Here is a 109793-nt window from a genome sequence, read left to right as displayed (position 1 = left end):
GCCCAAGCCCGTCACGCTGCTGCCCGAGGCGGCCGCCGCCACGCTCGCGCCGGCCGCGCCGGCCGCCCCGGCCGCGGCGCGCAGCCTGCTGTCCGGGCTGAGCGGCGCCACCGGCTGGATCAACAGCGCCGCGCCGCCCAGCGCCGACAGCCTGCGCGGCAAGGTGGTGCTGGTCGACTTCTGGACCTATTCCTGCATCAACTGCCTGCGCGCCCTCCCCTATGTGCGCGCCTGGGCCGAGAAGTACGAGCGCGCGGGCCTGGTGGTGCTGGGCGTGCACACGCCCGAGTTCGCCTTCGAGAAGCAGCCGGCCCATGTGAAGCGCGCGGTGCAGGATCTGCGCATCGGCTTCCCGGTCGCGCTCGACAGCGACTACAAGATCTGGCGCGCCTTCGACAACCGCTACTGGCCCGCGCTGTATTTCATCGACGCGCAGGGACGCCTGCGCCACCAGCAGTTCGGCGAGGGCGGCTACGAGGAGGCGGAGCGCGTGATCCAGCATCTGCTGGCCGAGGCCGGCCGCAGCGACGGCATGCCCGCCGGGCTGGTGGCGCCGCAGGGCCGCGGCGTCGAGGCGCCGCCGGCGGCGCAGCCGGCGCGTTCGGGCGAGACCTATCTGGGCCATGCGCGCGCCAGCGGTTTCGCCTCGCCCTCGGGCCTGCGGGCCGACCGGCCGCAGGTCTACGCCCTGCCCGCCGCGCCGCTGCGCAACGACCAATGGGCGCTGGGCGGCAGCTGGACCGTGGACGCGGAGCGTGCCGTGCTGCAGCGCGCCGGCGGCCGCATCGCCTACCGCTTCCATGCGCGCGACCTGCACCTGGTGCTGGGCCCGGGGCCCGACGGCAAGCCGGTGCGCTTCCGCGTGCTGGTGGACGGCCAGCCGCCGCTGGCGGACCATGGCGCCGACACCGACGCGCAGGGCCAGGGCAGCATCGACGCGCAGCGGCTCTACCAGCTGGTGCGCCAGCAGGGCGGCCCGCGCGAGCGCCTGTTCGAGATCGAATTCCTCGACCCCGGCGCCCAGGCCTATGCCTTCACCTTCGGCTGAGGAGGCGGCGGGCACGGCCGCGCCTGCGCGGAAGGTTCAGCGCAGCGGGCGGAAGGCGGCTCGCAGTTCGTCGCTGAACAGCTGCGGCTCTTCCCAGGCGGCAAAGTGGCCGCCCTTGTCGACACGGTGGTAGTAGACGAGATTGCGATAGCTCCGCTCGACCCAGCTCCTCGGCGGCCTGTACACCTCGCCGGGAAAGATCGTCACCGCCACCGGGATGGCGATGCTCGCGGTGCTGGGGGCGCTGCTCTCCCAATAGATGCGCCCGCTCGAGGTGCCAGAGTTCGTCAGCCAGTAGAGCGTGATGTCGTCGAGGATCTCGTCACGCGTGAGAGCGCGCTCCGGTTCGCCGCGCGTGAACACCCAGTCGGCCAACTTGTCGTAGATCCACGCCGCCAGGGCGACCGGCGAGTCGGCGAGGCCGTAACCGATGGTCTGAGGGCGCGTCCCCATGATCGCGGCGTAGCCGAGGCCCTTGCCGAGGAACTCGCGCGCCTCGTCGAACACGGCCCGCTCTTCCGCGTTCAGTCCGGTCGGTGCGGGCTCGCCGCTGCGCAGCGCCTTCGCGACGTCGGGCGGAAGCGTCGCCGATCGCTCGACCCTGTTGACGTGCATGCCCAACAGGCCCGCAGGCGCCTGGCGTCCCATGGCGTCGCAGATGATGGCGCCCCAGTCGCCGCCTTGCGACACGTAGCGCGCGTAGCCGAGGCGCTTCATCAGAACGTCCCATGCGCGTGCGATGCGATCGGGGTTCCAGCCCGTTCCCCTTGGTTTCTCGGAGAAACCGAACCCGGGTATCGAGGGAAGCACCAGGTGGAAAGCGTCTTCGGCGCTGCCTCCATGCGCGGTGGGGTCGGTCAGCGGGCCGATGACCTTCAGCAGTTCGAAGACCGAGCCGGGCCAGCCGTGCGTCATCACGAGCGGCATCGCATCGGGATGACGGGAGCGCACATGGAGGAAGTGAATGTCCAGGCCGTCGATGTTCGTGAGGAACTGCGGCAGGGCATTGAGTCGGGCTTCGCCCTTGCGCCAGTCGTAGCCCGTGCGCCAATGGTGCACGAGCGCCTGAAGCGCCGCGAGCTGCACCCCCTGCGAGCGCCCGTCGAGCGTTTCCGCGTCGGGCCAACGCGTCGCCGCGAGACGCCGGCGCAGATCCACGAGCGCCGCTTGCGGAACATGGGCACGGAACGGCCGGACCGCATCGGAGGCCGCGGAGCCGACGGCTCGTGCCGCCGCCTGCACCGGCAGCAACATGGACAGCGAACCCATTGCCGTGGTTCCAATGAGCAGTTCGCGGCGCGACAAGGTCTTCATGGTTTTCGTGGTTTTCATGGTTCGATCAGCGTGCCTTCGGGAACATCGGCGACCTCCGCGCCCGGGGCGGAGCCGACACGCACCTGGATGAGCTGCGGCCCGCTTCCGGCGAGCGACGCCGTGGCCGCGATGATTCGATTTGTCTTCATGGGATGGTTCCTTTCAGAACGGATTGAGATGGCACCTAAGCGTCGGTCTGGCGGTTCGACTCTTTTGGTGAGAACGCATTTACGGCAACGGCAGCCATCGAGAGCAGCACGCCGGCGATCGCGAGGCCCAGCCATGCGGCGTGTTGCGCGCCGTAGCCTCCCAGGGCGGCACCGGCGGAGGCGCCGAGGAAGCAAGACCCGACGAAGACCGTGTTGAGCCGGCTGCGCGCCTCGGGGCGCAGTGCGAAGATTCGTGCCTGGTTGCCGACCAGGCCGGCACGGTTGCCGAGATCGAGCAGCACCATGCCGACGATCAGCCAGACCAGGCTGTGCGCCGCAACCGCGACGAACGCGAAGCCCGCCGCGATGGCGATTGCGCCCGCGAGAACCATGTTGCGGGCGCCGACACGATCGACCAGCGCTCCGATGCGCGGGGACAGCGCAATACCGATCGACGCGGCGAGCCCGAACGCACCGATGGCGGCGGGCCCGTACTGGTACGGCGGCCGCGCCAGCAATCCGGCAATGCTGGCCCACAACGCACTGAAGGCCCCGAACATCAGGAATCCGGTGGCCGCCGAGAAGCGCAACAGGACTTCTTCGCGCACCAGCACACCCAGCGAGCGAAGCAGCTGGCCGTAGCGAGTCGTCGTGAGGCCGGTCATCACGGGCAGGTGTCGGATGACGATGACCAGCAGGGCGAGGTCGGCCAGCGACGCGAGCGCGAAGACCGGGCGCCAGCCCCAGCGCGCGCCGATGAAGCCACTGACGGTGCGGGCCAGCAGCAGGCCAGTCGAGAGCCCGCTCAGCAGCGTGCCCGCGATGCGCCCCCGAGCCGAAGGATCGGCCTGCCCGGAGATGGCGGGAATGATGATCTGTCCGGTGACGGCCGTCACCCCGACCGCGAAACTGCACGCGATCAGCATCGCGAGCGTGGGCGCCGCCGCGCAGGCAAGCAGTGCGACGGCGTTCGCGCAGACGGCCAGCGCGGCGAGCACGCGCGGCTGGCAGCGGTCGGCGAGCGGCACGAGGAACAGCAGGCCGGCTGCGTAGCCCAACTGCGTGAGCATGGCGATGAGGCCGACCTGCGCCGGCGTCGCCCCGAACGATGCCCCCACCTGTGAGAGCAGCGGCTGGTGGTAGTAGATGGTCGAGACCGCCAGCGCGCAGCCCAGGGCCATCAGTCCGACCAGCCGCGACGAAACACCGGGGGGATTGGCCGCGGACACCGGGGCCGGCACGCTTGACATGATGGAGGGCTCCTTGCTGATCGATGCCCGAAATCTAGGTGCGGACTGCGCGCCGAAAAAGCGTCCCCCGCGAAACGCCGCGTTGCGTTCACGCCGGATCGGCCGATGCCACGATCGTGCCGGCCGTTGAGACACAGTGGCTGCTCCGGCCCCGTTCACCTGCGGGCATCTCAGACCTATCAAGGCGCTCGTCTTCGACAGCGCCGATCCCGACTTCCGCCCGGCCCACGGGGATGTCTGCGGCGCCGCGCGTCCGGCCGCCCCGGCGCAACCGGCGCCATCCTGGACCGGCATCAGCTTGCGCCTTGCACAAGCGCCGGTGGTCGGCATCGCCCTCGCCCGCAGCCGCGTGCGCGGGATGGGCAGCGAGATCGCGCCCGGCGCAGCCGATCGCGAATCGGCGTGTCCGCGGTGTGGAGCAGCCATGGCCACGGCGGTTCGAGCGAGGTCCAGGCCGGCCCGCCCGATTGCCAGGACGGCGACGGGGGCGCTCACGGCGATGCTCCACCTCGCGTTGACGGCGCAGCGCTCCTCGCCGCGTTGCAGCGCGCAGGTGGGCGGAAGCTGCTCTTCCCTGGACCGTGCGGTGCGAGATACAGGGCCATGCCTCCGGCTTCCGAACCGGTGCAGGCGACGGCGTTGACGAGCGGATGCTTGCTCAGCGCCGCTGCGATCTCCAAATCAACTCAGTCGCCGCGGCCTCACCGCAGCGCCTCCAGGAGCTCGCTGGTGTCGACGATGCTGTGCGCATAGGTCGGGCCGTTCAACTCGTGGGCGGCATGCATCATTTCTCGCTTGAATGCGGCCGTGGCGTCCCTGACGAGCGTCACGTGATAGCCGAGCTCCTGCGCATAGCGTGCGGTGGTCTCGATGCAGGTGTTGGCCAGCAGCCCCACGACGATCACGTGGGAGATGCCGTGCTGCTTGAGTTGGAAGTCCAGGTCCGTATTGGCGAAGCCGCTGGATCCCCAGTGCTCGCCCACGACGATGTCCTTGTCCTTGGGCGCGAAGTCCGGATGCCATTCCCCGCCCCACTCGCCCTTGGAGAAGGTCTTGCGTGTCATCAGCAGACGCTGTGTCGGGCTCGGGTGGCACCAGCATTCGTAGTCGCCGGGTTGCCAGCGTCGATGCGGGACGATGATCTTCTGGATGCCGGCCGCGCGAACCGCGCTCTGGATCGCGCGCAGATTGTCCAGCAGCTTGACTTCCTCGGCAATCGGCTTGATGAGGGGCCAGAGCTTGCCGCCCTCGGAGAGGAAGTCGTTGTAGGGGTCGACGAAGAGGAGCGCAGTCTTGCGTGCGTCGTAGTGAACTGCTGTCATGGTGGACTCCTTGTAGAAAAGCGTGCATCAAAACGATAGGATCAAAGGCCTCGCGAATAAATCCTGCTACGGCATTCGCAGCGTTTCAATCCTCAGGACAATCGAGGCCGACCGGCCCGGCGCCCGGACAGAGGACCGACCATGGACAAGTTGAGCGCGATGAAGGCCTTCGTGCGGGTCGTCGAAGCCGGCACCTTCACCAAGGCCGCCGACTCCCTCGACGTGCCGAAGACTCAAGTGACACGCCTGGTGCAGTCGCTGGAGGGCGAGCTCAAGACGCTGCTGCTCAACCGCACCACGCGGCGAGTCAGCGTCACGGTAGACGGCGGCGCCTACTACGACCGGGCCGTGCGCCTGCTCGACGAGATCGAAGAGCTCGAGTCGAGCATGTCCCACGCCAAGGTGAACCCGAGAGGAAGGTTGCGCATCGACGCCCCGTCGGCGATTGCGAACTACATCATCATTCCCGCGCTGGGGGACTTCTGCGCGCGCTATCCCGACATCCAGGTGGACATCGGAGGCAGCGACAGGCCCGTGGATCTCGTCGCCGAGAACGTCGACTGCGCGCTTCGTGCAGGCGATGTGACGGATGAGTCCCTCGTGGCCCGCCGCCTCGGCGAGATCCGCCGCATCGTGTGCGCTGCCCCTTCGTACTTGAAGCGCTTCGGCGTCCCACGGCACCCGTTGGAACTCGAGGATCGCCACCGCGCCATCACCTACTTCTCGCACGGCGGCGGGCACTTCACCTTCGTGCTGCAGCGTGGCGACGAGCGTCATGAGGTCAACGCCAGGCCGGCCATCGCCGTGAACGACACCGGCGCCATGCTGGCGGCCGGGCTGGCGGGCTTGGGGCTGGCTCGGACCGCCCCGTTCATGGCGGCGCCCCACCTGGCCGCCGGCACGCTGCAGGTCGTCCTGCCGGAATGGTCCGCAGGCGCCTGGCCTCTGTATGTCGTCTACCCACCCAACCGCCACCTCAGCGCCAAGGTGCGCGTGTTCATCGACTGGGCGGCCGAGCTTTTCGCCCGCACGCTCGAGGCATCACCGGCGCGACAGGTGGCCGCCGGGGAACGCAGCGTTCAAGACACCGGCCGTTGAACCCGGGGCGTGACTGCCGCTCGCTCGGTCGCTGCCACGACCGATCGATCCGATCGGCTCCTCGAAGACAAGAACGCCGAGACGGCCCATCTGCGGAGCCGTCGATGACTCGTGCGCCGATCTCGATTGTCCCGAGGAGTGAAACACAGCGGCCCTCGGCGCTTGATTTATCCGCGCGGTCTTTGCTCCTATCGTCCCGTTCGCACCCATCCCATCTCTTTGAACGGAGTTCCATTGTGAAGACCATTGCCACCAATGACATGAAGCTCGAAGTTGTCGTCATCCCCGTTTCGGACGTGGATCGCGCCAAGCGCTTCTACGCCGGCCTGGGCTGGAAGCTCGACGCCGACTTTCCCAAGGGCGACGCGTTCCGTGTCCTGCAGTTCACGCCTCCGGGCTCGTCTTGTTCGATCCACTTCGGCACGGGAGTCACGTCGGCCGTGCCGGGATCGGCGCGCGGACTCTATCTCGTCGTGTCCGACGTCGAGGCAGCGCGCGCCGAACTCGTCGCACACGGCGTCGACGTGAGCGAAGTGTTCCACCGTGGCGTCGGGGAACCCGCTCAGAGCGGCCCGCATCCGCAGCGGCAGACCTATTCCTCGTACGCCACGTTCAGCGACCCGGATGGCAACAGCTGGCTGTTGCAGGAAGTCACCGCACGATTGCCCGGACGCGTGGATGCGGACACGACATTCGCCTCATCGGCCGACCTCGCAGCCGCGCTGCGGCGCGCGGCGGCTGCGCATGGCGAGCACGAGAAGCGCAATGGCGGCGAGCACGATGAGAACTGGCCGGCCTGGTACGCCGAGTACATCGTGCGCGAGCAGTCCGGTGAGCCGCGGCCGGCATAAGCGGCCTCTGCGACGCCCCCTCATCAGTTGACATGGAGTTTTGTTATGAATGATTCCCCCGACTTCAACCGCCGGCGCTTTTCCGCCGCCGCAGCGGCAAGCGTTGCCGCAGGATCGCTCGGAGTGTTCGGTCTGGCGCAGAGTGGCCGCGCCATGGCCACCACGGCCCCGCCGGCAGGCGGCGCCCGCGCCGCCATTCGTCCGTTTCGCGTGCATTTCCCGGACGCGGACCTCGCCGAGATGCGCAGGCGCATCCGGGCGACGAGCTGGCCCGAGCGGGAGACGGTTCCCGATTCGTCGCAAGGCGTGCCGCTCGCCACGATGCAGGCCCTCGCGCGCCATTGGGCGACCGACTACGACTGGCGCAAGGTCGAGGCGAAGCTGAACGCGCTGCCGCAATTCGTGACCGAGATCGATGGCCTGGACATCCATTTCATCCACGTCCGCTCGAAGCACGAAGATGCGATGCCGCTCGTCATCAACCACGGATGGCCGGGCTCGATCATCGAGCAGCTGAAGATCATCGATCCGCTGATCAACCCGACGGCCCATGGCGCCAGCGCATCGGACGCCTTCCATGTGGTGATCCCGTCGATGCCCGGCTACGGCTTCTCCGGCAAGCCCACGGGCACCGGCTGGGGCCCCGAGCGCATGGGCCGGGCGTGGGCGGAGCTGATGCAGCGCCTCGGCTACACCCGCTACGTGGCCCAGGGCGGCGACTGGGGGGCGTTCGTCGTCGACCAGATGGGCCTGCAGGCGCCCGCGGGCCTGCTCGGCATCCACACCAACATGCCTGGGGTCGTCCCGGCGGACGTCGACAAGGCGCTCGGCCGCGGCGAACCGGCGCCGCCCGGACTCTCGGCCGAAGAACGGCGTGCCTACGACCAGCTGGTGAGGACCTTCAAGGAGGTCGACTACGCCAGGCTGATGGCAACGCGCCCGCAGACCCTGTACGGCATCGCGGACTCCCCGGTCGGCCTGGCCGCCTGGCTGCTCGACCACAACGATGCCGGCGGCCAGCCGGCCGCCGCGGTCGCCTCGGCCCTGAACCGGACCGCGAGCGCCACGGGGGAACTGACGCGTGACGAGATCCTCGACAACATCACCTTGTACTGGCTGACGAAGACGGGGGTCTCCTCGTCCCGCCTCTACTGGGAATACAAGGGCGGCTTCTTCAATGCGAAGGGCGTGTCCATTCCGGTGGCCGTGAGCGTGTTTCCCGGCGAGCAATATGAAGCGCCGCGGAGCTGGACGGAGCGGGCCTATCCGAATCTCATCCACTACAACAAGGTCGCCAAAGGGGGCCACTTCGCGGCCTGGGAGCAGCCAAAGCTCTTCTCGCAAGAGCTGCGCGCGGGGTTCAGATCGCTGCGTGCCTAGCAGGTCATACGGCGGAGGCGCCCTGAAATGCGCGCATCCGCCGTTTGACGATGCCCCCTCCCCGGCACGACGCCCGACCGGGCCCGGCGCCCGCCGCACGCCCTCCTTCCTAGATGCAGCGCCCGCCGTCCACCTCCAGCGCCACGCCGGTGATGAACTCGGCCTCGTCGCTCGCCAGGAAGGCGGTGGCGCGGGCGATGTCCAGCGCGGTGGAGAGCCGGCCCATCGGAATGGTCGCGACGATCTTGGCGCGGGTCTCCTCGCTGTCCTCGCCGGGCAGGAAGTCCTGGATCAGGCCGGTCGCGCCCATCACCGGGTTGACCGCGCAGACGCGGATGCCCTCGGGCGCCAGCTCGACGGCCATGCCCTTGGTCAGGTTGATCGCGGCGCCCTTGCTGCCGTTGTACCAGCTCAGCCCGGGCCGCGGCCGCACGCCGGCGGTGGAGGCGATGTTGACGATCACGCCGCCACGGCGCCCCTGCTCCTTCGCCTGCCTGCGGAACTGCGGCACCGCGTGGACGGCGCCCAGGTAGATGCTCTTGACGTTGGTCTGGTAGACGCGGTCGAAGGTGGCCTCGTCCACCTCCAGCATCGGCTGGTTCTTGTGCGTGGTGCCGGCGTTGTTCACGAGGATGTCGAGCCGGCCGTATTTGTCGACGGCGGCGGCCACCATCGCACCGACCGAGTCGTTCTTGGTCACGTCGGCATGCACGGCGATCGCCTCGCCGCCGGCGTCGCGGATCGCCGCGGCCACGCCCTGTGCGGCCTCCAGCCGCAGATCGGCCACCACGACCTTGGCGCCGCGCGCGGCGAAAAGCTTGGCGATGCCCTCGCCGAAGCCGCCGCCGGCGCCGGTAACGATGGCCACGCGGTCCTGCAGGTTCTTGCTGTTCTCACTCATGCGTTGAACTCCTCAGCCATGCGAGATGGCAATGGTCTTGATGGTCGTGAAGCCGCGCAGGCCCTCGAAGGCCTTCTCGCGCCCGTAGCCCGAATGCTTCATGCCGCCGAACGGCAGCTCGATGCCGCCGCCGGCGCCGTAGTTGTTGACGAAGACCTGGCCGGCCTCGATGCGCTGGGCGCAGCGCAGCTGGCGGCCGCCGTCGCGCGTCCACACGGCGGCGGTCAGGCCATAGGGCGTGCCGTTGGCCAGCGAGACGGCCTCATCCTCGTCGTCGAAGGCAAAGGCGGCCAGCACCGGGCCGAACACCTCCTGCTGCGCGATCGCATGCGCGGACGGCACATCGTCCAGCAGCAGCGGCGGGAAGTAGAAGCCGCCGGCCGGCGCATCGGCCACCAGCCGCGCGCGCGCCGCGACCTTGATGCCATCGGCCAGTCCGGCCTCGATCATGGCCGTGACGCGGTCGAGCTGGCGGCGGTTGATCAGCGGACCGCAGTCCAGGCCGCGCGCGCCCGGACCGGTCAGCAGGGCCTCGAAGCGCGCCTTCAGCTTGTCCATCACCTCGGCGTAGATCGCGCGCGCTATCAGCACGCGGCTGCCGGCCGCGCAGGTCTGGCCGGCATTCTGCACGATGGCATTGACGACCACCGGCAGGGCCTTGTCCAGATCGGCATCGGCGAACAGCAGCTGCGGCGATTTGCCGCCCAGCTCCAGGGTCACCGGCAGATGGTTGACCGCGGCGGCCTGGGCCACCGCGGTGCCGGTGGCCGCCGAACCGGTGAAGGAAATGTGATTCAGGTCCGGGTGCGCGGCCAGCGCGGCGCCGGCCTCCAGCCCCAAGCCGCAGACCATGTTCAGCGCGCCCGCCGGCAGGCCGGCCTCGAGCGCCAGCGCGCTGATGCGCAGCGGCGTCAGGCAGGCGTCCTCGGCCGGCTTGACCACGCAGGCATTGCCGGCCGCCAGCGCGCCGCCGATCGAGCGGCCGAAGATCTGCGCCGGGTAGTTCCAGGGAATGATGTGGCCGGTCACGCCATGCGGCACGCGCATGGCGATCACGGTGCTGCCGGCCGCGTAGGGGATGCTCTCGCCATGCAGCTTGTCGGCCGCACCGCCGTAGTACTCGAAGTAGCGCGCGCAGGCCGTGATGTCGGCCTGCGCCTGGGGCAGCGGCTTGCCGGTGTCGCGGCATTCCAGCGCGGCCAGCTCGGCATGGTGCTCGGCGATCAGGGCCGAGAGCCGGCTCAGCACGCGGCCGCGCTCGGTGGCGGTGGCGCGGCCCCAGGGGCCGTGGAAGGCGCGCCGCGCCGCGGCCACCGCCGCGTCCACGTCGCGCGCATCGCTGCGCGGCAGGGTCGTGAAGACCTGGCCGTCCGAGGGATCCAGCACCTCGAGGGTGCGGCCCGAGGCGGCGGCGCAGGCCTCAGCGTCGATGAAATTTGATTGTGCAGGCACAGCCATTTCGATACTCCATTCGCATTCGCACGGCATTCAACCGAGCAGAGCCCGCGGATCCGGCTCCGCCGGTCCATCGGGCTCGCCCCCTTGAGGGGGTGGCCGCAGGCCGTAGGGGGTGGGTCATTTGAAGCCCAACTGGTGCGGCAGCCAGGTGCTCAGCGCCGGGATGAAGGTGATGATCATCAGGATCGCGCCATGCGCCCACAGGAAGGGCTTGAGCTCGCGCACCAGCGCGCCCAGCGGCACGCGCGAGACGTTGGAGGTGACGAACAGCAGCCCGCCCACCGGCGGCGTGATCATGCCCAGGGTCAGGTTGAAGATCACCACCATCGCGAAATGCACCGGCTCGACGCCCACCTTGGCCGCCACCGGCGCCAGGATCGGCACCAGCACCATCACGCCCGGCAGCGGCTCGATGAAGATGCCGAACAGCAGCAGGAAGATGTTGACGGCCAGCAGGAAGGTGACCGGCGAGAAGTTCTGCGCCGCCATCCATTCGGCCAGGTGCTGCGGCAGGCCCTCGATGGTCAGCACCCAGGCAAAGGCGGCCGAGAGGCCGATGATGATCAGCACCGAGGCGGTCAACAGGGCCGAGCGCGCCAGGATGTCCGGCAGCGCCTGCCATTCCAGCGTGCGGTAGATCCATTTGCCGCAGACCAGCGCGTAGAACACCGCCACCACCGAGGCCTCGGTGGGCGTGAACCAGCCGGCGCGCATGCCGCCCAGGATCAGCACCGGCAGCAGCAGGGCCGGGAAGGCCTTGATGCTGGTGGCGAGGATCTCGCGCCAGCCGGGATGCTCGCCGTCGCCGCGGTAGTTGCGCGCGGTCGAGACCCGCCAGTTGACGAAGCTCATGCCCACCGCGATCAACAGGCCCGGCAGCAGGCCGGCGACGAACAGCGCGCCCACCGACACGCTCTCGTCCTGCAGCGCGTAGATGATCATGATGATCGAGGGCGGGATGATGGGTCCGACGATGGCGGTCGCCGCGGTCAGCGCCGCCGCATAGGCGCGGTCGTAGCCGGCCTTGTCCATCATCTTGATCATCATCGAGCCCGGCCCCGCCGCATCGGCCAGCGCCGAGCCGGAGATGCCCGAGAAGAAGGTCAGGCCGACCACGTTCGTATAGCCCAGGCCGCCGCGCTTGTGGCCGACGAACTGGCTGGCGAAGCGCAAGAGCACCTCGGTCAGCGAGCCGCCGCTCATCAGCTCGGCCGCCAGGATGAAGAAGGGCACGGCCATCAACGGGAAGCTGTCGATGCCGGTGAAGGTCTCCTTCAGCAGCACGAACAGCGGGAAGCTGGTGCCGAGGACCAGCGCCGTCAGGGTGGACAGGCCCAGCGCGAACGCGACCGGCACGCCGATGGCGAGGAAGGCGCAGGCGCTCAGCAGGAGAATCAGACTCGCACTCATAGAAGCCCCTCGGCCGATGGATACATAGGCCGGCCCCCGGGGGAGGCCGATGCCCGCGGCTCCCTGCTCGCCTGCGCGAGCAGGGACGGGCGGAGTGCCAGCTGCGTCTCGCAGCTGGCGCGGGCCGGCTTGGGAGCGGCCCGGTGCTCGGTCCCGGCCTGCAATGACAAAGTCTTCATAGGGAGGCACTCGCGTTCGCGTCGAAATGCGCATCGGCCGCGAACAGGCGTTCGCTCAGATAGCCGCGCACGATCAGCAGCCAGTGCACGACCAGCAGCAGCCCGCCGACCGGCATGGCCGCGTAGATCCAGGCAAAGGAGATCTGCGTGGCCGCGGTGGTCTGGTACTGGGTGCGCTCCAGGTAGAGCATGCCGTACCAGATCATGAAGCCGAAGAAGCCCAGCAGCAGCAGGGCGATGGCCCAGCGCAGCAGCACCGCCAGCGGCCGCGGCAGGCTGTCCTGCAGGTTGTCGACCGCGATATGGCCGCCGTAGCGCAGCACCGGCCCGGCGCCCAGGAAGGTCAGCCAGATCATCATGTGGCGGGCCACTTCCTCGGCCCATTCGATCGATTCATTGGTCAGGTAGCGCAGCGCGACATTGGCAAAGATGATCAGCGCCATCGCCGCCAGCAGCAGGATCAGCGCCCAGCGATTCGCCGCCAGGAAATACTTCTCGAAGGTCTTCATGCAGCAAGGCTCCTGCGCCGGCGCGCCCGCGTTCATCGGGACGCACCGGCGCGACAGGTCAGCTCGTCGTCATCACTTCACCGCCTGGACGGCGGCGATCTTGTCGGCCCCGAACTCCTTGGCGAAGTTCGCGTAGGCCGGCGTCACGGCCTTGCGGAAAGCCTCGCCATCGACCTTCTCGACCACCTGCATGCCGTCCTTGCGCAGCTGGGCGATGCCGCTGGCCTCGTCGTCGTTGACCTTCTTGCGCTGGGCGGCCGCGCCCTTGGCGGCGGCGTCAACGAAGACCTTCTTGTCGGCGTCGGAGAGCTTGTTCCAGACCACCGGCGAGAGCAGCAGCACGGCCGGCGAATAGACATGGCCGGTCAGCGACAGGTGCTTCTGCACCTGGGAGAACTTGGAGCTCAGGATCACCGGGATGGGGTTCTCCTGGCCGTCCACCGTGCCCTGCTGCAGCGCACCGAACAGCTCGGGGAAGGCCATCGGCGTGGGCAGCAGGCCGAAGGTCTTGTAGCCCTCCATATGGATCTTGTTCTCCATCGTGCGCAGCTTCAGGCCCTTGGCGTCCTCAGGCTTGACGATCGGATGCTTGTTGTTGGTCATGTGGCGGAAGCCGTTCTCGGTCCAGGCCAGGCCGACCAGGCCCTTGCCCTGCAGCTTCTTCAGCACGTCCTGGCCGATGGCCCCATCCATCGTGTGGCGCGCATGCGCGTAGTCGCGGAACAGGAAGGGGATGTCGAACAGCTTGACGTCGGGCAGGAAGTTGCCCAGCGGGCCGGTCGAGGTGTTGGTCAGGTCCTGGGTGCCCAGCTGCACCGCCTCGATCTGCTCGCGCTCGCCGCCCAGCGCCGAGCTGGGGAATTGCTGGCACTTGTAGCGGCCCTGCGTGCCCTTCTCCACCTCGTCGCAGAACGCGGTGGAGCCGACGCCGTAATGCGATTCCTTGCTGGTGGCATAGCCGATCTTCAGCACGGTCTGGGCCGAGGCCGCGCCGCCGGCCAGGGTCAGCAGGGCCAGCGCCGCGATCCGGTATGCGGATTTCTTCGGCTTCGTCGTCTTCATCATCATGGCTTGTCTCCGTTGTCGTGAAGGAAAGAGGAAAAGACTGAACAACATCTCAGGGCCGCAGCGGCACCTTGATCGCATCGGGGTTGTCGCGCAGGTACTGCAGCACGATGCTCTTGAAGTCGGCATCGGCAGCCAGATCCAGGCGCGCCACGCGCCGCGACTCGAAGCGCGCCGGCCAGCCGCCGACAATGCGCGCCACCGCCGCATCGGGCTCGAAGCGCACGCGCGCCACGGCCTCGGGCCCGGCCACCTCGGCCAGCGCATCCAGCATCTGCCGCACGCTCACCGTCAGCGCCGGCAGGTTCAGCGCGGTGCGGCCGCCGAAATCCTCGCGGCTGGCCTCGTAGACCCGGATCAGCCCCTCGATGGTGGCGGCCGGCGAGGCCAGCGCCACCGTCGTTTCCGGCGCCACCGGGCAGACGGCGTCCAGCCCGGCCAGCGGCTCGCGCACGATGCCCGACAGGAAGCCCGAGGCCGCGCCATTGGGCCGGCCCGGCCGCACCGCCACCGTCATCAGCCGCGCGCTGCGGCCGTCGATATAGCCCTTGCGCGTGTAGTCGGCCACCAGCTGCTCGCAGACGAACTTGTGGATGCCGTAAGAGGACTGCGGCGTCGGCAGGGTGTCGTCGCGCACCACGGCGGGCAGCGGCAGCGCCGGGTCGGCGCCGAACACCGCGACCGAGCTGGCGAACACCAGCCTGGCAGGCCGCTGCGTCTGCGCGCGCAGCGCATCGAGCAGCGCGCGCGTCGTGTCCAGGTTGGAGGCCAGGCCCAGCTCGAAGTCCCGTTCGCATTCGGCCGACACGGCCGAGGCCAGGTGGAACACACCGTCGAAACCCTGGCCGCCCAGGGCCGGGGCCTGCTCCAGCAGCGCGCCCGTCAGCGCCTGCACGCGGGCGTCGGCCAGCAGATCGGGCGGCGGCGGAAACAGATCGGCCAGTACCAGGTAGTCGAGACGCTCGCCGCCCAGCTCGCCGCGCGCCAGCAGCGTGCGCGCCAGACGCGCCCCCAGAAAGCCGGCACCGCCGGTGATCAAGAGCTTCAAACCCATTTGCTGTCAACGCCTCCGTGATTCGTCATGCTCGTACCTTGCTCCGCCCGCCGGCCGGCAGGAAGCCGCCCTCCACCAGGCGCTGCGCCGCCTCGGCCATATGGCCGGTGGCGATGCGGCGCGCCGTTTCGGCATCGTGGGCGGCGATGGCCTCGACCAGCGCGCGGTGCTCCTCGCGCACCGCGGCCGCGAAGGCCTGGTGGCGCGCCTCGTTGCTGCGCGTCACGCGCATCGCCTCGCGCAGGTACTGCTCCAGGAATCCCAGCAGACGGCCGAACTGCGGGTTGCCGGTGGCCTCGGCGATGGCGCGATGCAGGGCCATGTCCTGCTCAACCCCGTCGCCGCCGGCCGCCACCGCATCCTCGATGGCCTGCAGGGCCCGGCGCAGCGCGGCGATCTGGCTGCGCGTGGCGCGCTGCGCGGCCAGCGCCGCGATCTCGCCCTCCAGCGCGCGCCGCACCTCGACCACCTGGACCACGGCCTCGCGCGACTCCAGCACCGCGGGGTCGAAGGCCAGCGGCCGGTGTGCCGCGGGGGGCGCCACGTAGACGCCCGAGCCCTGGCGCGAGATCAGCAGCCCCTGGGACTTGAGGCGGTGCACGGCCTCGCGCACCACGGTGCGCGACACGCCATGGCGCTCGGAGAGCTGCTGCTCGGTGGGCAGGCGGTCGCCCGGCGCAAGCGCGCCCTCCTGCACCTGCGCGGCCAGCAGGGCGGCGAGGCGGTCGGACAGGCTGCTGTTCGGCTGCAGACGCGCGTCGAGGCGCGTTTCGGCCAGGCTCGGCGATGCCACGGGCTTGTCTCCGATGTCGTTGAATTTATCTGGTCATCGTAGAACTTTGCGCTCAAACCGCCGTCCGTGATTACCCTGGAGCGGGCCCGGCCCTCGTTGTTCGGCCCCGGCGACTTCCCATATCGCGTCGCGATTCCTAAAGTGTGTCCTGGCCACTCGGCGGCCGAACGCATCGCCGGGCGCGGGGTACCGGCTCCCCTCTCACGCGAAGGAGATCACCATGAACGAGTTCCTGGCCCAGGTCATCGACGCTCACGGAGGACTGGAGCGCTGGAAGCGGCACAGCACCCTGAGCACCACGATCGTGACGGGCGGCGGGCTCTGGGCCATGAAGGGCCTGATCCAGGATCCGGCGCCGCGCACGATGCGGGTGTCATTGCACGAACAGCGTGCTTCGGTGGCGCCCTTTGGCAAGCCGGAGTGGCGCACCGCCTTCACGGCCCAGCGCGTGGCGATCGAAACCGTCGATGGCGAGATCGTCCAGGAGCGCCTGCACCCGCGAGCGTCGTTCGAGGGGCATGGCATGAACACACCCTGGGATCCGCTGCACCGTGCGTACTTCAACGGCTACGCGCTGTGGACCTATCTGACCACGCCCTTCTTCATGGCCATGCCCGGCTTCGAGCTCGCCGAGATCGAGGCTTGGAACGAGGGGGGCGAGCCGTGGCGCGGCCTGCGGGTGCGCTTTCCGGAGCATGTCGCCAGCCACAGCACGGTGCAGGACTTCTACTTCGGCCCCGACTTTCTGTTGCGTCGCCATGACTATCAGGTCGATGTCGCCGGGGGCTTCGGCGCCGCGCAATATGTTCACGACATCGTGGACCGGGACGGGCTCAAGTTTCCGAGCCGGCGCCGGGCCTACCTGCGCGGGCCCCAGCTGCAACCGGTGCATGATCTGCTGCTGGTCTCGATCGACCTGAGCGATTTCCGGCTGGACTGAGCCGCTCGCCATCGAGACGCCTGCCGCGCTTGCGGCGCGGCAGCGGGCGGGGTCGGACGGCCGAACCGGGGATGCGGCGGGCGGGCGCCCGCCGCGGCGCGCCGCCTTAGCGGGCGCTGCGCTCCGCCAAGGCGTCGCCCGTCCCGCTCACCGAGCGGTAGCTTCCGGGATAGAGATCCTTGAGCTTGAGCGCGGATTCGCCGTCGGCGATCTTCTCGCCCGTGCGGACCGCCTCGGCGAGTTCGGCCTTGACCTGCTCGCGCGTCTTGCCGAATCCCGTGGCCACGCGCGGATACAGGTCGGGGCGGATCTCGTTGAGCTTGAGGGATGATTCACCGACGCTGATGTCGCCGGTCCGGATGGCTTCCGCGAGTTCCTGCGTCACCTGCCCGCGCGTCTTCTGGGGCGCCGCGGCGGTCTTGGGATAGAGATGCGGATAGCGCTCGTTGAGCTTGAGGCCGGACTCCCCGGCGTCGAGGATGTTGCCGGTGCGCACGGCCTCGGCGAGTTCGGCCCTGACCTGCTCGCGCGTCTTGCCGGTTTCGGCCATGGCCTGCGCACCGGTGAGGGCAACCAGGAGGATCGAGGCGGTGGTGAACAGCTTCATGATGATGGCGTCCTTTCGTGGGAGTAAGGGGGTCTGAATTGCCGGCGCGCACCTGGGACGCTTGCGTCTTTGGCGCCTGCGCCGCGGTGACCTTGATTCAAACGCCCGTTCGTATCCCGGGTGTTTCATCCAGGTCGTCGATTGGCCTGCCTGCGTATCCGCCCCGCCGCCGGACACCTTGCAATACAAAGCCGGGCGGCACCCTGGCGCGAAGCGAGATCTCGCGGCGCGGTCCTCGCAGAGGCGATCAAGGCCAGGCTGGGAGATCACGAATCAACGCGCAAAGAGCCTTTTTGTATGGCCGTGTTTGCGGTCCCGCCCCGGGGCTACAGAACGTTGCGAAAGCCGCCGCGCTCGACACACCGGAGATACGCGGGGGCGTTGCAATTCACGACACCGCACCGCAGGCATTCGCCGTCGAGGCTTCGCGCTGCGGCCAAGTCCCCCACCCTGCAACGCCTCTGCCGTGAAAGTCATCATCATCATGAAACTGCTTCGATTGCCCTCACTCCTGCTCCTGGCCCTCGTCGGTGCACAAGCCATGGCAGCGGAACCCGCCAAGACGCGCGCCCAGGTGAAGGCCGAACTCGCCGAGGCGATCCGCACCGGCGACATCAGCGTCGGTGAATCGTCCCTCAAGCTCAACGAGCGGCAGCCGCAGCGCTACCCGCAGGCGCCCGCGGCCGCGGGCAAGAGCCGCGATCAGGTCAGGGCGGCGCTGGCGGAGGCCATCCGTACGGGCGATATCAGCGAGGGCGAATCCTCGCTGAAGCGCAACGAAACTCGTCCCGACCTGTACCCCCCCGTGCTGGCGGGGCCCGGCAAGACCCGCGCCCAGGTCCAGGCCGAGCTCGCCGAGGCGACCCGCACCGGCAGCCTGACCCTCAACAACTCGTCGCTGACGCTCAGGGAGCGCTTCCCGCATCGCTATGCCAGCGCCGTCCAGCAGCCCTTGGAGGACAGCGTCGCCAGTTCGTCGGATGCCCCTGGTCCGCAGCGCTGACGTACGGCCCCCCCAGCGGCCACCGAGGTCTCGCCCCCGTCGGGGCGGGCCAAAACCGAGCGTCCGGGAGCGTCCGCCGCACGCTCCCGGCAATGACCCGGGCGACGCCCGTGGCGAGTCGGCGTCGGTCCGGCGAGCCCGTCGTCCGGGTCGGCATGGCCCCGACTGCAGCCATCGCCGACGCGCGACCTTCAGCTGAGTCCTTCCACAGTCCAGCTCCTATTTATTACTTCATGTATTTGTTGAATTGATTTCAGCATCAATTGAGTAATTCAATGGAACAACTAGATTAGAGGCATGCCGAGCGATGAACGCTCCGCTCCAACCCTCGAAAGGACGTCAGCATGAAGACTCAAGCCAAGACCATCGTCATCACCGGCGCTTCCAGCGGCATCGGCCTGGCGCTGGCCCGCGCCTACCTCCAGCGCGGCGACAACGTGGTCGGCAACGCCCGCAGCGCCGAACGCCTGCAGCAGGCCGCCGCCTCGCTGGGCTCGCCGGCCAACTTCCTGGGCGTCGCCGGCGACATCGCCGACCCGGCCGTCGGCGCCGCGCTGGTCCAGCGTGCCATCGAGCGCTTCGGCCAGGTCGACGTGCTGATCAACAACGCCGGCATCTTCAACGCCAAGCCCTTCGTCGACTACACGCCGGACGAGCTGGAAGCCCTGGTGAACACCAATCTGAAGGGCTTCGTCTATCCGTCGCAGGCCGCCGCCCGCCACATGGTCGAGCGCAAGTCGGGCCACATCATCAGCATCACCGCGAGCCTCGCATCGCAGCCGATCCAGGGCGTGCCGGCCGTGCTGCCGGTGCTGATCAAGGGCGGCATCAACCAGGCCACAAAGGCGCTGGCGCTGGAACTGGCGCCGCACAACGTGCAGGTGACGGCCGTGGCCCCGGGCATCGTCGACACGCCGCTGTACACCAAGGACATGCATGGCTTCCTCAACACGCTGCAGCCGGCGGGCCGCATCGGCAGCACGCAGGAAATCGTCGACGCGGTCCTGTACCTGGGCGACGCCGGCTTCACGACCGGCATCGTGCTGCCCGTGGACGGGGGCATGAGCGCCGGCAAGTGGTGACGCACGCGGCCACCCCGCGTCGCCAACCCTCGTCGCCTTCAGGCATCCGGCCCGCCCGATCGGCCAGCGTCGCCGGTCGGCTCGCCCTTCCCATGATTGGAGAATCCTCATGCACACCAAGTTCCGCATCCTTGCCGGCGCGCTGCTGATCTCGGCCGCTGGCAGCTTCACCCCCACCGCCTTCGCCGCCGACCCCGCACCGGCCGCCCGCACCGCGGCCCCGGCGACGGCCGCCGCGCCGCAGGCGGCGGCCAAGGTCCGCCTGACCCGCGTCAGCGAGGCCTACTGGAAGGTCACGCTCGCCAACCCGCCGCTGAACATCATCGGCCCCGACGAGGTGCGCGAGCTGGTGGGCATCCTCGAACAGATCGAGGCCGACAAGCGCGTGCAGGTCGTGGTCTTCGACAGCAGCGTGCCGGGCTATTTCTCGGCCCATTACGACCTGCTGACCCCGCTGGAGAAATCCACCTCGATGGCCGCGGGCCCGACCGGCATGCACCCGGTGCCGGACTTCATGGTCCGCCTGAGCAAGCTGCCCGTCGTGTCCATCGCCTCCATCCGCGGCCGGGCCACCGGCATCGGCAGCGAGCTGGTGCTGGCCGCCGACATGCGCTTCGCCAGCCGCGAGAAGGCGGTGCTCTCGCAGTGGGAGGTGAGCGTCGGCTTCGTGCCCGGCGGCGGCCCGATGGCGCGCCTGCCGCGCCTGGTGGGCCGTGGCCGCGCGATGGAGATCCTGCTCGGCTCGGACGACATCAACGGCGACATCGCCGAACGCTACGGCTATGTCAACCGGACGCTGCCCGATGCCGAACTCGATGCCTTCGTCGATACGCTGGCCCGGCGCATCGCCTCGTTCGACCGGCAGGCGATCGCCGACACGAAGCGGCTCATCGACCTGGCCAGCCTGCCGCCCGAGGCCGAGATGCAGCCGGGCTGGGACGCATTCATCAACTCCGTGCAGCGCCCCGCCGCCCAGAACCGCCTGAAGGCGCTGATCGGCCGCGGTCTGCAAAAGCCCGGTGAGATCGAAGAGAACCTGGGCCGGGCCACCGCGCCGGCACCGCGCTGAGCGAAGCGGCGCGGCGGGGCCCGACGGCGTGAGCGCCGTCGGGCCTCGCGCGCTAAGCTGCGCACCGATGAGCCGACCATCAGCGCAGGGCAAGCCGCCCCACCACCGCCCAGGCGGTTTCCAGAACAACTACACGGCCTTCGAGCCCAAGAGCCTGGCCGAGCTGCTGCGCTGGCGCTGGCGGGCCGCGCGCGAGGGACTGCCGCCGCGGCCCCGGGCGCCCACGCCCCAGGTGGCGCCCGAGCTGGATTTTCTGCATGCCAACGCGCGCGCCGGCGCGGCCATGCAACCCAGCATCACCTGGATCGGCCATGCCACCGCGCTGGCCCAGCTGGGCGGGCTGAACGTGCTGACCGACCCGATCTTCTCGGAGCGCGCCTCGCCGCTGGGCTTTGTCGGGCCGAAGCGCCAGCAGCCGCCGGGGCTGAGCGCCGCGCAGCTGCCGGCCATCGATCTGGTGCTGATCTCGCACAACCACTACGACCATCTGGACGAGGCCTCGGTGCTGGCCCTGGCCGCGCAGCCGGGCGGCACGGCCGCTTGCGCGGGGCCGCTGTTCGTCGTGCCGCTGGGCCTGGGCGACTGGTTCCGGCGGCGCGGCATCGCGCGGGTGCTCGAGCTGGACTGGTGGCAGTCGCATGCGCTGGGCGCGCTGGAGGTGCATCTGGTGCCGGCCCAGCATTGGTCGGCGCGCGGCCTGAACGACCGGATGAGCACGCTGTGGGGCGGCTTCGCGCTGTTCGCGCCCGACTGCCATCTCTTCTATGCCGGCGACACCGGCTATTCACGCGATTTCCTGGACATGCGCGAGCGCTTCGCGCCGCGCCAGACGGCGGCGCTGGGCGGCGGCTTCGACCTCGCGCTGCTGCCGCTGGGCGCCTACGAGCCGCGCTGGTTCATGCAGGTCCAGCATGTCAATGTCGAGGAGGCCCTGAAGATCCACCGGGATCTCGGCGCCAAGCGCTCGCTGGGCGTGCACTGGGGCACCTTCGAGCTGAGCGACGAGGCGCTCGACGAACCGCCGCGCGCGCTGGCCGCGCAGCGCCTGGCGCTGGGCCTGGCGGAGGAGGAGTTCTTCGTGCTGGCGGTGGGCGAGACGCGGCGGCTGCCGGCGCGTAGAAGCGCCTAGGGCCTGTTAACACTACGGCAATGGGCCCTAGCAGGATCGCTCGCCCCGCGCCGGCGCGGCCAGTTCCGGCGCACCGGTGCTCCCGCCCTTGCGGCCCGGCCGGGATTGGAGCAGGATCGCCCGGCGACCGGACAGGAGACCCCATCGTGCTGAACGAAAAGAATCCAACAAGCCTGCGCGGCGAGCGCCTGGACGAGGTCGGCAAGCTCGTGCGCAGCAAAGTGGTCGCCGATCAGCGCGAAACGCTGGTCGACTTCGTGCGCAGCTATTTCGGGCAGGTCGACCCCGAGGAACTGGCCGAGCGGCAGGTGGCCGATCTGTACGGTGCCGCGCTGTCGCACTGGAGCTTTGCCGGCAAGCGCGAGCCCGGCCATCCGCGGGTGCGGGTGTTCAACCCGACGATCGCCGAGCATGGCTGGCAGTCCACCCATACCGTGATCGAGATCGTCAACGACGACATGCCCTTCCTGGTCGATTCGGTGACGATGGAGGTCAACCGCAACGGCCTGACCCTGCACCTGATCATCCATCCGCTGGTCGCGGTGGAGCGCGCGGCCGACGGCACGCTGCGCGGCCTGGCCGGCCAGGCCAACGGCGGCGCCCGCGAATCCTTCATCCATGTGGAGGTCGACCGCGTGCCCGAGCCGCAGCGGCTCGACGCGCTGGCCGCCGACATCGCCCGGGTGCTCGGCGACGTGCGCCTGGCGGTGGGCGACTGGCAGGCCATGCGGCAGCGCGTGCTCGACCTCATCGAGGCCCAGCGCCGCAGCGCGCCGCCGCTGGCGGCCGAGGAGCTGGCCGAGGGCCAGGCCTTCCTGCACTGGCTGGCCGACAACCATTTCACCTTCCTCGGCTGCCGCCGCCACGAGCTCGCCTGCATCGACGGCCAGGACGCCCTGAACGTGGTGGCCGATTCGGCCCTGGGCATCCTGCGCGAGCGCACCGCGCTCGACGCGGTGGCCGCCTTCGCCGCGCTGCCGCCCGAGGTGCGTGCGCAGGTGCGCCGGCCCGAGCTGCTGGTGGTGACGAAATCGACCGCGCGCTCCACCGTGCACCGGCCCGGCTATCTGGACTATGTGGCGGTCAAGCGCTTCGCCGCCGACGGCCAGGTCTGCGGCGAAGACCGCTTCCTGGGCCTCTTCACCTCGACCGCCTACAGCGCCAACCCGGCCGACATCCCGCTGCTGCGGCGCAAGGTGGCCGACGTGGTGGCGCGTGCCGGCCTGGCGCCGGGCAGCCACGCCGGCAAGGCCCTGGTCAACATCCTCGAGACCTATCCGCGCGACGAGCTGTTCCAGATCGGCCCCGACGAGCTGCTGCAGACCGCCGTCGGCATCCTGCACCTGGGCGAGCGCCAGCGCTTCCGCCTGTTCGTGCGACGCGACCCCTTCGAGCGCTTCATGTCCTGCCTGATTTACGCGCCGCGCGAGCATTACACGACCGAGCTGCGCCAGAAATGGCAGGAGATCCTGGTGCAGGCCTTCAACGGCAACAACTCGGAATTCAATGTGCACCTGTCGGAATCGGTGCTGGCGCGCATCCAGATCATGGTGCGCACCCAGCCGGGGTCCATCCCGGGCTTCGATGTGCGCGAGCTGGAGGCGCGCCTGGTGCTGGCCGCGCGGCGCTGGGACGACGAGCTGCAGACCGCGCTGGTCGACGCGCTGGGCGAGGCGCGCGGCATCCAGCTGTTGCGCCGCTTCGGCGGCGCCTTCCCGGCCGGCTACCGCGAGCAGTTCGAGGCGCGCGCCGCGGTGCCCGATGTCGAGCTGATGGCCGGCCTGAGCGACGGCGCGCCGCTGGGCATGAGCCTGTACCGCCCACTCGAGGCGCCGCCCGGCAGCCTGCGCTTCAAGCTGCTGCGCCGCGGCGAGCCGCTGATCCTGTCGACCAGCCTGCCGATGCTCGAGCATATGGGCATGAAGGTGCTCGACGAGCATTCCTACCGCATCGCACCGCAGGACTCGGCACCGATCTGGATCCACGACTTCGGCCTGCTGGCCAGCGCCGGCACCGGCGAGCTCGAGGTCGATGCGCTGCACCAGGTGTTCGAGCAGGCCTTCGGCGCGGTGCTGCGCGGCGCGGTCGAGAACGACGACTTCAACCGCCTGGTCGTCGCGGCGCGCCTGACGGCCGAGCAGATCGTGGTGCTGCGCGCCTATGCGAAGTACATGCGCCAGATCGGCTTCGCGCTGTCGCAGAACTTCATCGAGGCCACCCTGGTCGCGCATGCCGGCATCGCGCGCCAGCTGGTGCGGCTGTTCGAGCTGCGCTTCGATCCCGCGGCCGACGCGGCGGCCGACGCGGCAGCGCAGGCGGCGGCGATCGAGACCGCGCTCGAGCAGGTGGCCAATCTGTCCGAAGACCGGGTGCTGCGGCAATACCTGGCCCTGATGCGCGCGACCCTGCGCACCAACTTCTGGCGCCGGCGCGAGTTCCTGTCCTTCAAGTTCGACGCGGCCAAGGTGCCGGGCCTGCCGGAGCCCAAGCCGATGTTCGAGATCTTCGTCTACTCGCCGCGCTTCGAGGGCGTGCACCTACGCGGCGGACGGGTGGCGCGCGGCGGGCTGCGCTGGTCGGACCGGCCGGAGGATTTCCGCACCGAGGTGCTGGGCCTGGTGAAGGCGCAGATGGTCAAGAACACCGTCATCGTGCCGGTCGGCTCCAAGGGCGGCTTCGTGCTGAAGCAGGCGCCGCCGGCCAGCGAGCGCGAGGCCTTCATGAAGGAGGGCGTGGCCTGCTACCAGGACTATCTGCGCGGCCTGCTCGACCTGAGCGACAACCGCGTCGGCGACGCGATCCAGCCGCCGCCGCAGGTGCGGCGCCACGACCCGGACGATCCCTACCTGGTCGTCGCCGCCGACAAGGGCACGGCGACCTTCTCCGACTATGCCAACGCGATCAGCAAGGAATACGGCTTCTGGCTCGGCGACGCCTTCGCCTCCGGCGGCTCGATCGGCTACGACCACAAGGCCATGGGCATCACCGCGCGCGGCGCCTGGGAATCGGTCAAGCGCCATTTCCGCGAGATGGGCCGCGACACGCAGAGCAGCGCCTTCACGGTGGCCGGCATCGGCGACATGTCGGGCGATGTGTTCGGCAACGGCATGCTGCTGTCGCGCCATATCCAGCTGCTGGCCGCCTTCGACCACCGCCACATCTTCCTCGACCCGCAGCCCGACGCCGAGCAGGCCTTCGCCGAGCGCGAGCGCCTGTTCCGGCTGCCGCGTTCGTCCTGGGCCGACTACGACGCCGCGCTGATCTCGGCCGGCGGCGGCGTGCATGCGCGCAGCGCCAAGTCGATCCCGATCACGCCCGAGGTGCAGCGCGCGCTGGGCATCGCGGCGGCGGCGCTGACGCCGACGGAGCTGGTCAACGCGATCCTGAAGGCGCCGGTCGACCTGATCTACAACGGCGGCATCGGCACCTATGTGAAGGCGGCCGGCGAGAGCCATGCGCAGGTCGGCGACCGCGCCAACGACGGCCTGCGGGTCAACGGCGGCGAACTGCGCTGCAAGGTGTTCGCCGAGGGCGGCAACCTCGGCTGCACCCAGCTCGGTCGCATCGAGTACGCGCTGGCCGGCGGCCGCATCAACACCGACGCGATCGACAACTCGGCCGGCGTCGACACCTCGGACCATGAGGTCAATATCAAGATCCTGCTGGGCCTGGCCGCCGGCGACGGCGAGCTGACCGACAAGCAGCGCAACGGCCTGCTACCCGAGATGACCGACGACGTGGCCGCCCTGGTGCTGCGCGACAACGTCTTCCAGACCCAGGTGCTGTCGGTCACCGGCCGCATCGCGCCGCAGCTGCTCGACGCCCAGGCGCGCTTCATGCAGTTCCTCGAGAAGAGCGGGCGCCTGAACCGCAGGATCGAGTTCCTGCCCGCCGACGAGGAGATCGCCGAGCGGCGCGGCAAGGGCCTCGGCCTGACCAGCCCGGAGCGCGCCGTGCTGCTGGCCTACAGCAAGATCTGGCTCTACGACGAGCTGCTCGACTCGCCGCTGCCCGACGACCCCTGGGTCTCGACCGCGCTGGCGCGCTACTTCCCGGCGCTGCTGCAGGAGCGTTTCAGCGCCTACATGCCGCGCCACCCGCTGCGCCGCGAGATCATCGCCACCCATGTGACCAACAGCATGATCAACCGGGTCGGCAGCACCTTCGTGCACCGCCTGCTCGAGACCACCGGCGCGCGCGCCTTCGAGATCGTGCGCGCCTATCTGCTGAGCCGCGAGATCTTCGGCATGGTGAGCCTGTGGCAGGCCATCGAGTCGCTCGACAACAAGGTGGCCGACGAGATGCAGTCGCTGATGCTGATCGACACCAGCCGCCAGCTCGAACGCGGCACCAAGTGGTTCCTGCGCTCGCGCCGGCTGGCCGACGACATGGGGGCCACGATCGAGCATTTCACCTCGAACGTCGAGAAGCTCGCCGCGCGGCTGCCGCAGCTGCTCGATGTCGACGAGCGCGCGCGCGTCGACGCCGCGGCGGCCCAGTATGTGGCGGGCGGCGTGCCGGCGGCGCTGGCCGAGCGCGTGGTGACCTTCGGCACGCTGTACGCGACCCTGGACATCGCCGAGATCGCCGGCGGCGCGCGCTGGCCGGTCGAGCTGGTGGCCGCGATCTATTTCGATCTGGCCAATCGCCTGGGCATGCCCTGGCTGCGCGACAAGATCGCCGCGCTGCCGGGCGACCAGCATTGGCAGATGCTCGCCAAGGGCGCGATGCTGGACGATCTGTGGGGCCTGCAGCGCTCGATCACCAGCGCGGTGCTGGCCGGCGGCAGCGACGAGGCCGACTCGCCGAGCGCCCTGGTCGAGGCCTGGCAGGCCAGCAACGGCCGCACGATCGAGCGCGCCGAGCAGCTGCTCGGCGAGCTGCGCGCGGTGCCGGCGCCGGACGCGGCGATGCTGTCGGTGGCCCTGCGGGAGCTGCGCGGACTCAGCTAGAACCTGTTCACACCCCGGCGGGCGGCTATTCGAAGGGGTAGCGCACGCCCAGCCGGCGCCGGATCTCGTCCATCCAGGCCAGCGTGGCCAGCGTTTCCGCATGCGGCATGCGCGGGCTCTCGATCAGGCCGGCGCGCACGCAGCGCATCGCCTCCTCGATCTCGCCCTCGAAGCCGTTGATGCGCAGCGGCAGGCCGACGCGCAGCTCGGGCTCGCCCCGCACCTGCAGCAGCGCCTCGGTGGCCTGCCAGAAATCGCGCGGCAGCGTGATCGTGCCGCGCGCGCCGAACAGGCGCAGCGCGTTGTCGGCGCAGGCATCCAGCGCACAGACGAACTGCGAAACCTGGCCGCCGGGGAAGCTCAGCGTGGCAGCCAGGCGCTGGTCCACGCCGCTGGGCGCCAGCCGACCCTCGACCTGCAGCGCGCGGTAGTCCGGACATTCGCCCAGCGCCTGCTGCAGCACCCAGCGGGTGACGCTGAGGTTGTAGATGCCGATGTCCAGCAGCGCGCCGCCGGCCAGGGCCGGGTCGAACAGGCGGCTGCCGGGGTCGTAGTCGGCCGGGAAGCAGAAGCTGGACTGGATCGCGCGCAGTTCGCCGATGCGCTGCCCGCGCAGCCACTCGCCCACCCGTTCGTAGGCCGGCAGGAAGCGCGTCCACAGCGCCTCCATCAGGAACACGCCACGCGCGCGCGCCAGCGCCACCAGGGCCTCACCCTCGGCCAGATTCGGCACCAGCGGCTTCTCGCACAGCACGGGCTTGCCGGCTTCCAGGCAGGCGCGCAGCGCCGCGCCATGCTGGGCATGGGGCGTGGCGATGTAGACGCCGTCGATGGCCGGGTCGGCCAGCAGCGCCGCCAGGTCGGTGCCGCTGCGCGGCGCCGCCCAGCGCTCGGCGAAGGCCGCGGCGCGCGCCGCGTCGCGGCCAATCACCGTCCGCAGCCGCGCGCCCTGGATGCCGGCCACGGCCTCGGCGAAACGGTGGGCGATGCGGCCGGGGCCGACGATGGCCCAGTTGAAGGAGGCGACGGTCGGATGCGTCATGGTCGTGATCAGCCCCGCTGCGGGGCCAGCATGATGATGGCCATGCCCAGCAGCGCGACGCCGGCGCCGGTCAAGTCCCAGGCCGTGGGGCGCAGGCCGTCCACCGCCCACAGCCAGCCCAGCGCCACGACGATGTAGACGCCGCCATAGGCCGCGTAGACCCGGCTCGCGGCCTGCGGGTGCAGGCTCAGCAGCCAGGCGAACAGCGCCAGGCTCAGCGCGGCCGGCAGCAGCAGCCAGGCCGGCGCACCCTTCTTCAGCCACAGCCAGGGCAGGTAGCAGCCGACGATCTCGGCCAGCGCGGTGGCGATGAAGAGAAAAAGGGTCTTGCAGAGTTCGAGCATGCGATCCGCATCATGCCCGAGGCGCGATCCGCAGTTCCGCGTAGCCGCTTGCCGCGTCCGGTTCGCGCGCGAAGGCCCAGTCCGGCAGCAGGGCCAACAGCAGCTCGGCCGTGGTGCGCACGATGCAGCCCGGCGCCACATGGCCGCCCAGCACGCGACCGGCCGCGTCGGCCACGCTGGCATGCAGATGGGCGCCGGCGGGCGACAGGCTGCCGCTGAGCGTCAGGAGCTCGACATTGCCCAGCAGGAGCAGCGGCTCGGCCGCGCCGGCCAGGCGCAGCCGGGTCTGGCTCAGGCTGCCGATGCCGGCCAGCACGAAGGCGGCCGCGACACCCTGCGCCGGCAGGACCTGCTGCAGCGCCAGCCGCAGGTCCGCGCCGGGAGTCAGGCGCAGCGGCAGCAGGGTTTTCATGCGGCCGAGCCTAACCGATGCCGCGGCGTCGCCGGGCAAGCAAGGGTTGCCAGCATCGGATGGCCGGTGCATAAAGCATGCGTTGGCCAGCCCAGGGAGAATGAAAAATGAGCCAGCTGCTGCTGCAATGGACCGCGAGCCAGGGATTCCTCCCGCATGGCTATTGTTTTCAGTGGAGTCCGACCCTGCTGGCGCTGATGGTCGGCTCGGACGCGCTGATCGCCCTGTCCTACTACTCGATCCCGCTGGCCCTGGTGGTGTTCGTCAGGCGCCGGACCGATCTGCAGTTCAACTGGATCTTCCTGCTGTTCTCGGCCTTCATCTTCCTGTGCGGCAGCACCCATATCGTCGACATCCTGACGGTCTGGTGGCCGCAGTACTGGCTGCAGGGCTACACCAAGGCGGCCACCGCGGCCGTGTCGGTGGTGACGGCCATTGGCCTGTGGTGGCTGATGCCCCGGGCCCTGCGCCTGCCCAGCACCGCCACGCTGGAACAGATGGTGGCCCGGCTGGAGGGCGAGGTGGCCGAACGGCGCGCCGCCGAGGCGCGGCTGGAGCAGTTGCGCGCCGAGCTGGAGACGCGCGTGCGGGAGCGCACCCGGGCGCTGGAGCAGGAAACCGCCGAGCGCCTGCGCCTGCAGGACGCCGACCGCGCCCGCGCCGTGGCCGAGCAGGCCAACCGCGCCAAGAGCGAATTCCTTTCGCGCATGAGCCATGAGCTGCGCACGCCGCTGAATGCGGTGCTGGGCTTCTCGCAGCTGCTGCGCAACGAGCTGGCCGACCTGAACGCGCGCCAGCGCGAATGGCTCGACCATGTCGAGACGGCCGGCTGGCATCTGCTGAAGCTGGTGGACGACGTGCTGGACATCGCCAGCATCGAGGCCGGCGTGCTGCGGGTGCAGCAGGAGCCGGTGGACCTGCAGGCGGCGCTGGACGACTGCCGCGACATGGTGACCCAGGCCGCGCAGGAACGCCAGGTCAGCCTGGATCTGACGGCCGAGAGCAGCGAGCCCGTGGTGGTCTCCGACGGCCGGCGGCTGCGCCAGGTGCTGGCCAATCTGCTGACCAATGCGATCAAGTACAACCGCCCCGGCGGCAGCGTCACCGCCCGGCTGTCGCTGCACGAGGACCGGCTGCGCATCGAGGTGGCCGACACCGGCGTGGGCCTCAGCGACGAGCAGCAGGCCCAGCTGTTCCAGCCCTTCAACCGCCTGGGCCGCGAGCGCGACTCGCGCGTGCAGGGCACGGGCCTGGGCCTGGTGGTGGTGAAGCAGATGATCGAGGCGCTGCGCGGCCGCATCCAGGTGAACAGCCGGCCCAATGTGGGCACGACCTTCGTCGTCGAATGGCCGGTGGCGCCGGCCTGAGCGAGCGAATGAGCGAGGCCGCTGCGCGCGCCACAATGACGGCTGATCCACGAGAGCAGCGCCGAGCGATGAAACTGGCGATCGACATCTACCACCACGGCGAGGGCGCCACCGCCACCGCCGCCGCCGTGACCTTCGAGGCCTGGGATGCGCCCGAACCGCTGCGCAGCTTCAGCTCCCGCATCGCGGCCGTCGAGCCCGCCCCGCGCGGCGCACCGCGCGACCTGCGCGATCTGCCCTGCCTGCTGCAGCTGCTGCGCGAGCACGCCGGGCTGCAGGCGCCCGAGCTGATCGTGATCAACGGCGCCGTCCATCTCGACGCGCAGGAAACCCCGGGCCTGGGTCTGCATCTGTTCCGGGCGCTGGGCGGCCAGGTCGCCGTCGTCGGCATCTCGAAGACCGCCCTGCCCGGCCTGCCGGCGCAGTTCGAGCTGCACCGCGAGGACGAGACCCGCCCGCTGATCATCACCTGCGCCGGCATCGACCTCGGCGCCGCCAAGGCGCGGGTGCGCGGCATGCACGGCAAGCGCCGCGTGCCGACCTTGGTCAAGCTGGTCGCGCGCCTGGCCAAGGAGGCGGCCGGGGGCTGAGCGCAGGCCCAGCCGCCGTCCCGCAGGTCTCGTTTTGTAGCGTTATGTATCGCGCCCGCACGGTGGCGCTACACACTCATTCAAAACGATGCGGCCGTGACACATCGCCGATACCGCGCGCCTGTCTACTGAGGGCCAGCGGAGGTCCCGGCTCGCCGGCCTCCTTTTTCCTTCCTTCCACGAAGAGGGGCATGCATGACCACGGCAACCCATTCCCTGCAGCACCCCGGCCGCCGCGACTTCGTCGCGCCGGCTGCGCGCCCGGCCCCGGCGGCGGCGAGCGCCCCGTCGTTCGCGCGGATGCTGATCCTGGCGCAGCGCCGCTTCGCTCGGCAGCAGCAGCTGCCACGCCCCGGCGCGGGCGGGCTCAGCGCTGCAGGCCCCAGCGCTGGACCGTCAGCCGCTCCAGCGTGTTAAACACCAGGCTCTCCACCGCCAGCCCGATCAGGATCACCAGCACCAGGCCGGCGAACACGCGGTCGGTGTAGAGCTCGTTGCGGTTCTGGAAGATGAACCAGCCCAGGCCGCCCTTGCCCGAGGAGGCGCCGAACACCAGCTCGGCCGCGATCAGGGTGCGCCAGGCGAAGGCCCAGCCTATGCGCAGGCCCGACAGGATGGCCGGCAGCGCCGCCGGCACCAGGATCTGCAGCACATAGCGCAGGCCCGTCAGGCCGTAGTTGCGCCCGGCCATGCGCAAGGTGTCGGGCACGGCCTGGAAGCCGGCAAAGGTGTTCAGCGCCAGCGGCCACAGCACCGAATGGATCAGCACGAAGATCAGGCTGCCCTGCCCGAGGCCGAACCACAGCAGGGCCAGCGGCAGCAGCGCGATCGCCGGCAGCGGGTTGAACATCGCGGTCAAGGTGGCCAGCAGGTCGCGGCCCAGCTGGGTGGACACCGCCAAGGTGGTCAGCACGAAGGCCGCCAGCACGCCGCCGGCATAGCCCTGCAGCAGCACGGCGAGCGAGATGCGTGCCTTGACGATCAGCTCGCCGCTGGCCAGGCCATCGGCCAGGGCCTTGGCGGTCTGCACGAAGGTGGGCAGCAATAGGTCGTTGTTCTGCCAGCGCGCGACGATTTCCCACAGCAGGGCCAGCACGGCCAGGATCAGGCCGCGGCGCAGCCAGCTCTGCTGCTGCCACAGCCGCGCGGCCAGCGGCAGCGCGGCCTCGGCCTGCAGCGTGGGCGGCAGCGGCGGCAATTCGCGCTCGTATTCCGGACGGACCAGGGGGGTCAGGGTGACGGTATTCATGCGATCCTCGCCGCGGCGATGGTCTCGGCGGCAACGTCAGGGGCCGGCTCGTCGAACAGCAGCCGGTGGATGCGCTGCGCGCTGGCCTGGAAGGCCGCGCCGCCCAGGCTCTGCAGGTCGTACTGATGGCTGTTGATCTCGGCGCGCAGCCGGCCCGGGTGCGGCGACAGCAGCGCGATGCGGCTGCCGACGACCAGCGCCTCCTCGATCGAATGGGTGACGAACAGCAGGGTGAAGCGCACCTCGTCCCACAGCGCCAGCAGCTCCTCCTGCATCTTGCGCCGGGTCAGCGCATCCAGTGCCGCGAAGGGCTCGTCCATCAGCAGCACACGCGGCTGCATCGCCAGCGCACGGGCGATCGCGACGCGCTGCTTCATGCCGCCGGACAGCTGGTGCGGATAGGCGCCGGCGAACTTGGCCAGACCCACCTTGGCCAGGTAATGCAGCGCGCGCTCGGCCGCTTCCTTGCGGCCCAGAGTCTTGGAGGCCAGCAGCGGGAACTCGACGTTCTGCTGCACCGTCTTCCAGGGCGGCAGCTGGTCGAACTCCTGGAACACGACGATGCGGTCCGGACCGGGGCCGCGCACGGCCCGACCCTCCAGCCGGATCTCGCCGCCGGCCGGCACGACGAAACCGGCGATGGCCTTCAGCAGGCTGGACTTGCCGCAGCCCGAGGGGCCGAGCAGCACATAGCGTTCGGCCTCATGCACCTCGAAGCTGACCTCGTGCGTGGCCTGCACCAGGCGCTTCAGCGTGCGGTACTGCAGACTGACCCGGTCCACCACCAGCAGCGGCGCGGGTTTGATGGGCGTAACGGCCGGCCCCATCAGCTGCCCCCTTGCGGGTAAGCCTCTTCGAAGAAGTAGTCCTTCCACGAGGCCGCCTTGTTCTTCAGAACGCCGATCTCGTGCAGTTTCTCGGCGTAGACATGGGAGCGATGCGGCGACACCGTGAAGTCGTTCTCCGGGTCCTCGACGATGCGCCGGACCAGGCCCGGCGCCAGCTTGGAGTTCTGCACGCGAATGAAGATCTCGGCCGCTTTCGTCTTGTCGGCCCTGATCAGCTGCGCCGCCTCGACCAGGGCCGCGTAGAAGGCCTTGTAGGTCTTGGGGTTCTCGTCGTGGAACTGCTGCGTCGTGTAGAGCACGTTGAAGGTGGCCGGGCCGCCAAGGATGTCGTAGCTGCTGATCAGCTTGCGCACGTTCTTGTTTTCGAGGGCCTGGTAGTAGAACGGGGCGCTGGAGAAATGCGCACTCACCTCGGTGGCGCCGGAGATCAGCGCGGCGGTGGCGTCGGGGTGCGGCAGGCTCACCGAGATGCTGTCGAAGCGCTTGTAGTCCTCGCGGCCGAACAGCCTGGCGGTCTCGATCTGCAGGGTGCGCGACTGGAAGCCGGTGCCGGCCGCGGGCACCGCGATGCGATCCTTGTCGCCCAGGTCCCTCAGGCTCCTGACGTTGGGCTTGTTGGTCAGCAGGTAGTTGGGCAGAGAGCCCAGCGCGGCGACCGCCTTGACGTTCTGCTTTCCGCGAGTGCGGTCCCACAGGGTCAGCAGCGGCGGCACGCCGGCCGACACCACGTCCAGCGCGCCGGCCAGCAGGGCCTCGTTCATCGCGGTGGCGCCGGAGATCTGGTTCCAATCGACCTCGATGCGCTCCAGTCCTTGCGCCTTCGCATGCTTCTCGATCAGCTTCTGGTCCTTCACCACGTCCAGGATCAGATAGCCGATCCCGAACTGCTGGGCGATGCTGATGCGGCCCTCGGCCTGGGCGGTGAGCGCGGCGCAGGCGAGCGCGGCGCCGACGAGGAAATGCTTGGTGACGGCCATCTCAGGTCCCGGACGCGTTGTGCGCATCGTCGAAGAAATAGTCCTTCGCCGAGGCCGGCTTGTTCTTGATCGCGCCGACGCGGTGCATGAAGTCGGCGAGCTGCAGGGTGTTCTGCGGCGCCAGCTTGAACTGCACCTCCGGGTTCTTGATGATCTTGATCAGGAACTCGCGGTCCAGCTTGGAGTTGTTGGTGCGCAGGAAGATGTCGGCCGCCTGCTCGGGATTGGCGGTCGCGAAGCGCGCGGCCTCGGCCAGCGCGTCGACGAAGGCCTTGTAGGTCTTCGGGTTCTCCTTGCGGAACTTCTCGGTGCCGTAGAGCACGGTGGCCGAGGCCGGGCCGCCCAGCACCTCGTAGCTCCGCAGCACGATGCGCGCGTTCGGGTTGCCGGCCAGGCCCTGCTCCTGGAAGGGCGGGTTGCCGAAATGCGCGGTGATCTCGGTGCCGCCCTTGATGATGGCGGCCGTGGCCTCGGGATGCGGCACCGCCACCTGGATCTTGTCGAGCTTGTTGTAGTTGGCATCGCCCCACAGCTTGGCCGAGGCCAGCTGCAGCACGCGCGACTGCACCGACACGCCCACCGCGGGCAGCGCGATGCGGTCCTTGTCGGTGAAGTCGGCAATCGTCTTGACCGCCGGATTGTTGCTGGTCAGGTAATAGGGGAAGTTGCCCAGCGAGGCGATGCCGCGCACGTTCTGGCGGCCATAGGTGCGATCCCACAGGGTCAAGAGCGGGCCCACGCCAGCGCCGGCCACGTCGATGCTGCCGGACAGCAGCGCGTCGTTGACCGCGGCGCCGCCAGAGAGCTTGACGTTCTCGACCTTGATGTCGAGACCTTGGGGCTTGCCCTGCTTCTCGATCAGCTTCTGGTCCTGCGCGATGTTCAGCAGCAGGTAGACGATGCCGAACTGCTCGGCGATACGGATCTGGCCTTCGGCCCGGGCGGCACCACTGAGGGCGAGCGCGGCCAGACCCAGCGCCACAAGGCGCGTGGTGAATGTCTTCTTCATGGAAATTCCTGGGGTCAGAAGGGCTTGTCGCCCTCGATGGTGGTTCGATGGAGCAGGCGGCGCAGCTCGTCCGGACAGCCGGCGGCCAGATGCTGCAGCGAGCGGTTGTCCCAGAACACCATGTCGTGCGGCCGCCATTGGTGGCGGTAGACGAACTCGGGCTTGCTGCTGTGCGCGAACAGCTCGGCCAGCAGTTCCCGGCTTTCCTCTTCGCCGACATCGACGATGCGGGTCGTGAAATGCTCGCTGACGAACAGCGCCTTGCGGCCGGTCTCCGGGTGGATGCGCACCACCGGCTGCACGACCGGCCTGACCTCGTCGATCTGCGGCTGCGTCAGCTTGGGGCGCCAGGGGTTGCGCGCGCGCAGCTCCTCGTACCTGGCCAGATAGCTGTGCTCGGCGCGCAGGCCCTCGATGCGCGCCTTCAGCGCCTTTGGCAGGGTCTCCCAGGCCAGGTGCTGATTGGCGAACAAGGTGTCGCCGCCCTCGGCCGGCAGCTCCTGCGCATGCAGGATCGAGCCGAGGCTGGGGCGCTCCTTGTACGAGAGGTCGGAGTGCCAGTAATGGCCGGCGTCGCCGAGGCCGATCGGCTGGCCCTCGGCATCGCGGACATTGGAGATGCGCAGGATCTCGGGGTGCCCCTCCAGCTGGAACTGGCGCAGCACATGGATCTGCAGCGGGCCCCAGCGGCGGCTGAAGGCCACCTGCTGGGCCGGCGTGATGCGTTGATCGCGGAACACCAGCACATGGTGGTCCAGGTGGGCGCGGTGCAAGCGCTGGAAATCGGCGGCGTCGAGCGGGCGATTCAGGTCCAGGCCCAGGACCTCGGCGCCCAAGGGGGCTCCGTCAATGGCCTGGACCCGGAAGTCCTGCGCCGCGGCGGACGCAGTGACCCGAGGGGATTCGAGGAGGGCAAGGTGCATGGTGCTGCCACTCTAGGCCCCGGCCCTTGCGCGACCAACGAAGCACTGCGCATACCCAAGCGCAGGTTTTGCATATGAGCCAACACGCGAATGGGCGGGCGGACGATCGATCGCCGGTTCAACCGGCTTCGGCCTCCCGCCGCACCCCATTCGGGAACGCATCGATCTCGACGACGGACCTCAGATGGTGAACGCGCTGGTACTCGCGAACAGCGGACACGAGCCCCCGGTACTTGGGCGTCAGATGGCGGTGGCAGAGCCAGATCACGCGATAGCTGCTGAGCGTGCTGGAAATGCCTGGGCAAGGGCAGGTCGATGTAGACCAGCGTGTGCGCCGCGGCAAAGCGTTCCCATGACGACGCAACGCAGCCACAGCCATCGATGATCCACGCATCGCGCCGCAGCAGTTCCGCATGCGGCTTCAGGTACTCATCGTGCGGCACCTTGTCGCCACCGGCCCGGTACTGGACCAGGTCCAGCGGATAGGGCGGAAGCCGGGTCAGCGCCGCCAGCCTGCGGGCCAGGGTCGATTTGCCCCCACCCGTGCTCCCGAACACGGCCACCTTCTTCATAGGCCCCGTTCCGGAGCGCCGGGGCTCATGCCGAGCAGCCCGCGGCGGCCCGGCGCGCTGCCGCTGCGGCCATGTCTATGACTAGGGCAGCTTGACGATGCTGCATTGGACCGCCCCGGCCCCCGGGCCGCTGCCGGTTTGGCAGGCCAGGGCCTGCCGGGACGAGGGCTCATGGAACCAGACCGTGCTGCTGCTGCCGCCCTGAGAGACGCCGATCGGCACCCAGCTGGGCGACGCGCTGATCTGCGAGCGCGCGGATGGCGCCCACATGACGGCGCCGACCAGAACGGCCCCCAGGCCGAGGGCGATAAGCGAGGCACCGAGCGTCTTCATCGTGCTTCTCCTGTGATCGTGGCAACGCCGCAGGCACCCATCACCGCCTGCAGGTCGGATTGTGCGCGCGGATCGCGGCGGCCAGGCCTGCCATGCCGGCGATGCGTTCCGGAAGAACGCTCATCGAGCCTGCGCTGGGCTCCCTGGTTTCGACCGGAGGCGGGCGGGCTCCGCCGGCCCGCGGCACCGGCATTGCGACGCGCATCCGCCCCCTCAACTTTCGTTGTGCGCCACTTCGATGCGCCGGCGCGTACGGGCCCCGATGTCGTATATGTTGAAGTTGCTCATCGTGCGCCCATAGAGATGCAGGCTGACGGCGCGGGGCCGTTCCGGCGGAACGCCGGTCACGTGGATGTGATCGGGGTTGGGCACGAAGCTGGTGACGGCGCCATACCGGAGCAAGACCGTGCCGCCGCGCGCCAGGTCGATCGCATCGTCCGCTCCGCGATCCGGCGACAGCCGGACATAGCTGCGCTCCTCCAGCACGCCCTCGACCACCCCGACGACACCCCAGCTGCCGTGGTCGTGCACGGGCGTCCACTGACCCGGGAGCCAGACGATCGCGTACAGCGAGAGGCTCGCATCCGGCGCGTCATATATGAGGTTGCGGGTGTAGCCCGCCGTGCTGCTTCGATAGTGCTGCGGCTCCAGGAAGGTGCCGGCATGATCGATCAGATCGAGCATCAGCGGCGCCAGAGCAAGCACGCAGTCGGCCGGATCGGGCTGGCGGCAGCTTCGTGCGGTGGCTTGGGCGATGAAGGCTTCAAGTGCGCGGGAGGTCATGGGCGGAGGGGGTGGTGCGGGAGATTGTTCTCGGGGTCTCGACGCCTAGCGTCCGAGGTCAAGGGTCGCCGAAGGCGCTTCGCTGGAACGATGGCTCATCAGCTCGGCGGAGCAAGCTGCTCTCTTCGCGGGAGCAGCATAGACCACCAGCGGCGAAGCCGCCCAATTTCTTGCCCGCTGGATTTCGCACTCCAGCCGCCGCCGTTCAAGTTCCATCGCCGCGTAAGCGCGATAGGCGGCGGCTCGTTCTTCCGGATAGCTGGCCGCGCCCTGGAGCCGCTGGTTCAGCAATTGCTGTTCGCTGACGATGGCTTGCTGTCTGTCCAGCAAGGGCTGAAGGCCCGCCTCCAGCGGCTGGATGGCCCGAGCACCGCTGGAACATGCAAACAGGATCAGCATGACGGCACGACGCATGGATATGTTCCTAGACCTGACGAGGTTCGGCGTAAGGGACGTCTTGCACATGCGCACAAGCCCTCGCAAATCGCGTTCACGGACTTACAGCACTTGCACGCCACGGCGCCTCCTGCATGGAGGGCTTGGGCGTCACTTTGCTTCCGCGGTCGACAGCGATGCCGCCGTGACCGGCGAGATCATGGCCCAGCCTAGCGCCTTGTACAAGGCCGCACCTGCCTCCGTTGCAACCAGCACGCCTTGCCTTGCTCCGAGATCGAGTGAGATGTTGGACAGGGCGGCCATGATGTGCCGGCCAAGTCCCTTCCTTCGGTGGGTCTCCGCCGTGATGATTTGATCAAAAGTGGCGAACGCGCCATCAATGGCGACTTGGCCGCTGGCGGCGATTTCTCCCGTATCGGCGATGAGTTTCGCAAACGTGAGCGCTCCCGCGGAATCGGTATGCATGCGGTAGCCATCAGTGACCGGGGGATGGCCGCCTACGAGATCGGCGTTCATCAAAAACTCGGGCTCGTGAACATTCCAGTGGCTTGAGAGCAGTTGGGACACGCTTTCAATCGGGGCGCAGATCTTCAGCCAACTCCCGGGGCCAGTCTCGGTGGAGACGAGTTCGTGAAGCAGTCCTCGATCAAGGTGTGGCAGCACGTAGCGCGTGGTCTGTCCGGGCGTTCCGACGAAAATTTGAAAGTAGCCGGAACGCTCAATCGGAGTTTGGGTGCGCCGGGAAATCGCCCAGCCGTAGGCCCAGGCCCGAGCAGCGACCGCCCGATCAAGCGTGCCGGCGTTGAGGCTGCGCTCCGAGTTTGAAGGCGATAAGGTCATATGCGACTTGGTTCGAGATTGAGGCGCCTTGTGACGCCTAACGAGTTCGAGTTAACCGGACCGTGGAGGCAGGTGCGGCGTAGCTTGGCCCTTGCTACCGCGACCGCGACCGCGATGAAGGGCGGTGATCGAAGCTTAGAACCCTGGCAAGGCGCCAGATCCCGTTCTCATGCTTCCAGAGGTGTACGAACTTGGCGACCTCTGACCCCGGCTCTCCCTTGCGCGCAAAGTGACGACGCCTAACTTTGATATATGGCGCGGCCGCTGCGCCCTCACTTCTTTCGCCCGAGGTTCCCGACGATCCATGCCCCGCATGGCATCCGCCCTGCCCCCTCAAGCATCCCGGCCAGAAAATAACAGACAAGCGCCGCCCCTACCTCGGCCACCACACCTCGATCACCCCCGGCGCCCCCTGCAGGCCCGTCGACGGCCGGCGCAGCTGCCAGCCCGGCTGCAGCAGGGCCTCGGCGCAGGCCCACGCCGCGTCGTCGTGCACCAGCACGGTGGGCCGCGCATAGGGCCTGGGCGGCGGCTCGCCGCTGCGGGCGCTGCCGGCCAGCACGTCCTCCACCGGCGGCACGCGCAAGCCCTGACCCCGCCATCGCTGGCGCTGGGCCTCGGCCTCGGCGCGTCGCGCCGGCCCGTACACCTGCAGGTACAGGGCCTGTCCGACGCAGGCCTGAGCCAGGGTCCGGGCCGGCAGGCTCGGCTCAAAAGCCCCCAGCGCCTTCAGGGCCGCCGGCGGACAGCTGGGCGCCGGCGGGTTCAGGTCCAACCCCCAGTACAGCAGGCGCGGTTGCTGGATGCGGCGCTGCCAGCCCATGTCCAGGCAGCGCTTGGCCGGGCTGTCCAGCAGCAGCGCACAGGCGGGCAGCTCGCCGCGCCGCGGCAGGCACAGGGCCTCGGTCTGCTGCAGCACGCATTGCGCCAGCGCCGACTGCTGGAACCAGCCGGCCTGGCCGTGCAGGCATTGGGTGTCCGCCACGCGCAGCAGCTGGCTGGCCAGCGCGGCCAGGTCCTTGCCGCTGCCCTTGTCGTCCAGGCCCTGCAGGCTCTGCAACCGGCCGAACTGCTCGCTCAGATCCTTGAAGGACTGACGCTCGTCGCGCCCGGTCTCGGCGCTCTGCGTTCGCAGGGCATCGATCGCCTGCCACAGCGAGATGCCCAGCGTGGTGGCCGCGCTGAGCCCCACGGTGGCGGCCACCGCCTGGCTGGCGATGCGCGCCGGCACGCGGGCGCTGGGCTTGCCGCTGCCGGCCGCGGCATCGGGCGCAGGCGCGTCGCCGTCGCGGCGCCCGATGCTGACGCCGTCGTCCGGCACGAACTGCCGGTCGGCCAGCTCGGGCAGGCGGTGCAGCAGGCCGTCGCCGAGGTTGGCGCCCAGTTCCTCGCCCAGGGTGAAGTAGCTTTCCCATTGCGCCTCGTCGAAGAACTGGTCGGTGGTGGACTGCTGCGGGAACAGGGGGTTCTCGCGCTTGAAATTGATCAGGTCCACCGGTAGCCCCGGGCAGATATTGGGCTTGACGACGACCAGCAGGCCGCGCGCGCCGCTGCGCCGGTAGTGGATGCGCGCCAGCGCCACGCTGCTGATGCTTTGCGCCGAGGCCAGGTCGTTCAGCGAGCCGAAGGCCGGCGGCGCCCCCTCGCCGCTTCCCTGGCGGCGCGCCGGGCGCAGGAACTCGATATCGGTCTGCAGGTCGATGCGGGCCTTGCGCACCAGGTTCTCCAGGTCGCCGAAGCCGTAGCGCGGATCGGCGCCGCAATCGGCCAGCACGATCAGCCCGCATTCCTCGGCCAGCAAGGCATAGGCGCCGGTGTTCTCGTAATGGCCGCCGTCGCTGAGATACCAGTGGCGCTTGCGCTCGGCGTCGAAACGGCCGCGCAGTTCGTCGAACACCATCGCCGACTTGGGCAGCCAGGGCATGCGGCGCTTGTCGCGCTCGCCGCGCTCGTCCTTCAGGCCGCGGCTGTCCCACCAATGGCCCAGGCGCAGGCCGGCCGTCATCGCCAGCACCGCGACGCCGGTGCGCGTCATGCCGCCGAGGCCCGGCGCGAAGGCCGCGCCCGAGGTGGCCATCCACGAGCCCAGCGACATCGCGCGCACCCCGCCGAGACGCCGCCAGGGCCGCAGGCCCACGCGCGCCAGCCCGCGCGGCCCGATCGTGAAGGGCAGGCCGCGACGGTCCTGGTTGAACAGGCCGCCGCGCGGGTCGTGGGTCTGGTTGATGCAGCAGTTGATCAGGTGCACCGGGCCGCCGTTGGCATGTGGCGCGTAGTGGCGCATCGGCAGGTCGTCGCCGCGGTGCATCGCGTCCACCGAGGCCACGCGCCAGCCGCCGTCGGGCTCGCGCGGCGGCACCTCTAGCGGGCGCAGGCGCGCGTCGCTGCCCTGCCCGGTGAAGCGCAGGCCGTTGGCCGCGCCCAGATAGCTGCGCACCAGGCGCGCGCGGTAGAACTGATGCAGCGACGACAGGTTCAGGAAGTCGATGTTCCAGGCCGTCAGCAGCGCGAAGCCCAGGCAGGCCAGCGCCAGCACCGCGGCGCGCAGCGCCGAGCCCGGCGCGATCAGCGCCGCCGCATCGGGCTGCAGCACCAGGGTATAGGCCAGCGACACCCACCAGGTGCTCAGCAGGAACAGCAGCAGCAGCCCGGCCAGGTGGCCCAGGGTGGCCAGCGACAGGCCCCAGACCGGCGCCAGCGTCGCGCTGCTGGGCACCAGGCGCGGCAGCACGAGGCGCAGCAGGCCGGCCAGCGCCACCAGGGTGGTGCCGTACCAGCCGGGCTTGCCCAGCTCGAAGGCCAGGTACCAGGCGAGCCGGTCCACCAGGCCCAGCAGCATCAGGGCCAGCGCCGCCTGGCCCTGCCAGGCCAGCTGGCCGGTCAGGCGCTGGCGGCAGGCCTCGGCCAGTTCGCGCGGGCCCGGCGGCGTCTCGCCGCGCCGGCGCGCGCCGCGCAGCAGCCAGCGCGCCAGCCCCTGCGCATAGGGCTGGGCCAGCACCCAGGCAAGCGCGCCACCGAAGCACAGGGCCCAGGCCCACCACAGCGCGGGCGGCCAGAAGCCCTCGTCGGCGCCGGCCGCGACACGCGGCCGCAGCCACCACAGGCCCAGCGCCACCGCGCCCCACAGCAGCGGCGTGGCGGCCAGCACCAGGCGCGGCCACAGGCCGCGCCGGCGCTCGCGCACCATCCAGTAGCCGCAGGCCAGCAGCAGCGCGAGCGCCGCCTGCGGCACGAGCAGCAGCCAGGCGCCGGGCAGCCAGGCCAGCAGGCGCAGCGCCATGCTGCGCTCCGGCTCGGTCGCCGGCAGCCAGGCCTGCACCCAGGGCCACAGCCCGATGTTGAACAGCGCCAGCAGCGCCCCCAGCAGCAGGCCCAGCACGCCGATCTCGATATGGATGGCCAGCAGATTGCGCAGGTATAGCGAGGCCGCGAACAGCGCATCGGCCACGCCGCGCGGGATCAGGTAGCGGCCGTTGGCACGCAGCCACCAGGCCAGCCAGCGCTTGTCGGCGCTGGCCAGCGCATCGGCGGTCAGCACCGTCTCGGCCGGGCTGCGTGCCTGGTGGAACAGCTTGCCCACCGCGGCACCGATATAGCCGCCGCCCGAGACGGTGGACATCAGGTCGAAACGCAGCAACGCGCCCTCGCGCGCCAGCGCCTTGATCAGGCCGAAGCAGAAGGTGGCGCTGCGGATGCCGCCGCCGGACAGGGCCAGGCCCCACAGCCCGTCGCCCTCGGGCGGCGCATGATTGCCATAGAGCGCGGCGCGGCGCGCGCGCACCAGTTCCTCGATGGCCTCGCTCATCCCATGCCTTTCGTGACCCGCCGGCATGGGGTCAAGTGTTGCACCGCGGGCGGGCCTGCCTACCCCCCAGGACGCAAAAGCAACAGCCCGGGGCCGGTCGGCACGGCGGCAATGGGCTCCTAGCAGGCTGTTGAAAAACGTCGCGAGGACGGCCAGCTGCTAGGCGCCCGGAGCGCAGGAACCGGAACGTACTTCCTGTACGTGAGGATTCCGAGCACCGCGCAACGCCGCAGATGGTCGCCGCAGTAGGTTTTCAACAGCCTGCTAGGCGTTGGCGACCGGCTGCCCGGCGGCCTCCCAGCCGTCCAGCCCGCCCACCAGCGCGCGGGCGCGCGTCAGCCCGGCCTCGCCCAGCAGGGTCACGCCCATCGCGGCGCTGACCTCGTTGGGGCAGTTGCAATAGAGCACCAGCTCGCGGTCGCGCGGCAGGCTGGCGGCGCGGGCCTTCACCTGGTCCAGCTCCAGCAGCAGGGCGCCGGGAATGCGGCGCGGATCGATCGCCAGGCCGCCGGCCGCGCGCACGTCGATGAACAGCGGCGGCAGCGCGCCGTCCTTCAGCAGCGCCGCGGCCTCGGCCACCGTGATGCGGTGCCCGCGCGTGCGGCGCGCGAAGCGGATGCGCCGCCACAGGCGCCGCAGGATCAGGCCCGCGATGATCAGCAGCAGCGCGGCCAGGGCCACGAGGCCGGCGCCGGCCAGCATGTCCAGCACCTGCTGGATCTGCTCGGCCAGCATCAGACCCAGCAGCAGGAAGGCGCCGCTCCACAGCAGGCCGGCGGCGAAGTCGTAGGCGACGAAGCGCTTCCAGCTCATGCCCAGGGCGCCGGCCATCGGCGCGGCGACCACCGACACGCCCGGCAGGAACTTGGCGGCCAGCAGCGCCTGGCCGCCCCAGCGCAGGATCAGGCCCTCGCTCTGGCGCACGCAGGCATCGGGCGACAGCGAGATCCGGCACAAGAGCTTCATCACACGGTGGCCGTGGCGCCGTCCGGCCGCGAACCAGATCGCGTCGCCGGCGATATTGGCCAGCACGGCCACGGCCAGCGAGGCCAGGCCCGAGATCTGCCCCTCGGCCGCCAGCCCGCCGGCCACCACCAGCAGCGGCGCGGCCGGCAGCGGCACCCCGGCGCGCGCCGCCAGGGTCACGAGAAAGACCAGCAGCACGCCGTGAGCAATCAGGAGGTCGAGCAGTTCGCGCATGGGCGGTGAAGCAAAAGGGCCGGGCGCATTCTCGCCCGGCCCGTGCCCCTGCGCCGCCGCAGGGCCATTGCTGCGAGCGGCGAATCTCCGGCATGCGCCCCGCTCGGCCCGCGCCCTCGGGACTCCCCGCGCGGCCGATCCGCACGCCGCCTCAGCGGCCGCCGGCCTTCGCCGTCGTGTAGCTGCCGATCAGGTTGCGGTAGTCGGGAATATGGTTGGAGAACAGCGTGCCCAGGCCCTCGATGTCGTTGCGCCAGTCGCGGTGCAGCTCGCAAGCCACGCCGAACCAGCTCATCAGCTGGGCGCCGGCCGCGGCCATGCGGTTCCAGGCGGCCTGCTGGGTGATCTCGTTGAAGGTGCCGGAGGCATCGGTGACGACGAACACCTCGTAGCCCTCGGCCAGGGCCGACAGCGCCGGGAAGGCCACGCAGACCTCGGTAACGACGCCGGCGATGATCAGCTGCTTCCTGCCGGTGGCCTTGATCGCCTTGACGAAGTCCTCGTTGTCCCAGGCATTGATCTGGCCGGGGCGCGGGATGAAGGGCGCGGCGGGGAAGATCTGCTTCAGTTCGGGCACCAGCGGGCCGTTGGGGCCGTCCTCGAAGCTGGTGGTCAGAATGGTGGGCAGCTTGAAGTACCGGGCCAGGTCGGCCAGGGCCAAGACATTGTTCTTGAACTTGTCCGGGTCGATGTCGCGCACCAGGGACAGCAGACCGGCCTGGTGGTCCACCAGCAGCACGGCGGCATTGTTCTTGTCCAGACGGACATAGGGCTTGCTCATGAATCGCTCCTTCGGAGTTGGATGGGGATGCGCGCGACTCAGGCGCGCTGCGAGTCCAGCTGCTCGCCGCTGGTGGCCACGGCCTGGGCCTTGCCATAGCTTTCGATCAGCAGCTGGTATTCGGGAAAGATCCGGGTGTAGATCTCGGCCCATTGCGCGGCGTCGGCGCGATGCCAGCTGCGCTGGATCTCCGAGGCCACGGCGGCGGTGTCCATCGGGATCACGCCGGCCTGCACGACGCGGGCCAGCGTGATCTCCTGGGCCATCTTGGAATAGGTGCCAGAAGCGTCGACCACCGCGAACACCTTGTAGCCGGCATGCACCGCGCTGATCGCCGGGAAGGCCATGCAGACGCTGGTGATCGTGCCGGCGATGATCAGGGTCTTGCGCCCTGTGGCCTCGACCGCGGCGACGAAGTCCGGGTTGTCCCAGGCATTGATCTCGCCCTTGCGCGCCACGTACTGCGCATGCGGTGCGTTCTCGTGGATCTCCGGGATCAGCGGACCGTTCGGGCCCTGCGGCACCGAGGCCGTCGTGATCACCGGCATCTTGGCCAGCGTGGCCAGCGTGGCCATCCTGGCCAGCGCGGCGGCATGGGCGCGCAGCTTCGGCATCGGCATGTCGTTGACGGTCTGGAACAGGCCGCTCTGGTGGTCGATCAGCAGCATCACCGCGTCGTCGGGATCGATCACGGGGCGCTGGCCGTTGAAGTTGGCAATGCTCATGGCAGTCTCCTTTCTGGGAGGGTTGGGGGGATAGGTGGGGCGGAGCTCAGGCGGGGATGCGCCCGAACCGTCCGCCGCGGAAGTCGTCGATGGCCTGCTCGATCTCGGCCTGGCTGTTCATCACGAAGGGGCCCTGGCCGACGATGGGCTCGGCGATCGGCTCGCCCCCTAGCAGCAGCAGGGTCGCGTCGTCCTCGGCCTCGATCTCGAGCGCGCTGCCCGCGCGCTCCAGATGCAGCCACTGGGCCTCGCCCAGCGGCTGCCGGCCGTTCACCCGCACCCGGCCGCGCAGCGCCACCAGGGCCGCGGTATGGCCGACCGGCAGATCCAGGCGTGCCCCGCCGCCCTGGACCAGGCGCAGGTCCCATACATTGATCGGCGTGTGGGTGCGGGCCGGGCCGGTGATCTCCTGGAACTCGCCGGCGATCACGCGCAGCCGGCCGGCGCCCTCGGGCAGCTCGATGCCGGGGATCTGGGCGTCCAGCAGGGTCTGGTAGCCGGGCGCGCCCATCTTGTCGCGCGCCGGCAGGTTGACCCACAGCTGCACCATCTCCAGCGTGCCGCCGCGGCGCGTGAAAGCCTCGGAATGGAACTCCTCGTGCAGGATGCCGGACGCGGCCGTCATCCACTGCACATCGCCCGGGCCGATCAGGCCGCCGGCGCCGGTGGAGTCGCGGTGCTCGACCTCACCCTGGTAGACGATGGTGACGGTCTCGAAGCCGCGGTGCGGATGCGCGCCGACGCCGCGCGACCCACCGTCGGCCGAGGGCTCGAAGCGCGCCGGACCGGCATAGTCCAGCAGCAGGAAGGGGCTCAGCGCCTCGCCATGGCCGCCGTAGCCGAACAGCGAACGCACCGGGAAGCCGTTGCCCACCCAATGGGGCCTTGGGGCGCTGTAGACGCCGAGGATCTTCTTCAGCATTGATCCGTCTCCGTTGAACCGAATCCCGGCGGCGCCGAGACATGGCTCAAAGAATAGGAATGGAACGCCGACCGCAGTAGTCGCTAATATTCCGCCGCAGCGTCCCACGGATAGAACGATGAAGCCCAGCACCCTCGACCTCAACGACCTCTACTACTTCGCCCAGGTGGTCGAGCATGGGGGCTTCGCGCCGGCCGGCCGGGTCCTGGGCATTCCCAAGTCCAAGCTGAGCCGGCGCATCGCGCTGCTGGAGGGGCGCCTGGGCACCAGGCTGCTGCTGCGTTCGACGCGCAGCTTCGCGGTGACCGAGCTGGGCCGGGCCTATTACGCGCATTGCCGCGCGATGCTGGTCGAGGCCGAGGCGGCCGAGGAGGCGATCGCGCTGGCCCATGCCGAGCCGCGCGGCGTCGTGCGCATGAGCTGTCCGGTGGCCCTGCTGTCGGCGCGCATCGGCACAATGCTGGCCGAGTTCCTGGCCCTGCATCCGCGCGTCGAGCTGCATCTGGAGGAGACCAACCGGCGGGTCGACGTGATCGCCGAGGGCATCGATGTGGCGATCCGGGTGCGGCCGCCACCGCTGCAGGACAGCGAGCTCTTGATGCGTGTGCTGTCGGACCGCGGCCAATGCCTGGTCGCCAGCCCGGTCCTGCTGGCGCAGGCCGGCCTGGGCTTCCCGCTGGCGGGACCGGCCGATCTGGCGCGCTTGCCCAGTATGGACCTGGGTCAGCCGCAGGACGAGCATCTGTGGGTGCTGCAGGGCCCGGACGGCGCGCGCGCCGAGGTGCCGCACCGGCCGCGCTATGTGACGCGCGCGATGCTGGCACTGCGCGACGCGGCCGTGGCCGGCGTCGGCGTGGTACAGCTGCCGCGCATGATGCTGACCGAACAGTTCGCGCGCGGCGAGCTGCTGTCGGTGCTGCCCGATTGGGAGCCGCGGCGCGAGATCATCCACGCCGTGTTCGCGTCGCGGCGCGGCCAGCTGCCGGCGGTGCGGGCCTTGATCGACTTCCTGGTCCAGCGCTTCGCGGCGCTGGACGAGGACTAGCCGAATCTGAATCGCCACACACCCCGCATGACGCCCGCCAAATCCAGCGGAGCCCGAGGATCCGGCTACGCCGGTCCTGCGGGCTCGCCCCCTTGAGGGGGCGCGCGCAGCGCGTAGGGGGTGGTCCCGATCAGCTCCAGCCGCCGCCCAAGGCCTTGATCAGGGCCACGGTGGACTGGTACTGCGCCGCCCTCACCTGCAGCGCCTGGCGGCGGTTCGCCAGCTCGCTGCGGCGCGCGTCCAGCAGCTCCAGCTGGCTGACCAGGCCGTTGCGGTAGCGCGAATCCGACAGGGCCAGCGCGCGCTGCGCCGAGCTGACGGCCTGGGCCTGCACCCGGCTCTGCGCGGCCAGCAGGGCGAGGCCCGAGAGCTGGTCCTCCACGTCCTTGAAGGCCAGGAGCACCTGCTCGCGGTAGCGCGCCGCGGCCTCGTCGGCCTGGGCCGCGGCGTTCTGCACGCCGGCCTCGCGCCGGCCGCCGTCGAAGATCGGCAGGTTCAGCAGGGCATTGAGGCCCCACAGCCCGGCCGAACTCTTGAACAGGTCGGACAGCTCGGGCGAGGCGCCGCCGGCCGTGGCCGTCAGGCTCAAGGAAGGGAACCAGGCGGTCTGCGCCACGCCCAGGCGCGCCTGCGCGGCCTGGTAGCTGCTCTGCGCGGCGGCGATGTCGGGGCGGCGCGCCAGCATGCTGCTGGGCAGGCCGGCCGGCACGCCGGGCAGGGCCTCGGTCCATTGGCCCTCCGCCAGGCTCAGGCCGCTGGGCAGCTCGCCCACCAGCACGGCCAGGGCCGTCTCCAGCTCGGCGCGGCGGCGGTCCAGCGCCAGGGCCTGGGCCTCGGTGGCCGCCACCTCGGTGCGCACCCGCGCCACGTCGAGCTCGGCGATGTCGCCGGCGGCGTAGCGCCGCTCGGTCAACTTCAGCGTGTCCTGGTAGGCAGCCACGGTCTCGCGCACCAGCGCACGCTCGGCGTCCAACGCGCGCAGCGCGAAATAGGTCTGGGCCACGTCGGCCTGCACCAGCAGCTGCGCGCTGCGCAGCAGGCTTTCGGCGGCCTGCGCGTCCAGGCGCGCGGCCTGGCTGGCCTTGGACAGCCGGCCCATCACGTCCACCTCGTAGGAGGCGCTCAGGCCGGCGCTGTAGACCGTGCCGGCCGTGCCGGCGGCACGGGCCGCATCGCCGCCCTGGCGCGCGGCGCCGGCCTGGGCGCCGATCTGCAGCGCGCGGTTCGCATCGGTGCTGCGCAGCAGGGCCCTGGCCTGGGCCAGGCGCGCGTCGGCAGCCTGCAGGCTGGTGTTGTGGGCCAGGGCCTGCCGGGTCAGCGCGTCGAGCTGCGGGTCGGCGAAGGTCTTCCACCATTCGGCTTGGATCGGCGCCTGTGCCAGCGTGGCGCTGGCCGGCAGGGCCTGGTGCTTGAACGAGGCCGGCGTGGCCGGCAGCGCATGGGGCTCGCCCACCGGCACATTGGCGCAGCCGGCCAGCACCAGGGCCGTCAACAGCGGGGTAAGCAGCGGCGTCATCGCCAGGAGTTTCTTGCTCAGGAACATCTTCTTCTCCTTACTCATGGTCATGGCGCGGGGCCGCGGGCAGGGCCCGGGCGTCGCCAGCGCCGCCATGCAGCTTGGCATGCATGTCCTCGGTGCCGGCGAAGGCCTCGAGATGCGCCTCGGCGCCATGCAGCTTCAGTGGCTTGTTGCCGGTCAGGCGGCGCAGCAGCACATAGAACACCGGGGTCAGGAACAGGCCGAAGGCCGTCACGCCGATCATCCCGGCGAACACCGCGACGCCCATCGCCGAGCGCATCTCGGCGCCGGCGCCGCTGGCCAGCACCAGGGGCAGCACGCCCATCACAAAGGCCATCGAGGTCATCAGGATCGGGCGCAGGCGCAGACGGGCCGCCTCGATCGCCGCCTCCAGCGGGCTGCGTCCGGCGAATTCCAGCTCGCGGGCGAACTCGACGATCAGGATCGCGTTCTTCGCGGAGAGCCCCACCAGCACCATCAGGCCGATCTGGGTGAAGACATTGTTGTCCCCGCCCGAGAGCCAGACGCCGGTCATCGCGGACAGCAGGCCCATCGGCACGATCAAGAGGATGGCCAGCGGCAGGGTCAGGCTTTCGTACTGCGCGGCCAGCACCAGGAACACCAAGAGGATGGCCAGCGGGAAGATCCAGGTGGCGGAATTGCCGGCCAGGATCTCCTGGTAGGTCAGCTCGGTCCATTCATAGCTGATGCCGGGCGGCAGGGTCTCGGCGGCGATGCGCTTGATCGCGTCCTGCGCCTGGCCCGAGCTGTAGCCCGGGGCCGGGCCGCCGTTGATGTCGGCCGACAGGAAGCCGTTGTAGCGCATCGCACGCTCCGGGCCCACCGCATGCTCGATCTTCATCAGGGCCGACAGCGGCACCATCTCGCCGGTGCTGGAGCGCACCTTCAGCTGGCCCACGTCCTCGGCACGGGCGCGGTACTGCGCATCCGCCTGCACCCGCACCGAGTAGGTGCGGCCGAACTTGTTGAAGTCGTTCACATACAGGCTGCCCAGGTAGATCTGCATGGTGTCGAACACGTCGGTCACCGCGACGCCCAGCTGGCGCGCCTTGGTGCGGTCGATGTCGGCATAGAGCTGGGGCACGTTGACCTGGTAGCTGGTGAACATGCCGGCCAGTTCGGGCGTCTGGTAGGCCTTGGCCATGAAGGCCTTGACCGCCTGGTCCAGCGCCGCGTAACCCAGGCCGCCGCGGTCCTCCAGCTGCAGCTTGAAGCCGCCGGTGGTGCCCAGGCCCTGCACCGGCGGGGGCGGGAACATCACGACGAAGGCGTCCTGGATCTGGCCGAACTGGGCGTTCAGATTGCCCGCGATCTCGCCGGCCGACAGGCCCTTGCCGGTGCGCTCGTCGAAGGGCTTCAGCGGCGTGAACACGATGCCCGAGTTGGAGCTGTTGGTGAAGCCGTTGATCGACAGGCCGGGGAAGGCCACCGCATGCTCGACGCCGGGCGTCTTCAGCGCGATCTCGCTCATGCGGCGGATCACGTCCTCGGTGCGGTCCAGGGTGGCGCCGTCGGGCAGCTGGGCGAAGCCGATCAGGTACTGCTTGTCCTGCGCCGGCACGAAGCCGCCGGGCACGGCCTTGAACAGGCCCAGGGTCAGCGCGACCAGGCCGCCGTACAGCGCCAGCATCACGATCTTGCGGCCGATGGCGCGCTGCACGCCGCCGCCATAGGCCTCGGAGCCGCGCTTGAAGACGCGATTGAAGGCGCGGAAGAAGCGGCCGAAGATCTTGTCCATGCCGCGGGTCAGCGCGTCCTTGGGCGCGTCATGGCTCTTCAGCAGCATCGCGGCCAGCGCGGGCGACAGGGTCAGCGAGTTGATCGCCGAGATCACGGTCGAGATCGCGATGGTCAGCGCGAACTGGCGGTAGAACTGGCCGGTCAGGCCGGTGATGAAGGCCAGCGGCACGAACACCGCCACCAGCACCAGCGCGATCGCGATGATGGGGCCCGACACTTCGCGCATCGCGCGGTAGGTGGCCTCTCTAGGCGTCAGCCCCGCCTCGATATTGCGCTCGACGTTCTCCACCACCACGATGGCGTCGTCGACGACGATGCCGATCGCCAGCACCAGGCCGAACAGGCTCAGCGCATTGATCGAGAAGCCGAACACATGCATGACGGCAAACGTGCCCACCACCGACACCGGCACGGCCAGCAGCGGGATGATCGATGCGCGCCAGGTCTGCAGGAACAGGATCACGACCAGCACCACCAGGGCCACGGCCTCCAGCAGGGTGTGCACCACCGACTCGATCGAGGCGCGCACGAACTGGGTCGGGTCGTAGACGATGCTGTAGTCCACGCCCTCGGGCATGTACTGCTTGATCTCGGCCATGGTGGCGCGCACCTGGTTGGAGATCTCGATCGCATTGGAACCCGGGGCCGCGAAGATCGGCACCGCGACCGCGTCCTTGTTGTCCAAGAGCGAGCGCAGCGCATAGCCGGCGGCGCCCAGCTCCAGGCGGCCGAGGTCGCGCAGACGGGTCACGGCGCCGCTGGCATCGGTCTTGACGATGATGTCGCCGAATTCCTCTTCGCTCTGCAGCCGCCCCTGGGCATTGATCGAGAGCTGCAGGTCCACCCCCTGCAGGCCCGGCGAGGCGCCGACGACGCCGGCCGCGGCCTGGATGTTCTGGCTGCGGATCGCGGCCACCACGTCGTTGGCCGACAGGCCATGCTGGGCCACCTTCTGCGGGTCGAGCCAGACGCGCATCGCGTAGTCGCCCGAGCCGAACAGCTGCACGTCGCCGACGCCCTGCAGGCGCGCCAGCCGATCCTTGACATTGAGTACCGCGTAGTTGCGCAGATAGGTCATGTCGTAGCGGCCGCTCGGCGACAGCAAGTGCACGACCATGGTCAGGTCGGGCGAGCTCTTGATCGTCGTCACGCCCAGGCGCTTGACCTCCTCGGGCAGGCGCGGCTCGGCCTGGCTGACGCGGTTCTGCACCAGTTGCTGGGCCTTGTCCGGGTCGGTGCCGAGCTTGAAGGTGACGGTCAGGGTCATCAGGCCGTCGGTCGTCGCCTGGCTGCCCATGTAGAGCATGCCCTCGACGCCGTTGATCGCTTCCTCCAGCGGCGTGGCCACGGTCTCGGCGATCACCTTGGGATTCGCGCCGGGATAGTTGGCGCGTATCACCACCTGGGGCGGCACCACCTCGGGATACTCCGAGATCGGCAGGCCGCGCACCGCGATCAGGCCGGCCAGCACCATCAGGATGGAGATGACGCCGGCGAAGATCGGGCGGTCAATAAAGAATTTTGAGAGATTCATAGCGGTACTCCGGAGCGGCTTCCGTCGTGATTAGCTTTTCTTCTGCGCCGCGGCGGCCTTGGCGGCCTGCACTTCGGGCTTGGCGTCCATCGCGACCAGCTTGGGCTCCAGCAGGGCGCCGGGGCGCACCCGCTGCAGGCCGTTGACGACGATGCGCTCGTTGGGCTTCAGGCCCGCGGTGACGATGCGCAGGCCGCCGACCGGCGCGCCCAGCTGCACCTCGCGGTACTCGGCCTTGTTGCCCTCGCCCACCACCATCACGAAGCGCTTGCTCTGGTCGGTGCCGACCGCGCGCTCGTTGACCAGCAGGGCCTGGGTCTTGCTCGGCGCGCCCATGCGCACGCGGGCGAACTGGCCGGGCATCAGTTGCCCATCCTTGTTGTCGAACTGGGCACGCACGCGCACCGTGCCGCTCTTGGCATTGATCTGGTTGTCGATCAGCTGCAGGCGGCCCTCCAGCGGCGTGCCGTCCTGGGCCATCGTGCCCATCTGCACCGGGATGCGCTCCAGCTTGCTGCGCTCGGCCAGGGCACGGGCGATGACCTGCTCGTCGGCATCGAAGCTGGCGTAGATCGGGCTGACCGACACCAGGGTGGTCAGCAGCGGCGCGCCGGGGCCGGCGGCCACCTGGTTGCCCACCGTGATCTCCAGCTTGCCGACGCGGCCCGAGACCGGGGCGCGCACCTGGGTGTAGGAGAGGTTCAGCCTGGCGGCCTGCAGGCCGGCCTGGGCGGCGCGCAGATTGGCCTCGGCCTCGCGCTGGCCATTGCTGCGCTCGTCGAACTCGCGTTGCGCGATCGCCTGCTCGGCCAGCAGGCGTTGGGCGCGCGCCAGCTCGGTCTTGGCATTGACCGCGCGGGCCTGGGCCGCGGCCACCTGGGCCTCGGCGCGCTCGGCCTCGGCCGCATAGGGGGCCGGGTCGATCGTGATCAGCAGATCGCCCTGCCTGACCAGCGCGCCCTCGCGGAAATGCGCGGCATGCACGGTGCCGGGCACGCGCGGGCGCAGTTCGACGCGCTCCACCGCCTCCAGGCGGCCGGAGAACTCGTCCCAGGTCGAGACCTCCAAGGCCTGCACCACCGCGGCCGACACCGGCGTCGCCTGGGGCGCGGCCGGCGGGGCATCGGCCTCGGCGCTTTGCAGGCCGAAGATCGCGGCGGAGATCGCCGTCAGGGCCGTCAGGGCCGTGCCCGCCACCCAGAGGCGGCGCGGGGCGGCTGAGGAAACAGAGTTGGATGTTTGCTGCATGGTGATGAACTCCGGAAGGACTGAGACCTGAAAAAAAAGACAAGCAAAGCGCTGCCACACGGGGGCGCAAATCCCCAGTGAAGAGAACTGGAATGACGATGTCAGCGCGGCGCCGAGAGCCTCAGCCCACGCGTTCCGATGGGGTCAACAGCGGCCGCCCCGGGCCGGGCGCGGCGAAGCCCCCGAGCGCAGGAGTGGGTTAATGCGTCGACGCCGAACAAGAGGGTCAAGGCATGTCATGATTGAGGCCTCGGTCGTAATTTCGTAATGATCGATACGATAAGTGAAGGCAATGTAGCCGGCTTGCAAGTCGGCGTCAAGACATTTAATATCGATCATTATGAAAATAGCAGCACCCAAGGCTGGCAAGCCGCGCGGTCGCCCGCTGTCGTTTGACCGAGACAAGGCGCTTGAGAGTGCCATGCATGTGTTCTGGCAGCGCGGCTATGAGGCCGCCTCGATCGCCGAGCTGACCGCCGCGATGGGCGTCACCGCCCCCAGCCTCTACACCGCCTTCGGCGACAAGGAGCGTCTGTTCCTGGAGGCCATCGAGCGCTATGCGCTCGGTCCGGCGGCCGGCTATCCCCGCGCGCTGCAGGAAGAACCCACGGCGCATCGCGCCCTCCAGCGCTTTCTGGAAGAAGCCGCCGAGGAACTGACCCGCCCCTGCCATCCGCGCGGCTGCATGGTCGTGATGGCCGCCACCAACTGCTCCGAGGCCTCGGCCCATATCCAGGCCGCCCTGGCCAAGCGCCGCGCGGCCGGCGACGAGGCGCTGCGGGAGCGTATCGCGCAGGGCATCCGCGACGGCGAACTGCCGCCCGACACCGACACCGCCGCGCTGGCCGGCTTCTACATCACCGTCTACCAGGGCATGTCGATGCAGGCCAAGGACGGTGCCAGCCGCGAGGCCCTGCTGGCCACCGCCACCGCCGCGATGCGCGCCTGGCCGGTGGCAACAAAAGAAACCGCCTGAGCATGCCGGCGAAACGGCGCTGAAGCGTCGTCCGCCGACAGTCCCGCCAGCGCGCCGCCACGGCGCCCGGAAGGACCTCGCATGCACGCCGCACCCCGCCACCGCTGGCTCGCCACCCTGCTGGCCATGGCCGCCCTGGCCGCACTCTCGACCTGGGCCGGCGCGCCGCCGCGCGACGAGCCCCGGCTCATCACCCAGGCCCTGGCCGAGTCGAGCGGTTTCCCGCTGCGCCTGAGCCGGCCCGGCCGCTACCGCTTGGCCGAAGACCTGCGCGTACCGGCCGGACGGGCGGGCCTGGTGGTCGAGGCCGCCGGCGTGCAGCTGGACCTGAACGGCTTCAGCCTGCGCGGGCCGGTGCTGTGCAGCGTCGGGCCCGCGGGCACGGACTGCGACGCGGCACCGAACGCCGCGGCCATCGGCCTGCGCATCGCCGCCGCCGATGTCCGCGTTCACAACGGCCATGTGCGCGGCTTTGCAGGGCCCGGCCTGCAACTGCAGCGGCGCGCCACCGTCGATGATCTGCTGCTCAGCGACAACGCCGGGCCGGGCCTGCATGCCAACACCTCGCCGGCCCAGCCGGTGCTGCTGCGCCGCGTCCAGGCCCTGCGCAATGGCGGCGACGGCTTCTGGGTGCAGACCGGCCGCATCGAAGGCGGCGATGCGCGCCACAACCGCGGCCGCGACTATGCGCTGGGCGCACTGGCGGAGCGCCCGCTGTGAGCGGCACCCCGGCGCTGAAACCGGTCGCCGCGCTGGCCTGCGGCTTTCTGCTGCTGGCCGGCGCCGCCCTGCCCGGCTGGCGTTGGCTGCAGGGTCTGCGGACCGCCGCGCCGGAGCTGATCGTCTGCGGCCTGCTGCCCGCACTGGGCCTGCTGGCCGCGCTGTGGCCCGGCGACGCGCGCCGCGTCATGCTGCGCCTCTTCGGCTGCGTCCTGATGCTGCCGATCCTGCTGCTGATGTGGGGCAGTTCGCTGCAGCACGGCGCAGGCGCCGCGCCGCCGCCGCGCCTGTCCGAGCAGCGCCTGTTCGCCGGCGCGCTGGCCGGCCAGGAGCCGCCCGCGGCGGCGCTGCAGGGCAGCGGCATCCTGCTGATGCGCAGCGCCGCCTTTGCCGACGGCAGCGAGCTGCGCCTGCTGCGTTTCGAGCACGCCGAAGCCGCCGGCCGCTATCGCGAGCAGCTGGCCCTGGTCCTGCGCGAGCTGCCCGCTGCCACCCTGCAGCTCGTGCTGCATGGCGCCGATCTGCTGGAGCTGCGCGCCGCCACGCCGGCGCTGCTGCAGGCGCGCCTGCACGCGCTGGACCTGCCCGCGCCGCCCGCGCCAACCGGCGCCCGCGGGCCGGCGCCGTTCTGGCCCTTCGGCCTGGCCTACACGCTCGTCCATATCGCCTTCACCCTGGGCTTCCTGCTGTGGGCCGGCACGGTGACCACCTGTCTGGCGCCGGCGCCGGGCGCCGCGGCCGTCACGCCGGCCCTGCTGACCCAGCGGCTGCGCTCGCTGGCCGAGGCCGGCCTGCCCGTCGCGGTGAGCCCGCAGGGCGAGGGCGGCTGGCGCATCGAGCACCAGGGACTGGCCGCGGGCCGCGCCCATGCGGCGCTGCTGATGCTGGACGGCCGGCGGCGCCGCGTCCAGGTGCGCGAGCTGGTGACGGCCGACGCCGCCGCGCCCGAGGATGAGGACGAGGCCAGCCTGCGCGGCGGCCTCGCGGACGCGGCGCTCGACGCCAGCCGCCCGCGCGCCGGCCAGGTCTGGCAGAGGGTGGTGCAGACCACCATGATCGAGCCGACCCGCCTGGCCGCGCAGCGCCTCCTGCTGCGGGGCGGGCGCGTGGCGCTGGCGCCCGGCGCGCGCGACCGCTTCGACGGCGAGGGCATGGTGACCCTGCTGGCCGCGCTGGTCACCGAGAGCGGCTGGGCCTGGCAGCCGGTGTTCTGGTTCTCCAGGCCCCCGCGGTCCTAGCCGGGCCGCTGCCCGGCCTCGCGCAGATGCCGGTAGACCGTGGTGCGCGAGATGCCCAGCTGGCGCGAGGTGCGGCTGACGCTGCGGCCGCAGCGCTCGAACTCGCGCAGCACCAGCGCCGTGCTGCCGCGCTGCAGCGCCGAGCCGCCGGCGCCCGCGGCGGCGCTGGCGCCGGGCAGATGCAGCGCCACATCGGCCTCGGTCAAGACCTGGCCCCGCCGGCTCAGCAGCGCGCGCGTCAGCACCGCGCGCAGCTCGCGGAAATTGCCCGGCCAGCCATGGCGCGCCAGCCGCGCCATCGCCTCCTCCTCGATGCCGACCTGCGCATCCAGGCCCGCCAGCACGCCGCGCACCGCGCGCGCGAAGTCGCTGCGCGCGCGCAGCGGTGGCAGCGCGATCTTCACGGTATTGAGCCGGTACAGCAGGTCCTCGCGGAAGCGCCGTGCCGCCACCTCGGCCTCCAGGTCCACATGGCTGGCCGCCAGCAGCTGCACATCGACCTGGCGCGCCGCGGTGCCGCCGACCGGGCGCAGCAGCTGGTCGTCCAGGAAGCGCAGCAGCGCGGCCTGCAGATGCAGCGGCAGCTCGCCCACCTCGTCCAGCAGCAACGTGCCGCCGTCGGCGCCGGCGATCAGGCCCGGGCTGCCCTCGCGGCGCGCGCCGGTGAAGGCGCCGCCCACATAGCCGAACAGCTCGGCCTCGAACAGCTCGGCCGGCAGCGCGCCGCAATTGACCGCGACGAATTCGCCCGAACGCCCGCTGCGCTCATGGGCATGGCGCGCCAGCAGCTCCTTGCCGCAGCCGGTCTCGCCCTGGATCAGGACGGGCACTCTCAGCCCCACGGCGGCGCGCACCAGCCGGCAGGCCTCGGCCACCGCGGCGTCCTCGGCCAGCATGCCCGGCGCCGGCGCCGCCAGCCGGGACATGCCGGCGCGCGGCTGCGCCGGCGCGGGCCGCGTCAGCACGCGCGCCAGCAGCGAGCTGCCCAGCGCGTCGCGCAGCGGCACATCCTGCTGCCGATGCAGCCGCGCCAGCACATGCTCGAAGGGCTCGCCGAACAGCTCCTCGAAGCGCGTGACGCCGCGCCGCGCCTCCAGGCCCGCCAGCAGCACCGCGCCGCGCTGGTTCAGCGCCAGCAGCCGCCCCTGCCCATCGAAGGCCAGCAGCCCCGCGCCGAGCGTGGCCAGGAACTCGGCGCGCGGATGGATCGACAGGACCAGGTGCGCACGCATCTGCTGCATCAGCAGGCCGTTCTCGATCTGTGTGGCCGCCATCTTCACCAGGGCCAGCGTGTGCTGCTGGCGCGCGGCATAGTAGGACGAGGCATCGAGAACGCCGACCACCTCGCCCCGCGCGTCGTGCACCGGCGCGGCAGTGCAGGAGATCTCGCCCAGCTTCAGGAAGTAATGCTCCAGCCCGCTGACCGCCACCGGCGCGCCGGTGGCCAGGGCCGTGCCCAGGCCGTTGGTGCCGCACAGGGCCTCGCTCCAGCAGCTGCCGGCCAGGATGCCGGCATCGCCCTCGCTCATCGCAAAGCGGTTGTCCGCATAGAGGTCGAGGATCACGCCCTCGGGGTCGGCAAAGGCCAGCAGGAAATTGGAGCCGGCGATCTGCTGCGCCAGCGTCTCCAGCTCGCCCTGGGCCAGGCGCCGCACCAGGGCCGCGCGCTCGCGCCGGCGCGCCAGCTCGGCACCGTCCACCACCTGGCGCGCCGGCATGCCGTCCACCGCCAGGCCGGCGCGCGCGCAGCGGGCCCAGCTGTCGAGGATCCAGTCCGGCGGCATGCCCTCGGGCGGCAGGGCCGATCCGCGGGCCCGCAGGGCCCGGGCATGCGCCAGCCGACGCTCCTGGCTGTCGGCCATGGTTGTCACCATCATCCCCATCCGATGTCTCCTGCTCGGCCGGTCGCTGCTGGATGCACATCTGCCGGCTCTGGGGCCCACGCTAGCAGCGCCGGCGCGGCGCGGCAATTGCACAGAATCTGGACGCCTGCGCCGGTCTTGTGCCAATCCTGCACAGGCGCGGCGGTCGATCGAGGGGATGGACGGCCTGGTATGCCGCTTGCAACATGCTCCGCGCCGCGGGCCTGACACCGCGGCACGATCCCTGATCGATCACACAGGAGACGACACACCATGCCCATCAAGCTCACGGCGGCCGCCGCACTGGCCCTGCTCGCCACCACGGCCCTGGCCCAGCCCAATATCGACAAGCTCAAGCAGTTCAAGGTCGCCACCACCGACCTCAACATCCCGCAGGTGCCGCAGACCGGCCGCAATGCCGATGCGATCCGGGAGAACCTGAAGCGCATCAAGCTGCCGCCGGGCTTCAGGATCGAGCTCTACGCGGTGGTGCCGGACGCGCGTCACATGGCCGTCGCGCCCAGCACCAATATGCTGTTCGTCGGCACGCGCAAGACCACGGTCTGGGCCGTCACCGACCGCAACAGCGACGGCGTCGCGGACGAGGTGAAGAGCTTCGCGCCCTCCTTGAAGTTCAGCAATCCGAACGGCGTGTGCTGGACCAAGGACGGCTTCCTGATCGTGGCCGAGCACAACCGCGTCTTGAACTTCCCGGCCGCCGAGTTCTTCTACGAGGGCCCGGACGTGGCGGTGATCGAGGTCGTCGGCCAGGGCAAGCTGATCCCGCCCGAGGAGGAGAGCTTCAACCATGGCGCGCGGGTCTGCCGCATCGGGCCGGACGGCCTGCTCTACGTGTCGCTGGGCCAGCCCTTCAACGTGCCGCCGCGCGACAAGCTCAAGCTCTTCAACGAATGGGGCATCGGCGGCATGGTGCGCATGAACGCCTTCGACGGCAGCAAGCGCGAGGTCTATGCCACCGGCATCCGCAACTCGGTCGGCCATGACTTCAACCCCAAGGACGGCACGCTCTGGTTCACCGACAACCAGACCGACGGCATGGGCGACGACATCCCGAACGGCGAGATCAACCGCATCACCAAGGCCGGCCAGTTCTTCGGCTACCCCTGGCGCCAGGGCAAGACCCGCATCACCGAGCATGGCTACGACAGGGACCCGCTGCCCGCCAACATCACCGACCCGCAGGTCTACACGGTGGCCCATGCGGCCGATCTGGGCATGAGCTTCTACACCGGCAAGCAGTTCCCGGCCCGGTACCAGGGCGGCTTCTTCTCGGCCCAGCATGGCTCCTGGAACCGCACGAAGCCGGTCGGCGCCCAGGTGCTGTTCACCTCGCTGAAGGCCGACGGCACGGCCGACAAGACCGAGGTCTTCGCCGAGGGCTGGCTGGACGAGAACGGCATCTACCGCGGCCGCCCGGTCGATGTGGCGGTGATGAAGGACGGTTCGCTGCTGATCAGCGACGACTTCGCCGGTGCGCTCTACCGCGTCAGTTATTCTGCGCCCTGAGCGCGAACCGGGCCCGCCGAACGGCGGGCCCTTTTCTCGTCAACATCAGACCATGCGCCCCATCCTGTTTTCCTTGCTTCTCCTCGCCGCCCTGCCGAGCCTCGCGCAGGACCTCGCCGCCGGCCGCGCCAGGGCGCAGCAGGCCTGCGCCGTCTGCCACGGCCCCGTCGGGCTGGCCAGCGCGCCCGACGCGCCGCATCTGGCCGGCCAGAACGCGCTCTACCTGAGCACGCAGCTGAAGGCCTATCGCAGCGGCGCGCGCCGCCACGAGGTGATGGCCGTGATGGCCAGGCCGCTGTCCGACGCCGACATCGCCAATCTGGCCGCCTGGTATGCCTCGATCCGCATCGATGCGCACGCGCCCGACTGAGCTGGCGGTCTTGCTGCTGCTGGCCGGTGCCGGCGCGCAGGCCCAGACCACCACGCTGGAGCGCGTGGTGCTGGACCGCAGCGGCGCCGAGCAGCGCCTGTTCGACACGCCCTACGCGGCCAGCGTGGTGGATGCCGAACAGCTGCGCAACGCCGGCCCGATGGTCAACCTGAGCGAAAGCCTGCAGCGCCTGCCCGGCATCGTGGCGAACCAGCGCTACAACTACGCGCAGGACCTGCAGCTCAGCTCGCGCGGCTTCGGTGCGCGCGCCACCTTCGGCGTGCGCGGCCTGCGCCTGTACAGCGACGGCATCCCCGCCAGCGGCCCCGACGGCCAGGGTCAGGTCTCGCATTTCGACCTGGCCGGCGCGCAGCGCGTCGAGGTGCTGCGCGGCCCCTTCTCGGCGCTCTATGGCAACAGCTCGGGCGGCGCCATCCTGCTGCACAGCGCCGCGCCCACCGAGCGCCGCCTGCTGCTGGACAGCGACTTCGCCAGCAATGGCCAGCGCCAGTGGCGCCTGGGGCTGGAGCTGCCGGCCGGCGAAGCCCTGCCCTTCAGCCTGCGCGCCCAGCTCTCCAGCTTCGAGACCGACGGCTTCCGGCGCCAGAGCGCCAGCCGGCGCGACCTGGCCAACCTGCGCCTGGCCTGGGACGGCGCGCGGGACCGCGTCGTCCTGATCCTCAATGCGGTGGACCAGCCGGCCCAGGACCCGCTGGGCCTGACGCGCGCCCAGCTGACGGCCGACCCGCAGCAGACCACCGGCGTCGCGCTGCCGCAGGAGGAACCCGGCGAGCCGGATCGCTTCAACACCCGCAAGAGCACGCGCCAGCGCCAGCTCGGCGCCAGCTGGCGGCACCGCTTCGACGGCAGCGCCGGCCCGCTGCAGCAGCTGCTGCTCAGCACCCATGTCGGCCGGCGCGAGGTGCGGCAGTGGCAATCGATCCCGGTGGCCACCCAGGCCAATGTGCGCCAGCCCGGCGGCGTGATCGCCTTCGAGCGCGACTACTACGGCGTCGACGGCCGCCTGGTCTGGCTTTGGCCCCTGAGCGACGAGCGCCGCGCCCGCCTGGTGCTGGGCTTCGCGCTGGACGACAGCGACGAGGACCGGCGCGGCTACGAGAACTTCAGCGGCAGCGGCGCCGAGCAGCTCTTGGGCGTCACCGGCCGGCTGCGCCGCAACGAGCGCAACCGCCTGGGCGGGCGCGACGCCTATGCCCAGGCCGATGTGGATCTGGCAGCGAGCTGGCAGATGAGCCTGGGCCTGCGCAGCGGCGAGACCGAGTTCAAGGTGCGCGACCGCTACGTGGTGGGCGCCAACCCGGACGACTCCGGCAGCAAGCGCTACAGCTACACCAATCCCTTCGCCGCGCTGCAATGGCGCACCCTGCCCACGCTCAACACCTACCTGAGCCTGGGCCGCGGCTTCGAGTCGCCGACCCAGGGCGAGCTGGCCTACCGCAACGACGGCCAGGCCGGCTTCAACCAGGGCCTGCGCGCCCAGACCAGCCGCCAGGCCGAGCTGGGCGCCAAGTGGCGGCCGGGCCCGGACTTCGCGCTGGATGCCGCGCTGTTCCAGGCCGACAGCCGCAACGAGATCGCGGTGGCCAGCAACAGCGGCGGACGCGCCAGCTACCGCAATGTCGGCCGCACGCGGCGCGAGGGCGCCGAGCTGGAGGGCCGCTGGCAGCTGGCGCGCGACTGGCGCGGCCAGTTCGCGCTGAGCTGGCTGGACGCGCGCTACCGCGACGGCTTCAGCGTCTGCGCCGCCGCGCCCTGCAGCACGCCGACCCTGCTCGTCGCGCCGGGCCGGCGCATCGCCGGCACCATCTCGCGCGGCGCCTATGCCGAGCTGGCCTGGGCCGTGGCCGCCGGCACCGAGCTGGCGCTGGAGGGCCGCGGCCAGGGTCGCCAGCCGGTCAATGACATGAACAGCGATGCCGCGGCCGGCTACGGCCTCGTCAGCCTGCGCGCGCGCTGGCAGGCCCGGCTAGGCCCCGGCCGGCTGGAGCTGCTGGGCCGCATCGACAACCTCGCCGACCGCGACTACGTCAGCAGCGTGATCGTCAACGAGGGCAACGGCCGCTTCTTCGAGCCCGCGCCGGGGCGCAGCTGGCTGCTGTCGCTGCGGTGGAATCAGAACTGGTGATTGCGGCGCCGCATTGGCGCTCGCAGCGTCCGGGGTGATCGATCCTTGAGCGGCCCTTGAGCGGTGCTCGAGCGGCGCTTGAGCCGTCAGCGGTTCCTCGACACGGCGGCGGGGCGGCGGGAACGGCCCGCCGGCATCGCCTCAGACCTTCGGTGCCCTTGCGGATCGATGGTTCAGCGCCGCGCCTGGGCCGCGCTCCCGACGGTCCGGGCTCAGCATCCCGTCAAGGGCGAGCGCCACCGCGGCTCCCGCCAGTTGCGCGGCCACGAAAGCCATGACGCTGGCCGGGGCGATGCCGGCAAAGCTGTCGCTGAACATGCGGCCGAAGGCGGCCGCGGGATTGGCAAACGAGGTCGAGGCGGTGAACCAGTAGGCCGCGCCGATATAGGCGGCCACCATGGGGGCGGCCCGGCCGGCCGGCGCGCGCAGTATCACCAGCAGCAGGCCCGCGGTCGCCACGGCCTCCGCCAGCCATTGGCCCGTGCCGCCGCGGACCTTGGATGAGAGCTGGAACACGGACATCTCGAACATCGCGTGGGCCAGCCAGGCGCCCAGCATGGCTCCGATCAGCTGCACGGGCACATAGGCCAGCAGCATGCGGCCGGGCAATTCGCCGCGCCAAGCCATCACGGCACTGACCGCCGGATTGAAATGGGCGCCGCTGATCGGCCCGAACATCTCGATCAGGACATACAGGCCGCCGACCGTCGCCAGGGTGTTGGCCAGCAGCGCCAGGGCGATATTGCCCTGGGACAGGCGTTCGGCCATGATGCCCGAGCCGATCACGACGGTCAGCAGCAGGGCCGTGCCCAGGAGTTCGGCGAAGCAGCGCCGCGCTGCACCATGGACCATGCTCAACTCCGCCCGATGCGGTCGATGACCGCCTGGATCGAGGGTCTGGTGTCGGAGCGGGCCGCCATCGCCTGGAAGTTTTCCACTTCCACGAGTTCGAGAAGTTGCAGCATGCGATAGCCGAGCGCCTGCCGGGTCAGCTCGAAGGCACGCCGCCTGCCCTCGTCGCCGCCCTCGGCATTCGACGGGTCCGGATAGCCCCAATGGGTTTTCAGGGGCTGGGCGCCGCCGCCAAAGAACACCGGACAGGCTTCGGCCGCCGCGCTGTCGCAGACCGTGATGACCAGGTGGATGGGCGGGGCGCCGTCGTGGCTGAACTCGTCCCAGCTCTTGCTGCGCAAACCCGCTGTGTCGATGCCGGCGTTCTGCAGGGCCTCCAGCGCGAACGGGTTGATCCGGCCGCTGGGCTGGCTGCCGGCGCTGTAGGCTCGCACGCTGCGCCCGTGGCGGGCGGCCAGGTGGTTGAGCATGCCTTCGGCCAGCACGCTGCGCGCGGAGTTGTGGGTGCACAGAATCAGCACATGGGTCGCGTGCTGTCGAGCGTCTTGCCGGCCGATCCGCGCCACCTGCTGCTGCAGGGAAAGATGCGCCAGGGATTCGATGGGCAGGGCCAGCAGCAGTTCGACGCGCCGCTTGAGCGTCACAAACGCATCCCGGAATGCCTGGGCCTGCTGTTCGCCCTTGCCTTCGACGACCGCCGGATCGGGGATGCCCCAGTGGGCGCTTACCGGCTGTCCCGGCCAGACCGGGCAGACCTCACCCGCGGCGTCGTCGCAGACGGTGAACACGAAGTCGAACTTCGGCGCGTCCGGCCCGGCAAACAGGTTCCAGCTCTTGCTGGCAAGCCCCTGCGCCGGCACCCTCAGCTCGGCAAGCGTCTGCAGCGCCAGCGGGTTCACGGCCTCCTTGGGCTGGCTCCCGGCCGACCAGGCCCTGAAGCGCCCGCTGCCCAGATGGTTCATCAGCGCCTCGGCCATGATGGAGCGGGCCGAATTGCCGGTGCAGATGAACAGGACGTTGTAGGTCTTCTCGGTCATGGCGGGCTCTCAGCAGCAGGAGGAGGAGGACTTGATCGCGATCGCGACCGGCTTGCCTTGGGGGGCCCGCGGCGCACAGCAGGCCGCGGCCTGCGCGGGCGCCGCTGCCGCCACTGCCGCCGTTGCCTCCACATGGCGCTCGCCGAAGACGGGGATGCTGTCCAGCGTGCGGTAATGCTCCCAGGCGATGCCCTGGGGGTCGGTCACCCAATGTTTCTCGCTGCGCGCATAGCAGCAGCTGGTTTCGCCCTCGTCGAGCAGGGCCGTGTCGGCCGCCTCGGCGCGCGCCTTCAGCTCGGCCAGCTCCTGCTCGGTCTCGGCCTGGAAGCCCAGGTGATCGACGCCCGGCGCGCCGCCGCGGCTCGAGATCGCGAAGTTCAGCCGCGGGTCCTCGAGCATCCATTTGGCGTAGTCGCTCTCGACCCGGGTCGGCGGCGCGCCGAACATCTTCGAGTAGAAGGCAATGCTGGCCTGCAGATCCTCGACATGGGCATGGACGTGGAATCGCTTCATGGCTCGCTCCTTGGGAGGGTCGGTGGAGGGTCGGTGGAACTGGGCTTAACAAGCGCAAGCGGCAGCGCTGCGGGGCACCGCACAGTCCGCGCCCTGGCAGCAGTTCTCGGTGAGGAAGCCGACGACGGCGTTCATCTGGGCGTAGGCGGCGCGGTAGACCAGGTTCCGGCTGGCGCGCTCCGTGGTCACCAAGCCCGCATTCGCCAGCTCCTTGAGATGAAAGGACAGGGTGGTGCCGGGAATGCCCAGCCCCTCCTGCATGACACCAGGCGTCAGCCCATCGGGACCCGAAACCACAAGCGCTCGAAACACCTGCAGGCGGACGGGATGCGCGAGCGCGCCCAATGCGGCAATGACCTGATCCTGGTTCATTGATTCACTCTACCAGAAAAATGGAAACATAGAAGATTCCCGACACCGCAGGGTCTCGGATGGCCGCGGGCCGCCCCGGCGGGAGCGCGCAGGCGTCACGGACCGCCGACGCCGCATGCGGCGGCCCGAAACAGGGCCTGAACCGGCGCCCGCAACCGCCCCGAAGAGATCGCCCGCCCACCGCCACCCGGCATGGAGCGCGCTGGGCTGAGTCCGACCCTGCCCATATGGGCGAGGCGCGCCCCGCTCCTTCGGCGGCTTATCGCCGCCGCCGTCCCGGCCTACGCTGCCGGCACGAGTCTCCCGTGCAATCAGAAAGGAAGTTCCATGTCCCCTCACGACGAAGTCAGCCCGGCCCGCCGCGGCCTGCTGGTCGGCGGCGCCGCTGCCGGCCTGGGCCTGATGGCAGCCAATCCGGCCGCCGAGGCCGCCACTCCCACCACCCAAGGAAGGAAGAACATGAGCAGCTACATCACCACCAAGGACGGCACGCAGATCTACTACAAGGACTGGGGCTCCGGCCAGCCCGTGGTCTTCAGCCATGGCTGGCCGCTCTCCAGCGACAGCTGGGAATCGCAGATGCTGTTCCTGGCCGAGCGCGGCTATCGCGTGATCGCGCATGACCGCCGCGGCCACGGCCGTTCCAGCCAGCCCTGGGGCGGGCATGAGATGAACACCTATGCCGACGACCTGGCGACGCTGATGGACCAGCTGGACATCAAGGGCGCCGCGATGTTCGGCTTCTCCACCGGCGGCGGCGAGGTGGCCCGCTACATCGGCCGCCACGGCAGCAAGCGCGTCGCCAAGGCCGGCCTGATCTCGGCCGTGCCGCCGCTGATGCTGAAGACCGCGGCCAACCCCGGCGGCCTGCCGCTCGAGGTGTTCGACGGCATCCGCGCCGGTGAGCGCGCCAACCGTGCCCAGCTCTACAAGGACATCGCCTCCGGTCCCTTCTTCGGCTACAACCGCCCCGGCGCCAAGCCCTCGCAGGGCATCATCGACTCGTTCTGGATGCAGGGCATGATGGGCGGCCACAAGGCCACCTACGACTGCATCAAGGCCTTCTCGGAAACCGACTTCACCGAGGACCTGAAGAAGTTCGACATCCCCACGCTGATCCTGCATGGCGACGACGACCAGATCGTGCCGATCGGCGCCGCCGCGCTGGCCTCGGCCAAGCTGGTGAAGAACGCCAAGCTGGTGATCTATCCCGGCGCGCCGCACGGCCTTGCCGACACCCACAAGGACAAGCTCAACGAGGACCTGCTGGCCTTCCTGAAGTCCTGAGCGCAAGGCACCCCGGGCGGCACGCGGCGCCGCCCTTTTTCCTGCTCCGGCTCAGCGCTCCGGCCGGGCCGTCAGCAGCGTCAGCAGCCAGCCCAGCACCGCAAAGGGCCAGAGCCAGCCCACCCACTGGGCCAGGCCGTAAAAGCTGATGAACCGCCCCAGCTCCCAGGTCTGCAGGCGCTGCGCCATATAGGGATCGGACGGCGCCTCGCTGACCAGCGCGATCAGCGCGCACAGCACCAGCAGGCCCCAGGCCGCGCAGGTGCGGCGAGAAAAGGCGCACATGATGCAGGCCAGGCCCAGGCCCAGCGCCAGCCCCGGCCAGCTGCTCAGCGTCAGCCAGGCCCAGGCATGCTGGGGCCCGAAGTTCAGCGCGGTCGACAGGGTGGTGCCGAGAATCCCCAGCGCCGCGGCGCCGAACACCAGGGCCAGGCGCTGCCAGCCCGGCCGCGCCACCGACAGGACCAGCAGACAGGGCGCCATCAGGCCCAGCGCGATCGCGATGCCCTCCAGCCCAGGCGGCAGCGGGGCCGCCAGCATCTGCGGCCCCGGCTCCCATTGCAGGTCCCAGGGCGTGTCCTCCAGCAGGCTGGCGGCCAGCTCGCGCAGGCGCGGCAGCACCTGGCCCAGCCCCAGCGGCACCGGGGCCGGTGCCAGCAGGCCCACCGGCCACAGCGCCAGCAGCGCCAGCGCGCCGGCGCTGTGCGGCACGAACCAATGCTCGCGCCGCGCCTGCCAGCGCGTCAAGCCGCCGACCAGGTGCAGCACCAGGCCCAGCAGCACGCCCAGGGCCGCGCCGCCCGCGTTGATCCACCAGTCGACCAGCGAGGGCACGCGCCGCGGCAGAAAGTACTGCAGGCTCTCCATCACGAAGGACAGCAGCGGCGGCAGCGTCATACCCAGCAGCAGGGCCGCGATCAGGCCGCGGCCGCTGCGCACCGCAGCCGCAAACACCAGCAGCCCGAGCGGCAGATAGCCGAGCAGATTGGCCTGCACGTCGAGGCCGCCCCAGTACTTGGGCCAGGGCAGGCCCAGCAGGTCGCGCCCCGCCATGCCCGGCGGCCAGGCCCAGGGGCCGAAGGGATAGAGACTGGCGTAGACCACCAGGCCCGCATAGGCCAGGGCCAGCAGGGTGGCCGAGCTGCGCCGGCGCGGCAGGGTGGGAGGCAGCCACCCCATGCTCAGAAGGGCTTGACCACCACCAGGATCACGATGGCCGCGAAGATCAGCACCGACATCTCGTTGAACACACGGAACCAGCGATGGCTGCGCTTGTTGGCCATCTGCTCGAAGCGGCGCAGGTGCGCACGGCACATGTGGTGGTAGCCGATGGCCAGCACCACCAGGGCCAGCTTGGCATGCAGCCAGCCGCGGTTGAAGCCCTGGAAGTTCGCCATCCACAGCCACAGGCCCAGCAGCAGCGCGGGGATCATCAGGATGCTCATGAAGCGGTAGAGCTTGTGCCCCATCAGCAGCAGGCGCTCGCGCTCGGCATGGCTGTCGGCGGGCACCATCGCCAGGTTGACGAAGATGCGCGGCATGTAGAACAGGCCGGCGAACCAGGCGGCCACGAAGACGATGTGAAAGGCTTTGATCCAGAGCATCGGGGCATTATGCGGCCCCGCCCCGCGGCGGCCGGTTGCACCATGTGTCGACCTCGGCCCGATGCCGATCGAGCTCATGCCGCTGCCCGCCAGCAGGGCATAAAAAAACCCCGGCATGGAGCCGGGGTTGGAAAGCCTTTTCGCTGTCATCACGTCAAGGCTCCTGCTCAGGGAGGAAAAGCAGGGGACGACCACCTTGCGGCTATCATCCGGGGACAAGTTTACCAGAGGGCTCGCGGCCGCGTCTCTACGGGATGATGCGTAGACTGGGCAGATTGCACGATCGCCCGCCCGCACCCCCTCATTCACGGAGTCCCGCCTTGTCGTCCCGCGCCTCTCGCCCAGCCGCCCTGCCGGCCCCCTTCCCCGCCAGCCGCCCGCGCCGCCTGCGCCGCGACGCCTTCACCCGTGCATTGGTGCGCGAGCATGCGCTCACGGCCCACGACCTGATCCTGCCGGTGTTCGTGCACGAGGGCGTGGACAAGGTCGAGGCCGTGCCCTCGATGCCGGGCGTGTCGCGCCTGAGCCTGGATCGACTGATCCCGGTCGCGGAGGAATGCGTCGCATTAGGCATTCCGGTGCTGGCGCTGTTCCCCGTGATAGCCCCGGCGCTGAAGACGCCCGACGGCCAGGAAGCCACCAACCCCGACGGCCTGGTGCCGCGCGTGGTGCGCGCGCTGAAGGAGCGGGTGCCGCAGTTGGGCATCCTGACCGACGTGGCGCTGGACCCCTTCACCAGCCATGGCCAGGACGGCGTGCTGGACGACCAGGGCTACATCATCAACGATCGCACGGTCGAGATCCTGGCCCGCCAGGCCCTGGTGCAGGCGCAGGCCGGCGTCGACATCGTCGCGCCCAGCGACATGATGGACGGCCGCATCGGCGCGATCCGCAACGCGCTGGAGGAGGCCGGCCACATTCACACCCGCATCATGGCCTACAGCGCCAAGTACGCCAGCGCCTTCTACGGCCCCTTCCGCGACGCGGTGGGCTCGCGGGCCAATCTGGGCAAGGCCGACAAGAAGACCTATCAGATGGACCCGGGCAACAGCGACGAGGCGCTGCGCGAGGTCGGGCTGGACCTGGCCGAGGGCGCCGACATGGTGATGGTCAAGCCCGGCATGCCGTATCTGGACATCGTGCGCCGCGTCAAGGACGAGTTCCGCGTGCCCACCTTCGCCTACCAGGTGAGCGGCGAGTACGCGATGCTGAAGGCAGCGGCCGCCAACGGCTGGCTGGACCATGACGCGGTGATGATGGAAGCGCTGCTGGCCTTCAAGCGCGCCGGCGCCGACGGCGTGCTGAGCTACTTCGCGCTGGAAGCCGCGCGCCTGCTCAAGAAGGGCTGATGCGCATCTTCCACATCCAGGGCGAGCGCTTCAGCGAGCTGCAGGCCCTGCCGGAACGGCTGCCCGAGCAGGGTTTCATCTGGGTCGGCTATGGCCGCCGCGAGTTCGAAACCCAGGCGGCCGCCGTGCAGACGGCACTGCAGGCCTGGACCGGCGGCCAGCTGGTGGACCTGCATGTGTCCGACCTGCTGAACAACCAGCTGCCCTCGCATTACGACTACACCTCCTGGTACGACGTGCTGGTGTTCCGCCGCCTGGCGGCCCTGCCCGGCAGCGAGCAGCTGTTCCTGGATGAGAGTCACGGCACCCTGGCGTCGGCACAGCATGCGCTGAAGGCCATCGACACCAGCCCGGTGGGCTTCGCGGTGTTCGACCGCGTGCTGCTGAGCGTGCATCCGACCGACTGCCTGGTGCGCGACTACTTCGCCGACCGGCTCGGCAAGCTGGCCCAGGGCGCGGCCGACTTCCGCGGCAGCGCGCGCCTGCCCACCAGCCCGGCCGAGCTGATGCTGCGCATGGTGAATCACATGGTGGACAGCTATCTGGAGCTGCGCCGCCTGCTGAGCCGGCATCTGGCCACCCTGCAGCAGGCGCTGCTGGAACCGCACAGCCGCTTCACCGAATGGTCGGTGCTGATGGACTCGCGCAACGCGCTGCACTGGCTGGAGGACACCTGCGAGGACCAGCGCAGCGCGATCCAGGAATGGATCGACGCGCTGGACGATCTGCCGGCCACCGACAACGCGCCGCAGCAGCGCGAGCGCGAACTGCTGCGGGTGCGCTCGCGCGACGTGCTGGAGCATGTGGAGCGTGTGCTGACCCATGTGCGGCGACTCGAGTCCTCGGCCGAGTCGGCGGTGCAGATGCATTTCTCGGCGCTGGGCCACCGCACCAACAGCATCATGCGCACGCTGACCGTGCTGACCGCGATCTTCCTGCCGCTGAACCTGATCACCGGCATCTTCGGCATGAACTTCGATGCGCTGCCGCTGATCCACAGCGCCCGCGGCTTCTGGATCGCCTCGGCCCTGATGGCCCTGGTCGGCGTCGGGCTGGGCGCCTTCTTCTGGCGCAAGCGCTATCTGGGCACACAGCGCTGAGGGATGGCCCCCCCCTACGCGCTGACGCGCGCCCTCAAGGGGGCCGAGGCCGGACACAAACAGTCCTGAGGACTGTTTGTGCCTGCCGAGGGCCATGGCCTTTGGCCTTGGCGAGTCCGCAGGACCGGCCAAGCCGGATCCTCGGACTCCGCTGGATCAACGGCCTTGCCCTTATTGATCAGTCGCGGCCGGCGTAGGGATCCGAGAAGCCAAGCCCCTGCATGATCTCGCTCTCGCGCGCTTCCATGCATTCGGCCTCGTCGTCTGCTTCGTGGTCGTAGCCCTGCGCGTGCAGGGTGCCGTGCACCAGCATGTGGGCGTAATGGTCGACGATGCCGATGCCCATCTCCTTCGCCTCGCGCTCCACCACCGCGGCGCAGATCACTAGGTCGGCGCCGACCACCGGCTCATGGCTGTAGTCGAAGGTCAGCACATTGGTGGCGTAGTCCTTGGCGCGGAATTCCTTGTTCAGCCGCCGGCCCTCGTCGGCGTCGACGATGCGTACCGCGATCTCGCCGGGCAGCTCCAGCGCGGCGCGGATCCAGCGCGCCACCTTGTGGCGCGGCAGCAGGGCCTTGTGGCGCGGGTCGGCGAACTGCAACGACAGGCTCAGCTCCGGTCGGCTCATCGCGTCGCCTCCTTCTTCTTGCTCTGCTTTTCATAGGCATCGACGATGCGCGCCACCAGCGGGTGCCTCACCACGTCCGCGGACGTGAAACGCGTCATCGCGATGCCCTTGACCCGGGCCAGCACATGCTCGGCATCCACCAGGCCGCTCGGCATGCCCTTGGGCAGGTCGATCTGGCTGGTGTCGCCCGTCACCACGCATTTGCTGCCGAAGCCGATGCGGGTCAGGAACATCTTCATCTGCTCGGGCGTGGTGTTCTGCGCCTCGTCCAGGATCACGAAGGCATGGTTGAGCGTGCGGCCGCGCATGAAGGCCAGCGGCGCGATCTCCAGCAGGCCCTTCTCGAAGGCCTTGGTGACGCGGTCGAAGCCCATCAGGTCGTAGAGCGCGTCGTAGAGCGGGCGCAGATAGGGGTCGACCTTCTGCGTCAGGTCGCCGGGCAGGAAGCCCAGGCGTTCGCCGGCCTCGACGGCCGGGCGGGTCAGGATGATGCGCTGCACCGTCGAGCGCTCCAGCGCGTCGACCGCGCAGGCCACGGCCAGGAAGGTCTTGCCGGTGCCGGCCGGGCCGAGGCCGAAGGTGATGTCATGGCCCAGGATATGGCGCAGATACTCATGCTGCTTGGGCGTGCGGCCGGCCAGATCGGCGCGGCGGGTGCGCAGCACCACGGCATGGCCGGCGGCCGGCACGGCGCCGCCATCCTTGCCGGCGGGCTTTGCGGCCGCCCCCAGGTCGGCCAGCGCCTCGGCGATTGCGAGCTGCATGGTCTCCGGCGCGATGGCTCGCCGGGCGCGCTCGTACAGCGTGCTCAGCAAAACCTGACCCCGTTCGGCCGCCGCCTTCGGCCCCTCGATGCGGAACTGCTCCTGCCGGCGCGAGATGCGCAGCCCCAGAGCGGCCTCGATCTGGCGCAGGTGCTCATCCAGCATGCCGCACAGATGGGCCAGGCGGGTGTTGTCGACCGGGGTGAATTGATGGCGAAGAATCAAGGCGTGCTCGTGGATATCGTGGATAGGGCGGTGCGGGGGCCATTGTCGCCCGCCTTGGCCCGCCCGAACGGGGGTAGCCCGCGATGCGCCGGACGCGAGGCTTCCTGCACAATCGCGCCCCATGCAAAGCACCACAAACCTGCTGGCCCTGCTGCTGTGCGCCATGTTGCTGACGATGGCCCTGACCCTGAGTCTGTTGGCGCAGCGCCATGCGCGCGAGCGCCATCTGGGCTGGCTGGCCGCGGCCATGGGGCTGTGGGTGCTGCGCGGCGTGCTGCGTTGGCCGGAGTTGCCGGCGCTGAGCCCACGGCTGCACGAGCCGCTGGCGCTGGCCCTGCTGCCCTGGATCGCGCTGGCGCTGATCCAGTACCTGCTGCGCAGCACCGGCTGGCGGCGCGCCTGGCTGAACTGGGCCCTGCCGCTGCAGGCGCTGGCCATGCCGCTGAGCCTCTGGCTGTTGCCCGAGCAGGCCCGGCCGCTGAGTCAGGCCTGGAGCATGCTGCTGGGCGTCGAGCTGCTGCTGGCGCTGGCCTGGTGCCTGCGCAACCCGGGCCTGATACTGGGCGATGCCCCGCCGCCGTCGCCGCTGCTGTGGCTGGGCATGGCCGTGCTGCTGGCGGAGCTGGGGCCCTGGCCGGTGGCCGCGCTGGCCGCGCCGCTGCTGCTGCTGGCCCTGGGCCTGCACCTGCTGCTGGGCATCGCCCGCGCGCGCGACGAGGCCGAGCGCCAGCAGCTGGAGCATGAGCAGCATGTCCAGGCCAAGGTGGCCGACATGGAGCGCAATTACAGCGAGATGGCCGAACAGAAGCTGGAGCAGGTGACCGAACGCGAGCGCAAGCGCATCGCCGCCGACCTGCACGACGACCTGGGCGCCAAGCTGCTGACCATCGTCCACACCAGCGAGTCCGACCGCATCTCGACCCTGGCGCGCGAGGCCCTGGAGGAGATGCGCCTGTCGGTGCGCGGCCTGACCGGCAAGCCGGTGCATCTGCTGGACGCCCTGGGGGATTGGCGCGCCGAGGTGGTCTCGCGGCTGGGCCAGGCCAATATCCTGGCCGAATGGAAGGCCCCGGCCGAGGATGTGGTCCACACGCTGCCCGCGCGCGCCTATGTGCAGACCACGCGGATCTTCCGCGAGGCGGTCAGCAACATCATCAAGCACAGCGGCGCCACCCATTGCACCGTCAGCTGCATCGTGATGGATGGCGATTTCATGGTCGTGATCCAGGACAATGGCCAGGGCATCACGGCCGAACTGGACGGTCGCCTCGACAAGGGCCATGGCATGGCCAGCATGAAATCCCGGGCCAAGCAGATGCATGGCCAATGCCTGGTGGAGTCCGGGCCGGGGTGGGGAACCGTGATACGCCTCACGATTCCGCTTTGAATGTCGGCCCGGCGCGCTGCAGAGATTGGCAAGCGCGCCGATACCAGATAACTTGACGCAGCGATGGCTGGCGAAGGAAGACCATGAACCACATCCTCTTGCTCGAAGACATTCCAGAAATCCGTGCCTGGCTCAAGGCGCTGGTGAAGCAGATCTTCGCCAATGCGCAGGTCACCGAATGCTCGCGCGTGCAGGATGCGCTGCAGCAGGTGCAGACCCAGCGCTTCACGCTGGCGCTGCTGGACCTCGGCCTGCCCGATGGCTCCGGCGTTGATGTGGTGACGGCCCTGCGCGAGCAACAGCCCGAGGTGCAGTCGGTGATCGTCACCATCCACGATGACGACGAGCACCTGTTCCCCGCCCTGCAGGCCGGCGCCTTCGGCTATCTGCTGAAGGAGCAGTCGCGCGAGCTGCTGGTCGAGCAACTGCAGCGCATCAGCCAGGGCGAGCCGCCGCTGTCGCCCTCGATCGCGCGCAAGGTGATCGCCTATTTCACGGCCCAGCGCCGCCCGCCGAGCGCGGCCCTGCTGCACGAGGTCTCGCTGACCGAGCGCGAGACCGAGGTCCTGCTGCGCGTGGCCAAGGGCTTCACGCTGCCGGAGATCGGCGTGCAGCTGGGCCTCTCGCGCCACACGATCGCCGACTATGTGAAGCAGATCTACCGCAAGCTGAACGTGTCCTCGCGCGCCGAGGCCGCGCTGGAAGCGCAGCGCCTGGGCCTGTTCGGACGCAACTGAGCCACCGTACTGCGGCCGAGCGCCGGGCCGCCCCAAGCCGGGCGCAGAGCAAGTCATTGACGGCTCGATGCCGGCCATGACTTGTCCCCCTGGAGGGCGGTTCGCGTACCCGCGGGCCGGGGGCACACGATAATCGCCGCATGATCGGCAGACTCACAGGCGTCATCGCGGAGAAATCGCCCCCGCAAGTCCTCATCGATGTGCAGGGCGTCGGCTACGAGGTCGACGTGCCGATGAGCACCTTCTTCAATCTGCCGGCGCTGGGCGAACGCGCCAGCCTGCTGACCCATCTGAGCATCCGCGAGGATGCCCATGTGCTGTTCGGCTTTCTCAGCGCCGAGGAACGCAGCACCTTCCGCCAGCTGATCAAGATCAGCGGCGTCGGCCCCAAGATGGCCCTGTCCCTGCTGTCCGGCCTGTCGGTCGGCGAACTGGCCCAGGCCGTCTCCAAGCAGGAGACCGGCCGGCTCGTGAAGGTGCCGGGCATCGGCAAGAAGACGGCCGAGCGCCTGCTGCTGGAGCTGAAGGGCAAGCTGGGGCCGGATCTTGCGCTGCCGGCCAGCGTGGCCAGCGACGCCCATGCCGACATCCTGCAGGCCCTGGTGGCGCTGGGCTATTCGGACAAGGAAGCGGCCGCCGCGCTCAAGTCTCTGCCCGCCGACATCGGCGTCAGCGAGGGCATCAAGCTCGCCATGAAGAAATTGTCATGAGCATCCAAACCGACAAGTTCGGCGACGATTTCACCCCGGCCCCGCAGCAGCGCCTGATCAGCGCCGCGCCCACCTCGCCCAACGAGGAGGCGATCGAGCGCGCGCTGCGGCCCAAGCTGCTGGACGAATATGTGGGCCAGGCCAAGGCCCGCGAGCAGCTGGAGATCTTCATCGGCGCGGCCCGCAAGCGCGCCGAGGCGCTGGACCATGTGCTGCTGTTCGGCCCGCCGGGCCTGGGCAAGACCACGCTCTCCCACATCATCGCGGCCGAGCTGGGCGTGAACCTGCGCCAGACCTCGGGGCCGGTGCTGGAAAAGCCCAAGGACCTGGCCGCGATCCTGACCAATCTCGAGAAGAACGATGTGCTCTTCATCGACGAGATCCACCGCCTCAGCCCGGTGGTCGAGGAAATCCTCTACCCGGCCCTGGAGGACTACCAGATCGACATCATGATCGGCGAAGGCCCGGCCGCGCGCTCGATCAAGCTGGACCTGCAGCCCTTCACCCTGGTCGGCGCCACCACGCGCGCCGGCATGCTGACCAACCCGCTGCGCGACCGTTTCGGCATCGTCGCCCGGCTGGAGTTCTACAGCGCCGCCGAGCTGCAGCGTATCGTCACCCGCTCGGCCGGGCTGCTGAATGCGCCGATCGATCCGGACGGCGCGCTGGAGGTGGCGCGACGCTCGCGCGGCACGCCCCGCATCGCCAACCGGCTGCTGCGCCGCGTGCGCGACTATGCCGACGTCAAGGGCGACGGCCGCATCAGCAAGGACATCGCCGACCTGGCCCTGGCGATGCTGGACGTCGACCCCCGGGGTTTCGACCTGATGGACCGCAAGCTGCTGGAAGCGGTGGTGCACCGCTTCGATGGCGGACCGGTGGGCCTGGACAATGTGGCCGCCGCGATCGGCGAGGAGAGCGGCACGATCGAGGACGTGATCGAGCCCTACCTGATCCAGCAGGGCTTTCTGCAGCGCACGCCGCGCGGTCGCATCGCCACCTTGGCCGCCTTCCGCCATCTGGGCGTGGCGCCGCCGAAGACCGCCGGCCAGCTGTTCGACGAATAGACGCGCCGCCGAGCGCCCATGAAAAAAGCGACCCGAGGGTCGCTTTTCCGTTTGGCGCAAGGGCCTTCGGCCCTTTTCCGGTCCCGCAGGATCAGAAGTTGTGGCGCAGGCCAGCGGCGATCGAGCTGAAGTCGGCGCTGTTCAGCTTGGCGTTGATGTCGGTGTAGTAAGCGTAGACCTTGGTGCGCTTGCTCAGGTTGTAGTTGTAGCCCAGCGTGAACTGGTGGGTCTTGCCGGCAGCGGCGAAGTCGCCACGGCCTTGGGTGGCACCGTAGTTCACGTGGAACTCCGAAGCGCCCAGGACGTACATGGCCGAAGCGCGGTACACGTTGCGGCTGTCGTTACCGTCGTCGGCACGCTGGTAGTAGGCGCCGAGGGTGAAGGCACCCAGCTCATACAGGCCGCGGATGGCGAACTGGTTGACGTCGCCATGCTTGCTGTAGCCGGCACCCAGGTGCAGCGGGCCGCCGACATAGTTGGCAGCCACGTCATACAGCTTCTCTTGGCCAGGATTGCCTTCGCCGGCCGACACCGAGGCGCTACCGCTGAAGCCGTTGTAGTTCGGGGTGAAGTAGCCGACCTTGTTGGTCGAACGGTAGGTCTTGAATGCGTACAGCGCGTCGCTCGAAGAGCCGGTGTCGTGGTTGTGCATGCTGATGTAGTCAGCAGTCGCGAAGTACGACTCGGGGGTGAAGTTACCCATGCGGACCGCGCCGAAAGCGCCGGCCAGTTGCACCCAGGCCTCGCGACCCCAGAAGGCGCTGCTGGTCTGGCGGCCGTCGTCGGAGTTCAGGCCGTGCTCGAGGTTGAACGAGGCCTTCAGACCGCCGCCCATATCTTCCGTGCCCTTGAAACCGATACGCGAGCTGTTGTTCGCCACAACCACCTTGCGATCGCCGTCGCCAACCTTCTGGCTCTCGACGGTCGTGTTCATACGGCCATACAGCGTCACCGAGCTTTGGGCGAATGCAGAGGCCGAAACGGCGGCCAGGGCAGCAACCAGGGCAATCTTTTTCATCGTTTACCTTTGAGAAGTTGAATGGAGGCCAGGCTCTGAGGCCTGCCCGGTCTTGTTCACTGATGTGGGCGCAGTATAGAAGTCCAAGGGTTTGACCGAAGGATGTTCGACGCTAATTCGCAACACTCCCATGCTATGAATTTCGGGGTGCCCAATGGCACTTCCCAGCCCGCTCAGGCCGCGCGCTCGTCGAGGCCGAGCCCTTCCAGATGCAGATCGTCGTTCCAGCCCGTCACCCGCAGGCCCGCCGGGGTGTAGAGCAGGCGGTTGATGGCGGCATTGCCCAGCACCCAGCTGCGCGGTGCCTGCAGGTCCAGGCGCTGACCGGCGCGGTAGAGACAATCCATCACTCCGCCATGGGCCACGATCACCAGGGTTTGTCCCGGGTGCGCGCGCGCCAGGCGCTCCACGGTACCCACGGCGCGCTGGTAGAAATCCTGCAGCCGCTCGCCGCCCTCGGCCCCGAAATCGGGCTCGCGCCGCCGCCAGCGCAGGGCCTGCTCCGGCCAGTTGGCCTCGATCTCACCCCAAGTCAGCCCCTCGAAGCGGCCGAAGCCGCGCTCGCGCAGCCCCGGCTCGGGCCGCACCGGCTGGTCCAGCACCGCGGCCACCGCCTGGGCGGTCTGCCAGGCACGCGATAGGTCGCTGGCATAGATGGCATCGATGCGCTCGCCGGCCAGGGCCCGGCCCAAGCGCTGGGCCTGGGCCAGGCCCAGCGCGTTCAAGGGAATGTCCAACTGCCCCTGGATCCGCGTCTCGCGGTTCCAGGCGGTTTCGCCGTGGCGGATCGCCAGCAGGGTGGTGACGCTGTCCAGCTCCATCAGACGCCCCAGACCATGTCCTGGCCGGCGGCCAGGCTGTGGCGCATCAGCTCCAACAGGGGCCAGGCGCGCTGGCGCAGGCTGATGCCCTCGCGCCGCGGTACCGGCTCGCCCTGGGCCTGCGCCTCGGCCTGCCGGCGGGCGAACTCGGCCTCATCCTCGGCCACCGCCTGCTCCAGCGCGGAGATCGCGCTGCCCAGTTGCGCGCTCGTCACGATGCCCTGGGCGGCGGGCTCGCGGCCCAGCAGGCGCAGGATCTGGTCGCCCGAGGCGTTCAGCATGATCACGTCGGCCGCAGCCTTGGATTTGAACTTGTACATCGCGCATCACCTCCGATCGTCACGCCCGCTATTGTCAGCGGACCGACGGAGCCGCGCGCTTCAGGCCGCGCCGCGCACCAGGCGCACCGGCGGGATCGCCGGCCGGGGCGGCGGCAACTGCGGCTGCCAGACCTTGTCCTCGAAGGCGCGCGGATCCAGCGCCGGCGCGAACAGGAAGCCCTGGAACTCGTGGCAGCCGGCGCGCGCCAGGAAATCGCGCTGGGCCTCGGTCTCGACGCCCTCGGCGATCACCAGCAGGCGCAGCGCGCGCCCCATCTGGATCACCGCATTGACGATGCCGGCATCGCTGGCATCGCTCGGCAGCCCCTGCACGAAGCTGCGATCGATCTTCAGGCGCTGGATCGGAAAGCGCTTCAGGTAGCCGAGGCTGGAATAGCCGGTGCCGAAGTCGTCGATCGACATGCACACGCCCAACTCGGCCAGGGCCTCCAGGCGGTGCAGCGCCTCCTCGGCGTCGCGCAGCAGGATCGATTCGGTCAGCTCCAGCTCCAGCAGCGCCGGCGGCAGACCGGCTGCCTTCAGCGCCATCGCCACGGTGTCGACGAACTGCGGCTGCTGGAACTGCAGCGCCGAGACGTTGACGGCCACCTGCATGCGCCGGCCCTGGCGCAGCCAGTCGGCAGCCTGCTGCACGGCCTGGCGCAGCACCCAATCGCCGATCGCGACGACGAAGCCGCTTTCCTCGGCCACCGGGATGAACTCGGCCGGCGAGACCTCGCCGCGCAGCGGATCGCGCCAGCGCAGCAGCGCCTCGGCCCCCACCACCCGGCCGCTGCCCAGGTCGATCTGGGGCTGGTAATGCAGGCGGAACTGGCTTTCCAGCAGGGCCTGGCGCATCGCATGGTCCAGGCGCATGCGCGACAGCAGGTCCACATCCTTGCGTGGCTGGTGGAAGCGGAAGGTGCCGCGGCCGCTTTCCTTGACCCAGTGCATCGCGCGCTCGGCGCTGGCCATCAACTCCTCGGCGCTGGCGCCGTCCCCGGGGAACAGCGCGACGCCGGTGCTGCAGGTGACGGTGAAGCTCAGGGTATCGAAGCTGAAGGGCCGCGCCATCGCCTCCTGCACCCGGCGCGCCGCATGCTCGGCGCCGCGCGCATCGGCCTGGTGGATCAGCAGCTCGAACTCGTCGCCGCTCAGGCGCGCCACGGTATCCACCTCGCGCAGGCATTCCTTCAGGCGCTGCGCCACTTCCTTCAGCACCCGGTCGCCATAGGAATGGCCCAGCGTGTCGTTGATCTGCTTGAAACGGTCCAGGTCCACGTTCAGCAGCGCAAAGCCGCTGCCCTCGCGACGCGCCATGGCCTGGGCATAGTCGACCCGCTCGGCCAGCGCGCGGCGGTTCGGCAGACCGGTCAGCATGTCGGTGTGCGAGAGCTCCTCGATGCGCTGGCTGGCGGCCAGCTTCTCGCTCAGGTCGCGGAAGGAGTAGACCCGACCGATCGGCCGGCCGCGGCTCCATTGCGGCAGCGACACGCGCTCCAGCACGCGGCCGTCGAGCAGCTTGATGATGTCGCTGGTCTGCAGCAGCGGCGCTTCCTGGATCGCGGCCAAGCGGGTGGCATAGGCCGCACCGTCGATCACGCTGCGCCGCATCCAGGCCTGCACGGCCTCGTCGTTGCGCTCGGCGAGCAGATCCTCGGGCAGACCCCACAGCGAAGCGAAGCGCTGGTTGAAGCTGCGCATGCGGCCGGCCAGGTCGGAGACCAGGATGCCGTCCGCGGTGGATTCCAGGGTGGCCTTCAGCTCGGCCAGCAGGGTCTCGCGCTCCTCGTCGTGCTGGCGCTGGCGGCTCTGGTCGCGCATCGACACCAGCCAGACCCCGTCGCCGTCGGCCTGCGCCACATGGACGATGCGGCGCGCCACCCAGAGCATCTGGCCGTCGGCCCGGCGCATCATGGTGTCGCTGTGCAGGCCGGCGCGCCCGCCGGCGGCGGCCTCGGCCCAGAACAGCGCGTCCTCCGCGGTACAGGCCAAGGATTCCATGCTGGCGCCGACGAGCCGTCGCGGCGCCAGATCCAGCAACTGGGTGGCCGCCTCGTTGACGGCCAGCACGGCGAGCGTGCGCGCGTCGACGAGCCAAACCGCCTCCTGCAGCCCATCCAGCAACGCCTGATGGCGGTGCGCAGCGGGCGGGAGGGGTGTACTGCTCGCCCGCGCCGGCCTCACGCCGCCTTCTCCTCATCCAGCCGCGCGTACGCGCTCTCGAAGAAGTACGCCACCCGGGTGCGCGGCGTCAGGTAGTCCAGCGAGGCGCGCGGCAAGAGATTGGGCTTGAGGCTGCGCCGGATGCCCAGGTCCGGATGCTCTTCCAGATTCAGGACCAGCGCCTCTTCGCGCGGCACCTTGGGCTCGTGCACCATCACCTTGGGCTTGAGCGGGCGCGAGGAATTCACGGCCACCACCAGCGCATAGCGGTCATCGGTCAGCTGCACCACCGAGCCGGGCGGATAGACGCCCATCATGCGGATGAAGGCGTTCAGCATGGTCGCGTCGAAGCGGCTGCGCCCCTGGGCGAACATCAGCGACAGCGCCTCGTGCGGTGTCATCGACTTGGAAGCCAGCAGCGGGTTGCACAGGCCGTCGAAGCGGTTGACCAGGGCGACGATGCGCGAAGCGGCGCTCATGCGGTCGACATTGATGCGCTGCGGGAAACCCGTGCCGTCGGCATTCTCGTGGTGCTGGGCGATCACCAGCAAGGCGCCGGGCGAGACGCCCATGCCCTGGGCCAGGGCCACGCCCTTCTGCACATGCTGCTGGTAGAGCTGGGTCTCGGCAATCGTGAAACCGTCGTCGCGGTGGCGCACGCGGGCCGGCAGTTCCAGCTTGCCGATGTCGTGCAGCAGCGCGCCGACGCCCAGCTCCATCATCTCGTCACGCCCCAGGCCGAAGGCGCGGCCCAGCAGCAGCGCGATGACGGATACGTTCAGCGCATGGGCGGTGGCGCGGTCACCGGCGCCCTCGTTGAGCAGGCGGATGTTCAGGTCGCCCTCGATCAGCATCTTGTCCAGCAGGGCGCCGACCAGGGCCTCCGACTGGTCACGCGCGTTCTGCGGCGCACGCGGCATCAGCTCCATCACTTCGCGGAACGCGGCGGCGGCCTCGCCATATTGCCGCTCGCACAAGGACAAGGCCTCGCGCTGCGCCGCCAGGGCGCGACGATGCGCCTCGCGCGCCAGTTGCTCGGGGCTGGGCTCGGGTTCGGCCACCACGATCTGCAGCTCCGCCGGGCGGGTCGCCGCATCCAGCTGCAGCTCGCTGCGGCCAGGGCTCCAGCGCACCTGCTTCAGACCCAGGCGCCGCAGCACCAAGACCTGATCCTCCGAACTCAGCTTGAAGCTGCTGAGCGGAAAGGGGTGCGACATCCAGCCCAGATCCAGGTGGATGAACATACCCACCTTCAACTGGCTCACGTCGATCAGAGGATCTGAAGTTCTGTCCTTCATTGGATTTGTAGGCCTCGTTCTTGAGGCACCCTCAACAGCAGCATCGACTCAAGAGGCTGAGAACTTAAGTGAAACAGACTGCTTCTCGGGCGGCCGGGGATCGACACAAATACTTTCATGTGCGAATTGTCACGCCAGACTTGACCGCTCGAGATCGCAACACGTAGCATGTTCATTTTCAGAACCTGAGTTCTTAATTAGAACTTTACCAATAGGTTGCCCATGATCGACAAGCTTCATGAATCGGCTGCCCAGGCCCTGCGGGACGTCGGCGACGGCGCCACGGTGATGATCGGCGGCTTCGGCACGGCCGGCCTGCCCAATGAACTGATCCAGGCCCTGCTGGATCAGGGCGCGCGCGAACTGACCGTGGTGAACAACAATGCCGGCAATGGCGACACCGGCCTGGCCGCCCTGCTGGCCGCCGGGCGGGTGCGCAAGATCATCTGCTCCTTCCCGCGCCAGGCCGACTCGCATCACTTCGATGCGCTCTACCGCAGCGGCAAGATCGAGCTGGAGCTGGTGCCGCAAGGCAATCTGGCCGAACGCATCCGCGCCGCCGGCGCCGGCATCGGCGCCTTCTTCACCCCCACCGGCTACGGCACGGCGCTGGCCGAGGGCAAGGAGACCCGCATCATCGAGGACCGGGGCCAGGTGCTGGAATACCCGATCCACGCCGACTTCGCGCTGATCAAGGCCGAGCGCGGCGACCGCTGGGGCAATCTGAGCTACCGCATGACGGCGCGCAACTTCGGCCCCATCATGGCCATGGCCGCCCGGACCACGGTGGCCAGCATCCACGAGTTCGCGGAACTGGGCGGCATGGATCCGGAAAGCATCGTCACGCCCGGGATCTTCGTGCAGCGCGTGGTGCGGGTGCCGCGCCAGGCCACCAGCGGCGGCGGCTTCAAGGCAGGAGCATAAGAAGATGAGCGAGCAGCAGAGCTACAAGAAATGGACCCGCGAGCAGATGGCCGCGCGGGTGGCGCGCGACATCCCCGAGGGTGCGGTGGTCAATCTGGGCATCGGCCTGCCCACCCTGGTGGCCGCGCAGATCCCGGCCGAGCGCGAGGTGATCCTGCACAGCGAGAACGGCGTGCTGGGCATGGGCCCGCCGCCGCCGGCCGGCGCCGAGGACTATGACCTGATCAATGCCGGCAAGCAGCCGGTGACCCTGCTGCCCGGCGGGGCCTTCTTCCACCACGCCGACAGCTTCGCGATGATGCGTGGCGGCCACCTGGACATCTGCGTGCTGGGCGCCTTCCAGGTCTCGACGCGCGGCGATCTGGCCAACTGGCACACCGGCGCGCCGGACGCGATCCCCGCGGTCGGCGGGGCGATGGACCTGGCCATCGGCGCCAAGCAGACCTTCGTGATGATGGAACACCTGAGCAAGGGCGGCGAGAGCAAGATCGTCGCCGAATGTTCCTACCCGCTGACCGCGGCCCGTTGTGTCAGCCGCATCTATACCGACCTGGCCGTGCTGACCGTCACCCCGGAAGGTCTGAGGGTGCTGGATCTGGCCGACGGCCTGGATCACGCCACCCTGCAGCGCCTGACCGGCCTACCCCTGCTGCAGTCCTGAACACTCTCAAAACCGACGGAGACAATTCCATGACCCAAGCCTTCATCTGCGACGCCCAGCGCACGCCCTTCGGCCGCTATGGCGGCGCCCTGTCCTCGGTGCGCGCCGACGACCTGGGCGCGATCCCGCTGCGCGCCCTGATGGCGCGCAACACCAAGGTCGACTGGGAAGCCGTCGATGATGTGCTGTACGGCTGCGCCAACCAGGCCGGCGAGGACAACCGCAACGTCGCCCGCATGGCCGCGCTGCTGGCCGGGCTGCCGATCGCCGTGCCCGGCGCGACGATCAACCGCCTGTGCGGCTCCGGCATGGACGCCGTCGGCAGCGCCGCCCGCGCCATCCGCGCCGGCGAGGCCCAGCTGATGATCGCCGGCGGCGTCGAGAGCATGAGCCGCGCGCCCTTTGTGATGCCCAAGGCCGAGAGCGCCTTCGCGCGCGCCAACGCGGTCTACGACACGACAATCGGCTGGCGCTTCATCAACAAGCTGATGAAGGAGCAGTACGGCGTCGATGCCATGCCCGAGACGGCCGAGAACGTCGCCGCCGATTTCAGGATCGAGCGGGCGGCCCAGGACCGCATGGCGCTTGCCAGCCAGCTCAAGGCCGTGGCCGCGCAGCAGGCCGGCTTCTTCGACGCCGAGATCACGCCGGTGACGATCGCCCAGAAGAAGGGCGACGCCATCGTGGTCGCCAAGGACGAACATCCGCGCGAGACCAGCCTGGAGGCGCTGTCCAAGCTCAAGGGCGTGGTCCGGCCCGACGGCAGCGTGACCGCCGGCAATGCCTCCGGCGTCAATGACGGCGCTTGCGCGCTGCTGCTGGCCAGCGAGGCCGCCGCCTCCCGCCACGGCCTGACGCCGCGCGCCCGCGTGGTCGGCATGGCCACCGCCGGCGTCGCGCCGCGCATCATGGGTATAGGCCCGGCACCGGCCACGCACAAGGTGCTGGCCCAGACCGGCCTCACCTTGGCGCAGATGGACGTGATCGAGCTCAACGAAGCCTTCGCCGCCCAGGGCTTGGCGGTGCTGCGCGAGCTCGGTCTGGCGGACGACGATGCCCGCGTCAACCCGAATGGCGGCGCCATTGCGCTGGGCCACCCGCTGGGCGCCAGCGGTGCCCGCCTGGTGACCACGGCCGTCAACCAGTTGCAGCGCAGCGGCGGCCGCTACGCGCTGTGCACCATGTGCATCGGCGTCGGCCAGGGCATCGCGCTGATCGTCGAACGGGTCTGAGTCCGGCCCGCGGCAGGCGTCGGGATGGCGCCTGCCGCGCCATGACAAAACGGCAAGTTGCCCAGCACTTTTGTCATGGTAAAGACCGTGTAAAGCGGTATCCGGCTGTGCGATCCATGGGATACTGGATCCAGAATTAATACGCATATCGCACATATACGGCACAAATGCGGTCCATCGTGCAGCGGAAGCCTCCTTGATGTGCTTTCCACGCATGCATGGCCCACCCCGCGATCTGGTCCTCGCCCATTTCAGCCCCGCACACCCGCCTGCTCAGGCCGTGGGGAGTCGAGCACCCAGAATGCACCAACATTGTGCATGAATGTGCGCGTAGCGCGCAATCAGGGCGGTTTTGCTTGGACAGCGCCAAAAGCGCTCCCTATAGTCAGTGTTTTCCCGGCCCGCGCCCAGCATATTTGGGCGCAAAACGCACAAATACGCCATGTCTGCTGCCCGCGCACTCGACGACCTGGCCGCTCTTGCGGCTCCGGTCCACACACTCACCACCCCCGCTGCCAACGAAGGCGGCCCGCTGAAGCGCGATCTGGTCGCCGGCCTTGAGAAAGGCCTGGCCGTGATCGAGGCCTTCGATCAGGAACGTCCGCGCCTGACCATTTCCGAGGTCGCCGCCCGTACCGGCCTGACCCGTGCCGCCGCCCGCCGCTACCTGCTGACCCTGACCCACCTGGGCTTCGTCTCGCAGGACCGCAAGATGTTCGCGCTGACGCCCAAGGTGCTGCGCCTGGGCCAGAGCTATATGCACTCGGCCCGCCTGCCGCGCATCGTCGAGCCCGAGCTGCACAAGCTGGCCTACGCGCTGAAGGAAGCCAGCTCCGCCGGCGTGCTGGACGGCAATGACGTGATCTGCATCGCCGCCACCAGCGCCGGTCGCGTGGTCTCGCCGACCTTGCAGCCCGGCACCCGCGTGCCGGCCAACTGCTCGGGCAACGGCCGCGTGCTGCTGGCCGCCCTGCCCCAGGCCGATGTGGATGCCTGGATCGCCCGCCAGGAACTGAGCGCGCTGACGCCCCACACCATCACCCATCCCGAGCGCCTGCGCATCGAGATCGCCCGCGCCCGCGCGCTGGGCTATGCCTGCATCGACCAGGAGCTGGAGCTGGGCCTGCGCACCGTGGCCGTGCCGCTGAAGAACTACCGCGGCGATGTCGTCGCGGCCATGAACATCAGCGTCCACGCCACGCGCATGAGCATGGATCAGCTGGTCGAGCATTGCCTGCCGCCGCTGCTGCAAGCACAGGCGCATCTGCGCATGCTGCTGTAAGACCTTGCGGTCGCCACCGCGCCCGCGCGGTGGCAAGCTCCGCCCCTGGATCGAACCGATCCAGCTCAGGGAGCGGGCATGCAACAACGAACTCAGGTCGCCATCATCGGCGCCGGGCCGGCCGGGCTGCTGCTCGGCGCCCTGCTGCAGAGGGCGGGCATCGCCAGCACGATTCTGGAGCGCGACAGCGACGAGCAGGTGCTAGCGCGGGTGCGTGCCGGCATCCTCGAACCCGGCACGGCCGCGCTGATCGACGCCGCCGGCATCGGCGCCCGCATGCGCCGCGAGGCCCTGGTGCATCGCGGCATCGGCATCAGCTTCGGCGGCGAACGCCGCCGCATCGACCTGCAGGGCCTGAGCGGCCGCTCGGTGCTGGTCTACGGCCAGACCGAGCTGACCCGCGACCTGATGCAGGCCCGCGCCGCGGCCGGCCAAGCGAGTCTCTACCAGGTCGAACAGGTCAGCCTGCACGACTACGACGGCACACAGCCGCGCGTGCGCTTTCATCACCAGGGCCGCGACTGCGAGCTGGCCTGCGACTTCATCGCCGGTTGCGACGGCTTCCACGGCGCCTCGCGCGCCAGCCTGCCGGCCCGGGCCTACCGCTGCTACGAGCGCGGCTATCCCTTCGGCTGGCTCGGCGTGCTGGCCGACAGCGAGCCGCCCTCCGAGGAGCTGATCTATGCGCAGAGCGAGCGCGGCTTCGCCCTGTGCAGCATGCGCAGCCGCAGCCGGGTGCGCTGCTACATCCAGTGCAGCCTCAGCGACAAGATCGAGCAATGGAGCGACGCGCGCTTCTGGGACGAGTTGCGCCTGCGCCTGGATCCGGCCAGCGCCGCGGCGCTGCGGCCGGCACCGGCGCTGGAGAAGAGCATCGCACCGCTGCGCAGCTATGTGGCCGAGCCGCTGCGCTTCGGCCGCCTGTTCCTCGCCGGCGATGCCGGCCATCTGGTGCCGCCCACCGGCGCCAAGGGGCTGAACCTGGCCGCGGCGGACGCGCACCAGCTGGCCCGCGCGCTGATCGAGCATTACCGCGACCGCAGCGACCGGGGGCTGGACCGCTATTCGGAGCTGGCGCTGCGGCGCATCTGGCGCGCCGAACGCTTTTCATGGGGCATGACGCGGCTGCTGCACCATTTCCCCGACCACAACGGCTTCGACCAGCGCATCCAGCAGGCCGAGCTGGACTATCTGTTCGACTCGCGAGCCGCCCAGACCGCGCTGGCCGAGAACTACGTCGGCCTGCCGCTGGACTGAGCCCGCCATTACCCGGCGGAACCCGAGGCCCGGCTCCGCCGGTCCTGCGGGTTCGCCAAGGCCAGAGGCCTTGGCCCCCTGGAGCGGGGCGCAGCGTGGGTCAGGGGTGCGCGGCCATCACCTGGGCCACCGCCGCGGTCAGGCGCTTGCCGTAGGGCACGTGCAGAAACTCGTTGGGGCCATGGGCATTGCTCTTCGGGCCCAGCACGCCGCAGACCATCATCTGCGCCTTGGGGAAACCCTTCTGCAGCATGCTCATCAGCGGGATCGTGCCGCCCTGGCCGATATAGCCCAGCGGCGCGCCGAAATGGGCCTGGCTGGCCTCGTCCAGCACCTGCGCCAGCCAGGGCGACAGCTCCGGTGTGTTCCAGCCGGTCGCGCCATAGGCGCCGGCGCGCCCGTCGGGCACGAAGCTGACCTTGGCGTTGTAGGGCGCGTTGTCCTCCAGCAGGGCCTTCAGCTTCAGCGCGGCCTCGTTGCCGTCCACCAGCGGCGGCAGGCGCAGCGAGAGCTTGAAGGCCGTGAAGGGCCGCAGCACATTGCCGGCGCTCTTCAACTCGGGAAAGCCGTCGACGCCGGTGACCGACAAGGTGGGACGCCAGGTGCGGTTCAGCAGCGCCTCGACCGGGTCCTGCGTCACCGGCAGCACATTGCCGCCGTCGGCGCCGCAGGCCCAGGGGTAGCGCTTCCAGACCTCGTCCTTCAGGATCTCGGCCGTGGCGCGCGCCTGCTCGACCCGGTTGCCGGGGATCTCGCAATGGAAGCTGTCGGGCAGCAGGCGACCGGTCTTGGAATCCTCCAGCCGGTCCAGCACCTGGCGCAGGATGCGGAAGCTCGAGGGCACCAGGCCCGAGGCATCGCCCGAGTGGATGCCCTCGGTCAGCACCTCCACCTTGAGCACGCCGCTGACCATGCCGCGCAGCGAAGTGGTCAGCCACAGCTGCTCGTAGTTGCCGGCGCCCGAGTCCAGGCAGACCACCAGCGAAACATTGCCCAGGCGCTCCTTCAGCGCGTCGATATAGGCCGGCAGGTCGTAGGAGCCGCTTTCCTCGCAGGTCTCGATGATGCCGACGCAGCGCGGGCGCGGGATGCCCTGCTTGTCCAGCGCCATGATGGCGGTCAGCGAGGCATAGACCGCATAGCCGTCGTCGGCGCCGCCGCGGCCGTAGAGTAGGCCGTTCTCGTACTTGGGCGTCCAGGGGCCGAGGTCGCTGCGCCAGCCGTTGAACTCGGGCTGCTTGTCCAGGTGGCCGTAGACCACGATGGTGTCGGAGCTGGCGGCCTTGGTGGCCGGCACCTCGAAGAAGATCACCGGCGTGCGGCCCGGCAGGCGTATCACCTCCAGCTTCAGGCCCGCCACCTTCTTGCTCTCGACCCAGCTCGCGGCGTCGCGGATCACCTTCTCGATATGCCCGTTCCTGGCCCAGTCGGCGTCGAACATCGGGCTCTTCGCGGGAATGGCGATGTAGTCGCTCAGCGCGGGAACGATTTCCTCGTCCCAGACGCGCTCGGCAAACTTGCCCAGGGCGGTGGCTTCATCGGGCTGCAGCGGCAGCGCGGGATCGCGTGCATTCATGGTGGTGCTTCCGGCTTGTGGCGGGGAGCACCGATTCTAGAACCGCCGTCAGAACCGGTCATCCAGCCAGGCCTGCAAGCGTGCGAAGACCTGTTCGCGCTCCGGCTCGTTGAACAGCTCGTGATACAGGCGCTCGAAGCAATGCGCCTGCACCAGCGGCTTGGGCGCCTCGGCGGCGAAGTCGGCGCTGCCCTCGGGCTCCACGCAATGGTCGCTGCCGGCCCAGAGCAGCAGGGTCGGCACCAGCCATTGCGGCGCGCGGGCCAGCACCTCGGCACCGGCCTCGGCGATCATGCTGGCCAGGGTGGGCGTGATGCGGTCATGCACCAGCGGGTCGTTCTTGTAGGCCGCCACCACCGCGGCGTCGCGCGAAATCCAGGCCGGCTTGAGCCCGTTGCCCACCGCCAGATGCGGCGCCACGGGCAGGGCCAGCGTCAGCAGCAGTTTCTGGAAGCCAGACATGCCCGGATCGAGCGCCGGCGAGCTGAGCAGCAAGGCATCCACCGGCCGGAACCAGGCCGGCAGCACGCCGCCGCTGCTGACCGACAGGCCGCCCGCGACGAAGCTGGCCGCCACCAGGCCGCCCATGCTGTGGCCCAGCAGCACCAGCGGCCCGGCGCCCAGCAGCGCATCGGCGCGCAACTCGTCGATCACCAGGGCCAGATCCTGCAGCAGCCGCTCGCCGCAGCTGATGTCGCCGCGTGCGCCGCCGGAAGCGCCATGGCCGCGCTGGTCATGCCCCACGACATGCCAGCCCCAGCCGTTCAGCCGGGCCGCCACATGCTCGTAGCGCCCGATATGCTCGCCCAGGCCATGCACGATCAGCACCGTGCCGCGCGCCGGGCCGGGACCGGGGCGGCTCCATTGCCGCCAATGCAGGGGCAGGCCGTCATCGGTTCTCAGGGTTCGCATGGCGCCCAGTGTAGGCAGCGCCCCCGGGGCTCCGGCCCGGGACTTCCCCGGTCGGTGAAAGTACGCAAGCCGTCCCTTGATTAAGCTACGCCGATCAACCATCAGGAGACCGCATGAGCCAGGACTTCTTCACCCTCGAAAGCGACGCCCATGGGGTCGCCCATCTGCGCCTGAACCAGCCGGAGCGCATGAACACCATGAGCCCGCCCTTCTTCACGGCGCTGCGCGATGCGGTGCGCGGACTCGACGATGCCGGCGCCACGCGCGTGCTGCTGATCTCCTCGACCGGCAAGCACTTCAGCGCCGGCATGGCGCTGGACACCTTCGCGGGCCAGGACGCCATGCTGGACACGCGCAGCGCGCGCAGCCGCCTGGCCTTCCAGGCCTCGCTGCGCCGCCTGATGGACTGCTTCAGCGTGCTGGATGAGGCCCGGTTCCCGGTGCTGTGCGCCGTGCAGGGCGGCTGCATCGGCGGCGCGCTGGACCTGGCCGCGGCCTGCGACATGCGCTACTGCACGGCCGATGCCTTCTTCTGCGTGCAGGAGATCAATATCGGCATGGCGGCCGATCTGGGCGTGCTGCAGCGCCTGCAGAAGATCATGCCGGCCGGCCTGGCGCGCGAACTGGCCTACACCGGCGAACGCCTGCCCGCCGAACGCGCCTTGAGCAGCGGCCTGGTCAATGCCGTGCTGCCCGATGCCGAGGCGCTGCTGGCCCATGCGATCGGCGTGGCGCAGGCCATCGCGGCCAAGTCGCCGCTGGCGGTGGCCACCAGCAAGCTGGCGCTGAACCATGCCCGCGACCACGGCGTGGCGGCCGCGCTGGCCCAGATGAGCGTGCTGCAGAGCGCGGTGTTCGACACCGCCGAGATGGGTCAGGCCATCGCGGCCTGGAAGAGCAAGCGCGGCGCCGACTTCGCGCCGCTGAACGCCACGCCGTCGCTGTAGGCCGCGCGGCCAGCGTGTAGACCCGGGCCCGACGCTCGCGGCGCGGGCCCGCCGGCATCGCCCGCGCCTTCCCGGCGAAGATTGGGCATCATTGGCAGCCATGCAGCCCGCCAACAGCGCTCCCGCCCTCGAGCTCAGCCCGCCCGACATCCGCCCCTACCGCGAGGGCCGCGGCAGCGGCGTCGAGCATGTCCATGTGTTCGACTCGGGCCGCGCCGGCCCCACCGTGATGGTCCAGGCCCTGACCCACGGCAACGAGCTGTGCGGCGCGATCGCGCTGGACTGGCTGCTGCGGCAAGGCCCGGCCCCGCGCACCGGCCGTCTGGTCCTGAGCTTCGCCAATGTTGCGGCCTATGAGCGCTTCGACCCGGCCGATCCGAACGCCTCGCGCTGCGTCGACGAGGACCTGAACCGGGTCTGGTCCGACGATCAGCTGTTCGGCCCGCGCGACTCGCTGGAGCTGCGCCGCGCGCGCCAGCTGCGCCCCTTCGTCGACGCGGCCGATTTCCTGCTGGACATCCATTCGATGCAGGACGCCTGCCGCCCGCTGATGGTCTGCGGCCTGCTCGACAAGGGCGCGGCCTTCGCGCGCCGGCTCGGCACGCCCGGCGACCTGCTGATCGACACCGGCCACCCCTCGGGCCTGCGCATGCGCGACCGCGGCGGCTTCGGCGACCCGGCCAGCCCGAAGAACGCCTTGCTGATCGAATGCGGCCAGCATTGGGAACAACGCTCGGCCGAGGTGGCGATCGACGCCCTGCTGCGCTTCCTGCGCCTGACCGGCATGGTCGACGCGGCCTGGGCCGCGCCGCGCCTGCCGCTGCCCGAGCGCCAGCGGCTGATCCGCGTCGACGAGACCATCACCGCGCGCAGCGCCGACTTCCATTTCCTGTTCCCGGTGCGCGGGCTGGACCTGATCCCCGAGGCCGGCACCGCCTTCGCGCGCGATGGCGAGACGCTGTTCAGGACCCGCCACGACGACACCGTGCTCGTGATGCCCTCGCTGAAGCATGGCAAGCCGGGAAACACGATGGTGCGCCTGGGACGCTTCGAGGATTGAAATGACCACCCCCTACCGGCTTCGCCGGCCCCCTCAAGGGGGCACACCCGTCGGCCCGGCAAAGCCGGATCCTCGGGTGTCGCTGGGCCGGCAAGCCGCTTGCCTGCATCGCCGGCCTTGCGGGGCCAGGAGGCTCAGCGCGCCCTCAACAGCTCGGGCACCTTCAGCAGGATGAACTCGTTGTCGTCCTGCACGCCCAGCTGGCGGCCGCTGGAGTACGGCAGGTTGTTGTCGTTGGCCACGACGATGTGCTCGGCATCGACGACGTCCACGTTCTCGATCGTCACGAAGGGGAAGGCGAAGCGGCCGTTCTTCGCGCCGCGCCGGGCCAGCCCTCGCGGGTCGGCGATGTCCAGCAGGTCCACATAGCCGATCTTGCGCACGAGGCCGTCCGCGTCGGCCTCCTTCAGGCCGATCTTGTAGACCCGCTTGAAGCGCGCCGGCAGGTTCTGGCAATCGGGCCGCGCCGGGCCCATGCAGGCGTCCTCGACCGAGCCCTCGCCGTTGTCGCGCTCGACGATCAGGCCGGTCTCGGCGTCGACCATATTGAAGTCGCCGATATTGTTGCCCTTCAGCTCCAGCGGGTACTTCCACGAGCGGCCGGTCCAGTCGCCCCGGGCCACGTCGAACTCCAGCACGCGCAGGTATTCGCGGCCGTCGGCCAGGCTCTCCCATTTCTTCTCGCCGTCGATCCACAGCGGGCCTTCCAGCAGCGGATAGAGGAAGCGGCCATCCGGACTGGCGGCCATGCCCTCGTAGCCGCGCGAGCGCCGCACCGGCGTCGCGAAGGCGCCGGGCGTGGCCGGCGTGGTCACATTGAAGTGATCGGGCGAGCGCAGGGTCTTGCCGTCCAGCTTCGTCTCGTGCAGCGCCAGCACCTTGCCCCGGCGGTCGGTGCGGATCAGGTAGGGGCCCAGCTCGTCGCCGAACCAGATCTCGTTGCCGATGATCTGCATCGACTCGATGTCCAGGTCGGCCCCGGTCAGGTAGCGCCGGGTCGTGCCCTCGTTGATGACCGGGAACGGGATCTTGCGATCCGGGTCGTGCAGGAAGACGGTCTGCAGGCGCGCGACCTTGCCGGCCCTCCAGTCGGGCTTCACCTGATGGAACATCAGCATCGCGTCGGCGCTGTTGTTCTTCGCGCCGAAGCCGTTGTCGGTCAGCACCCAGAACGTGCCGTCCTGCATCGCCTTGATGCCGGAGAAGCCCTGCACCGGCTGGCCCTTGAAGGGCAGCTTGACGCCGGTCTCGCGCGGCGCGGTCTTGTCCGACAGAAAGGACGTGCCCATGATGGATTCAAGCGCCTCGACGCGGCGGCCGTCGGCGGCGGTGAACTTGCCGCTGCTGCGCAGAAAGGCCGGTGCGTCCTTCGGCGCATCGACAAAGCTGCGCGCCGGCAGCCAGGCATGGCCGGCCAGCTCGGCGGGGAAGGCCTGCTGGGCCTGGGCGGACAGCGCGCCGCACAGGCCCGCGGTCAGGAGCAGCAGCTTGGGGGCGGAGGAGCTCGACATCGGCGCGGTTCTCCGGGGAGAGGAGTGGTGAAGACCGCGCAGCGTATGAAGAAGGCGTTACAAGGGCGTGACGCACAGGCGGGCCCACGCATTCCCGCGTGGGCACCGCCGCTCCGGCTCCGCCGGGCGGACGGTGCCGCCCCCTTGAGGGGGCGCGCGAAGCGCGTAGGGGGTGGGCCGGCTCAGCCGCGATCGAACTTGAACACCGCCATGCTGGACAGCAGGTTCGGCCAGCGCCGTACCGCACGCCCGTCCTGGATGCCGAAGCTGTCCAGCACGCGCAGGCTGTTCTTGCGCGCCAGGATCTCGAAATCGGCATAGGTGCCGACGCGGATGTTCGGCGTGTCGTACCACTCGTAGGGCAGCACGCGCGTCACCGGCATGCGGCCCAGCAGCACCTGCAGGCGGTTCGGCCAATGCGCGAAGTTGGGGAAGCTGACGATGCCGATGCGGCCCACCCGCGCGGTCTCGCGCAGCATGGCCTCGGTATTGCGCAGGTGCTGTAGGGTCTCCAGCTGCAGCACGACATCGAAGCTCTGGTCCTCGAAGATCGACAGGCCCTCCTCCAGATTCAGCTGGATCGCGTTGACGCCACGCTTCACGCATTCCAGCAGGTTCGCATCGTCCAGCTCGACGCCATAGCCGGTGCAGGCGCGATGCGTCTGCAGGTAGGCCAGCAGCTCGCCGGTGCCGCAGCCCAGGTCCAGCACCCGCGAACCCTGCGGCACCAGGGCCGCGATCCGTTCCATCACCGCCAGCGCGCTCATTGGAATTCTCCCGCGATGCGGCCGAAGTAGGCGCGCAGCACGCCGTGATAGCGAGGATCGTCGAGCAGGAAGGCATCGTGCCCATGCGGCGCGTCGATCTCGGCGTAGGACACGTCGAGCCTGTTGTCCAGCAGTGCCTTGACGATTTCCCGCGAGCGCGCCGGCGCGAAGCGCCAGTCGGTCGTGAAGCTGGCCAGCAGGTATTTGCAGCGCGCGCTCGCGAAGGTGCGGCTCAGATCGCCGCCCTGCTCGCGCGCCGGGTCGAAATAGTCGAGCGCGCGGGTGATCAGCAGGTAGGTGTTGGCGTCGAAATACTCGCTGAACTTGTCGCCCTGGTAGCGCAGATAGCTCTCGATCTGGAACTCGATGTCCTGGGTCGAATAGCCGAGCTCGGCGGCGCGCATCTGGCGGCCGAACTTCTGCTCCATCACGTCGTCGCTCAGATAGGTGATGTGGCCGATCATGCGCGCCACGCGCAGGCCGCGCTTGGGCACCACGCCATGGGCGTAGTAATGGCCGGCGTGGAAATCGGGGTCGGTGATGATGGCGCGGCGCGCCACCTCGTTGAAGGCGATGTTCTGCGCCGACAGGCTGGGCGCGGTGGCGATCGCGATGCAGTGGCGCATGCGCTCGGGGTAGCGCAGCGACCAGTCCAGCGCCTGCATGCCGCCCAGCGATCCGCCCAGCACCGCGGCCAGCTGCGCGATGCCCAGCCGGTCGAGCAGGCGGGCCTGGGCATCGACCCAGTCCTGCACCGTCACAACCGGGAAGTCGGCCCCGTAGACCCGGCCGGTGGCCGGGTTCACATGCATGGGCCCGGTGGAGCCGAAGCAGGAGCCCAGGTTGTTGACCCCGATCACGAAGAACTTGTCGGTGTCCAGCGGCTTGCCCGGACCGATCAGGTTGTCCCACCAACCCTCGCTCTTGTCCTGCCCGGCATAGCTGCCGGCCACGTGGTGGCTGGCATTCAGCGCATGGCAGACCAGAACGGCATTGCTCTTGTCGGCATTCAGCCGACCGTAGGTCTCGTAGACCAGCTCGTAGTCGAGGATCTGCGCACCGCTCCTGAGCGGCAGCGGCTGCGCAAAACGCAGGCGCTGAGCCTCGACATCACCCACCGAACCCATGTGGACGCCTCCAGAAAAACAAAAAACCGGCTCCGCTGAAAACGGAACGCCGGTTGGAAGCGTCCCTCTTGAGTTCCGGCCGCGCATCACGGCGCGAGCCTTCACTGAAGAGCCCCCTTCGGGGCCTCTTTAGCGGCATTTTTAGAGCGCCCGCAATTCGGAACAAATCGGCGCTATCGGATCGCGATTATATCGGGCGCCAGATTGGCCTTCTGCAGAAAGCGCGCATAGCTGCCGTCACGCTTGAGCCGCTCCAGCGCGGCGCGCAAGGCCTGCACATCGGCCTCGCTGAAGTCGGGAGAACCGGCCAACCAGATCTCCAGCTGGTCGAGCACCGGGCCGAACTGGTAGTCGCGCGCCTTGCGTCCGCTGCTCTGCACCGCGCCGACGAACAGCGGCTGGCTGACATAGGCCAGGTCGGCGCTGCCCTCGTCGAGCCGGCGCAGCATATGTTCATAGCTGCTCTCCTCGCCGACATGGACGTAGCGCAGTTCGCGCAGACGCTTGAGGCCGATGGCCCCGCGCAGGGTCACCACCCGCAGCGCGAGCGGGTTGTCCAGCGCCGCGAAGCGCGGCCAATGCTCGGCCCGGGCCACCATCATGTAGCGCTGCTGGAACAGCGGCAGCAGCCAGCGATACTGGGCCTCGCGTGCCGGGGTGCGCGCCAAGGGCGCGATCGCGACGCGCGGCCCGCGCTGGGCCAGCAGCGTCGCGCGGGCGAAGGGGTAGAACTGCGGTCGCAGGTCCGCAAGGCCCAGTTCCTCGCCCAGCCGCGCCAGCAGTTCGGCCAGCGCGCCGGGCGCCTGTGGCGGCTTCTCGGTGATCAGCGGCGGAAACTCGCTGCTGACCAGCGAGAAGCTCGTCATCGCCTGCGCGCGCGCGGCTCGCCGGCCGCCCAGCAGGCCCAGGCCGGCAAGCGCCAGCAGGGCATGCAGGCCATGCAGGAGGCGGCGCCGGGGCTTGTTGCGGACGGGGGCCGGCATGCCGGGCCGCCCCTCAGGGCGCCTCGCACAGGCAATGCACGACGGCCGCAAAGGGCTTGCGCCCCTCGGTCAGCGCGGACAACCAGCCGAGCTCCTGGCGCGCCTGCTCCAGCAGCGGCGGCAGCCCGAGCTGGGCGCGCAGCGCCTCGGTCAGCGCGGGCGCCAGCACATCGCCCAGGCGGTCCAGCAGGCGGTCGATCCGGCCGCGCTCGGGTTCGACATAGGCGATGCGCGGTGCCTCCCCCTCCGGCAGCTTGGCCAGCCGGGCCGCGGCGCCCAGCGCGTCGCCATAGCTGCCCAGCTGATCCACCAGGCCGCGCTCCAGCGCCTGGGCGCCGGTCCAGACCCGGCCCTGGCCCACCGCATCGATCGCCGCCTGCGGCTTCTTGCGCGCGGCCGCGGCCTTGGCGGTGAAGTCGTCGTAGATATGCTCGATGCCCGATTGCACCGCGGCGCGCATGCGCGGGTCCAGCGGGCGGCGCGGGTCGTGGCCACCGGCCAGCCAGGTGGTGGTGTGGCCGCCGGTGTGGATGCTCAGCTTGTCCAGCAGCTTGTCGGCCGTCGGCAGCATGCCGAACACGCCGATCGAGCCGGTGATGGTGCTGGCGTCGGCGATCACGCGGTCGGCGGCCATCGAGATCCAGTAGCCGCCCGAGGCCGCCACATCGCCCATCGACACCACCACCGGCTTGCCGGCCTTGCGCGTCAGCTCCAGCTCGCGGCGCACCAGCTCGGAGGCGAAGGCGCTGCCGCCCGGCGAGTTGACGCGCAGCACCAGGGCCTTGATCTGCTCGTCCTCGCGCGCCTGGCGGATCAGCTTGGCGGTGGAGTCGCCGCCCACCTTGCCGGGGCCGGCCTGGCCGTCGATGATCTCGCCCTCGGCCACCACCACACCCACCGCAGCGCCGGTCGTCCTGGGCTTCAGATGGGCCAGATAGCCGTTCAGCGAGACCTGGCGGAAGCTCTTGCTCTGCTCGTCCTTGGCGCCGCGCGCGATCAGCAGCTCGCGCAGCTCGTCGCGCGTCTTCAGGGCGTCGACCAGCTTCTCGGCCAGCGCCAGCTGGCCCGTGTCGCCCTTCACCGCGGCCAGGCGCTGCGGCAGCTCCTCGATGCCGCGCGCCACCGCGCCCTGCTCCAGCTTGCGCGCCTTCTCCACCATTTCGGTGTAGCGCGTCCACAGATCGCCGTACAGGAAGGCGTCGGACTCCAGCGTCGCCGGCGAGGGCTTGTTGGCCGCATAGGGCTCGCCGAAGTTCTTGTAGGTGCCGACGCGGATCACATTGGCCTCGACGCCCAGCCGGTCCAGCGCATCCTTGTAGTAGTTGCGGTGGCGGCCGAAGCCTTCGATGATCACCATGCCCATCGGGTGCAGCAGCAGCTCGCTGGCCTGGGCGGCCAGCAGATAGCCGCGCTGGTCGTAGCCGCCGGCATAGGCGATCACCGGCTTGCCGCCGGCCCTGAAGCGCTGCAGCGCGGCGGCCACCTCGCGCAGCTGGGCCTGGCCGCCGCCGACGAACTCGTCCAGGTCCAGCAGCAGGGCGCCGATCTGCGCATCGCCGCGCGCCGCCTCCAGCGCCTGCAGCACGTCGCGCAGGCGCGTCTGTGCCTCGCGCGACTGGCCGCGCAGCTGCGCCATCGCCTGATCGCGCACCGAGCCGGAATACTGCTCGACCAGCCGGCCCTGCAGATTCAGCACCAGCACCGTCTTGTCCTCCAGCGGCCTGGGGCCGCGGGTCGCGAAGGCGACGATCAGCCCGATGACGATGGCCAGCAGCAACAGGTTCAGCAGGGCGCGGCGGCTGAAGTCCAGCAGCCACCAGGCCTGGGCGATGAGGCGACCGACGGACCGGAGCAGGGGCATGATGGTGGGTCTTTCGATGAATCGGTAGCGGCCATGATAGTGGGCCGGCCCCGGCTGCGCTTAGCATCCGGCCCACATCGACCGCGAAGGCTTCCCCCATGCCCGCTTGGCTGCACCGACTCGACCACCATTTCCCGATCCGCTACGGCGCCTGGCTGTTCTGCGCGATCGCCGCGATGATCAGCGCCCTAATATGGCTGCTGGACGGCAGCGACGCGCTGCCGCTGCTGGCCTTCGGCGCGCTGTGCCTGGTGGGCCTGCACGATGTGCGCCAGACCAGGCGCTCGCTGCTGCGCAACTACCCGGTGATCGGCCATCTGCGCTTCCTGCTGGAATTCATCCGCCCCGAGATCCGCCAGTATTTCCTAGAGGCCGACAACGAGGCCGCGCCCTTCTCGCGCCAGCAGCGCTCCCTGGTCTACCAGCGCGCCAAGGGCGAGCCCGACAAGCGCCCCTTCGGCACCCAGCTGGACGTGGGCGGGCGCGGCTACGAATGGATCAACCATTCGCTCAAGCCCACCCGGCTGCCCGGCCACGACTTCCGCGTGACCATCGGCGCCGGCCGCGCCCAGCCCTACAGCGCCAGCATCTTCAATATCTCGGCGATGAGCTTCGGCGCCCTGAGCGCCAACGCCATCCTGGCGCTCAATGCCGGCGCCAAGCGCGGCGGCTTCGCCCACGACACCGGCGAGGGCTCGATCAGCGCGCACCACCGCCAGCATGGCGGCGACCTGATCTGGGAGATCGGCTCCGGCTATTTCGGCTGCCGCCACGAGGACGGCACGTTCAGCCCGGAACGCTTCGAGGCCAATGCCCGCGATCCCCAGGTGAAGCTCATCGAGCTGAAGCTCAGCCAGGGCGCCAAGCCGGGCCATGGCGGCGTGCTGCCCGGGCCCAAGGTGACGGCCGAGATTGCCGCGGCGCGCGGTGTGCCCGAGGGCGAGGACTGCATCTCGCCGGCCACCCACGGCGCCTTCTCGACCCCGGTCGAGATGCTGCATTTCATCGAACGCCTGCGCGAACTCTCGGGCGGCAAGCCGACCGGCTTCAAGCTCTGCATCGGCCATCCCTGGGAATGGTTCGCCATCGCCAAGGCCATGCTGGAGACCGGCATCCTGCCGGATTTCATCGTCGTCGACGGCGCCGAGGGCGGCACCGGCGCGGCGCCGCTGGAGTTCACCGACCATATGGGCGCGCCGCTGCAGGAAGGGCTGCTGCTGGTGCACAACACCCTGGTGGGCCTGAACCTGCGCGACCGAGTGAAGATCGGCTGCGCCGGCAAGGTGATCAGTGCCTTCGACATCGCACGCATGATGGCCCTGGGCGCCGACTGGTGCAACGCGGCGCGCGGCTTCATGTTCGCGCTGGGCTGCATCCAGGCCCAGACCTGCCACACCGGCCATTGCCCGACCGGCGTCAGCACCCAGGACGCGCAGCGCCAGCAGGCCCTGGTCGTGCCCGACAAGGCCGAGCGCGTCTGGCGCTTCCACGAGAACACGCTGAAGGCCCTGCAGGAGCTGGTGCAGGCGGCCGGGCTGACGCACCCGGGCGAGATCTGCGCCGCCCACATCGTGCACCGGGTCAGCACACATGAGGTGAAGCTGCTGTCCAACCTGCTGCCCTTCGTGCGCCCCGGCGCGCTGCTGGCCGGCGAGCTGCCGGGCAATGTGTTCAGCTACTACTGGCCCTTGGCCAGCGCCGCGAGCTTCGCGCCGCTCGGGCCGGTGGTGCGCGCCGCCTGAGGGCGCAGCGGCCGGGATCGCCCCCATGACCCGGGCATGGCGGGGACTTCGCGGCCCGGCTTAAGCTTGGGCTCATGCGTTTCCCATCCCTGCCCTCCTCCCCGCGTTCCTGGCTGCGCCTGGCCGGCGCGGCCCTGCTGGCCCTGGGCCTGCTGGTCGGCTGCGCCAGCCTGGACGAGAAACAGCGCGAATGGATCTTCCAGCCCAGCGACCGCAGCTGGGCCGGCGGCCTGGCCGCGGCCCGGGGCATGGACGAGGTCTGGATCGAGTTCGGGCCCAAGGGCGGCGACGGCCCGGTCAAGCTGCACGGCCTGTGGGCGCCGAGCGAGCATGCCAGCGCTCCGGTGCTGCTCTACCTGCACGGTGCGCGCTGGGATGTGCGCGGCAGCGCCAACCGCATGCGCCGCATGCAGGAGCTGGGATTCTCGGTGCTGGGCATCGACTATCGCGGCTTCGGCCAGAGCAGCAAGATCCTGCCATCGGAGACCATGGCTTACGAGGACGCCCGCGCGGCCTGGGACTGGCTGGCCGAGAAGCATCCGCAGGCGCCGCGCTACATCTTCGGCCACTCGCTGGGCGGCGCGATCGCGGTGCAACTGGCCAGCGAGATCGGCACGGCCTCGGCCGGCCTGATCGTCGAGGGCAGCTTCACCTCCATCCCCGAGGTGGCCGGCAGCTACCGCTGGGGTTGGCTGCCCGGATCGCTGTTCGGCCCGCTGATCACGCAGCGCTTCGACGCCGCCTCGCGCATCGCCATGCTCAGGATGCCGGTGCTGATCGTGCATGGCAGCGCGGACGCCGTCATCAAGCCCGAGCTGGGCCGTGCGCTGTTCGAGCGCGCGCCCGAGCCTAAGCGCTTCGTGCTGGTGGAGGGCGGTTCGCACCACAACACCAATGCGATCGGGCAGGGGCAATACCGCGAGGCGCTGGCGGAGCTGTTCGGGCTGCGGACGCCGGCGCGCTGAGGCGGGGCAGATCGCTCGGCGGCCACCTCGAGCGGCAGCCGAGCGACGGGGTCGCGACCATGTCCACCCGGCCCAGAGCCGGGGAGTTCCGACGGCTGCCGCGACGACCTGCTCGGCCGGGTGTAGTACCCCATGCCGGCCGAGGCCAGGGTGCCCTCATGCTCAGAGGCATGCAACAAGGCCGTCTGTACCGTGGCAGTCTGTTCTCTGTTCAGTCCTTCACCATGCCGGCATGTGCGATGGCTATCTGCCAGGGTCAAGTCTTGATGAAGATTAATGCCGCGGTACCGACTCGGCAAGCTCCTGGGAAGTCCCAGTAGCCTGGTCAGACCGCATTTTGATAGAGGCGGGCGGTGCCGTCGGGCGACCGTACCAACTGCATGATTTGTGCTCCGAACCTCTGGATGTCCTCATAGGTGGCCATGAGTTCGAAACTTGCCCGACCTCGGCTCTCGGGCCGTTGATGCTCATACTTGCCGTCCCCTAGCTCCAAGTGAACGCCGATCTCTCCGGTGCTTCCAAGCGGATAGATTCGAATGCCCACCAGCACGTCCGCCAATCTTGGAGGCGAACTGCCCGACTCCCAATACCCCCCCTCCAATCGCACTTCCGCGTCGACGGCCAGCGGGAAGCAAGACTGCAGCTTTGCACCAAAGGATTGGATTTGGTCCTCGCTGAACCAAGCCGAACCCGCTCCGGAGAAGCACTCACGCTGGGCGGATGCAAAAAGCTCACCCGTGCCATCAGTGTCTGGTTCGAATCGAAGCTCAAGCTGCTGGATCATCGGCGGTAGGGTCTAGACAAGATGGCTTCGTGCCGCCGGGCGGCCCGACTCCTGCGATGCCGTAGCTTGCGGGCACAAAGCCCGTAGAGCTACACCAAGGCACCCGGCGGACGGGCTGCCGGGGCGATATCAACGTTTGACATGAGCGGCGAGGCCAAAGCGTAGCCTTCGTCCCACCGCTCGATGGAAGGATTAGGCCTGGGGTTCGTGGCAAACCACTTCGATGTTGTGCCCGTCCGGACCAATGACGAAAGCTGCATAGTAGTTTGCGTGGTAGTGCGGGCGCAGGCCAGGAGCGCCATTGTCCTTGCCACCCGCCGCCAGAGCCGCGCGATAGAACGCTTCGACTTGCTGGCGACTCTCGGCCACGAAGGCCAAGTGAAGATGCGCCGGCTTCTCCTCGGTTTGGTACAGGCACAGTGAAGCCTTGCCCTTTTGGCTGAGTTCGACACCGTAGGTCGGCGCCCCCTCGGAGACAACAGCTACGCCGAGCGCTTCGAGTGCCTTGAGGAAGAACGCTTTGCTCGCTGCATAGTCGCTGACTCCGAATTTGACGTGGTCAAACATGAGTTCTCCTGAAGTTTGTGTGCGTGATCACGCGGCATTCAACGAGGAGGCGGCTGCGGCGCGCAAGCTGCGCCGCCAGACATTCGCGATGCCGGCCTGAACTCGCCGGCGCTTCTCCATCCTTCATTTCACCACCACTTGCGATGGATCCGATCGACCATCATGGCTCAGCGGGAGCCCTCCCACACCGCGCGACGCCGACAACTCTTCCGGCAGCACTTGCGCCTGCCACTTGCATTGACTGGCGCCGCGGTGATGCAGATTCCATGTCGGCACGGGACACAAGCGATCCCACTTCGTCAGATGCCGGATAACGGCTGCAGGTGCTTCTTCCGTCGAGTCACAAACGGTCAGATCTTTGCCCTTGTGAGGAGTCCATATACGCCCGGTTCGGCTGCACTCGTTGCCACATAAATGCATTTACTCCTACTTGAACCACAGCACCACCATTACGGCAGAGAGGAGGGTGAACCCAAGCAATTCAGCCGCGAGGAAAGACTTTGAAACATCACTGAATTGCTGCCGGCGAGCAAACTGGATTCGGACAAGGTATGCAAAGCTGCCAAAGAAGATTGCAAGCGCCAGGATTGCTGCAAGCGCACTAGGAAAATTCCACTCTTCTGCCCCAACGACGAGAAGCCAAAGAACTGTCGGCGCAGCAGCAGATGGCCAGGCACCTCTCAGCAGGGCGGGAGTTTTCACATGCAGCCTAACTTGGATATATGGCGCAACCGCTGCGCCCTAGCTGTTCTTGCCCGGGAGCGCCGAAATCCCATGCCCGGCACGGTGTTGGCTCGGCCTCCTCAAGCATCCTGGCAAGGAAAATAACAGACAAAGCCTCGGCTCGGTATCCGTTGCTCGGCCATAAGGAAAGAAGCACCGGGGCAAAAAAACAAATGGGCGGGCAGCAGGTAGGCGATCAGGCCGACAAACCATCAACCCGCCCGCAGCGCGGCGGCGATCGATCCCGGCTCTCGACAGCACGGGGCCGCACCGGCTCATCGCGGATCGGCCGATACCCGCGCAGCCATCATCACTTCATTCAAACGCCCGCCAAGGTCCGCACGCCCCACTCAAGCGGACCAACGCCGCTGTTGCAGCAGCGGGCTGACCCGGTAGCGCTCGCTGCGGTAGGCCTCGAACAGCCCGTCCAGCAGTTGCACCACCGGGACCGCACCCAGCAGCGCCAGCCATTCGAAGGGCCCGGCCGGGTAATTGACGCCCAGCTTCATCGCGGTGTCGGCGCCGGCCTCGTCGCAGACGCCCTGCCACACCGCATCGGCGCCCTCGTTGATGAGCATCGCGATCGTGCGCGCCACCACCAGGCCCGGCACGTCGCGCAGCGCCAGCGGCTCCCAACCCAGGGCGCGCAGCAGGTCCTCGACCTGGGCGCGCTGCGCCTCGCCAAGCTTCGGGCCGGCGGCATAGGCCAGGCCGTCGATGCGGTCGGGCGCCAGCGGCCAGTCGATCACGGCCAGCGCGTCGTGGCAGCGCGTGAAGGCCAGCTGCGCGGCGCTGGCGCCGGTCGTCAGATGCAGCTGCAGCCCGTCGCCCAGCCTCAGGCCGTCCCAATCGCTGGCGCTCTCGCGCGCGAACGCGAGGCCCTTGTGGGCCAGCCAGCCGGCCAGGCCTTCGACCAGGGACCCCTGCCCCACCAGCACGATGTCCTGCGGCACGGCCGCCGGCGCGGCCGGCGCCGGCGCGGCGGGCGCGCCCTCGTAGAAGCCCTTGCCGACCTTGCGGCCCAGGCGCCCGCCGTCCACCAGCGCGCGCTGCACCAGCGAGGGCGTGTAGCGCTTGTCGCCGAAGTTGGCCTCGAACACCGACTGCGTGACCAGGAAATTGGTGTCGTGGCCGATCAGGTCCATCAGCTCGCAGGGGCCCATGCGGAAGCCCGCGCCGCGAAGCGCGCGGTCCAGCTCGGCCGGCGTGCCGGCCTGCTCCAGCAGCAGGGCCAGGGTTTCGGCGTAATAGGGGCGCGCGATGCGGTTGACGATGAACCCCGGCGTGGATTTCGCGTGCACCGGCGTCTTGCCCCAGCGCTTGGACAGCTCGAAGATCACCTGGGCCACGTCGGCCGCGGTCTCGGCGCCCGACACCACCTCCACCAGCTTCATCAGCGGCACCGGGTTGAAGAAGTGCATGCCCACCAGGCGCGCCGGATTCGCCATGCCGTTGGCCAGCGCCGTGATGCTGATCGAGGAGGTGTTGGAGGCGATGATGGCCGCGGGCGGCAGCAGGGCGTCCAGCTCGCGCAGCAGGGCCTGCTTGGGCTCCAGCTTCTCGACGATGACCTCGATCACCAGGGCCGCGTCCTTCAACTCGACGCTGGCGCCGGCCGGGCGGATGCGCGCCAGCACGGCCTCGCGCTCGGCGGCCTCCATGCGGCCCTTGGCCACCAGACCATCCAGACCCTTGGCGATCTGCGCGATCGCCGCGCTCGCCGCGCCCTCGCGCAGGTCCAGCAACTGCACCGGGTGGCCGGCCTGCGCCGCCACCTGGGCAATGCCCGCCCCCATCACGCCGGCGCCGATCACGGCAATGCCTGCCTGGGCTGCGGGACGGCTCGCAACAATCCAATCGCTCATGGTGTTCAGTCCTTCGTGGGAATCCAGTTTGCGGGGCGCTTGGCCAGGAAGGCCGCAAAGCCCTCCTTGGCCTCATCCGTCATGCGCACGCGCGCGATGGTCTGCGCGCTCAGCTCGCGCACCTCGGGCGTGATCGGGCCGACCTCCAGCTGGGCGAACAGGGCCTTGATCTCACCCTGCGCGGCCGGGCCGTTCTGCAGCAGCTCGTGCACCCAGCGCTCCAGCGCCGCGTCGATGTCCTCGGCCACCTCGTGCACCAGGCCCATGGCCAGCGCCTCGTGGGCGGGAATGCGGCTGGCGGTGAGGGCCAGGCGCCGGGCCTGGCGCGGGCCCACCGCATTGATCACATAGGGGCCGATCACGGCCGGCAGGATGCCGAAGCGCGCTTCGCTGACCGCGAATTTGGCGTCCGGCGTGGCCAGCGCGATGTCGCAGGCCACGGCCAGGCCGACCCCGCCGCCCAGGGCCAGGCCCTGCACGCGCGCGATCGTCGGCTTGGGGCATTCGGCAATGCGCTGCAGCATGGCGGCGAAGCGACGCGCGTCCTCGACGTTCTCGGGCTGCGAGGCCTCGGAGGCCCGCTTCATCCATTGCAGATCGGCACCGGCGCTGAAGGCCTTGCCGGATCCGGCCAGCACGATCAGGCGCACATGAGGGTCGGCCGTCAGGCGCTCGATGGCCTGGCCCAGCTCGGTGATCATGGCCTCGTTGAAGGCGTTGAACACCTCGGGCCGGGTCATTGTGAGCCGCGCGACGCCGCGCCTGTCCACCGCGATATGCAAAGTCTCCACCGCAATACTCCTTGTCTTTGCGGAAGTATCGCAGTGCCGCGACTCAGCGGCCGAACAGGCCCTTGACCACGCCGCCCAGCCCCTGCACGACACCCGACAGGCTGACACCCAGGCCCTCGGCCAGACCGGAAGCCATCTTGGTGGCCAGGCTCTCGTTGAGCGAGAAGGCCGGATCGTCGAGCCGGCCCTCCAGGGTGAACCTCACCACCAGCTGGTCGTCGCGCGTCAAGGCGGCCAGCACGGCCTGGCGCGGCACGCCGGCAAAGGTGGCGAGCGCGCCGCCCTCGCTGGCCAGCTCCAGCTGGCGCAGGGTCAGCGTGCCGGGCGCGCGCAGCTTGTTGTCATGCACCCGGGCCTGCAGCTCCAGGTCCAGGCTGCCGCGCCGCACGCCGGTCTCGGACACCTTCAGCAGATAGGGCTGCAGCGCCAGCAGGTCGACGTCGCTGAAGCGCGCCTGCACGGCGGCGTCCTGGGTGGCCGGCGTGAATTCGCCGTCGATCGCGATGCGGCCGTCATGCTGCGGCCCCTTGACGCGGCCGCTCAGCTTGAGCTCGATCGGCCGGTCCAGCGCCGGCAGCACGAGCGGCCCCGCCTCGGCCTGCAGGCCTTCGAGGCGCAGCGGCAGCGGCGGGCGGCGCACCGAGGCGTCGAAGAAGGCCAGCGCGGCGTCATCGAGCCTCAGCTTGTCGATCTCGATCGCCAAGAGCGGCCGTGCCTCGCCGCCCGCGCGCTGCGGCCCCGATTCCAGCAATGCGGGCAGCAGGCGCAGCCGGCCGTCGCGCGTGCGCAGCGCGGACAGATAGGCGCCCTCCACCTCGATGCGGGCGATGCGCCAGGGGCCGCCGAACAGGCTGCGCAGCTCGGGCTCGACGCGAACGCGCCGCGCGCGCAACTCGTCCTCGGCCGGCCAGCCGGGCGCGGCCTTGATGCGCAGCTCCCGCAGCTCGAGGCCCGACCAGTCCGCCGCGATCGCACCGATGCTGGCGCGCGGGCCCAGGGCCTCCTCGATCTGCGCTTGCAGCTGGCGCACGGCCAGGCGCAGGCCGAAGAAGGTGAGCAGGCCCAGTGCCGCGAGAACGGCGGCGGCGATAGCGAAACGACGGCGGGAGGACGGCACGACAGCGGTACGACGGCAAGATCGGGGATCGGCGCGCATCCTAACGCGAGACATGCGCCGCGCGATCGGCCCGAGACGGTCATGCGCAGGACGCTGGTGCTGGTGCTGGTGCTAGTGCAACGCTGCGCCGCCCGAGCCCGGCGGAACCCGGGGATCCGGCTCCACCGGGCCTGCGGGCGCGCCAAGGCCGGAGTCCTCGGCCCTTGGCAGGCACCCGCAGGCCGCAGGGGTGCTCCGCCTTAGTCGAAGAAATCGCTGAGCCAGGACTTCTTGCGGTAGTGGCCTTGCTGGCCGTACTGCTTCTTGTGATAGTCGGAGTCGACGAAGTCGGGGCGGCCTTGTGGCTGCTGCGGCTGCGGCACGGGACGCGCCGCCGGCTGCGCCGCCACCGAGCGCTCGATCAGCTTGTCGAGCTCGCCACGGTCCAGCCAGACCCCACGGCATTGCGGACAGTAGTCGATCTCGATGCCCTGGCGGTCGGCCATCACCAGGGTGGCATCGGTACAGGTGGGACATTTCATTTGGTGCTCCTGAAGTGAACCGGCATCCTCATTGCGCTTCCAGGGCTCTGGCCTGGCGCCTGCCGCGGGCGCGGATGTTCAGCGCCTCGACCGCCAGCGAGAAGGCCATCGCGGCATAGATATAGCCCTTGGGCACATGGGCATCGAAGGCTTCGGCCGTCAGCGCCATGCCCACCATCACCAGGAAGGCCAGGGCCAGCACCTTGACCGAGGGGTGGCGGTCGACGAACTCGCCGATCGGCTTGGCGGCCACCAGCATCACGCCCACCGAGGCCACGACCGCCGCGACCATCACGCCGATCTGGTCCACCATGCCCACCGCGGTGATCACCGAGTCCAGCGAGAACACGATGTCGATCACGGCGATCTGACCGATGATGCCCCAGAACAGGCGCTGGCCGGCCGCCTTCAGCTGCTTCTCGTCGGTGCTGGGCGGGCCGTCCTGCTCGTGCGCCTCCACTTCGACGAAGATCTCGTGCGAGGCCTTGTAGAGCAGGAACAGGCCGCCGAACAGCAGCACCAGATCGCGTCCGCTGATGTCCTGGCCGACCACGCTGAACAGGGTCTCGGTCAGGCCCATCACCCAGCTCAGCGAGAACAGCAGCGCCAGGCGCGACAGCATCGCGAACCCGAGCCCCAGACGGCGGGCCTTGTCGCGCAGATGCGCGGGCAGACGACCGACCAGGATGGAGATGAAGATGATGTTGTCCACGCCCAGCACGATTTCCAGCGCGGTGAGCATCGCGAACGCGATCCAGAGATTGGGGTCGAGAAGGAATTCCACGGCTTGGGACGGCCCGCAAAGGCTCGCCAGAAATGCGAAGAGCGCACGATAACGCGCGCTCCCATTCGGGTAAATGCGAATTTATGACCCCGTCACTTCGAATAAATCGAACCGACGCGCACCCTCGCGAGACCCGCGCCGTCTACTGCCTCTTGGTGGCCGGGCGGCCGCGCGCCAACCCCGCCGAATCGGTGCCACACTGTCGCGACCCTTGAGGAGCTACGCATCATGATTCTTGAAGTCGCCGACATCCGCATCCGGCCCGGCCAGCAGGCCGCCTTCGAAGAGGCGCTGCTGCGCGGCGTGGGCACGGTGATCAGCCGGGCGCAAGGTTTCCAGCGCTATCAGCTGCAGCATGGCATCGAGTCGCCCGAGCGCTATCTGCTGCTGATCGAATGGGCCACGCTCGAAGACCACACCGTGCATTTCCGCGGCGGCCCGCTGTTCGCCGAATGGCGCGCCATCGTCGGCCCCTTCTTCGCCGAGCCGCCCCAGGTCGAGCATTTCGAGACCGCGGCGCCGCGCCTGGCCTGAGCGACGGCCACCGCCCAACGCGCGCAAGAAAAAAGGCCGGACGCCTCGCGGCGATCCGGCCCTTCGCAAAGGTCCGAAGAAGCGGTGATTACTTCTTGGCGGCCTTCTTGGCCGGCTTGGCAGCGGGCTTGGCGGCGGGCTTCTCGGCAGCCTTGGCAGCCTTGCGAGCGGCGGCCTTGGGGTCCACGGCGGCCTTGAAGCCGGCGCCCGGGGTGAACTTGGGCAGCTTGGCGGCGGCGATCTTGATCTTGTCGCCGGTGCTGGGGTTCACGCCGGTACGGGCGGCACGGGCGTGCTGCTTGAAGGAGCCAAAGCCGGGGATGGAGACCTGGCCGCCCTTCTTGACGGTGCTCACCACCGCATCCAGCAGGGTTTCGATGATGCGGCCGGCTTCGGCCTTCGTCAGCTCATGCTTGCCAGCCAGGTGCTCGATCAGTTCGGTTTTGTTCATTCCTGAGTCTCAGTTCAAATTGGCGCCCGACGATCTCGGGCGGGCGCCATTCTCACCGAAAAAAGCCCACGATCCCGATGACGACGCGGGAAAACGCTGATCTACGCCCTTGGCGCGGATCAGCGTTTCGTCAAAACTCACCGGAGTTTCGTCAAAACATCGCACCACCAGCTCGTCGGCATCGCGCAGATGCGCCCGCGCCACCGCGTCCGCAATCGCCTGCGCGCCGGCATCGGCCCAGCGCCCGGCGTCTTCGTAAGCATTCATTGCCAGTGCGATCTGCGTGATGCGCAGCGGCGACGCCTCGCCCCCCAGTTCACGGCGCAGGCCCTCGGTGAGCATGCGCACGGCCCGCTGGGTTGCGCCATGCACGGCCGCGCCGGGCAAGACCCGGCCCCGGGTCGCGATATTGATGATCTGCCCATGGCCGCGGGCCTGTAGCAGCGGCAGCCCCGCTGCGATGCCGTGCAGCGTGCCGCGCAGGTTGACGTCGATCATGCGGTCCCAGTCCTCGATGCTGAGGGCCTGCAGCGGCGACGCCAGGCTCAGGCCCGCGCTGTTGACGATCACGTCCAGGCGCCCGAACCAGGCATGGGCCAGGCTGATGAAGCGCTGCGCATCGCGACGGTCCGTCACGTCGACCGCCTGATGCCGCACCGAGCCACCGCAGCGCGCCAGCGCTTCGGCCTGCGCCGCCACCTGAGCAGGGCGCCGCGAACCCAGCATCACATGGGCGCCGCGCGCGGCCAGCAACGCCGCGGCGGCCGCGCCAATGCCGCTGCCGGCCTCGGTGATGGCGATCACCTTGCCTTCGATGCCAGCAGAAATTCCAGACGACAACAACATTGCAGACATGCTCGACTCCTTGCAGCGCGGCCCGGTCCGTCTTGGTCCGGGCATGGCAGGGCAGTCTAGGAAGGCGACGGGGTGCCACGGTAGCCGGTTCCTCCAGGCTTCTTGCCCAAAGCTGCGAATCTGGCCGCGCGCCGGTGCATGCGCCGGCCGGCCTGACTAGACTCGCGCCATGCCCAGCCCCGCCCTCTCCGCCAAGCCCGCACCCACGACCGGTGAACCCCAGGTCCAGCTGCTGCTGCGCCAGGCCGAGCTGGCGCAACGCCTGTCAGCGCTGGCCGCCAGCGAAGGCGAGCACCACACGCCGGTGCCGGGCCTGAGCCTGTGGCGCACCAACGCCCCCACCGAGCCGCATCACGGTCTGCACAAACCGGCCATCTGCGTGATCGCGCAAGGGGCCAAGCGCCTGTATCTGGCCGACGAGCTCTACGACTACAACGCCAGCCACTACCTGGTGGTGAGCCAGGATCTGCCGGTGATGGGCCAGGTGCTGCAGGCCTCGTGCGAACAACCCTATCTGTGCGTGCGGCTCGATTTCGACCCCGCCCAGCTGGCCGAGCTGGCCCGCCATCTGAGGCCACCGCAGGGTGCGGGAGCGGCCAGCGCGCGCGGCCTGTTCGTGGGTCACAACAGCGTCGAGCTGCTGGACCCGCTGCTGCGCCTGCTGCGCCTGCTGGAAACGCCGCAGCATCTGCCCGCGCTGGCGCCGCTGGCGCTGCAGGAATTCCTGTACCGACTGCTGTCCGGCCCCGAGGGCTGGCGCCTGGCGCAGACCCTCGGCAACAGCGGCGGCTCGGCCCGCATCGCCCAGGCCATCAACTGGCTGCGCCAGCGCTATGCCGAGCCGCTGAGCATCGCCGACATGGCCGCGGCCGTGCACATGAGCCCCTCCTCGCTGCATCACCACTTCAAGGCCGTCACCGCGATGAGCCCGCTGCAATACCAGAAGCGTCTGCGCCTGCAGGAAGCGCGCAGCCTGCTGCTGGCCGGCGGCCTGGACGCCGCCAGCGCGGCGCACCGGGTCGGCTATCAGAGCCCGTCGCAGTTCAGCCGCGAATACAGCCGCATGTTCGGTGCGCCGCCGGCGCGCGATCTGCGCGAGTTCAAAGAACAGG

Annotated in this window: 101 protein-coding genes, 1 pseudogene and 1 riboswitch (2 of these 103 running past the window's edge); of the genes and pseudogenes, 37 read left to right on the top strand and 65 right to left on the bottom strand. The window is 69.6% G+C overall.

Annotated elements, in window-relative coordinates; genetic code table 11:
- Positions 1–1048 (top strand): thioredoxin family protein (locus AC07OQ_RS11615; RefSeq protein ID WP_495053280.1); only part of this gene is annotated, 1048 nt, incomplete at its 5' end.
- Positions 1049–1084: 36 nt separating this feature from the next.
- Here the strand turns inward: AC07OQ_RS11615 and AC07OQ_RS11610 are convergent.
- The 4 genes from AC07OQ_RS11610 to AC07OQ_RS11595 all read right to left on the bottom strand — a co-directional run bounded on the left by AC07OQ_RS11610 (position 1085) and on the right by AC07OQ_RS11595 (position 5083).
- Positions 1085–2380 carry an epoxide hydrolase family protein gene (locus AC07OQ_RS11610; protein ID WP_495053279.1) on the bottom strand — a complete coding sequence of 432 codons (1296 nt, stop codon included), beginning with the start codon at positions 2378–2380 and terminating at the stop codon, positions 1085–1087.
- A complete protein-coding gene (locus AC07OQ_RS11605; protein ID WP_495053278.1) occupies positions 2377–2511 on the bottom strand; it encodes a hypothetical protein in 135 nt (44 codons plus the stop codon). Before AC07OQ_RS11605 ends, AC07OQ_RS11610 begins: the two co-directional genes overlap by 4 nt.
- Positions 2512–2546: 35 nt before the next feature.
- The gene (locus AC07OQ_RS11600) at positions 2547–3761 is read right to left on the bottom strand and encodes an MFS transporter (protein ID WP_495053277.1); all 1215 of its coding nucleotides are present in this window, start codon (positions 3759–3761) and stop codon (positions 2547–2549) included.
- A 701-nt stretch (positions 3762–4462) separates the two neighbouring features.
- Complete coding sequence (locus AC07OQ_RS11595) at positions 4463–5083, bottom strand: cysteine hydrolase family protein (protein WP_495053276.1); 621 nt, start codon at positions 5081–5083, stop codon at positions 4463–4465.
- Positions 5084–5224: 141 nt separating this feature from the next.
- Between AC07OQ_RS11595 and AC07OQ_RS11590 the strand changes: the two genes are divergently transcribed.
- From AC07OQ_RS11590 to AC07OQ_RS11580, 3 genes are all read left to right on the top strand, one after another.
- Positions 5225–6181 (top strand): LysR family transcriptional regulator, encoded by a 957-nt coding sequence (locus AC07OQ_RS11590; protein ID WP_495053275.1) that lies wholly within the window; start codon positions 5225–5227, stop codon positions 6179–6181.
- Positions 6182–6417: 236 nt separating this feature from the next.
- A complete protein-coding gene (locus AC07OQ_RS11585; RefSeq protein ID WP_495053274.1) occupies positions 6418–7032 on the top strand; it encodes a VOC family protein in 615 nt (204 codons plus the stop codon).
- Positions 7033–7077: 45 nt separating this feature from the next.
- Positions 7078–8412: an epoxide hydrolase family protein gene (locus AC07OQ_RS11580; RefSeq protein ID WP_495053273.1), complete on the top strand. Its 1335-nt coding sequence runs from the start codon at positions 7078–7080 to the stop codon at positions 8410–8412.
- A 109-nt stretch (positions 8413–8521) separates the two neighbouring features.
- Here AC07OQ_RS11580 and AC07OQ_RS11575 read toward each other — a convergent pair whose 3' ends face one another.
- The 7 genes from AC07OQ_RS11575 to AC07OQ_RS11545 all read right to left on the bottom strand — a co-directional run bounded on the left by AC07OQ_RS11575 (position 8522) and on the right by AC07OQ_RS11545 (position 15781).
- Positions 8522–9313, bottom strand: a complete 792-nt coding sequence (locus AC07OQ_RS11575) for an SDR family oxidoreductase (RefSeq protein ID WP_495053272.1) — start codon at positions 9311–9313, stop codon at positions 8522–8524.
- A gap of 12 nt (positions 9314–9325) precedes the next feature.
- On the bottom strand, positions 9326–10765 hold the full coding sequence (locus AC07OQ_RS11570; RefSeq protein WP_495053285.1) for an aldehyde dehydrogenase family protein: 1440 nt from the start codon (positions 10763–10765) through the stop codon (positions 9326–9328).
- A 123-nt stretch (positions 10766–10888) separates the two neighbouring features.
- A complete protein-coding gene (locus tag AC07OQ_RS11565) occupies positions 10889–12181 on the bottom strand; it encodes a TRAP transporter large permease (RefSeq protein WP_495053271.1) in 1293 nt (430 codons plus the stop codon).
- Between the two features lie 175 nt (positions 12182–12356).
- Positions 12357–12869: a TRAP transporter small permease gene (locus tag AC07OQ_RS11560; protein ID WP_495053270.1), complete on the bottom strand. Its 513-nt coding sequence runs from the start codon at positions 12867–12869 to the stop codon at positions 12357–12359.
- Positions 12870–12941: 72 nt separating this feature from the next.
- Positions 12942–13937, bottom strand: a complete 996-nt coding sequence (locus AC07OQ_RS11555; RefSeq protein WP_495053269.1) for a TRAP transporter substrate-binding protein — start codon at positions 13935–13937, stop codon at positions 12942–12944.
- A gap of 49 nt (positions 13938–13986) precedes the next feature.
- Positions 13987–14982 carry a D-erythronate dehydrogenase gene (gene denD / locus AC07OQ_RS11550; protein ID WP_495053268.1) on the bottom strand — a complete coding sequence of 332 codons (996 nt, stop codon included), beginning with the start codon at positions 14980–14982 and terminating at the stop codon, positions 13987–13989.
- Positions 14983–15013: 31 nt separating this feature from the next.
- Positions 15014–15781: a FadR/GntR family transcriptional regulator gene (locus AC07OQ_RS11545; RefSeq protein ID WP_495053267.1), complete on the bottom strand. Its 768-nt coding sequence runs from the start codon at positions 15779–15781 to the stop codon at positions 15014–15016.
- 220 nt (positions 15782–16001) lie between these two features.
- Between AC07OQ_RS11545 and AC07OQ_RS11540 the strand changes: the two genes are divergently transcribed.
- Entirely contained in the window at positions 16002–16721 is a 720-nt protein-coding gene (locus AC07OQ_RS11540; RefSeq protein ID WP_495053266.1) for a hypothetical protein, read from the top strand.
- Between the two features lie 106 nt (positions 16722–16827).
- Here the strand turns inward: AC07OQ_RS11540 and AC07OQ_RS11535 are convergent, their stop codons facing one another.
- On the bottom strand, positions 16828–17328 hold the full coding sequence (locus AC07OQ_RS11535) for a DUF4148 domain-containing protein (RefSeq protein ID WP_495053265.1): 501 nt from the start codon (positions 17326–17328) through the stop codon (positions 16828–16830).
- Positions 17329–17794: 466 nt separating this feature from the next.
- Here AC07OQ_RS11535 and AC07OQ_RS11530 point away from each other — a divergent pair, with 466 nt between their 5' ends.
- The 5 genes from AC07OQ_RS11530 (at position 17795) to AC07OQ_RS11510 (ending at position 26563) form a co-directional block, all read left to right on the top strand.
- The gene (locus AC07OQ_RS11530) at positions 17795–18331 is read left to right on the top strand and encodes a DUF4148 domain-containing protein (RefSeq protein ID WP_495053264.1); all 537 of its coding nucleotides are present in this window, start codon (positions 17795–17797) and stop codon (positions 18329–18331) included.
- A gap of 344 nt (positions 18332–18675) precedes the next feature.
- Positions 18676–19413, top strand: coding sequence for an SDR family NAD(P)-dependent oxidoreductase (locus tag AC07OQ_RS11525; protein WP_495053263.1), 738 nt, complete (start codon positions 18676–18678; stop codon positions 19411–19413).
- A gap of 109 nt (positions 19414–19522) precedes the next feature.
- Positions 19523–20482, top strand: a complete 960-nt coding sequence (locus AC07OQ_RS11520; protein WP_495053262.1) for an enoyl-CoA hydratase/isomerase family protein — start codon at positions 19523–19525, stop codon at positions 20480–20482.
- 67 nt (positions 20483–20549) lie between these two features.
- Positions 20550–21611: an MBL fold metallo-hydrolase gene (locus tag AC07OQ_RS11515; RefSeq protein ID WP_495053261.1), complete on the top strand. Its 1062-nt coding sequence runs from the start codon at positions 20550–20552 to the stop codon at positions 21609–21611.
- 146 nt (positions 21612–21757) lie between these two features.
- A complete protein-coding gene (locus AC07OQ_RS11510; RefSeq protein ID WP_495053260.1) occupies positions 21758–26563 on the top strand; it encodes an NAD-glutamate dehydrogenase in 4806 nt (1601 codons plus the stop codon).
- A 25-nt stretch (positions 26564–26588) separates the two neighbouring features.
- Here the strand turns inward: AC07OQ_RS11510 and AC07OQ_RS11505 are convergent, their stop codons facing one another.
- From AC07OQ_RS11505 to AC07OQ_RS11495, 3 genes are read right to left on the bottom strand one after another with little or no spacing between them, the layout of a single operon-like run.
- On the bottom strand, positions 26589–27605 hold the full coding sequence (locus AC07OQ_RS11505) for a Gfo/Idh/MocA family protein (RefSeq protein WP_495053259.1): 1017 nt from the start codon (positions 27603–27605) through the stop codon (positions 26589–26591).
- An 8-nt stretch (positions 27606–27613) separates the two neighbouring features.
- Complete coding sequence (locus AC07OQ_RS11500; protein WP_495053258.1) at positions 27614–27949, bottom strand: YnfA family protein; 336 nt, start codon at positions 27947–27949, stop codon at positions 27614–27616.
- A gap of 10 nt (positions 27950–27959) precedes the next feature.
- Positions 27960–28361: a PPC domain-containing DNA-binding protein gene (locus AC07OQ_RS11495; RefSeq protein WP_495053257.1), complete on the bottom strand. Its 402-nt coding sequence runs from the start codon at positions 28359–28361 to the stop codon at positions 27960–27962.
- A 107-nt stretch (positions 28362–28468) separates the two neighbouring features.
- Between AC07OQ_RS11495 and AC07OQ_RS11490 the strand changes: the two genes are divergently transcribed.
- Both AC07OQ_RS11490 and AC07OQ_RS11485 read left to right on the top strand, forming a co-directional pair.
- Complete coding sequence (locus AC07OQ_RS11490; protein ID WP_495053256.1) at positions 28469–29728, top strand: sensor histidine kinase; 1260 nt, start codon at positions 28469–28471, stop codon at positions 29726–29728.
- Between the two features lie 68 nt (positions 29729–29796).
- Entirely contained in the window at positions 29797–30318 is a 522-nt protein-coding gene (locus AC07OQ_RS11485) for an endonuclease V (RefSeq protein ID WP_495053255.1), read from the top strand.
- Between the two features lie 367 nt (positions 30319–30685).
- Here the strand turns inward: AC07OQ_RS11485 and AC07OQ_RS11480 are convergent, their stop codons facing one another.
- From AC07OQ_RS11480 to AC07OQ_RS11415, 14 genes are all read right to left on the bottom strand, one after another.
- On the bottom strand, positions 30686–31567 hold the full coding sequence (locus AC07OQ_RS11480; RefSeq protein ID WP_495053254.1) for an ABC transporter permease: 882 nt from the start codon (positions 31565–31567) through the stop codon (positions 30686–30688).
- Positions 31564–32394 carry an ABC transporter ATP-binding protein gene (locus AC07OQ_RS11475; protein WP_495053253.1) on the bottom strand — a complete coding sequence of 277 codons (831 nt, stop codon included), beginning with the start codon at positions 32392–32394 and terminating at the stop codon, positions 31564–31566. The genes AC07OQ_RS11480 and AC07OQ_RS11475 overlap by 4 nt, the downstream gene beginning before the upstream one ends.
- Positions 32394–33392, bottom strand: a complete 999-nt coding sequence (locus tag AC07OQ_RS11470; RefSeq protein ID WP_495053252.1) for an ABC transporter substrate-binding protein — start codon at positions 33390–33392, stop codon at positions 32394–32396. Before AC07OQ_RS11470 ends, AC07OQ_RS11475 begins: the two co-directional genes overlap by 1 nt.
- A gap of 1 nt (position 33393) precedes the next feature.
- Positions 33394–34401: an ABC transporter substrate-binding protein gene (locus AC07OQ_RS11465; protein ID WP_495053251.1), complete on the bottom strand. Its 1008-nt coding sequence runs from the start codon at positions 34399–34401 to the stop codon at positions 33394–33396.
- 14 nt (positions 34402–34415) lie between these two features.
- Positions 34416–35324, bottom strand: coding sequence for a TauD/TfdA dioxygenase family protein (locus tag AC07OQ_RS11460; protein WP_495053250.1), 909 nt, complete (start codon positions 35322–35324; stop codon positions 34416–34418).
- A gap of 653 nt (positions 35325–35977) precedes the next feature.
- A complete protein-coding gene (locus AC07OQ_RS11455; protein WP_495053249.1) occupies positions 35978–36229 on the bottom strand; it encodes a hypothetical protein in 252 nt (83 codons plus the stop codon).
- 213 nt (positions 36230–36442) lie between these two features.
- A complete protein-coding gene (locus AC07OQ_RS11450; protein WP_495053248.1) occupies positions 36443–37012 on the bottom strand; it encodes a cysteine dioxygenase family protein in 570 nt (189 codons plus the stop codon).
- Between the two features lie 45 nt (positions 37013–37057).
- Positions 37058–37426, bottom strand: a complete 369-nt coding sequence (locus AC07OQ_RS11445; RefSeq protein WP_495053247.1) for a hypothetical protein — start codon at positions 37424–37426, stop codon at positions 37058–37060.
- Between the two features lie 132 nt (positions 37427–37558).
- On the bottom strand, positions 37559–38248 hold the full coding sequence (locus tag AC07OQ_RS11440; RefSeq protein ID WP_495053246.1) for a GNAT family N-acetyltransferase: 690 nt from the start codon (positions 38246–38248) through the stop codon (positions 37559–37561).
- Positions 38249–38621: 373 nt separating this feature from the next.
- Entirely contained in the window at positions 38622–42053 is a 3432-nt protein-coding gene (locus AC07OQ_RS11435; RefSeq protein ID WP_495053245.1) for a patatin-like phospholipase family protein, read from the bottom strand.
- Positions 42054–42317: 264 nt separating this feature from the next.
- Complete coding sequence (locus AC07OQ_RS11430; protein WP_495053244.1) at positions 42318–43253, bottom strand: DedA family protein/thiosulfate sulfurtransferase GlpE; 936 nt, start codon at positions 43251–43253, stop codon at positions 42318–42320.
- Positions 43254–43404: 151 nt separating this feature from the next.
- Positions 43405–44034 (bottom strand): isochorismate family cysteine hydrolase YcaC, encoded by a 630-nt coding sequence (gene ycaC / locus AC07OQ_RS11425; RefSeq protein ID WP_495053243.1) that lies wholly within the window; start codon positions 44032–44034, stop codon positions 43405–43407.
- Between the two features lie 38 nt (positions 44035–44072).
- Complete coding sequence (locus AC07OQ_RS11420) at positions 44073–44759, bottom strand: isochorismatase family protein (protein ID WP_495053242.1); 687 nt, start codon at positions 44757–44759, stop codon at positions 44073–44075.
- A 46-nt stretch (positions 44760–44805) separates the two neighbouring features.
- Positions 44806–45678 (bottom strand): pirin family protein, encoded by an 873-nt coding sequence (locus tag AC07OQ_RS11415; protein WP_495053284.1) that lies wholly within the window; start codon positions 45676–45678, stop codon positions 44806–44808.
- A gap of 121 nt (positions 45679–45799) precedes the next feature.
- Here AC07OQ_RS11415 and AC07OQ_RS11410 point away from each other — a divergent pair, with 121 nt between their 5' ends.
- Entirely contained in the window at positions 45800–46726 is a 927-nt protein-coding gene (locus AC07OQ_RS11410; RefSeq protein ID WP_495053241.1) for a LysR family transcriptional regulator, read from the top strand.
- A 130-nt stretch (positions 46727–46856) separates the two neighbouring features.
- Here AC07OQ_RS11410 and AC07OQ_RS11405 read toward each other — a convergent pair whose 3' ends face one another.
- The 3 genes from AC07OQ_RS11405 to AC07OQ_RS11395 are packed head-to-tail and all read right to left on the bottom strand — an operon-like array spanning position 46857 to position 52788.
- A complete protein-coding gene (locus tag AC07OQ_RS11405; protein ID WP_495053240.1) occupies positions 46857–48269 on the bottom strand; it encodes an efflux transporter outer membrane subunit in 1413 nt (470 codons plus the stop codon).
- 10 nt (positions 48270–48279) lie between these two features.
- Positions 48280–51540, bottom strand: coding sequence for an efflux RND transporter permease subunit (locus tag AC07OQ_RS11400; protein ID WP_495053239.1), 3261 nt, complete (start codon positions 51538–51540; stop codon positions 48280–48282).
- A 30-nt stretch (positions 51541–51570) separates the two neighbouring features.
- Entirely contained in the window at positions 51571–52788 is a 1218-nt protein-coding gene (locus AC07OQ_RS11395) for an efflux RND transporter periplasmic adaptor subunit (protein WP_495053238.1), read from the bottom strand.
- Positions 52789–53209: 421 nt separating this feature from the next.
- Here AC07OQ_RS11395 and AC07OQ_RS11390 point away from each other — a divergent pair, with 421 nt between their 5' ends.
- From AC07OQ_RS11390 to AC07OQ_RS11380, 3 genes are all read left to right on the top strand, one after another.
- Positions 53210–53764, top strand: a complete 555-nt coding sequence (locus AC07OQ_RS11390; RefSeq protein ID WP_495053237.1) for a TetR/AcrR family transcriptional regulator — start codon at positions 53210–53212, stop codon at positions 53762–53764.
- 81 nt (positions 53765–53845) lie between these two features.
- Positions 53846–54484: a hypothetical protein gene (locus tag AC07OQ_RS11385; RefSeq protein ID WP_495053236.1), complete on the top strand. Its 639-nt coding sequence runs from the start codon at positions 53846–53848 to the stop codon at positions 54482–54484.
- A complete protein-coding gene (locus tag AC07OQ_RS11380; RefSeq protein WP_495053235.1) occupies positions 54481–55722 on the top strand; it encodes a hypothetical protein in 1242 nt (413 codons plus the stop codon). The genes AC07OQ_RS11385 and AC07OQ_RS11380 overlap by 4 nt, the downstream gene beginning before the upstream one ends.
- Here AC07OQ_RS11380 and AC07OQ_RS11375 read toward each other — a convergent pair.
- Positions 55719–57584, bottom strand: coding sequence for a sigma-54-dependent Fis family transcriptional regulator (locus AC07OQ_RS11375; protein ID WP_495053234.1), 1866 nt, complete (start codon positions 57582–57584; stop codon positions 55719–55721). The genes AC07OQ_RS11380 and AC07OQ_RS11375 overlap by 4 nt on opposite strands.
- A gap of 273 nt (positions 57585–57857) precedes the next feature.
- On the opposite strand from AC07OQ_RS11375, the gene AC07OQ_RS11370 reads away from it, so the two are divergent.
- The 3 genes from AC07OQ_RS11370 to AC07OQ_RS11360 are packed head-to-tail and all read left to right on the top strand — an operon-like array spanning position 57858 to position 61627.
- Complete coding sequence (locus AC07OQ_RS11370; RefSeq protein WP_495053233.1) at positions 57858–59111, top strand: PQQ-dependent sugar dehydrogenase; 1254 nt, start codon at positions 57858–57860, stop codon at positions 59109–59111.
- A gap of 52 nt (positions 59112–59163) precedes the next feature.
- Positions 59164–59481, top strand: coding sequence for a c-type cytochrome (locus tag AC07OQ_RS11365; protein ID WP_495053232.1), 318 nt, complete (start codon positions 59164–59166; stop codon positions 59479–59481).
- Positions 59462–61627, top strand: a complete 2166-nt coding sequence (locus AC07OQ_RS11360; RefSeq protein ID WP_495053231.1) for a TonB-dependent receptor family protein — start codon at positions 59462–59464, stop codon at positions 61625–61627. Before AC07OQ_RS11365 ends, AC07OQ_RS11360 begins: the two co-directional genes overlap by 20 nt.
- A gap of 141 nt (positions 61628–61768) precedes the next feature.
- Here AC07OQ_RS11360 and AC07OQ_RS11355 read toward each other — a convergent pair whose 3' ends face one another.
- The 5 genes and pseudogenes from AC07OQ_RS11355 to AC07OQ_RS11335 all read right to left on the bottom strand — a co-directional run bounded on the left by AC07OQ_RS11355 (position 61769) and on the right by AC07OQ_RS11335 (position 64401).
- The gene (locus AC07OQ_RS11355) at positions 61769–62479 is read right to left on the bottom strand and encodes an aquaporin (protein WP_495053230.1); all 711 of its coding nucleotides are present in this window, start codon (positions 62477–62479) and stop codon (positions 61769–61771) included.
- A 2-nt stretch (positions 62480–62481) separates the two neighbouring features.
- The gene (locus AC07OQ_RS11350) at positions 62482–63036 is read right to left on the bottom strand and encodes an arsenate reductase ArsC (protein ID WP_495053283.1); all 555 of its coding nucleotides are present in this window, start codon (positions 63034–63036) and stop codon (positions 62482–62484) included.
- Positions 63031–63516, bottom strand: a pseudogene (locus AC07OQ_RS11345) (arsenate reductase ArsC); the annotation flags it as partial. The pseudogene AC07OQ_RS11345 and the gene AC07OQ_RS11350, both read right to left, overlap by 6 nt.
- 9 nt (positions 63517–63525) lie before the next feature.
- Positions 63526–64029 carry an ArsI/CadI family heavy metal resistance metalloenzyme gene (locus tag AC07OQ_RS11340; RefSeq protein ID WP_495053229.1) on the bottom strand — a complete coding sequence of 168 codons (504 nt, stop codon included), beginning with the start codon at positions 64027–64029 and terminating at the stop codon, positions 63526–63528.
- 45 nt (positions 64030–64074) lie between these two features.
- Positions 64075–64401 (bottom strand): ArsR/SmtB family transcription factor, encoded by a 327-nt coding sequence (locus tag AC07OQ_RS11335; protein WP_495053228.1) that lies wholly within the window; start codon positions 64399–64401, stop codon positions 64075–64077.
- Between the two features lie 327 nt (positions 64402–64728).
- Between AC07OQ_RS11335 and AC07OQ_RS11330 the strand changes: the two genes are divergently transcribed.
- Positions 64729–65688 (top strand): alpha/beta fold hydrolase, encoded by a 960-nt coding sequence (locus AC07OQ_RS11330; RefSeq protein WP_495053227.1) that lies wholly within the window; start codon positions 64729–64731, stop codon positions 65686–65688.
- 51 nt (positions 65689–65739) lie between these two features.
- Here AC07OQ_RS11330 and AC07OQ_RS11325 read toward each other — a convergent pair whose 3' ends face one another.
- Both AC07OQ_RS11325 and AC07OQ_RS11320 read right to left on the bottom strand, forming a co-directional pair.
- Positions 65740–66867 carry a VanZ family protein gene (locus tag AC07OQ_RS11325; protein WP_495053226.1) on the bottom strand — a complete coding sequence of 376 codons (1128 nt, stop codon included), beginning with the start codon at positions 66865–66867 and terminating at the stop codon, positions 65740–65742.
- A gap of 2 nt (positions 66868–66869) precedes the next feature.
- Positions 66870–67292 (bottom strand): CopD family protein, encoded by a 423-nt coding sequence (locus tag AC07OQ_RS11320; protein ID WP_495053225.1) that lies wholly within the window; start codon positions 67290–67292, stop codon positions 66870–66872.
- Positions 67293–67612: 320 nt separating this feature from the next.
- Between AC07OQ_RS11320 and hemB the strand changes: the two genes are divergently transcribed.
- Both hemB and AC07OQ_RS11310 read left to right on the top strand, forming a co-directional pair.
- Positions 67613–68641 (top strand): porphobilinogen synthase, encoded by a 1029-nt coding sequence (gene hemB, locus AC07OQ_RS11315; protein ID WP_495053224.1) that lies wholly within the window; start codon positions 67613–67615, stop codon positions 68639–68641.
- Positions 68641–69741 carry a magnesium transporter CorA family protein gene (locus tag AC07OQ_RS11310; RefSeq protein ID WP_495053223.1) on the top strand — a complete coding sequence of 367 codons (1101 nt, stop codon included), beginning with the start codon at positions 68641–68643 and terminating at the stop codon, positions 69739–69741. Before hemB ends, AC07OQ_RS11310 begins: the two co-directional genes overlap by 1 nt.
- Positions 69742–69919: 178 nt before the next feature.
- On the opposite strand, the gene ybeY is transcribed toward AC07OQ_RS11310, so the two are convergent.
- Both ybeY and AC07OQ_RS11300 read right to left on the bottom strand, forming a co-directional pair.
- Entirely contained in the window at positions 69920–70369 is a 450-nt protein-coding gene (ybeY, locus tag AC07OQ_RS11305) for an rRNA maturation RNase YbeY (protein ID WP_495053222.1), read from the bottom strand.
- Positions 70366–71358, bottom strand: a complete 993-nt coding sequence (locus AC07OQ_RS11300; RefSeq protein WP_495053221.1) for a PhoH family protein — start codon at positions 71356–71358, stop codon at positions 70366–70368. Before AC07OQ_RS11300 ends, ybeY begins: the two co-directional genes overlap by 4 nt.
- A 121-nt stretch (positions 71359–71479) precedes the next feature.
- On the opposite strand from AC07OQ_RS11300, the gene AC07OQ_RS11295 reads away from it, so the two are divergent.
- The 4 genes from AC07OQ_RS11295 to ruvB all read left to right on the top strand — a co-directional run bounded on the left by AC07OQ_RS11295 (position 71480) and on the right by ruvB (position 75259).
- Positions 71480–72745 carry a sensor histidine kinase gene (locus AC07OQ_RS11295; protein WP_495053220.1) on the top strand — a complete coding sequence of 422 codons (1266 nt, stop codon included), beginning with the start codon at positions 71480–71482 and terminating at the stop codon, positions 72743–72745.
- An 83-nt stretch (positions 72746–72828) separates the two neighbouring features.
- Positions 72829–73482, top strand: coding sequence for a response regulator (locus AC07OQ_RS11290; RefSeq protein ID WP_495053219.1), 654 nt, complete (start codon positions 72829–72831; stop codon positions 73480–73482).
- A 140-nt stretch (positions 73483–73622) separates the two neighbouring features.
- Positions 73623–74192 (top strand): Holliday junction branch migration protein RuvA, encoded by a 570-nt coding sequence (gene ruvA, locus AC07OQ_RS11285; protein WP_495053218.1) that lies wholly within the window; start codon positions 73623–73625, stop codon positions 74190–74192.
- A complete protein-coding gene (gene ruvB, locus AC07OQ_RS11280; RefSeq protein ID WP_495053217.1) occupies positions 74189–75259 on the top strand; it encodes a Holliday junction branch migration DNA helicase RuvB in 1071 nt (356 codons plus the stop codon). The genes ruvA and ruvB overlap by 4 nt, the downstream gene beginning before the upstream one ends.
- A 91-nt stretch (positions 75260–75350) precedes the next feature.
- On the opposite strand, the gene AC07OQ_RS11275 is transcribed toward ruvB, so the two are convergent.
- The 5 genes from AC07OQ_RS11275 to AC07OQ_RS11255 all read right to left on the bottom strand — a co-directional run bounded on the left by AC07OQ_RS11275 (position 75351) and on the right by AC07OQ_RS11255 (position 80849).
- Complete coding sequence (locus tag AC07OQ_RS11275; protein WP_495053216.1) at positions 75351–76277, bottom strand: porin; 927 nt, start codon at positions 76275–76277, stop codon at positions 75351–75353.
- A 173-nt stretch (positions 76278–76450) separates the two neighbouring features.
- Positions 76451–77092 carry a histidine phosphatase family protein gene (locus tag AC07OQ_RS11270; RefSeq protein WP_495053282.1) on the bottom strand — a complete coding sequence of 214 codons (642 nt, stop codon included), beginning with the start codon at positions 77090–77092 and terminating at the stop codon, positions 76451–76453.
- Positions 77093–77097: 5 nt separating this feature from the next.
- Positions 77098–77418, bottom strand: coding sequence for a DUF1840 domain-containing protein (locus tag AC07OQ_RS11265; protein ID WP_495053215.1), 321 nt, complete (start codon positions 77416–77418; stop codon positions 77098–77100).
- Between the two features lie 60 nt (positions 77419–77478).
- Entirely contained in the window at positions 77479–79545 is a 2067-nt protein-coding gene (locus AC07OQ_RS11260; RefSeq protein ID WP_495053214.1) for a putative bifunctional diguanylate cyclase/phosphodiesterase, read from the bottom strand.
- A 56-nt stretch (positions 79546–79601) separates the two neighbouring features.
- On the bottom strand, positions 79602–80849 hold the full coding sequence (locus AC07OQ_RS11255; protein WP_495053213.1) for an HD-GYP domain-containing protein: 1248 nt from the start codon (positions 80847–80849) through the stop codon (positions 79602–79604).
- A 255-nt stretch (positions 80850–81104) separates the two neighbouring features.
- Here AC07OQ_RS11255 and AC07OQ_RS11250 point away from each other — a divergent pair, with 255 nt between their 5' ends.
- The 5 genes from AC07OQ_RS11250 to pobA all read left to right on the top strand — a co-directional run bounded on the left by AC07OQ_RS11250 (position 81105) and on the right by pobA (position 86238).
- Entirely contained in the window at positions 81105–81806 is a 702-nt protein-coding gene (locus AC07OQ_RS11250; protein ID WP_495053212.1) for a 3-oxoacid CoA-transferase subunit A, read from the top strand.
- Positions 81807–81810: 4 nt separating this feature from the next.
- Complete coding sequence (locus tag AC07OQ_RS11245; protein WP_495053211.1) at positions 81811–82467, top strand: 3-oxoacid CoA-transferase subunit B; 657 nt, start codon at positions 81811–81813, stop codon at positions 82465–82467.
- 29 nt (positions 82468–82496) lie between these two features.
- Positions 82497–83699, top strand: a complete 1203-nt coding sequence (gene pcaF / locus AC07OQ_RS11240; RefSeq protein ID WP_495053210.1) for a 3-oxoadipyl-CoA thiolase — start codon at positions 82497–82499, stop codon at positions 83697–83699.
- Between the two features lie 442 nt (positions 83700–84141).
- Complete coding sequence (locus AC07OQ_RS11235) at positions 84142–84981, top strand: IclR family transcriptional regulator domain-containing protein (RefSeq protein ID WP_495053209.1); 840 nt, start codon at positions 84142–84144, stop codon at positions 84979–84981.
- Between the two features lie 78 nt (positions 84982–85059).
- Entirely contained in the window at positions 85060–86238 is a 1179-nt protein-coding gene (pobA, locus tag AC07OQ_RS11230) for a 4-hydroxybenzoate 3-monooxygenase (protein ID WP_495053208.1), read from the top strand.
- A gap of 100 nt (positions 86239–86338) precedes the next feature.
- On the opposite strand, the gene AC07OQ_RS11225 is transcribed toward pobA, so the two are convergent.
- Positions 86339–87814: a M20 family metallopeptidase gene (locus AC07OQ_RS11225; RefSeq protein ID WP_495053207.1), complete on the bottom strand. Its 1476-nt coding sequence runs from the start codon at positions 87812–87814 to the stop codon at positions 86339–86341.
- Between the two features lie 48 nt (positions 87815–87862).
- Entirely contained in the window at positions 87863–88726 is an 864-nt protein-coding gene (locus AC07OQ_RS11220; RefSeq protein WP_495053206.1) for an alpha/beta hydrolase, read from the bottom strand.
- A 113-nt stretch (positions 88727–88839) separates the two neighbouring features.
- Between AC07OQ_RS11220 and AC07OQ_RS11215 the strand changes: the two genes are divergently transcribed.
- Together AC07OQ_RS11215 and AC07OQ_RS11210 are read left to right on the top strand one after the other, a co-directional pair.
- On the top strand, positions 88840–89673 hold the full coding sequence (locus AC07OQ_RS11215) for an enoyl-CoA hydratase-related protein (RefSeq protein ID WP_495053205.1): 834 nt from the start codon (positions 88840–88842) through the stop codon (positions 89671–89673).
- Positions 89674–89773: 100 nt separating this feature from the next.
- The gene (locus AC07OQ_RS11210; RefSeq protein ID WP_495053204.1) at positions 89774–90733 is read left to right on the top strand and encodes a M14 family metallopeptidase; all 960 of its coding nucleotides are present in this window, start codon (positions 89774–89776) and stop codon (positions 90731–90733) included.
- Between the two features lie 134 nt (positions 90734–90867).
- Here the strand turns inward: AC07OQ_RS11210 and AC07OQ_RS11205 are convergent, their stop codons facing one another.
- The 5 genes from AC07OQ_RS11205 to sppA form a co-directional block, all read right to left on the bottom strand.
- On the bottom strand, positions 90868–92244 hold the full coding sequence (locus AC07OQ_RS11205; RefSeq protein WP_495053203.1) for an esterase-like activity of phytase family protein: 1377 nt from the start codon (positions 92242–92244) through the stop codon (positions 90868–90870).
- 182 nt (positions 92245–92426) lie between these two features.
- Positions 92427–93011: a methionine biosynthesis protein MetW gene (gene metW, locus AC07OQ_RS11200; RefSeq protein WP_495053202.1), complete on the bottom strand. Its 585-nt coding sequence runs from the start codon at positions 93009–93011 to the stop codon at positions 92427–92429.
- Entirely contained in the window at positions 93008–94138 is a 1131-nt protein-coding gene (gene metX / locus AC07OQ_RS11195; RefSeq protein ID WP_495053201.1) for a homoserine O-succinyltransferase MetX, read from the bottom strand. The genes metW and metX overlap by 4 nt, the downstream gene beginning before the upstream one ends.
- Before the next feature lie 108 nt (positions 94139–94246).
- A riboswitch (SAM riboswitch) is annotated at positions 94247–94322 on the bottom strand.
- A complete protein-coding gene (locus tag AC07OQ_RS11190) occupies positions 94312–95121 on the bottom strand; it encodes a substrate-binding periplasmic protein (protein WP_495053200.1) in 810 nt (269 codons plus the stop codon). It overlaps the preceding riboswitch by 11 nt.
- Positions 95122–95134: 13 nt before the next feature.
- Positions 95135–96982: a signal peptide peptidase SppA gene (sppA, locus tag AC07OQ_RS11185; RefSeq protein ID WP_495053199.1), complete on the bottom strand. Its 1848-nt coding sequence runs from the start codon at positions 96980–96982 to the stop codon at positions 95135–95137.
- 98 nt (positions 96983–97080) lie between these two features.
- On the opposite strand from sppA, the gene AC07OQ_RS11180 reads away from it, so the two are divergent.
- Both AC07OQ_RS11180 and AC07OQ_RS11175 read left to right on the top strand, forming a co-directional pair.
- Positions 97081–98724 carry an FMN-binding glutamate synthase family protein gene (locus tag AC07OQ_RS11180; protein ID WP_495053198.1) on the top strand — a complete coding sequence of 548 codons (1644 nt, stop codon included), beginning with the start codon at positions 97081–97083 and terminating at the stop codon, positions 98722–98724.
- Between the two features lie 74 nt (positions 98725–98798).
- Entirely contained in the window at positions 98799–99689 is an 891-nt protein-coding gene (locus AC07OQ_RS11175; RefSeq protein WP_495053197.1) for an alpha/beta hydrolase, read from the top strand.
- A gap of 325 nt (positions 99690–100014) precedes the next feature.
- On the opposite strand, the gene AC07OQ_RS11170 is transcribed toward AC07OQ_RS11175, so the two are convergent.
- The 8 genes from AC07OQ_RS11170 to AC07OQ_RS11135 form a co-directional block, all read right to left on the bottom strand.
- The gene (locus AC07OQ_RS11170) at positions 100015–100473 is read right to left on the bottom strand and encodes a hypothetical protein (RefSeq protein WP_495053196.1); all 459 of its coding nucleotides are present in this window, start codon (positions 100471–100473) and stop codon (positions 100015–100017) included.
- 192 nt (positions 100474–100665) lie between these two features.
- The gene (locus tag AC07OQ_RS11165; protein ID WP_495053195.1) at positions 100666–101040 is read right to left on the bottom strand and encodes a VOC family protein; all 375 of its coding nucleotides are present in this window, start codon (positions 101038–101040) and stop codon (positions 100666–100668) included.
- A gap of 426 nt (positions 101041–101466) precedes the next feature.
- Complete coding sequence (locus AC07OQ_RS11160) at positions 101467–101742, bottom strand: hypothetical protein (protein ID WP_495053194.1); 276 nt, start codon at positions 101740–101742, stop codon at positions 101467–101469.
- Between the two features lie 371 nt (positions 101743–102113).
- Positions 102114–103628: a 3-hydroxyacyl-CoA dehydrogenase gene (locus AC07OQ_RS11155; RefSeq protein WP_495053193.1), complete on the bottom strand. Its 1515-nt coding sequence runs from the start codon at positions 103626–103628 to the stop codon at positions 102114–102116.
- A 5-nt stretch (positions 103629–103633) separates the two neighbouring features.
- Positions 103634–104419, bottom strand: a complete 786-nt coding sequence (locus tag AC07OQ_RS11150) for an enoyl-CoA hydratase-related protein (RefSeq protein ID WP_495053192.1) — start codon at positions 104417–104419, stop codon at positions 103634–103636.
- 43 nt (positions 104420–104462) lie between these two features.
- Positions 104463–105536: a DUF748 domain-containing protein gene (locus AC07OQ_RS11145; protein ID WP_495053191.1), complete on the bottom strand. Its 1074-nt coding sequence runs from the start codon at positions 105534–105536 to the stop codon at positions 104463–104465.
- A 239-nt stretch (positions 105537–105775) separates the two neighbouring features.
- The gene (locus tag AC07OQ_RS11140; protein ID WP_495053190.1) at positions 105776–106057 is read right to left on the bottom strand and encodes a TFIIB-type zinc ribbon-containing protein; all 282 of its coding nucleotides are present in this window, start codon (positions 106055–106057) and stop codon (positions 105776–105778) included.
- A gap of 28 nt (positions 106058–106085) precedes the next feature.
- Positions 106086–106841 carry a TerC family protein gene (locus AC07OQ_RS11135; RefSeq protein WP_495053189.1) on the bottom strand — a complete coding sequence of 252 codons (756 nt, stop codon included), beginning with the start codon at positions 106839–106841 and terminating at the stop codon, positions 106086–106088.
- A 228-nt stretch (positions 106842–107069) separates the two neighbouring features.
- Here AC07OQ_RS11135 and AC07OQ_RS11130 point away from each other — a divergent pair, with 228 nt between their 5' ends.
- Positions 107070–107375: an antibiotic biosynthesis monooxygenase family protein gene (locus tag AC07OQ_RS11130; protein ID WP_495053188.1), complete on the top strand. Its 306-nt coding sequence runs from the start codon at positions 107070–107072 to the stop codon at positions 107373–107375.
- A gap of 88 nt (positions 107376–107463) precedes the next feature.
- Here the strand turns inward: AC07OQ_RS11130 and AC07OQ_RS11125 are convergent, their stop codons facing one another.
- Together AC07OQ_RS11125 and AC07OQ_RS11120 are read right to left on the bottom strand one after the other, a co-directional pair.
- A complete protein-coding gene (locus AC07OQ_RS11125) occupies positions 107464–107826 on the bottom strand; it encodes an HU family DNA-binding protein (RefSeq protein WP_495053187.1) in 363 nt (120 codons plus the stop codon).
- Between the two features lie 9 nt (positions 107827–107835).
- Positions 107836–108630: an SDR family oxidoreductase gene (locus AC07OQ_RS11120; RefSeq protein WP_495053186.1), complete on the bottom strand. Its 795-nt coding sequence runs from the start codon at positions 108628–108630 to the stop codon at positions 107836–107838.
- A 220-nt stretch (positions 108631–108850) separates the two neighbouring features.
- On the opposite strand from AC07OQ_RS11120, the gene AC07OQ_RS11115 reads away from it, so the two are divergent.
- A protein-coding gene (locus AC07OQ_RS11115; RefSeq protein WP_495053185.1) for an AraC family transcriptional regulator crosses the window boundary here: on the top strand, positions 108851–109793 show its 5' portion. 17 nt of this gene lie beyond the right edge of the window; only the first 943 of its 960 coding nucleotides appear in the window; its start codon is at positions 108851–108853; the stop codon falls past the right edge of the window.
- Positions 109782–109793 carry the 3' end of an MOSC domain-containing protein gene (locus AC07OQ_RS11110; protein ID WP_495053184.1) on the bottom strand. Its footprint extends 510 nt past the window's final position, so the window shows 12 of its 522 coding nt (coding positions 511–522); the start codon falls outside the window, past its right edge — the gene reads right to left on this strand; the stop codon is at positions 109782–109784. The two genes, AC07OQ_RS11115 and AC07OQ_RS11110, sit on opposite strands and share 29 nt — an antisense overlap.

It is taken from the genome of Roseateles sp. GW821-FHT09B06 (assembly GCF_059418245.1).
Note: the sequence above shows the minus strand (reverse complement) of the source record. Positions and strands in the feature narration are given on the sequence as shown.

Coding starts and splice junctions, on each gene's coding strand:
- pcaF (WP_495053210.1), top strand. CDS start 82,497: ATGACCCAAGCCTTCATCTGCGACGCCCAGCGCACGCCCTTCGGCCGC.
- AC07OQ_RS11355 (WP_495053230.1), bottom strand. CDS start 62,479: ATGGTCCATGGTGCAGCGCGGCGCTGCTTCGCCGAACTCCTGGGCACG.
- AC07OQ_RS11275 (WP_495053216.1), bottom strand. CDS start 76,277: ATGAAAAAGATTGCCCTGGTTGCTGCCCTGGCCGCCGTTTCGGCCTCT.
- AC07OQ_RS11180 (WP_495053198.1), top strand. CDS start 97,081: ATGCCCGCTTGGCTGCACCGACTCGACCACCATTTCCCGATCCGCTAC.
- AC07OQ_RS11515 (WP_495053261.1), top strand. CDS start 20,550: ATGAGCCGACCATCAGCGCAGGGCAAGCCGCCCCACCACCGCCCAGGC.
- sppA (WP_495053199.1), bottom strand. CDS start 96,982: ATGCCCCTGCTCCGGTCCGTCGGTCGCCTCATCGCCCAGGCCTGGTGG.
- AC07OQ_RS11340 (WP_495053229.1), bottom strand. CDS start 64,029: ATGAAGCGATTCCACGTCCATGCCCATGTCGAGGATCTGCAGGCCAGC.
- AC07OQ_RS11455 (WP_495053249.1), bottom strand. CDS start 36,229: ATGAAGACGCTCGGTGCCTCGCTTATCGCCCTCGGCCTGGGGGCCGTT.
- AC07OQ_RS11505 (WP_495053259.1), bottom strand. CDS start 27,605: ATGACGCATCCGACCGTCGCCTCCTTCAACTGGGCCATCGTCGGCCCC.
- metW (WP_495053202.1), bottom strand. CDS start 93,011: ATGAGCGCGCTGGCGGTGATGGAACGGATCGCGGCCCTGGTGCCGCAG.
- AC07OQ_RS11395 (WP_495053238.1), bottom strand. CDS start 52,788: ATGCAGCAAACATCCAACTCTGTTTCCTCAGCCGCCCCGCGCCGCCTC.
- AC07OQ_RS11450 (WP_495053248.1), bottom strand. CDS start 37,012: ATGACCTCCCGCGCACTTGAAGCCTTCATCGCCCAAGCCACCGCACGA.
- AC07OQ_RS11190 (WP_495053200.1), bottom strand. CDS start 95,121: ATGCCGGCCCCCGTCCGCAACAAGCCCCGGCGCCGCCTCCTGCATGGC.
- AC07OQ_RS11465 (WP_495053251.1), bottom strand. CDS start 34,401: ATGAAGAAGACATTCACCACGCGCCTTGTGGCGCTGGGTCTGGCCGCG.
- AC07OQ_RS11170 (WP_495053196.1), bottom strand. CDS start 100,473: ATGATCCAGCAGCTTGAGCTTCGATTCGAACCAGACACTGATGGCACG.
- AC07OQ_RS11335 (WP_495053228.1), bottom strand. CDS start 64,401: ATGAACCAGGATCAGGTCATTGCCGCATTGGGCGCGCTCGCGCATCCC.
- AC07OQ_RS11245 (WP_495053211.1), top strand. CDS start 81,811: ATGAGCGAGCAGCAGAGCTACAAGAAATGGACCCGCGAGCAGATGGCC.
- AC07OQ_RS11400 (WP_495053239.1), bottom strand. CDS start 51,540: ATGAATCTCTCAAAATTCTTTATTGACCGCCCGATCTTCGCCGGCGTC.
- ybeY (WP_495053222.1), bottom strand. CDS start 70,369: ATGAGCCGACCGGAGCTGAGCCTGTCGTTGCAGTTCGCCGACCCGCGC.
- AC07OQ_RS11225 (WP_495053207.1), bottom strand. CDS start 87,814: ATGAATGCACGCGATCCCGCGCTGCCGCTGCAGCCCGATGAAGCCACC.
- AC07OQ_RS11235 (WP_495053209.1), top strand. CDS start 84,142: ATGTCTGCTGCCCGCGCACTCGACGACCTGGCCGCTCTTGCGGCTCCG.
- AC07OQ_RS11520 (WP_495053262.1), top strand. CDS start 19,523: ATGCACACCAAGTTCCGCATCCTTGCCGGCGCGCTGCTGATCTCGGCC.
- AC07OQ_RS11405 (WP_495053240.1), bottom strand. CDS start 48,269: ATGTTCCTGAGCAAGAAACTCCTGGCGATGACGCCGCTGCTTACCCCG.
- AC07OQ_RS11370 (WP_495053233.1), top strand. CDS start 57,858: ATGCCCATCAAGCTCACGGCGGCCGCCGCACTGGCCCTGCTCGCCACC.
- AC07OQ_RS11125 (WP_495053187.1), bottom strand. CDS start 107,826: ATGAACAAAACCGAACTGATCGAGCACCTGGCTGGCAAGCATGAGCTG.
- AC07OQ_RS11215 (WP_495053205.1), top strand. CDS start 88,840: ATGAGCCAGGACTTCTTCACCCTCGAAAGCGACGCCCATGGGGTCGCC.
- AC07OQ_RS11130 (WP_495053188.1), top strand. CDS start 107,070: ATGATTCTTGAAGTCGCCGACATCCGCATCCGGCCCGGCCAGCAGGCC.
- AC07OQ_RS11250 (WP_495053212.1), top strand. CDS start 81,105: ATGATCGACAAGCTTCATGAATCGGCTGCCCAGGCCCTGCGGGACGTC.
- AC07OQ_RS11485 (WP_495053255.1), top strand. CDS start 29,797: ATGAAACTGGCGATCGACATCTACCACCACGGCGAGGGCGCCACCGCC.
- pobA (WP_495053208.1), top strand. CDS start 85,060: ATGCAACAACGAACTCAGGTCGCCATCATCGGCGCCGGGCCGGCCGGG.
- AC07OQ_RS11155 (WP_495053193.1), bottom strand. CDS start 103,628: ATGAGCGATTGGATTGTTGCGAGCCGTCCCGCAGCCCAGGCAGGCATT.
- AC07OQ_RS11460 (WP_495053250.1), bottom strand. CDS start 35,324: ATGCACCTTGCCCTCCTCGAATCCCCTCGGGTCACTGCGTCCGCCGCG.
- AC07OQ_RS11330 (WP_495053227.1), top strand. CDS start 64,729: ATGTCCCCTCACGACGAAGTCAGCCCGGCCCGCCGCGGCCTGCTGGTC.
- AC07OQ_RS11320 (WP_495053225.1), bottom strand. CDS start 67,292: ATGCTCTGGATCAAAGCCTTTCACATCGTCTTCGTGGCCGCCTGGTTC.
- AC07OQ_RS11490 (WP_495053256.1), top strand. CDS start 28,469: ATGAGCCAGCTGCTGCTGCAATGGACCGCGAGCCAGGGATTCCTCCCG.
- AC07OQ_RS11500 (WP_495053258.1), bottom strand. CDS start 27,949: ATGCTCGAACTCTGCAAGACCCTTTTTCTCTTCATCGCCACCGCGCTG.
- AC07OQ_RS11290 (WP_495053219.1), top strand. CDS start 72,829: ATGAACCACATCCTCTTGCTCGAAGACATTCCAGAAATCCGTGCCTGG.
- AC07OQ_RS11390 (WP_495053237.1), top strand. CDS start 53,210: ATGCATGTGTTCTGGCAGCGCGGCTATGAGGCCGCCTCGATCGCCGAG.
- AC07OQ_RS11440 (WP_495053246.1), bottom strand. CDS start 38,248: ATGACCTTATCGCCTTCAAACTCGGAGCGCAGCCTCAACGCCGGCACG.
- ycaC (WP_495053243.1), bottom strand. CDS start 44,034: ATGAGCAAGCCCTATGTCCGTCTGGACAAGAACAATGCCGCCGTGCTG.
- AC07OQ_RS11295 (WP_495053220.1), top strand. CDS start 71,480: ATGCAAAGCACCACAAACCTGCTGGCCCTGCTGCTGTGCGCCATGTTG.
- AC07OQ_RS11420 (WP_495053242.1), bottom strand. CDS start 44,759: ATGAGCATTGCCAACTTCAACGGCCAGCGCCCCGTGATCGATCCCGAC.
- AC07OQ_RS11540 (WP_495053266.1), top strand. CDS start 16,002: ATGAACGAGTTCCTGGCCCAGGTCATCGACGCTCACGGAGGACTGGAG.
- AC07OQ_RS11360 (WP_495053231.1), top strand. CDS start 59,462: ATGCGCACGCGCCCGACTGAGCTGGCGGTCTTGCTGCTGCTGGCCGGT.
- AC07OQ_RS11375 (WP_495053234.1), bottom strand. CDS start 57,584: ATGGCCGACAGCCAGGAGCGTCGGCTGGCGCATGCCCGGGCCCTGCGG.
- AC07OQ_RS11410 (WP_495053241.1), top strand. CDS start 45,800: ATGAAGCCCAGCACCCTCGACCTCAACGACCTCTACTACTTCGCCCAG.
- metX (WP_495053201.1), bottom strand. CDS start 94,138: ATGGGTTCGGTGGGTGATGTCGAGGCTCAGCGCCTGCGTTTTGCGCAG.
- AC07OQ_RS11470 (WP_495053252.1), bottom strand. CDS start 33,392: ATGGCCGTCACCAAGCATTTCCTCGTCGGCGCCGCGCTCGCCTGCGCC.
- AC07OQ_RS11600 (WP_495053277.1), bottom strand. CDS start 3,761: ATGTCAAGCGTGCCGGCCCCGGTGTCCGCGGCCAATCCCCCCGGTGTT.
- ruvA (WP_495053218.1), top strand. CDS start 73,623: ATGATCGGCAGACTCACAGGCGTCATCGCGGAGAAATCGCCCCCGCAA.
- ruvB (WP_495053217.1), top strand. CDS start 74,189: ATGAGCATCCAAACCGACAAGTTCGGCGACGATTTCACCCCGGCCCCG.
- AC07OQ_RS11310 (WP_495053223.1), top strand. CDS start 68,641: ATGCGCATCTTCCACATCCAGGGCGAGCGCTTCAGCGAGCTGCAGGCC.
- AC07OQ_RS11560 (WP_495053270.1), bottom strand. CDS start 12,869: ATGAAGACCTTCGAGAAGTATTTCCTGGCGGCGAATCGCTGGGCGCTG.
- AC07OQ_RS11430 (WP_495053244.1), bottom strand. CDS start 43,253: ATGCGCGAACTGCTCGACCTCCTGATTGCTCACGGCGTGCTGCTGGTC.
- AC07OQ_RS11495 (WP_495053257.1), bottom strand. CDS start 28,361: ATGAAAACCCTGCTGCCGCTGCGCCTGACTCCCGGCGCGGACCTGCGG.
- AC07OQ_RS11610 (WP_495053279.1), bottom strand. CDS start 2,380: ATGAAAACCACGAAAACCATGAAGACCTTGTCGCGCCGCGAACTGCTC.
- AC07OQ_RS11525 (WP_495053263.1), top strand. CDS start 18,676: ATGAAGACTCAAGCCAAGACCATCGTCATCACCGGCGCTTCCAGCGGC.
- AC07OQ_RS11590 (WP_495053275.1), top strand. CDS start 5,225: ATGGACAAGTTGAGCGCGATGAAGGCCTTCGTGCGGGTCGTCGAAGCC.
- AC07OQ_RS11605 (WP_495053278.1), bottom strand. CDS start 2,511: ATGAAGACAAATCGAATCATCGCGGCCACGGCGTCGCTCGCCGGAAGC.
- AC07OQ_RS11565 (WP_495053271.1), bottom strand. CDS start 12,181: ATGAGTGCGAGTCTGATTCTCCTGCTGAGCGCCTGCGCCTTCCTCGCC.
- AC07OQ_RS11175 (WP_495053197.1), top strand. CDS start 98,799: ATGCGTTTCCCATCCCTGCCCTCCTCCCCGCGTTCCTGGCTGCGCCTG.
- AC07OQ_RS11580 (WP_495053273.1), top strand. CDS start 7,078: ATGAATGATTCCCCCGACTTCAACCGCCGGCGCTTTTCCGCCGCCGCA.
- AC07OQ_RS11480 (WP_495053254.1), bottom strand. CDS start 31,567: ATGAATACCGTCACCCTGACCCCCCTGGTCCGTCCGGAATACGAGCGC.
- AC07OQ_RS11140 (WP_495053190.1), bottom strand. CDS start 106,057: ATGAAATGTCCCACCTGTACCGATGCCACCCTGGTGATGGCCGACCGC.
- AC07OQ_RS11475 (WP_495053253.1), bottom strand. CDS start 32,394: ATGGGGCCGGCCGTTACGCCCATCAAACCCGCGCCGCTGCTGGTGGTG.
- AC07OQ_RS11325 (WP_495053226.1), bottom strand. CDS start 66,867: ATGGGGTGGCTGCCTCCCACCCTGCCGCGCCGGCGCAGCTCGGCCACC.
- AC07OQ_RS11435 (WP_495053245.1), bottom strand. CDS start 42,053: ATGAGCGAGGCCATCGAGGAACTGGTGCGCGCGCGCCGCGCCGCGCTC.
- AC07OQ_RS11575 (WP_495053272.1), bottom strand. CDS start 9,313: ATGAGTGAGAACAGCAAGAACCTGCAGGACCGCGTGGCCATCGTTACC.
- AC07OQ_RS11365 (WP_495053232.1), top strand. CDS start 59,164: ATGCGCCCCATCCTGTTTTCCTTGCTTCTCCTCGCCGCCCTGCCGAGC.
- AC07OQ_RS11265 (WP_495053215.1), bottom strand. CDS start 77,418: ATGTACAAGTTCAAATCCAAGGCTGCGGCCGACGTGATCATGCTGAAC.
- AC07OQ_RS11445 (WP_495053247.1), bottom strand. CDS start 37,426: ATGCGTCGTGCCGTCATGCTGATCCTGTTTGCATGTTCCAGCGGTGCT.
- AC07OQ_RS11535 (WP_495053265.1), bottom strand. CDS start 17,328: ATGAAGCTGTTCACCACCGCCTCGATCCTCCTGGTTGCCCTCACCGGT.
- AC07OQ_RS11210 (WP_495053204.1), top strand. CDS start 89,774: ATGCAGCCCGCCAACAGCGCTCCCGCCCTCGAGCTCAGCCCGCCCGAC.
- AC07OQ_RS11165 (WP_495053195.1), bottom strand. CDS start 101,040: ATGTTTGACCACGTCAAATTCGGAGTCAGCGACTATGCAGCGAGCAAA.
- AC07OQ_RS11555 (WP_495053269.1), bottom strand. CDS start 13,937: ATGATGATGAAGACGACGAAGCCGAAGAAATCCGCATACCGGATCGCG.
- AC07OQ_RS11205 (WP_495053203.1), bottom strand. CDS start 92,244: ATGTCGAGCTCCTCCGCCCCCAAGCTGCTGCTCCTGACCGCGGGCCTG.
- AC07OQ_RS11385 (WP_495053236.1), top strand. CDS start 53,846: ATGCACGCCGCACCCCGCCACCGCTGGCTCGCCACCCTGCTGGCCATG.
- AC07OQ_RS11595 (WP_495053276.1), bottom strand. CDS start 5,083: ATGACAGCAGTTCACTACGACGCACGCAAGACTGCGCTCCTCTTCGTC.
- AC07OQ_RS11220 (WP_495053206.1), bottom strand. CDS start 88,726: ATGCGAACCCTGAGAACCGATGACGGCCTGCCCCTGCATTGGCGGCAA.